At 69.0% G+C, this 101708-nt stretch carries 161 protein-coding genes; 31 read left to right on the top strand and 130 right to left on the bottom strand.

Features of this window, described 5'->3' with window-relative positions:
- The first annotated feature begins 83 nt into the window (after positions 1-83).
- The 4 genes from RBJ77_RS10765 (at position 84) to RBJ77_RS10750 (ending at position 5947) form a co-directional block, all read left to right on the top strand.
- Complete coding sequence (locus tag RBJ77_RS10765; RefSeq protein WP_372344781.1) at positions 84-1568, top strand: MFS transporter; 1485 nt, start codon at positions 84-86, stop codon at positions 1566-1568.
- A gap of 235 nt (positions 1569-1803) precedes the next feature.
- Positions 1804-3630 (top strand): long-chain fatty acid--CoA ligase, encoded by a 1827-nt coding sequence (locus RBJ77_RS10760; RefSeq protein WP_372344780.1) that lies wholly within the window; start codon positions 1804-1806, stop codon positions 3628-3630.
- A 111-nt stretch (positions 3631-3741) separates the two neighbouring features.
- Complete coding sequence (locus tag RBJ77_RS10755; RefSeq protein WP_372344779.1) at positions 3742-4761, top strand: ABC transporter substrate-binding protein; 1020 nt, start codon at positions 3742-3744, stop codon at positions 4759-4761.
- Positions 4762-5332: 571 nt separating this feature from the next.
- Positions 5333-5947, top strand: a complete 615-nt coding sequence (locus RBJ77_RS10750; protein WP_372344778.1) for a GntR family transcriptional regulator — start codon at positions 5333-5335, stop codon at positions 5945-5947.
- Positions 5948-6073: 126 nt separating this feature from the next.
- Here the strand turns inward: RBJ77_RS10750 and RBJ77_RS10745 are convergent, their stop codons facing one another.
- Positions 6074-6424, bottom strand: coding sequence for a DUF6415 family natural product biosynthesis protein (locus RBJ77_RS10745; RefSeq protein ID WP_372344777.1), 351 nt, complete (start codon positions 6422-6424; stop codon positions 6074-6076).
- 190 nt (positions 6425-6614) lie between these two features.
- On the opposite strand from RBJ77_RS10745, the gene RBJ77_RS10740 reads away from it, so the two are divergent.
- From RBJ77_RS10740 to RBJ77_RS10730, 3 genes are all read left to right on the top strand, one after another.
- Entirely contained in the window at positions 6615-6815 is a 201-nt protein-coding gene (locus RBJ77_RS10740; protein ID WP_372344776.1) for a winged helix-turn-helix domain-containing protein, read from the top strand.
- Positions 6816-6878: 63 nt separating this feature from the next.
- A complete protein-coding gene (locus RBJ77_RS10735) occupies positions 6879-7058 on the top strand; it encodes a hypothetical protein (protein ID WP_372344775.1) in 180 nt (59 codons plus the stop codon).
- 119 nt (positions 7059-7177) lie between these two features.
- On the top strand, positions 7178-7357 hold the full coding sequence (locus tag RBJ77_RS10730; RefSeq protein WP_372344774.1) for a hypothetical protein: 180 nt from the start codon (positions 7178-7180) through the stop codon (positions 7355-7357).
- A 215-nt stretch (positions 7358-7572) separates the two neighbouring features.
- Here RBJ77_RS10730 and RBJ77_RS10725 read toward each other — a convergent pair whose 3' ends face one another.
- Positions 7573-7761 (bottom strand): hypothetical protein, encoded by a 189-nt coding sequence (locus RBJ77_RS10725; RefSeq protein WP_372344773.1) that lies wholly within the window; start codon positions 7759-7761, stop codon positions 7573-7575.
- Positions 7762-7779: 18 nt separating this feature from the next.
- Between RBJ77_RS10725 and RBJ77_RS10720 the strand changes: the two genes are divergently transcribed.
- From RBJ77_RS10720 to RBJ77_RS10710, 3 genes are all read left to right on the top strand, one after another.
- Positions 7780-8271: a DUF6233 domain-containing protein gene (locus tag RBJ77_RS10720; protein WP_372344772.1), complete on the top strand. Its 492-nt coding sequence runs from the start codon at positions 7780-7782 to the stop codon at positions 8269-8271.
- Between the two features lie 65 nt (positions 8272-8336).
- Positions 8337-8555, top strand: coding sequence for a hypothetical protein (locus RBJ77_RS10715; RefSeq protein ID WP_372344771.1), 219 nt, complete (start codon positions 8337-8339; stop codon positions 8553-8555).
- Between the two features lie 34 nt (positions 8556-8589).
- A complete protein-coding gene (locus RBJ77_RS10710) occupies positions 8590-8775 on the top strand; it encodes a hypothetical protein (protein ID WP_372344770.1) in 186 nt (61 codons plus the stop codon).
- 390 nt (positions 8776-9165) lie between these two features.
- Here RBJ77_RS10710 and RBJ77_RS10705 read toward each other — a convergent pair whose 3' ends face one another.
- A complete protein-coding gene (locus RBJ77_RS10705) occupies positions 9166-10209 on the bottom strand; it encodes a tyrosine-type recombinase/integrase (RefSeq protein ID WP_372344931.1) in 1044 nt (347 codons plus the stop codon).
- On the bottom strand, positions 10206-10421 hold the full coding sequence (locus RBJ77_RS10700) for a hypothetical protein (protein ID WP_372344769.1): 216 nt from the start codon (positions 10419-10421) through the stop codon (positions 10206-10208). Before RBJ77_RS10700 ends, RBJ77_RS10705 begins: the two co-directional genes overlap by 4 nt.
- 452 nt (positions 10422-10873) lie before the next feature.
- Here RBJ77_RS10700 and RBJ77_RS10695 point away from each other — a divergent pair, with 452 nt between their 5' ends.
- Genes RBJ77_RS10695 through RBJ77_RS10685 form a run of 3 tightly spaced genes read left to right on the top strand, consistent with a single transcriptional unit; the run spans position 10874 to position 11856 of the window.
- On the top strand, positions 10874-11179 hold the full coding sequence (locus tag RBJ77_RS10695; RefSeq protein WP_372344768.1) for a hypothetical protein: 306 nt from the start codon (positions 10874-10876) through the stop codon (positions 11177-11179).
- A 1-nt stretch (position 11180) separates the two neighbouring features.
- Complete coding sequence (locus tag RBJ77_RS10690; protein WP_372344767.1) at positions 11181-11432, top strand: hypothetical protein; 252 nt, start codon at positions 11181-11183, stop codon at positions 11430-11432.
- A gap of 7 nt (positions 11433-11439) precedes the next feature.
- Positions 11440-11856 (top strand): hypothetical protein, encoded by a 417-nt coding sequence (locus RBJ77_RS10685; RefSeq protein ID WP_372344766.1) that lies wholly within the window; start codon positions 11440-11442, stop codon positions 11854-11856.
- Positions 11857-11984: 128 nt separating this feature from the next.
- Here the strand turns inward: RBJ77_RS10685 and RBJ77_RS10680 are convergent, their stop codons facing one another.
- The 16 genes from RBJ77_RS10680 to RBJ77_RS10605 form a co-directional block, all read right to left on the bottom strand.
- A complete protein-coding gene (locus RBJ77_RS10680) occupies positions 11985-12338 on the bottom strand; it encodes a hypothetical protein (RefSeq protein WP_372344765.1) in 354 nt (117 codons plus the stop codon).
- A 90-nt stretch (positions 12339-12428) separates the two neighbouring features.
- On the bottom strand, positions 12429-12614 hold the full coding sequence (locus RBJ77_RS10675; protein ID WP_372344764.1) for a hypothetical protein: 186 nt from the start codon (positions 12612-12614) through the stop codon (positions 12429-12431).
- Between the two features lie 8 nt (positions 12615-12622).
- A complete protein-coding gene (locus RBJ77_RS10670; protein ID WP_372344763.1) occupies positions 12623-13261 on the bottom strand; it encodes a collagen-like protein in 639 nt (212 codons plus the stop codon).
- Positions 13258-13554 (bottom strand): hypothetical protein, encoded by a 297-nt coding sequence (locus RBJ77_RS10665; RefSeq protein ID WP_372344762.1) that lies wholly within the window; start codon positions 13552-13554, stop codon positions 13258-13260. The genes RBJ77_RS10670 and RBJ77_RS10665 overlap by 4 nt, the downstream gene beginning before the upstream one ends.
- 14 nt (positions 13555-13568) lie before the next feature.
- Positions 13569-13922 (bottom strand): hypothetical protein, encoded by a 354-nt coding sequence (locus RBJ77_RS10660; protein WP_372344761.1) that lies wholly within the window; start codon positions 13920-13922, stop codon positions 13569-13571.
- Between the two features lie 6 nt (positions 13923-13928).
- The gene (locus tag RBJ77_RS10655; RefSeq protein ID WP_372344760.1) at positions 13929-14969 is read right to left on the bottom strand and encodes a hypothetical protein; all 1041 of its coding nucleotides are present in this window, start codon (positions 14967-14969) and stop codon (positions 13929-13931) included.
- A gap of 56 nt (positions 14970-15025) precedes the next feature.
- Complete coding sequence (locus tag RBJ77_RS10650) at positions 15026-15649, bottom strand: hypothetical protein (protein ID WP_372344759.1); 624 nt, start codon at positions 15647-15649, stop codon at positions 15026-15028.
- 8 nt (positions 15650-15657) lie between these two features.
- Positions 15658-16320, bottom strand: coding sequence for a hypothetical protein (locus tag RBJ77_RS10645; protein WP_372344758.1), 663 nt, complete (start codon positions 16318-16320; stop codon positions 15658-15660).
- Positions 16317-17408, bottom strand: a complete 1092-nt coding sequence (locus tag RBJ77_RS10640; protein ID WP_372344757.1) for a DUF5047 domain-containing protein — start codon at positions 17406-17408, stop codon at positions 16317-16319. Before RBJ77_RS10640 ends, RBJ77_RS10645 begins: the two co-directional genes overlap by 4 nt.
- A gap of 4 nt (positions 17409-17412) precedes the next feature.
- Positions 17413-19638: a hypothetical protein gene (locus RBJ77_RS10635; RefSeq protein ID WP_372344756.1), complete on the bottom strand. Its 2226-nt coding sequence runs from the start codon at positions 19636-19638 to the stop codon at positions 17413-17415.
- Between the two features lie 13 nt (positions 19639-19651).
- Entirely contained in the window at positions 19652-24478 is a 4827-nt protein-coding gene (locus RBJ77_RS10630) for a peptidoglycan DD-metalloendopeptidase family protein (RefSeq protein WP_372344755.1), read from the bottom strand.
- Positions 24479-24499: 21 nt separating this feature from the next.
- Entirely contained in the window at positions 24500-24784 is a 285-nt protein-coding gene (locus tag RBJ77_RS10625; protein WP_372344754.1) for a hypothetical protein, read from the bottom strand.
- Between the two features lie 116 nt (positions 24785-24900).
- Complete coding sequence (locus tag RBJ77_RS10620; protein ID WP_372344753.1) at positions 24901-25254, bottom strand: hypothetical protein; 354 nt, start codon at positions 25252-25254, stop codon at positions 24901-24903.
- Positions 25255-25345: 91 nt separating this feature from the next.
- Positions 25346-25933: a phage tail protein gene (locus RBJ77_RS10615; protein ID WP_372344752.1), complete on the bottom strand. Its 588-nt coding sequence runs from the start codon at positions 25931-25933 to the stop codon at positions 25346-25348.
- 72 nt (positions 25934-26005) lie between these two features.
- The gene (locus RBJ77_RS10610; protein WP_372344751.1) at positions 26006-26398 is read right to left on the bottom strand and encodes a hypothetical protein; all 393 of its coding nucleotides are present in this window, start codon (positions 26396-26398) and stop codon (positions 26006-26008) included.
- Positions 26398-26721, bottom strand: a complete 324-nt coding sequence (locus RBJ77_RS10605; RefSeq protein WP_372344750.1) for an HK97 gp10 family phage protein — start codon at positions 26719-26721, stop codon at positions 26398-26400. Before RBJ77_RS10605 ends, RBJ77_RS10610 begins: the two co-directional genes overlap by 1 nt.
- 54 nt (positions 26722-26775) lie before the next feature.
- On the opposite strand from RBJ77_RS10605, the gene RBJ77_RS10600 reads away from it, so the two are divergent.
- On the top strand, positions 26776-27090 hold the full coding sequence (locus RBJ77_RS10600; protein ID WP_372344749.1) for a DUF4429 domain-containing protein: 315 nt from the start codon (positions 26776-26778) through the stop codon (positions 27088-27090).
- Here the strand turns inward: RBJ77_RS10600 and RBJ77_RS10595 are convergent.
- From RBJ77_RS10595 to RBJ77_RS10425, 35 genes are all read right to left on the bottom strand, one after another.
- Positions 27087-27440: a hypothetical protein gene (locus RBJ77_RS10595; protein WP_372344748.1), complete on the bottom strand. Its 354-nt coding sequence runs from the start codon at positions 27438-27440 to the stop codon at positions 27087-27089. The genes RBJ77_RS10600 and RBJ77_RS10595 overlap by 4 nt on opposite strands.
- A complete protein-coding gene (locus tag RBJ77_RS10590; RefSeq protein WP_372344747.1) occupies positions 27433-28437 on the bottom strand; it encodes a glycosyltransferase family 4 protein in 1005 nt (334 codons plus the stop codon). Before RBJ77_RS10590 ends, RBJ77_RS10595 begins: the two co-directional genes overlap by 8 nt.
- Positions 28434-29066: a hypothetical protein gene (locus RBJ77_RS10585; protein ID WP_372344746.1), complete on the bottom strand. Its 633-nt coding sequence runs from the start codon at positions 29064-29066 to the stop codon at positions 28434-28436. Before RBJ77_RS10585 ends, RBJ77_RS10590 begins: the two co-directional genes overlap by 4 nt.
- Positions 29050-30063 carry a glycosyltransferase family 4 protein gene (locus RBJ77_RS10580; RefSeq protein WP_372344745.1) on the bottom strand — a complete coding sequence of 338 codons (1014 nt, stop codon included), beginning with the start codon at positions 30061-30063 and terminating at the stop codon, positions 29050-29052. The genes RBJ77_RS10585 and RBJ77_RS10580 overlap by 17 nt, the downstream gene beginning before the upstream one ends.
- A 58-nt stretch (positions 30064-30121) precedes the next feature.
- A complete protein-coding gene (locus tag RBJ77_RS10575; RefSeq protein ID WP_372344744.1) occupies positions 30122-31069 on the bottom strand; it encodes a phage major capsid protein in 948 nt (315 codons plus the stop codon).
- A gap of 71 nt (positions 31070-31140) precedes the next feature.
- A complete protein-coding gene (locus tag RBJ77_RS10570) occupies positions 31141-31782 on the bottom strand; it encodes a hypothetical protein (protein WP_372344743.1) in 642 nt (213 codons plus the stop codon).
- A 103-nt stretch (positions 31783-31885) separates the two neighbouring features.
- On the bottom strand, positions 31886-32623 hold the full coding sequence (locus RBJ77_RS10565) for a hypothetical protein (RefSeq protein WP_372344742.1): 738 nt from the start codon (positions 32621-32623) through the stop codon (positions 31886-31888).
- Positions 32624-32682: 59 nt separating this feature from the next.
- Positions 32683-34080 (bottom strand): phage portal protein, encoded by a 1398-nt coding sequence (locus RBJ77_RS10560; RefSeq protein WP_372344741.1) that lies wholly within the window; start codon positions 34078-34080, stop codon positions 32683-32685.
- A 21-nt stretch (positions 34081-34101) separates the two neighbouring features.
- Positions 34102-35694 carry a Terminase gene (locus tag RBJ77_RS10555; RefSeq protein WP_372344740.1) on the bottom strand — a complete coding sequence of 531 codons (1593 nt, stop codon included), beginning with the start codon at positions 35692-35694 and terminating at the stop codon, positions 34102-34104.
- A 65-nt stretch (positions 35695-35759) separates the two neighbouring features.
- Positions 35760-36218, bottom strand: coding sequence for a hypothetical protein (locus RBJ77_RS10550; RefSeq protein ID WP_372344739.1), 459 nt, complete (start codon positions 36216-36218; stop codon positions 35760-35762).
- Positions 36219-36231: 13 nt separating this feature from the next.
- Positions 36232-36834 carry a DNA primase gene (locus RBJ77_RS10545; protein WP_372344738.1) on the bottom strand — a complete coding sequence of 201 codons (603 nt, stop codon included), beginning with the start codon at positions 36832-36834 and terminating at the stop codon, positions 36232-36234.
- A 454-nt stretch (positions 36835-37288) separates the two neighbouring features.
- The gene (locus tag RBJ77_RS10540; RefSeq protein ID WP_372344737.1) at positions 37289-37600 is read right to left on the bottom strand and encodes an HNH endonuclease; all 312 of its coding nucleotides are present in this window, start codon (positions 37598-37600) and stop codon (positions 37289-37291) included.
- Between the two features lie 208 nt (positions 37601-37808).
- Entirely contained in the window at positions 37809-38150 is a 342-nt protein-coding gene (locus RBJ77_RS10535) for an HNH endonuclease (protein WP_372344930.1), read from the bottom strand.
- A gap of 634 nt (positions 38151-38784) precedes the next feature.
- Entirely contained in the window at positions 38785-38979 is a 195-nt protein-coding gene (locus tag RBJ77_RS10530) for a hypothetical protein (protein WP_372344736.1), read from the bottom strand.
- A 125-nt stretch (positions 38980-39104) separates the two neighbouring features.
- Entirely contained in the window at positions 39105-39335 is a 231-nt protein-coding gene (locus RBJ77_RS10525; protein ID WP_372344735.1) for a hypothetical protein, read from the bottom strand.
- A 45-nt stretch (positions 39336-39380) separates the two neighbouring features.
- A complete protein-coding gene (locus RBJ77_RS10520; protein WP_372344734.1) occupies positions 39381-40262 on the bottom strand; it encodes an NAD-dependent epimerase/dehydratase family protein in 882 nt (293 codons plus the stop codon).
- A 217-nt stretch (positions 40263-40479) separates the two neighbouring features.
- The gene (locus RBJ77_RS10515; RefSeq protein WP_372344733.1) at positions 40480-41079 is read right to left on the bottom strand and encodes a class I SAM-dependent methyltransferase; all 600 of its coding nucleotides are present in this window, start codon (positions 41077-41079) and stop codon (positions 40480-40482) included.
- The gene (locus RBJ77_RS10510) at positions 41076-41786 is read right to left on the bottom strand and encodes a hypothetical protein (protein ID WP_372344732.1); all 711 of its coding nucleotides are present in this window, start codon (positions 41784-41786) and stop codon (positions 41076-41078) included. The genes RBJ77_RS10515 and RBJ77_RS10510 overlap by 4 nt, the downstream gene beginning before the upstream one ends.
- A gap of 12 nt (positions 41787-41798) precedes the next feature.
- Positions 41799-43751, bottom strand: coding sequence for a hypothetical protein (locus RBJ77_RS10505; RefSeq protein WP_372344731.1), 1953 nt, complete (start codon positions 43749-43751; stop codon positions 41799-41801).
- Positions 43748-44866 carry a hypothetical protein gene (locus RBJ77_RS10500; protein WP_372344730.1) on the bottom strand — a complete coding sequence of 373 codons (1119 nt, stop codon included), beginning with the start codon at positions 44864-44866 and terminating at the stop codon, positions 43748-43750. The genes RBJ77_RS10505 and RBJ77_RS10500 overlap by 4 nt, the downstream gene beginning before the upstream one ends.
- 12 nt (positions 44867-44878) lie before the next feature.
- Positions 44879-45265: a hypothetical protein gene (locus tag RBJ77_RS10495; protein ID WP_372344729.1), complete on the bottom strand. Its 387-nt coding sequence runs from the start codon at positions 45263-45265 to the stop codon at positions 44879-44881.
- Between the two features lie 45 nt (positions 45266-45310).
- Positions 45311-45601, bottom strand: a complete 291-nt coding sequence (locus RBJ77_RS10490) for a hypothetical protein (protein ID WP_372344728.1) — start codon at positions 45599-45601, stop codon at positions 45311-45313.
- Positions 45595-46644, bottom strand: coding sequence for a hypothetical protein (locus tag RBJ77_RS10485; protein WP_372344727.1), 1050 nt, complete (start codon positions 46642-46644; stop codon positions 45595-45597). The genes RBJ77_RS10490 and RBJ77_RS10485 overlap by 7 nt, the downstream gene beginning before the upstream one ends.
- Positions 46645-46646: 2 nt before the next feature.
- Entirely contained in the window at positions 46647-47084 is a 438-nt protein-coding gene (locus RBJ77_RS10480) for a hypothetical protein (RefSeq protein WP_372344726.1), read from the bottom strand.
- Between the two features lie 317 nt (positions 47085-47401).
- Positions 47402-47641: a DNA-binding protein gene (locus tag RBJ77_RS10475; RefSeq protein WP_372344725.1), complete on the bottom strand. Its 240-nt coding sequence runs from the start codon at positions 47639-47641 to the stop codon at positions 47402-47404.
- 99 nt (positions 47642-47740) lie between these two features.
- A complete protein-coding gene (locus RBJ77_RS10470) occupies positions 47741-48019 on the bottom strand; it encodes a hypothetical protein (protein ID WP_372344724.1) in 279 nt (92 codons plus the stop codon).
- Positions 48016-48297: a hypothetical protein gene (locus tag RBJ77_RS10465; RefSeq protein WP_372344723.1), complete on the bottom strand. Its 282-nt coding sequence runs from the start codon at positions 48295-48297 to the stop codon at positions 48016-48018. Before RBJ77_RS10465 ends, RBJ77_RS10470 begins: the two co-directional genes overlap by 4 nt.
- Before the next feature lie 188 nt (positions 48298-48485).
- Positions 48486-49205 carry a hypothetical protein gene (locus RBJ77_RS10460; RefSeq protein ID WP_372344722.1) on the bottom strand — a complete coding sequence of 240 codons (720 nt, stop codon included), beginning with the start codon at positions 49203-49205 and terminating at the stop codon, positions 48486-48488.
- Positions 49206-49343: 138 nt separating this feature from the next.
- Positions 49344-49625 (bottom strand): hypothetical protein, encoded by a 282-nt coding sequence (locus RBJ77_RS10455; protein WP_372344721.1) that lies wholly within the window; start codon positions 49623-49625, stop codon positions 49344-49346.
- Positions 49625-49975, bottom strand: a complete 351-nt coding sequence (locus RBJ77_RS10450) for a hypothetical protein (protein ID WP_372344720.1) — start codon at positions 49973-49975, stop codon at positions 49625-49627. The genes RBJ77_RS10455 and RBJ77_RS10450 overlap by 1 nt, the downstream gene beginning before the upstream one ends.
- 122 nt (positions 49976-50097) lie before the next feature.
- On the bottom strand, positions 50098-50874 hold the full coding sequence (locus RBJ77_RS10445; protein ID WP_372344719.1) for a hypothetical protein: 777 nt from the start codon (positions 50872-50874) through the stop codon (positions 50098-50100).
- Positions 50871-51125: a hypothetical protein gene (locus RBJ77_RS10440; protein WP_372344718.1), complete on the bottom strand. Its 255-nt coding sequence runs from the start codon at positions 51123-51125 to the stop codon at positions 50871-50873. Before RBJ77_RS10440 ends, RBJ77_RS10445 begins: the two co-directional genes overlap by 4 nt.
- Entirely contained in the window at positions 51122-51400 is a 279-nt protein-coding gene (locus RBJ77_RS10435; protein WP_372344717.1) for a hypothetical protein, read from the bottom strand. Before RBJ77_RS10435 ends, RBJ77_RS10440 begins: the two co-directional genes overlap by 4 nt.
- Positions 51397-51654: a hypothetical protein gene (locus RBJ77_RS10430; protein WP_372344716.1), complete on the bottom strand. Its 258-nt coding sequence runs from the start codon at positions 51652-51654 to the stop codon at positions 51397-51399. Before RBJ77_RS10430 ends, RBJ77_RS10435 begins: the two co-directional genes overlap by 4 nt.
- Before the next feature lie 11 nt (positions 51655-51665).
- Entirely contained in the window at positions 51666-52001 is a 336-nt protein-coding gene (locus RBJ77_RS10425) for a hypothetical protein (RefSeq protein ID WP_372344715.1), read from the bottom strand.
- A gap of 156 nt (positions 52002-52157) precedes the next feature.
- On the opposite strand from RBJ77_RS10425, the gene RBJ77_RS10420 reads away from it, so the two are divergent.
- Positions 52158-52400, top strand: a complete 243-nt coding sequence (locus RBJ77_RS10420; protein ID WP_372344714.1) for a hypothetical protein — start codon at positions 52158-52160, stop codon at positions 52398-52400.
- A gap of 245 nt (positions 52401-52645) precedes the next feature.
- On the opposite strand, the gene RBJ77_RS10415 is transcribed toward RBJ77_RS10420, so the two are convergent.
- The 24 genes from RBJ77_RS10415 to RBJ77_RS10300 form a co-directional block, all read right to left on the bottom strand.
- Positions 52646-52930: a hypothetical protein gene (locus RBJ77_RS10415; RefSeq protein ID WP_372344713.1), complete on the bottom strand. Its 285-nt coding sequence runs from the start codon at positions 52928-52930 to the stop codon at positions 52646-52648.
- 77 nt (positions 52931-53007) lie between these two features.
- Entirely contained in the window at positions 53008-53265 is a 258-nt protein-coding gene (locus tag RBJ77_RS10410; protein WP_372344712.1) for a hypothetical protein, read from the bottom strand.
- Positions 53262-53453 (bottom strand): hypothetical protein, encoded by a 192-nt coding sequence (locus RBJ77_RS10405; protein ID WP_372344711.1) that lies wholly within the window; start codon positions 53451-53453, stop codon positions 53262-53264. The genes RBJ77_RS10410 and RBJ77_RS10405 overlap by 4 nt, the downstream gene beginning before the upstream one ends.
- Positions 53450-53776 (bottom strand): hypothetical protein, encoded by a 327-nt coding sequence (locus tag RBJ77_RS10400; RefSeq protein WP_372344710.1) that lies wholly within the window; start codon positions 53774-53776, stop codon positions 53450-53452. Before RBJ77_RS10400 ends, RBJ77_RS10405 begins: the two co-directional genes overlap by 4 nt.
- A 140-nt stretch (positions 53777-53916) precedes the next feature.
- On the bottom strand, positions 53917-54498 hold the full coding sequence (locus tag RBJ77_RS10395; protein WP_372344709.1) for a hypothetical protein: 582 nt from the start codon (positions 54496-54498) through the stop codon (positions 53917-53919).
- Positions 54499-54518: 20 nt separating this feature from the next.
- Positions 54519-54710, bottom strand: a complete 192-nt coding sequence (locus tag RBJ77_RS10390; protein ID WP_372344708.1) for a hypothetical protein — start codon at positions 54708-54710, stop codon at positions 54519-54521.
- Between the two features lie 11 nt (positions 54711-54721).
- Complete coding sequence (locus RBJ77_RS10385; protein WP_372344707.1) at positions 54722-55333, bottom strand: hypothetical protein; 612 nt, start codon at positions 55331-55333, stop codon at positions 54722-54724.
- 183 nt (positions 55334-55516) lie between these two features.
- Positions 55517-57550, bottom strand: coding sequence for a hypothetical protein (locus RBJ77_RS10380; RefSeq protein WP_372344706.1), 2034 nt, complete (start codon positions 57548-57550; stop codon positions 55517-55519).
- A gap of 9 nt (positions 57551-57559) precedes the next feature.
- Positions 57560-59008, bottom strand: a complete 1449-nt coding sequence (locus tag RBJ77_RS10375) for a hypothetical protein (RefSeq protein ID WP_372344705.1) — start codon at positions 59006-59008, stop codon at positions 57560-57562.
- A 125-nt stretch (positions 59009-59133) separates the two neighbouring features.
- Positions 59134-59511 (bottom strand): hypothetical protein, encoded by a 378-nt coding sequence (locus tag RBJ77_RS10370; RefSeq protein WP_372344704.1) that lies wholly within the window; start codon positions 59509-59511, stop codon positions 59134-59136.
- Positions 59511-59717 (bottom strand): DUF4236 domain-containing protein, encoded by a 207-nt coding sequence (locus RBJ77_RS10365; protein WP_372344703.1) that lies wholly within the window; start codon positions 59715-59717, stop codon positions 59511-59513. Before RBJ77_RS10365 ends, RBJ77_RS10370 begins: the two co-directional genes overlap by 1 nt.
- Positions 59717-59938, bottom strand: a complete 222-nt coding sequence (locus RBJ77_RS10360) for a hypothetical protein (protein WP_372344702.1) — start codon at positions 59936-59938, stop codon at positions 59717-59719. The genes RBJ77_RS10365 and RBJ77_RS10360 overlap by 1 nt, the downstream gene beginning before the upstream one ends.
- Positions 59939-59970: 32 nt before the next feature.
- The gene (locus tag RBJ77_RS10355) at positions 59971-60123 is read right to left on the bottom strand and encodes a pRL2-8 (RefSeq protein WP_372344701.1); all 153 of its coding nucleotides are present in this window, start codon (positions 60121-60123) and stop codon (positions 59971-59973) included.
- Positions 60124-60208: 85 nt separating this feature from the next.
- On the bottom strand, positions 60209-60394 hold the full coding sequence (locus RBJ77_RS10350; RefSeq protein WP_372344700.1) for a hypothetical protein: 186 nt from the start codon (positions 60392-60394) through the stop codon (positions 60209-60211).
- A gap of 47 nt (positions 60395-60441) precedes the next feature.
- Entirely contained in the window at positions 60442-60642 is a 201-nt protein-coding gene (locus RBJ77_RS10345; RefSeq protein ID WP_372344699.1) for a hypothetical protein, read from the bottom strand.
- A 100-nt stretch (positions 60643-60742) separates the two neighbouring features.
- A complete protein-coding gene (locus tag RBJ77_RS10340; RefSeq protein ID WP_372344698.1) occupies positions 60743-60922 on the bottom strand; it encodes a hypothetical protein in 180 nt (59 codons plus the stop codon).
- A 140-nt stretch (positions 60923-61062) separates the two neighbouring features.
- Positions 61063-61305, bottom strand: a complete 243-nt coding sequence (locus RBJ77_RS10335; RefSeq protein WP_372344697.1) for a hypothetical protein — start codon at positions 61303-61305, stop codon at positions 61063-61065.
- Between the two features lie 71 nt (positions 61306-61376).
- Complete coding sequence (locus RBJ77_RS10330) at positions 61377-61652, bottom strand: hypothetical protein (RefSeq protein ID WP_372344696.1); 276 nt, start codon at positions 61650-61652, stop codon at positions 61377-61379.
- Positions 61653-61912: 260 nt separating this feature from the next.
- Complete coding sequence (locus tag RBJ77_RS10325; RefSeq protein WP_372344695.1) at positions 61913-62083, bottom strand: hypothetical protein; 171 nt, start codon at positions 62081-62083, stop codon at positions 61913-61915.
- Positions 62084-62160: 77 nt separating this feature from the next.
- On the bottom strand, positions 62161-62382 hold the full coding sequence (locus RBJ77_RS10320) for a hypothetical protein (RefSeq protein WP_372344694.1): 222 nt from the start codon (positions 62380-62382) through the stop codon (positions 62161-62163).
- Entirely contained in the window at positions 62382-62732 is a 351-nt protein-coding gene (locus tag RBJ77_RS10315; protein WP_372344693.1) for a hypothetical protein, read from the bottom strand. Before RBJ77_RS10315 ends, RBJ77_RS10320 begins: the two co-directional genes overlap by 1 nt.
- On the bottom strand, positions 62732-63157 hold the full coding sequence (locus RBJ77_RS10310) for a hypothetical protein (RefSeq protein ID WP_372344692.1): 426 nt from the start codon (positions 63155-63157) through the stop codon (positions 62732-62734). The genes RBJ77_RS10315 and RBJ77_RS10310 overlap by 1 nt, the downstream gene beginning before the upstream one ends.
- Complete coding sequence (locus tag RBJ77_RS10305) at positions 63157-63402, bottom strand: helix-turn-helix domain-containing protein (protein WP_372344691.1); 246 nt, start codon at positions 63400-63402, stop codon at positions 63157-63159. Before RBJ77_RS10305 ends, RBJ77_RS10310 begins: the two co-directional genes overlap by 1 nt.
- A 167-nt stretch (positions 63403-63569) precedes the next feature.
- Positions 63570-64394: a GntR family transcriptional regulator gene (locus RBJ77_RS10300; RefSeq protein WP_372344690.1), complete on the bottom strand. Its 825-nt coding sequence runs from the start codon at positions 64392-64394 to the stop codon at positions 63570-63572.
- A 161-nt stretch (positions 64395-64555) separates the two neighbouring features.
- Here RBJ77_RS10300 and RBJ77_RS10295 point away from each other — a divergent pair, with 161 nt between their 5' ends.
- The 4 genes from RBJ77_RS10295 (at position 64556) to RBJ77_RS10280 (ending at position 67223) form a co-directional block, all read left to right on the top strand.
- Positions 64556-65512 carry a GntR family transcriptional regulator gene (locus RBJ77_RS10295; RefSeq protein ID WP_372344689.1) on the top strand — a complete coding sequence of 319 codons (957 nt, stop codon included), beginning with the start codon at positions 64556-64558 and terminating at the stop codon, positions 65510-65512.
- On the top strand, positions 65505-66050 hold the full coding sequence (locus RBJ77_RS10290) for a GntR family transcriptional regulator (RefSeq protein WP_372344688.1): 546 nt from the start codon (positions 65505-65507) through the stop codon (positions 66048-66050). Before RBJ77_RS10295 ends, RBJ77_RS10290 begins: the two co-directional genes overlap by 8 nt.
- Positions 66051-66357: 307 nt before the next feature.
- A complete protein-coding gene (locus RBJ77_RS10285; protein ID WP_372344687.1) occupies positions 66358-66660 on the top strand; it encodes a hypothetical protein in 303 nt (100 codons plus the stop codon).
- Positions 66661-66845: 185 nt separating this feature from the next.
- A complete protein-coding gene (locus RBJ77_RS10280) occupies positions 66846-67223 on the top strand; it encodes a hypothetical protein (RefSeq protein WP_372344686.1) in 378 nt (125 codons plus the stop codon).
- 373 nt (positions 67224-67596) lie between these two features.
- Here RBJ77_RS10280 and RBJ77_RS10275 read toward each other — a convergent pair whose 3' ends face one another.
- Positions 67597-67893 carry a sigma-70 family RNA polymerase sigma factor gene (locus RBJ77_RS10275; protein WP_372344685.1) on the bottom strand — a complete coding sequence of 99 codons (297 nt, stop codon included), beginning with the start codon at positions 67891-67893 and terminating at the stop codon, positions 67597-67599.
- A 149-nt stretch (positions 67894-68042) separates the two neighbouring features.
- On the opposite strand from RBJ77_RS10275, the gene RBJ77_RS10270 reads away from it, so the two are divergent.
- Positions 68043-68234 carry a hypothetical protein gene (locus tag RBJ77_RS10270; protein WP_372344684.1) on the top strand — a complete coding sequence of 64 codons (192 nt, stop codon included), beginning with the start codon at positions 68043-68045 and terminating at the stop codon, positions 68232-68234.
- A gap of 93 nt (positions 68235-68327) precedes the next feature.
- On the top strand, positions 68328-68648 hold the full coding sequence (locus tag RBJ77_RS10265) for a hypothetical protein (protein ID WP_372344683.1): 321 nt from the start codon (positions 68328-68330) through the stop codon (positions 68646-68648).
- 91 nt (positions 68649-68739) lie between these two features.
- Here RBJ77_RS10265 and RBJ77_RS10260 read toward each other — a convergent pair whose 3' ends face one another.
- The gene (locus tag RBJ77_RS10260; protein ID WP_372344682.1) at positions 68740-68988 is read right to left on the bottom strand and encodes a hypothetical protein; all 249 of its coding nucleotides are present in this window, start codon (positions 68986-68988) and stop codon (positions 68740-68742) included.
- A 191-nt stretch (positions 68989-69179) separates the two neighbouring features.
- Between RBJ77_RS10260 and RBJ77_RS10255 the strand changes: the two genes are divergently transcribed.
- The 3 genes from RBJ77_RS10255 to RBJ77_RS10245 are packed head-to-tail and all read left to right on the top strand — an operon-like array spanning position 69180 to position 70272.
- A complete protein-coding gene (locus RBJ77_RS10255; RefSeq protein WP_372344681.1) occupies positions 69180-69476 on the top strand; it encodes a hypothetical protein in 297 nt (98 codons plus the stop codon).
- Positions 69476-69763 carry a hypothetical protein gene (locus tag RBJ77_RS10250; protein ID WP_372344680.1) on the top strand — a complete coding sequence of 96 codons (288 nt, stop codon included), beginning with the start codon at positions 69476-69478 and terminating at the stop codon, positions 69761-69763. Before RBJ77_RS10255 ends, RBJ77_RS10250 begins: the two co-directional genes overlap by 1 nt.
- Before the next feature lie 14 nt (positions 69764-69777).
- Complete coding sequence (locus tag RBJ77_RS10245; protein ID WP_372344679.1) at positions 69778-70272, top strand: CopG family transcriptional regulator; 495 nt, start codon at positions 69778-69780, stop codon at positions 70270-70272.
- Positions 70273-70351: 79 nt separating this feature from the next.
- Here RBJ77_RS10245 and RBJ77_RS10240 read toward each other — a convergent pair whose 3' ends face one another.
- From RBJ77_RS10240 to RBJ77_RS10125, 24 genes are all read right to left on the bottom strand, one after another.
- Positions 70352-70783 carry a hypothetical protein gene (locus RBJ77_RS10240; RefSeq protein ID WP_372344678.1) on the bottom strand — a complete coding sequence of 144 codons (432 nt, stop codon included), beginning with the start codon at positions 70781-70783 and terminating at the stop codon, positions 70352-70354.
- The gene (locus RBJ77_RS10235) at positions 70780-71490 is read right to left on the bottom strand and encodes a DUF6085 family protein (RefSeq protein WP_372344677.1); all 711 of its coding nucleotides are present in this window, start codon (positions 71488-71490) and stop codon (positions 70780-70782) included. Before RBJ77_RS10235 ends, RBJ77_RS10240 begins: the two co-directional genes overlap by 4 nt.
- Before the next feature lie 53 nt (positions 71491-71543).
- Positions 71544-71777 (bottom strand): hypothetical protein, encoded by a 234-nt coding sequence (locus RBJ77_RS10230; RefSeq protein WP_372344676.1) that lies wholly within the window; start codon positions 71775-71777, stop codon positions 71544-71546.
- Complete coding sequence (locus tag RBJ77_RS10225) at positions 71774-72244, bottom strand: LuxR C-terminal-related transcriptional regulator (protein ID WP_372344675.1); 471 nt, start codon at positions 72242-72244, stop codon at positions 71774-71776. Before RBJ77_RS10225 ends, RBJ77_RS10230 begins: the two co-directional genes overlap by 4 nt.
- On the bottom strand, positions 72241-72693 hold the full coding sequence (locus tag RBJ77_RS10220; protein ID WP_372344674.1) for a hypothetical protein: 453 nt from the start codon (positions 72691-72693) through the stop codon (positions 72241-72243). Before RBJ77_RS10220 ends, RBJ77_RS10225 begins: the two co-directional genes overlap by 4 nt.
- Entirely contained in the window at positions 72690-72851 is a 162-nt protein-coding gene (locus tag RBJ77_RS10215; RefSeq protein ID WP_372344673.1) for a hypothetical protein, read from the bottom strand. Before RBJ77_RS10215 ends, RBJ77_RS10220 begins: the two co-directional genes overlap by 4 nt.
- Before the next feature lie 32 nt (positions 72852-72883).
- Positions 72884-73078, bottom strand: a complete 195-nt coding sequence (locus tag RBJ77_RS10210) for a hypothetical protein (protein ID WP_372344672.1) — start codon at positions 73076-73078, stop codon at positions 72884-72886.
- Complete coding sequence (locus RBJ77_RS10205; protein ID WP_372344671.1) at positions 73075-73509, bottom strand: hypothetical protein; 435 nt, start codon at positions 73507-73509, stop codon at positions 73075-73077. The genes RBJ77_RS10210 and RBJ77_RS10205 overlap by 4 nt, the downstream gene beginning before the upstream one ends.
- The gene (locus tag RBJ77_RS10200) at positions 73506-73880 is read right to left on the bottom strand and encodes a helix-turn-helix domain-containing protein (protein ID WP_372344670.1); all 375 of its coding nucleotides are present in this window, start codon (positions 73878-73880) and stop codon (positions 73506-73508) included. The genes RBJ77_RS10205 and RBJ77_RS10200 overlap by 4 nt, the downstream gene beginning before the upstream one ends.
- Positions 73881-73936: 56 nt before the next feature.
- Positions 73937-74398: a hypothetical protein gene (locus RBJ77_RS10195; RefSeq protein WP_372344669.1), complete on the bottom strand. Its 462-nt coding sequence runs from the start codon at positions 74396-74398 to the stop codon at positions 73937-73939.
- A gap of 13 nt (positions 74399-74411) precedes the next feature.
- Positions 74412-74681: a hypothetical protein gene (locus RBJ77_RS10190; RefSeq protein WP_372344668.1), complete on the bottom strand. Its 270-nt coding sequence runs from the start codon at positions 74679-74681 to the stop codon at positions 74412-74414.
- Positions 74681-75001: a MazG-like family protein gene (locus RBJ77_RS10185; RefSeq protein WP_372344667.1), complete on the bottom strand. Its 321-nt coding sequence runs from the start codon at positions 74999-75001 to the stop codon at positions 74681-74683. Before RBJ77_RS10185 ends, RBJ77_RS10190 begins: the two co-directional genes overlap by 1 nt.
- 69 nt (positions 75002-75070) lie before the next feature.
- Positions 75071-75478 (bottom strand): SLOG family protein, encoded by a 408-nt coding sequence (locus RBJ77_RS10180; RefSeq protein WP_372344666.1) that lies wholly within the window; start codon positions 75476-75478, stop codon positions 75071-75073.
- Entirely contained in the window at positions 75475-75750 is a 276-nt protein-coding gene (locus RBJ77_RS10175; protein ID WP_372344665.1) for a hypothetical protein, read from the bottom strand. The genes RBJ77_RS10180 and RBJ77_RS10175 overlap by 4 nt, the downstream gene beginning before the upstream one ends.
- Positions 75747-76598 (bottom strand): hypothetical protein, encoded by an 852-nt coding sequence (locus tag RBJ77_RS10170; protein WP_372344664.1) that lies wholly within the window; start codon positions 76596-76598, stop codon positions 75747-75749. Before RBJ77_RS10170 ends, RBJ77_RS10175 begins: the two co-directional genes overlap by 4 nt.
- Before the next feature lie 74 nt (positions 76599-76672).
- A complete protein-coding gene (locus RBJ77_RS10165) occupies positions 76673-76996 on the bottom strand; it encodes a hypothetical protein (protein ID WP_372344663.1) in 324 nt (107 codons plus the stop codon).
- Between the two features lie 28 nt (positions 76997-77024).
- Positions 77025-77387, bottom strand: coding sequence for a hypothetical protein (locus tag RBJ77_RS10160; protein WP_372344662.1), 363 nt, complete (start codon positions 77385-77387; stop codon positions 77025-77027).
- Positions 77384-77710: a hypothetical protein gene (locus RBJ77_RS10155; RefSeq protein WP_372344661.1), complete on the bottom strand. Its 327-nt coding sequence runs from the start codon at positions 77708-77710 to the stop codon at positions 77384-77386. Before RBJ77_RS10155 ends, RBJ77_RS10160 begins: the two co-directional genes overlap by 4 nt.
- A complete protein-coding gene (locus tag RBJ77_RS10150; protein WP_372344660.1) occupies positions 77707-78114 on the bottom strand; it encodes a hypothetical protein in 408 nt (135 codons plus the stop codon). The genes RBJ77_RS10155 and RBJ77_RS10150 overlap by 4 nt, the downstream gene beginning before the upstream one ends.
- 201 nt (positions 78115-78315) lie before the next feature.
- Positions 78316-78558, bottom strand: a complete 243-nt coding sequence (locus RBJ77_RS10145) for a helix-turn-helix domain-containing protein (RefSeq protein WP_372344659.1) — start codon at positions 78556-78558, stop codon at positions 78316-78318.
- Positions 78555-78956, bottom strand: a complete 402-nt coding sequence (locus RBJ77_RS10140) for a hypothetical protein (protein ID WP_372344658.1) — start codon at positions 78954-78956, stop codon at positions 78555-78557. Before RBJ77_RS10140 ends, RBJ77_RS10145 begins: the two co-directional genes overlap by 4 nt.
- Entirely contained in the window at positions 78953-79699 is a 747-nt protein-coding gene (locus RBJ77_RS10135; protein ID WP_372344657.1) for a hypothetical protein, read from the bottom strand. Before RBJ77_RS10135 ends, RBJ77_RS10140 begins: the two co-directional genes overlap by 4 nt.
- Positions 79686-80846, bottom strand: coding sequence for an HNH endonuclease (locus RBJ77_RS10130; RefSeq protein WP_372344656.1), 1161 nt, complete (start codon positions 80844-80846; stop codon positions 79686-79688). The genes RBJ77_RS10135 and RBJ77_RS10130 overlap by 14 nt, the downstream gene beginning before the upstream one ends.
- On the bottom strand, positions 80846-81658 hold the full coding sequence (locus RBJ77_RS10125) for an HNH endonuclease (RefSeq protein WP_372344655.1): 813 nt from the start codon (positions 81656-81658) through the stop codon (positions 80846-80848). The genes RBJ77_RS10130 and RBJ77_RS10125 overlap by 1 nt, the downstream gene beginning before the upstream one ends.
- Positions 81659-81766: 108 nt before the next feature.
- Between RBJ77_RS10125 and RBJ77_RS10120 the strand changes: the two genes are divergently transcribed.
- The gene (locus tag RBJ77_RS10120) at positions 81767-82096 is read left to right on the top strand and encodes a type II toxin-antitoxin system prevent-host-death family antitoxin (RefSeq protein WP_372344654.1); all 330 of its coding nucleotides are present in this window, start codon (positions 81767-81769) and stop codon (positions 82094-82096) included.
- A 71-nt stretch (positions 82097-82167) separates the two neighbouring features.
- On the opposite strand, the gene RBJ77_RS10115 is transcribed toward RBJ77_RS10120, so the two are convergent.
- The 25 genes from RBJ77_RS10115 to RBJ77_RS09995 all read right to left on the bottom strand — a co-directional run bounded on the left by RBJ77_RS10115 (position 82168) and on the right by RBJ77_RS09995 (position 94309).
- Positions 82168-82482, bottom strand: a complete 315-nt coding sequence (locus RBJ77_RS10115; protein WP_372344653.1) for a hypothetical protein — start codon at positions 82480-82482, stop codon at positions 82168-82170.
- Between the two features lie 73 nt (positions 82483-82555).
- Positions 82556-82834 (bottom strand): hypothetical protein, encoded by a 279-nt coding sequence (locus RBJ77_RS10110; protein WP_372344652.1) that lies wholly within the window; start codon positions 82832-82834, stop codon positions 82556-82558.
- The gene (locus RBJ77_RS10105; protein ID WP_372344651.1) at positions 82831-83022 is read right to left on the bottom strand and encodes a hypothetical protein; all 192 of its coding nucleotides are present in this window, start codon (positions 83020-83022) and stop codon (positions 82831-82833) included. The genes RBJ77_RS10110 and RBJ77_RS10105 overlap by 4 nt, the downstream gene beginning before the upstream one ends.
- Positions 83019-83441, bottom strand: coding sequence for a hypothetical protein (locus RBJ77_RS10100; RefSeq protein WP_372344650.1), 423 nt, complete (start codon positions 83439-83441; stop codon positions 83019-83021). The genes RBJ77_RS10105 and RBJ77_RS10100 overlap by 4 nt, the downstream gene beginning before the upstream one ends.
- On the bottom strand, positions 83438-84229 hold the full coding sequence (locus RBJ77_RS10095; protein WP_372344649.1) for a helix-turn-helix domain-containing protein: 792 nt from the start codon (positions 84227-84229) through the stop codon (positions 83438-83440). The genes RBJ77_RS10100 and RBJ77_RS10095 overlap by 4 nt, the downstream gene beginning before the upstream one ends.
- Positions 84226-84498: a hypothetical protein gene (locus RBJ77_RS10090; RefSeq protein ID WP_372344648.1), complete on the bottom strand. Its 273-nt coding sequence runs from the start codon at positions 84496-84498 to the stop codon at positions 84226-84228. Before RBJ77_RS10090 ends, RBJ77_RS10095 begins: the two co-directional genes overlap by 4 nt.
- 115 nt (positions 84499-84613) lie before the next feature.
- Positions 84614-85012 carry a hypothetical protein gene (locus RBJ77_RS10085; protein WP_372344647.1) on the bottom strand — a complete coding sequence of 133 codons (399 nt, stop codon included), beginning with the start codon at positions 85010-85012 and terminating at the stop codon, positions 84614-84616.
- Complete coding sequence (locus RBJ77_RS10080; protein ID WP_372344646.1) at positions 85009-85326, bottom strand: hypothetical protein; 318 nt, start codon at positions 85324-85326, stop codon at positions 85009-85011. Before RBJ77_RS10080 ends, RBJ77_RS10085 begins: the two co-directional genes overlap by 4 nt.
- On the bottom strand, positions 85323-86279 hold the full coding sequence (locus RBJ77_RS10075; protein WP_372344645.1) for an exonuclease domain-containing protein: 957 nt from the start codon (positions 86277-86279) through the stop codon (positions 85323-85325). The genes RBJ77_RS10080 and RBJ77_RS10075 overlap by 4 nt, the downstream gene beginning before the upstream one ends.
- Entirely contained in the window at positions 86276-86794 is a 519-nt protein-coding gene (locus RBJ77_RS10070) for a hypothetical protein (protein WP_372344644.1), read from the bottom strand. The genes RBJ77_RS10075 and RBJ77_RS10070 overlap by 4 nt, the downstream gene beginning before the upstream one ends.
- Before the next feature lie 71 nt (positions 86795-86865).
- Positions 86866-87969, bottom strand: coding sequence for a phage recombination protein Bet (gene bet, locus RBJ77_RS10065; RefSeq protein ID WP_372344643.1), 1104 nt, complete (start codon positions 87967-87969; stop codon positions 86866-86868).
- 154 nt (positions 87970-88123) lie between these two features.
- On the bottom strand, positions 88124-88390 hold the full coding sequence (locus RBJ77_RS10060) for a hypothetical protein (protein ID WP_372344642.1): 267 nt from the start codon (positions 88388-88390) through the stop codon (positions 88124-88126).
- Positions 88387-89079 carry a VWA domain-containing protein gene (locus tag RBJ77_RS10055; RefSeq protein WP_372344641.1) on the bottom strand — a complete coding sequence of 231 codons (693 nt, stop codon included), beginning with the start codon at positions 89077-89079 and terminating at the stop codon, positions 88387-88389. Before RBJ77_RS10055 ends, RBJ77_RS10060 begins: the two co-directional genes overlap by 4 nt.
- A gap of 74 nt (positions 89080-89153) precedes the next feature.
- Positions 89154-89681, bottom strand: coding sequence for a hypothetical protein (locus RBJ77_RS10050; protein WP_372344640.1), 528 nt, complete (start codon positions 89679-89681; stop codon positions 89154-89156).
- A gap of 111 nt (positions 89682-89792) precedes the next feature.
- Positions 89793-90308 carry a hypothetical protein gene (locus RBJ77_RS10045; protein WP_372344639.1) on the bottom strand — a complete coding sequence of 172 codons (516 nt, stop codon included), beginning with the start codon at positions 90306-90308 and terminating at the stop codon, positions 89793-89795.
- Complete coding sequence (locus tag RBJ77_RS10040; protein WP_372344638.1) at positions 90305-90541, bottom strand: hypothetical protein; 237 nt, start codon at positions 90539-90541, stop codon at positions 90305-90307. The genes RBJ77_RS10045 and RBJ77_RS10040 overlap by 4 nt, the downstream gene beginning before the upstream one ends.
- Positions 90538-90780, bottom strand: coding sequence for a hypothetical protein (locus RBJ77_RS10035; protein ID WP_372344637.1), 243 nt, complete (start codon positions 90778-90780; stop codon positions 90538-90540). The genes RBJ77_RS10040 and RBJ77_RS10035 overlap by 4 nt, the downstream gene beginning before the upstream one ends.
- Positions 90780-91370: a hypothetical protein gene (locus RBJ77_RS10030; protein WP_372344636.1), complete on the bottom strand. Its 591-nt coding sequence runs from the start codon at positions 91368-91370 to the stop codon at positions 90780-90782. The genes RBJ77_RS10035 and RBJ77_RS10030 overlap by 1 nt, the downstream gene beginning before the upstream one ends.
- Complete coding sequence (locus tag RBJ77_RS10025) at positions 91371-91619, bottom strand: hypothetical protein (protein ID WP_372344635.1); 249 nt, start codon at positions 91617-91619, stop codon at positions 91371-91373.
- On the bottom strand, positions 91616-92062 hold the full coding sequence (locus RBJ77_RS10020; RefSeq protein ID WP_372344634.1) for a hypothetical protein: 447 nt from the start codon (positions 92060-92062) through the stop codon (positions 91616-91618). The genes RBJ77_RS10025 and RBJ77_RS10020 overlap by 4 nt, the downstream gene beginning before the upstream one ends.
- Entirely contained in the window at positions 92059-92556 is a 498-nt protein-coding gene (locus RBJ77_RS10015; RefSeq protein ID WP_372344633.1) for a hypothetical protein, read from the bottom strand. The genes RBJ77_RS10020 and RBJ77_RS10015 overlap by 4 nt, the downstream gene beginning before the upstream one ends.
- Positions 92553-92855 carry a hypothetical protein gene (locus RBJ77_RS10010; RefSeq protein WP_372344632.1) on the bottom strand — a complete coding sequence of 101 codons (303 nt, stop codon included), beginning with the start codon at positions 92853-92855 and terminating at the stop codon, positions 92553-92555. Before RBJ77_RS10010 ends, RBJ77_RS10015 begins: the two co-directional genes overlap by 4 nt.
- The gene (locus tag RBJ77_RS10005) at positions 92852-93655 is read right to left on the bottom strand and encodes a phage antirepressor N-terminal domain-containing protein (RefSeq protein WP_372344631.1); all 804 of its coding nucleotides are present in this window, start codon (positions 93653-93655) and stop codon (positions 92852-92854) included. The genes RBJ77_RS10010 and RBJ77_RS10005 overlap by 4 nt, the downstream gene beginning before the upstream one ends.
- A gap of 122 nt (positions 93656-93777) precedes the next feature.
- A complete protein-coding gene (locus RBJ77_RS10000) occupies positions 93778-94059 on the bottom strand; it encodes a hypothetical protein (RefSeq protein ID WP_372344941.1) in 282 nt (93 codons plus the stop codon).
- Complete coding sequence (locus RBJ77_RS09995; protein ID WP_372344630.1) at positions 94010-94309, bottom strand: helix-turn-helix domain-containing protein; 300 nt, start codon at positions 94307-94309, stop codon at positions 94010-94012. Before RBJ77_RS09995 ends, RBJ77_RS10000 begins: the two co-directional genes overlap by 50 nt.
- Positions 94310-94486: 177 nt before the next feature.
- Here RBJ77_RS09995 and RBJ77_RS09990 point away from each other — a divergent pair, with 177 nt between their 5' ends.
- The 6 genes from RBJ77_RS09990 to RBJ77_RS09965 all read left to right on the top strand — a co-directional run bounded on the left by RBJ77_RS09990 (position 94487) and on the right by RBJ77_RS09965 (position 101534).
- Complete coding sequence (locus RBJ77_RS09990; RefSeq protein ID WP_372344629.1) at positions 94487-94882, top strand: hypothetical protein; 396 nt, start codon at positions 94487-94489, stop codon at positions 94880-94882.
- A 605-nt stretch (positions 94883-95487) separates the two neighbouring features.
- Positions 95488-96798 (top strand): tyrosine-type recombinase/integrase, encoded by a 1311-nt coding sequence (locus RBJ77_RS09985; RefSeq protein ID WP_372344628.1) that lies wholly within the window; start codon positions 95488-95490, stop codon positions 96796-96798.
- A gap of 98 nt (positions 96799-96896) precedes the next feature.
- A complete protein-coding gene (locus RBJ77_RS09980; RefSeq protein ID WP_372344627.1) occupies positions 96897-97145 on the top strand; it encodes a hypothetical protein in 249 nt (82 codons plus the stop codon).
- Positions 97146-97185: 40 nt separating this feature from the next.
- Positions 97186-99861, top strand: coding sequence for an ATP-binding cassette domain-containing protein (locus RBJ77_RS09975; protein ID WP_372344626.1), 2676 nt, complete (start codon positions 97186-97188; stop codon positions 99859-99861).
- Positions 99858-100595 carry an ABC transporter ATP-binding protein gene (locus RBJ77_RS09970; protein WP_372344625.1) on the top strand — a complete coding sequence of 246 codons (738 nt, stop codon included), beginning with the start codon at positions 99858-99860 and terminating at the stop codon, positions 100593-100595. Before RBJ77_RS09975 ends, RBJ77_RS09970 begins: the two co-directional genes overlap by 4 nt.
- Positions 100596-100742: 147 nt before the next feature.
- A complete protein-coding gene (locus RBJ77_RS09965; protein WP_372344929.1) occupies positions 100743-101534 on the top strand; it encodes an aldo/keto reductase in 792 nt (263 codons plus the stop codon).
- Positions 101535-101708: the final 174 nt, after the last annotated feature.

Genomic DNA, 101708 nt, shown 5'->3' with positions numbered 1-101708 from the left:
GCCGCTGATGACGCCGATCGGCCGGGTCCGGCTCATCGTACGGAACGACAGGCCGTACCCGACGAGAAAGGCCGGTTTTCACGATGCGTACATGGGGGACCTTGACCGCGGTCTGCCTGGGGACGTTCATACTGCTGCTGGACGTGACCATCGCGGTCGTCGCGCTGCCCGACATGGCGGGGGCGATGGACGCCTCGCTCAGCGATCTGCAGTGGGTGATGGACGGCTACGCGCTGGCGCTCGCCGCGCTGCTGCTCGGCACCGGGGCCGCCGCCGACATCCTGGGGCGGCGCCGGATACAGACGATCGGCGTGGTCGTGTTCGCGCTCGCCTCGGCGGTGTGCGGACTGGCGACCGGGCCCACGATGCTGGTCGCGGCGCGAGTGGTGCAGGGCGTGGGCGCGGCGGCGATGTTCGCGACGACGCTGCCGATCATCGGCGCCACGTACCAGGGACGGCAGCGGTCGGTGGCGCTCGGCGTGTTCGGCGCCGTGAGCGGCGGCGCCGCGGCGATCGGTCCGGTGCTCGGCGGGCTGCTGACCGAGGGGCCGGGCTGGCGGTGGATCTTCTGGGTCAATCTGCCGGTGAGCGTGGTGGCGGTGTGGCTGACGCTGCGGTACGTACCGGAGTCGCGCGGCCCGAAGGGGCGGCGGATCGACTGGGCGGGGACGGCGACGTTCGCCCTGTTCGCCGGGTTCGCCACGTACGGCGTCATTCGCGCGGGCGAGCAGAGGTGGGGCGAGCGGGGCGCCCTGGCCGCGCTCGGCGCCGCCGTGCTGGCGCTGGCCTGCTTCGTGGGCGTGGAGCGGCGGTCCGCGCATCCGATGCTGGATCTGGGACTGCTGCGGCGGCCCGCGTTCGTGGGCGTGATGGTGGGCGCGTTCGCGTTCAACGCCGCCGCGTTCGGCGTGCTGCCGTACACCTCGCTGTGGCTGCAGACGCTGCTCGGCATGAGCCCGGTCGAGGGCGGCCTGGTGTTCCTGTCCCTGTCCGGGGCGTCGATGGTGGTGGCGATCGCGGGCGGCAAGCTGCTGCACGGGGTGCCGGCCCGGATCACGGTGGGCGGCGGGCTCGTGCTCATCGGGGCCGGGCTGTGCTGCCAGGCGGTGCTCGACGCGGGGTCGACGTGGTCGGCGCTGGTGCCGGGCCTGTTGCTGACCGGTGTGGGGGTGGGGTTCGTCTCCCCCGGCATCGCGGGCGCCGCGCTCGCCACGGTGGAGCCGGAGCGGGCGGGCATGGCGGGCGGTTCGCTCAACACGTTCCGCCAGCTCGGGTACGCGCTGGGCATCGCCGTCTTCGGCACCGTGCTGATCTCGCGGATGCAGGACACGCTGCCGAGCGGGGCCGCGCACGCCCTCGCGGGCGGCGGGGCGGACGGGCTGCGCGGGCGGGTGCCGGAGCACACGCTGCACGCGGCCTTCGCCCAGGGGCTCAACTCGGCCTCGGTGCTCGCCGGTTGTGTGGCGCTCGTCGCAGGATTCCTGGTCCTCGCCCTGGTACGGTCCCCCAAGGCGGCCGTAGTGGAACCGACCACTCCGCCCAAAAAGGTGGTCGGGGCTCGGCAGTGACCTCTCCGTAGGGATTCGGTGGAGACGGAAGCCGAACGGTGAAGAGCGCCGGGAGATTACGGAACCGAAACTTACTGAACCGTCAGTATTCTGTCCCGCCGCTTCCCTTGTGGCCGCATTTAAACGGCTGACCTGTGCATATTCCGCGCGCCCCCGGTGAGTTGCACCCCCTCCCGCCGGGGCGCGCGGTCGGGTACCGTCACCGACGCTGTGCGGAGCGCCACAAGGAGCAACTTTGCGCGAGTTCACCAACCCCCCTCTCGCGTCGGCGCCGCCGGTGGGCGGCCTGGCCGACGCCGTGTTCGACCATGCCCTCGACGACCCGGCCCACATCGCCCTCGGCCGCAAGGACGAACAGGGCACGTGGCGGGACGTCACGTCCGAGGAGTTCCGTGACCAGGTCCTCGACCTGGCCAAGGGCCTGCTCGCCCAGGGCATCCGGTTCGGCGACCGGGTCGCCATCATGTCCCGCACCCGCTACGAGTGGACGCTGTTCGACTTCGCGCTGTGGACCGTGGGCGCCCAGGTCGTCCCGATCTATCCCACCTCGTCGGCCGAGCAGGTCTTCTGGATGCTCTACGACGCCCAGGTGACGGCCGCCGTCGTGGAGCACGAGGACCATGCGATGACCATCGCCACGGTCATCGGCCGGCTCCCCCACCTGCGCCGCCTGTGGCAGCTGGACGGCGGCGCGGTCGACGAGGTCACCGCGTCCGGCACCCACATCGACGACGAGACGGTGCACCGGCACCGGCGGGCCGTCACCCCCGACTCGATCGCGACGATCATCTACACGTCCGGCACGACGGGCCGCCCCAAGGGCTGTGTGATCTCGCACGCGAACTTCATGTTCGAGGCGGACACGATGGTGGCGCGCTGGGAGCCGGTCTTCGCCTCCAAGCGCGACAACGTCGCCTCCACCCTGCTCTTCCTGCCGCTGGCCCACGTCTTCGGGCGGATGGTGCAGGTGGCGGCGGTCCGCGGCGGCGTGAAGCTGGCCCACCAGCCGCAGCTGAACGCGGCGGCGCTGCTGCCCGACCTCCAGGCGTTCCGGCCGACGTTCATCCTCGCCGTGCCGTACATCTTCGAGAAGGTCTTCAACGCGGCCCGCCGCAAGGCCGAGAAGGACGGCAAGTCCGGCCCCTTCGACAAGGCCGTGGAGTGCGCCGTGAAGTACGCGGACGCACAGGAGGCCAAGGCGTTCGGCACCGGACCGGGCCCGTCCGCCGCGCTGCGCATGCAGCACTCGCTCTTCGACAAGCTCGTGTACTCCAAGGTGCGCGAGGCGATGGGCGGCAAGGTCCGGCAGGCGATGTCCGGCGGCTCGGGCATGGACCGGCGGCTCGGCCTGTTCTTCGCGGGCGCGGGCGTGGCGATCTACGAGGGCTACGGGCTGACCGAGTCGACGGCCGCGGCGGCCGCCAACCCGCCGGAGCAGACCCGCTACGGCACGGTCGGCAAGGCGATCCCCGGCACCACGATCCACATCGCGGACGACGGCGAGATCTGGCTCTACGGCGGGAACATCTTCCAGGGCTACCTCAACGACCCCAAGGCCACCGACGCCTCCCTGCACGACGGCTGGCTCGCCACCGGCGACCTGGGCTCGCTCGACGAGGACGGGTACCTGACGATCACCGGCCGCAAGAAGGAGATCCTGGTGACCTCCGGCGGCAAGAGCGTCTCGCCGCAGCAACTGGAGGAGCGGGTCCGCGACCATCCGCTCGTCGCGCAGTGCATCGTCGTCGGCAACGACCGCCCGTACATCGCGGCGCTCGTCACGCTCGACTCGGAGGCCGTCGAGCACTGGCTCGGGATGCGCGGCAAGCAGCTGATGACCCCGGCGGACCTGGTGCGCGACCCGGATCTGGAGATGGAGGTGCGGAGGGCCGTGGTCGCCGCGAACACCCTGGTCTCGCAGGCGGAGTCGATCCGGACGTTCCGGATCCTGGCCCATCAGTTCACCGAGGAGCACGGGCTGCTCACGCCGTCCCTGAAGCTGAAGCGGAAGGCCATCGAGACGGTGTACTCGGCGGAGGTGGACGCGCTGTACCGGGGCTGAGGCCTGCCCCCACCGGTTTCTGACGGTTCATCAATTACCGACGCGTCAGTTATTGACGGTTCATCAGGTCGGACACAGAATCACCCTCACTTCGACGGAGGGGGCCCGACCGTGTCGCGACCGATCCGCGCCATCACCGCCACCGTGGCGGCACTGCTGCTCGCCACCGCCTGCAACTCGACCGCGAACAGCAACTCACCCGAGTCCAAAGGGAGTTCGGCACGCGGCGTGACCGCCGACTCGATCAAGGTCGGCGGCATCGTCTCCATGACGACGGCGAGCGGCTACAGCAAGAAGGACACCGACCTGGGCGCGCGGGCCCGCTTCGACCGCGCCAACACCGAGGGCGGGATCAACGGCCGCACGATCGACTACCTGGGCGCGGAGGACGACGGCCAGGACCCCGCGAAGAACCTGGCAGCGGCCCGCAAACTCGTCCAGCAGGACAAGGTGTTCGCGATCGCGCCGATGAGTTCGGTGACGTTCTCCGGCGCCGACTTCCTGCAGAAGCAGAAGGTGCCGACGTTCGGCTGGGGCACCCTGCCGTCGTTCTGCGGGCCGACCTACATCTACGGCTTCGGCGGCTGCATGGTCCCGATGCCCGGCGGCACGATCTCGCAGACCTGGCCGGAGGGGCTCAAGAACGTCACCGGCGGCGCCGCGGGCAAGACCGTCGCGATCCTCGCCAACGACAACGACGCGGGCACCTTCGCCATCCGCACCTACCAGCAGTCGTTCGCCTCGGCGGGCTTCAAGGTGACCTACGCCAAGGCGTCCGTGCCCGCCACGTCGGTGCCCAGCGACTGGTCGGCGTACACGAAGGAGCTGCTGCGCAGCGACGGCGGCAAGGCCCCGGACGTCGTCGTCTCCGTCATGCAGACCCCGTACAACATCGGGCTGTTCACCGCCGTCAAGCGCACCGGCTTCCAGGGCGTGCTCACCGATCCGACGGACTACGACCCGGGGCTGCTCGCCAAGAGCGCGACGAAGCAGGCGCTCGACGGGATCCACGTGCTGCTGTCCTTCGCGCCGTTCGAGTCGTCGACGCCCGCGATGAAGCGGTTCAAGGCCGACATCAAGAAGGCGGCGGGCGGCAAGGACGTGCCGCTCAACATGCACATGATGTTGTAGGTACCTGTTTACCCAGATCCATCACCTGCGGCAGGTCTCCCTTACTGGGCTCTGACCTGCATTTTTGTGTTTGGCGGTTAGTTCTAGTCAGTCCTGGTTGGGCTCTGGTTGGGCACTTCGTTTCCCACTTGTTTCCCACCTGGGCACCCAGTCGGTTCCCGCCACTTCCCGTGAAGGCAGCACGCACATCTCCTCCACCGGGTAGACACACAGGACCGGACCGGACTCCTGTGCACCCTTGGAGGCAGTAGCAGGAGTCCGGCCCGGCTCTATGGTCAACGATCGGCATCGTCATCAGCCACGGGCAATAGGTCACCCGTTCGGGTGGATAGATGGCATGTGCCTTGGGTACGGGGCGCCGCCAGAGACTGCTCGAGGGGGTACAGCAGCACCGACGGCGCCCCACCAGCAGGACGGCACGTTGACCTGACCGCCTACTGGAACTCAACTCTTCAGTTGCTCCCGGCATACGCCGGTGCTGCCGTAGCAGCTGGATATATCCAGCCATCACGCAGCTTCATAGCTTGCGAACCCACGTCATGATCGTTCTTGATCAACGGGATGGGTTCGGATGCCAGTCGCGCGCTACCGGCGCATCGCCGACGACATCCGCGCCCGCATCGCCCACGGCGACTGGGCCATAGGGCAAGCCCTGCCGTCCCGCCGCGAACTCGCCGCCGCCTACGGCGTCAACGAGCAGACGATGCGGCTCGCCTACCAGCTCCTGCGAAGGCAGGGAGTTCTCGAGGGCGAGGAGCGAAAACAGGTCTCCGTCGCGCATCCTGCTGCCGTGCGGACCCTCACCGACGTGGACGCGAACTGGCCGTTCTCCAGCGAGACCACCGACACCCGCCCGCGCGCCGCCACGGAGGAGCTCGCCGAGCGCCTGGGCGTCCCGGCCCGCGCGCAGCTGCAGCACGAGACCGTCGAATGCCTGGACCCGGGCGGCCGGTCGGCGATGCTCGTCTCCACCTGGTGGCGCGGCCGGCGTCGAGCCCACTCCTCGTTTGCTGCCGAACTGGAGACCATCGAGCTCACCGAGGGCCAAGCGCACGCGCTGGGGCTGCTGGTCGACTCGCTGGCCTACCGTGTGGTGCGGACCCGGTTCGATGCGCATGGGGCTCCTACGGAGACGGCGGATCTGATCCTGCCGATGGACAGGTGGCGGATCCGGCTGGGGTGCTGAGCGCACCGAGCGGGGTCCAGGCTCGGTGCATCGCCCATGAAACTGCATATATGCATATGCCGGTAGGCGTTTCCCGCAGAATCGTTGACATTCCATTCGCACGGGGTGCGAATCGATCACTCCGGGTCAGGCTTTGGGTTTGACCTGCACAAATGTGTCGAGGATGCGAAGGCATCGCCCCAGCCTCGCCACATGAACCGCGGCCGAGCGCAGGCCGGCGCCCAGCCCCTCCTCCGTCGCATGCCGGGCCTCGGCGAGCGCACAGTCCCGCTGATACCAGTCGGTCGTGCCGCGGTTGAGGCGGTCGGCCTGAATGCGGACGATGTCGACGGCGGCCTGGATTTCGGCGCGCAGTCGCTCCTCCAGGCCGACGAGGGTGGCGTGTGGCGGCAGGATCCCGGTCGCGGCCTCGGCTTCCTCGATGAGGGCGGTGCGCGCGGCTTCGCTGGCCGGGGTGTGCTGCGTAGGGTGATGCATGTCGACGCTCCGCTCGTCGGCCTGCCCCCGGTCCGTGGCTGCGGACGCGGGGGTCTTGTTGGGTTCGCAACGATACTCCGGTGCGATAGGTGCGCTACGTCCGATAGGCGATCTCGTCTCGCCTGTCAGGCTGCGCGGACCTAGCGTTCGGATCATGAAGTGGGAGCCGGATGTGCCGAGGTGGCGGCAGGTGTACGACGTGATGGCGGAGCGGATCGCCGACGGCACCTACCCGCCCGGCGAGCGACTGCCGTCCGTTGTGGACGTGTGTGCTGAGTTCGGGATCTCCCAGATGACGGCGCGGCGGGTGTTGAAGGAACTACGCGCCGAGGGGCTCGCGGAGATGCAGCCGGGGATCGGAACGTTCGTCACGGAGTTGCCGCAGCCTTGATCGGACTATGCCGTTCCGGCTGCCCGCTGGGTTCTGACAGTGCCCGCGACTACGCTTGATCGCATGTCTCCCACTCCCCCAGCCTCGGGCCGCGCGCGCCCTGCTGCCGAGGTGAACGCGGAGATCCGCGCCCTGGTTGAGGCGTGCGGCGGCTGGCTGTACGGAGACTCCCGCACCCGGTACGAGCTACTGGTCGCGGAGTGGGCTGCGGCGGTGCGCGGGGAAATCGTCGAGGCCGCTTAAGATTCAACAACGTGGCAGATGAATACGACTCCTTGATCCCGCTTGAACAGGCCGCGCAGGATGCGCACGCGAAGCTCATCGAGCTGCAGGAACGATTCGCAGCGCAGGGCGAGGAAGGCGTGCGAGTCCCTCCCGGCGAGTGGACCGAGGAGCAGCACGGCGAGTACGACGCCCAGTGGCAGGCCTGGCGGGAGAAGGCGACGGAGTTCCACGCCGCGCTCGCCGGCGCCGATGACCGGCTCGCCGCCGAGATGGCCGTGAAGAAGGCCGTCCGCCACCCCGAGGCCGACGCGGCCTGACAGCACTGCGCCCCGCTCCCGTCGCTGTACGGGGGCGGGGCTATCGAGCGCAGCATGCTCTGACAGACCGCAGGGTAACCGGCGCCACTGACAAACGGCTGCTGCCGCCGAAGCGCCATTGATGCGGCGACAGCAGCCTCCCGCACTGGGATCGAGGGGGGCCGATCCCTTCCCACATCCATCGCTTCAGCGGGCCAGCGGGGCGGGGATGCGGTCTACGGCCACGAAGCGAGGACAGTTCCGTCGTCCGTGTCGACGAGCTCTCCGCTTGATGTCGGGCTGCCCTGTTCCCGGAGCCAGTTCTCCAGCTTGCGCTCCGCCGTACCGCGGTCGTTCCAGTGGCCGCGCATAGCGACGACGCCGTCGAGGGTGAGGGTGACGCGGTATCTGCCGGGCTCGTCCATGCGGTGAGGGTCCCATCGGTGCAGGTCGCCGGGTGTCGGTGGACACGCGACACCCTTATTATCGAACATGTGAGCGAGTCATCGAGTCTTGAGCAGCGCATCAGCCAGCACCACACCGTGCAGGCCTGGCTGCGCTACCAGCTCGGAGCCGCAGAACGCGCCGTCAAGGCCCTGAAACGAAGCGAACCGGCGAGGGCGGCGCAGCACCGCACGATGGTCGCCTACCTCCGCTACCAGCTCGACGTCGAGGAACGCACGATCAGCGAGCTGGACCAGCAGCGGGCCCGGCTGGCTGAGCCCGTCCGGTTCAAGATCGAACCGAAGAGCAGTGCCCGCCAGCCGCACCTGCACCGGGCCGACTGCTGGCTGATCGCTGACGGCCCCCTGATCATCGACGCGGACCAGGCCCGCATCGCACTCCGGGACGACTTCATCGGCCTACAGATCTGCGACGCGTGCGACCCCCTCGGAGTACTCAGAGACGACGGAGCAGAGCGACCTGCACCGTAGCCTCACGTCGCCATGCGATCACCGCGGCGCAGGCGCACCCTGGAGGTATCCCCCGGAGGTGCGCCATGGCCTTCCACGAACAACGCCCCTGGATCGAGCCCCAGCGAGGCAGCCGCATCCACGGTCACATCATCATCGGCGTAATCATCACGCTGGCCGTCGTCATCATCGGCGCGATCATCGACTCCCTCGTAGTCGTCGAAGTCGCGGCACTCGCCGTCTTCACCGTGTTCGTCCTCGCCGTCGGCAACTGGCTGGCCCGGCGACGCGACCGGCAGCCATAGCGCCACTGTCAGACCCGGCAGCGACAATCACCGCATGACGATCAAGATGACGAACCTTGGGCTCACCTGGACCGACGCCGACGGCAAGAACCACGCCTCCGCCGTCAGCTACGACAAGAAGAGCGCCGACGACCGCAAGCGCGACCTCGAAACCGCCGGCTGCACAGACATCGAGATCCACACCCTCACGTTCGGGCAGGTCCTCACGCCCAGAACCTGACGCACGACCGCCCGCCGCAACGGGGGATGCGGCGGGCGATCGGTTCACGCGGAGTCTGTGACCCTTGGCCTCACAGCGCGGGCGTCGCGTGCCGCCTTCGGTCGTCCCCGTCGCCGGCGACTTCCTACGCGGGCCCCAAGGGCCTTCCCCTGGCCAGGGTCGGCGTTCGCGTCATGCCGTAGGCCTGGTGTCCCGGGAGGCGGTCGCGGACCACCCACACCAGACGGAAGCCGCCTACACCGCCAACCGTGGACGGTTCAGCTGCTACACCCAGTCTGGCACGCGGGGCTGACAGTTGAGGAACGAAGCACCTAACGTGGCAATGCGGTCGTCGTGTTCGCAACCATTCGCTGCGAGTGGTGCCCCTCGGGGCGCACGGCGACCGCACCTTCATGTCGACGGCTGGTCGCCGTCGTCCCTCGTCAGCCGCTCTCCAAGCTTGGCGGCGAGGCTATAGGCGGGGTGGTTGTCGAGCAGGCCGCGTCGCCGGTTGTACCGCTGGGTGGTGCGCGGGTCGGAGTGGCTGACCGCGTCTTGCACATCCTGCAAGGGAACGCCGTTGGCGAGGTTGTCGGTGATGAACTGGTGCCGCAGCGTGTGGGGTTTGATCGTGACTGCTTGCGGAAGTCCGGCGCGGCGGGCGAGGACGCGTAGGTGCTTCCAGACCTCGGGCTGACTCCAGCGGCGGCCGGAGTCGGTGACGAACAGCGGTCCGTCCGTGCGGTCGCCGAGGTAGGCAAGGAGCGCGTCGAGGGCGAGCGGCGGCACGGGCGCGGGCCGCTTCTTGCCGCCCTTCTGGGTGAGCGGCAGTGTGCGGTGCCCGCGGTCGTAGCCGAGTTGGTCGGCGTTCAGCGACAGCAGCTCGTCGACGCGGGCGCCGGTGAGGTAGAGGAGCATGACGAGGGCGTAGGAGCGGGGCGCCCAGTCGCGGGCGGTCTCGATGAGACGGGTCGTCTCCTGCTCCGTCATGCCTTCGGTGGGCGAGTAGTCGGGGTCGACGTAGGGCCGGTTGACGGCGGCGAAGGGGTCGGCGTCGACGGCCTGGAGTCGGGCGGCGTAGGTGTAGAAGCTCCCGGCGGCGGCGAGGGCTTGGGCCTGGGTGGTCCCGGCGGGTGGCTTGCCGTTGCGGGTGGGGGTCTTGGCGAGGTGTTTGGCGTATGCGTCGGCGAGCGGCAGCTTCGCCTGGAGCGGGTGGATCTTGCTGCTCCGGGCGTACTGCTCCCACGACTTGAAGGTGCGGACGTAGGCCCGCCGTGTGTGGCGGGATTTCTGGCGGGCGACCCAGCCGCCCGCGATGGTGGGTAGCGGGTCGGCGTCGCCGTAGAACTCGGTGAGGTGGTCGGCGAGGGCGCGGGCTTCGTTGGGCCAGTCGTCGCGGGGGTCGTGCCGGTCGGTCGACAGCTCCGCCGACGGACGCGGGACGAGGGCGGTCACGTTGCCCAACCAGCTACCAGGAGTGGCAGTCCGATGACGACGGTGGCGATCCATGCGGCCTCGGTGTGACCGGTGGCGCTCAAGCCGAGCGTAAAGGTGAGGTACACGGCAATGGCGGCGGTGAAGCTGGCGGCGCGGGAGCGGCGTAGGGCATTCCAGGCGCGGACGTTCGCGCGGTGGTAGGCGCGTCCCGTGCGGGCGATTGCGTTCACGTGCTTGCTCCTCATCTCTAGTATTGGATAACTGTCATTATCAACCATCAAGTTGAGTGATCGCCAGCACTATCGAGAGCCCCTCTGCCACACTCCCGCCATGACGACTTGCACCACGCCAACCTGCCACCGCGAGTACGACGAGACGAACGCCGAGGAAGTGAAGCGTCACACCGAGCCGGTGCACTGCGCCGAGACATCGAAGCGCTGCAACCGCTGCAACGGGAGGCCCCGCTGCTACATGTGCGGTGACTCGTTCTGTAGGTGCCACGACCACTGAAGGCGGGACAACAAAAGGCCCCGCTCCGAGAGGAGTGGGGCCCGCGATATCGCATGCTATCGAGAGCGGTCCATGGTCAACTCGCAGCGCTCAACAAGACGTTATGCGCTACCACTTCATGATTCTTAGTCAACTACCTTGCCGGGCAACCTAGAACGGCTACCTTAGTCACATGACTAAGAACCTCCCCCGGCTCATCCCGACGGGCAAATGCTTCTGCGGCTGCGGCGCCGAAGTCGGTCTCGGCTCGTTCTTCGCGCGCGGCCACGACAAGGTCGCCGAGTCGGCGCTCATCGCCGTCGAGTACGGCGGCTCGGTCGCGCAGATGCTCCACGCGAAGGGCTTCGGCCCGAGTCACTCCGTCGTACACAAGGCGATCGAGGACGCCAGCTGGGAGAAGTGCGAACGGTGCAGCTACATCGGCGCACCCGCCAGCATGCGCAACCACGAGAAGAAGTCCCACGAGAAGGAGGACTGACGTGCCGATCGTCCATTCCGACCGCATCAGCGGCACCATCTACGCCATCGCCACGACCGCCGAGCGTGCAGGCAACATGGCCATCGACTACCTGCGCGACAAGAGCGAGGGCGCCGAGTACAACCACTACGGCGTCTTCGACGAGCGCGAGACGGCCGACAAGGAGCTCTACAACAAGTTCGGATCGTTCGACACCGACCGCGACCGCGTCTACGTCATCAGCCTCGACATCCGCATCGCCGACAAGAAGTGAGGACCGCATGATCAGCAAGACGGGCCGCTACTGGTCCACCGGAATCACGGTCGTATGGAGCGAGCGCGCCCATACGATCAACGGCGTACCCCACGGCGGCTGGGGAGCCTCGCTCGACTTCTGCGACGACGGCTTCGTTGACAGCAAGACCGAGAACGGAGAGATCTCCACCCAGGGCACGCTGCGCACCCGCTACTTCATCCAGGACGACAACGGCGCAAGCGGCCTGACGACAGCGATCAACAGCCTGATCGAAGACGCCGGCCGACTCGACATCGACTTCCAGTCCTGGGACACCGAGGCGCCGATGCTCTACTACAAGGGCGACGGCGAAGACCCGGCCTTCGAGCCGCCGTCCGGCTGGCGAGAGACGCTCCGAGTCGAGGCTGCGCGCATCGGGTGGCGCACCTACGAGACCGTCTGAACCAGCACGTGACGAAGCCCCGGCCAGGATCAGTGGCCGGGGCTTCGGTGTGCACTCTACGCCGGAGGCCCGTTGCCCGTCGGCTCCGGCCCTCCACTCACCGCATGCACGCCCCGTCGGACAGTCGCTCAAGAATTCTCGATCAGCTCGATGGTCTTCGTGATTGCTTCTTCAGGAGCCAGCCCGGTCTTGTTGGCGACCGTAGCCAGCAGCGCCGCCCCGAGGCGCGCGTTGGCGTGTGCCGCGTGGGCAAAGATGTCCGTCAGCTCGTTCCAGCCGTCGGCCATGCCCTGAAGGTCGCCAGAATCAGCCGCCGCTCGGAACCGCCTTTCAGCGGCGTCCAGCAGCTCCCGGTACGGGTCCGTTACCGCCTTCCCTGGGTCGCCGCCCCCGGCCGCAGCCAGAAGATAGACGTCCAACGCGGCCTTCCCTGCACGCCGGTTGAAGTCTTCTTGGCGCAGGCGCAGTGTCTCGCTAGTCATGACGCTGACCCTACGCGTCGGGTCTGACAGTCGGGAGTAAACGCAGGTGACGCCCCACTCCCCGCCGAGGCGGAAGGAGTGGGGCGTCTGTCACGCGACATCGTCGGGCTGGTAGCCCTCGGGGAGCCCGGGGTAGGCCGGTTCCTGGAACGGGTCGATGGCCGGCGGAGGCGGTTCGGGGACGGGTTGGGTATTGGCGAGGCCGAGTTGGACGAGGCTCGTCATGTCGGCGGCGCTGTCGTCGACGCGGTGGGTGATGGGGCGGGCGTCGGGCATCGCGGCTCCTACAGGTACTGGCGGCGGGTCGGGTCCAAGCCCGCGGCCTGTGGGGCTGGTTGGTCCGGGTCGCCGTTGTTGGCGGGCGGGTTGTCGCGACGGCATTCGAGCGCGTCTGGGTCGGTGGGCGAGGTCTGGAGGCTGTAGCCCGACGGGCAGGTCTGACCGTCGCGGCCGTCCTTCCCGTCGGCGCCGGCCGGGCCCGGCTCGCCCTGCGGGCCTGCGGGTCCGGGCTCTCCTTGGGCGCCCTGCGCTCCGGCCTCGCCAGGCGCTCCGCTCGGTCCGGGCTCGCCCACGCCGTTCGTGCCGTCGGAGCCATCAGCCCCGTTCGCGCCGGGCGACCCCGACGGGCCGGGGCTGCCAGGCTCTCCGGTGTCACCCTTCTCGCCCTGCGCTCCGCGGGTTCCCTGATTGCCTGACCTGCCTGCTTCGCCCGGCGGTCCGACCACAGGCTTGCCGCCCATCTCGCGTACCTGCTGGCTGAGGGCGGCGATCTTGCCGTCCTTGACCTTCGAGTCGTGAGCCATGCCCTGGATGGTCAGGATGATCCAGGCGAACGCGGCGCCAAGGATGAGGGCCGCGACGACGGCGAGGACGTCGCCTCGTCGCCAGCGTCGTTCGTCTGCGCGGATTTCGGCCCGTGTCACGACCCCGACCCCCGCATCAGCAAGATGATGACTGGCAGCAGGATGCCCACCAGCGGGACGATGACCGCTCCGGTCAGCCAGCGGCGGGTCGCTACGAGCTTCTCGGCGTCCTTCTCGCGGAGCGTCTCCAGGGTGGTGACGCGTGCGGCGAGGGCGTTGTGCCGGTAGTCGTAGATCTGCTGGTCGACCTTCTTCTCAAGGTTCTTGCCGAGGTCGTGGATGTCATCGCGGACGTCGGTGAGCCGGTCCTCGAAGCGTCGGACGACCTCGCCGAGGGTCGGCTCATCGGGCACGTGCTGCTCCTACGTCAGACGCTGGTCGGCTTCGCGGCCGTGCGCGGGTCGGCGGGGGTGACCTGGCCGCGGGTGATGAATACGAGCAGGGCGAGGACGAGCGCGTTCAGGGAGCCGACCGTCTCCGGGGCCACGTCGAAGTGGAAGGCGGCGAGCAGCGCGACGACGGCGGCGACGAGGCCGGTGAACGCGGACGGCACGACCGGGCGGGTCAGCGCTGCGGTGATCGCAGCGAAGACGGCGGAGATGACGGCGACGATCGCGCCGGCCTGCTCCGAGGTGAGGCCGATCCCGAACGTGACCAGCAGGGACAGGGCGCCGGAGACGACACCCAGGACGACAGCAGGCTCGCGGCCGAAGATTCTCATGGGGTCCTACTTCCAGTAGAGGCCGCGCACGCGCGACGTGGTGATGACGATGGACTTCTTGTCGGCGGGGTCGGCCGGGTAGTAGCAGAGCTCGAAGCGGAGCCGTTCGGAGGCGGCGATCGAGCCCGCGTTGGGGAAGTCCGGGAAGCTCTGGCCGTCGGTGGCGAGGCGCTCCACGATGGGCCCGGTCCAGCGGGTGCCGTCCGCCCGGTAGTGGTAGAAGCGGCCCTGGAGCGTGCTCCCGGTCGGGGCGGTCGTGGTGATGTAGGCGGTGGCGTCGTAGGCCTTCGCCCCGGTCATCAGGTCGACCTTCTCGACGGTGAGTGTCGTCCACTTGCCGGGGACGAGCGGCCGGTCGGTCTCGTCATACAGGCCGAGCGTGCTGGGCATGTCGTCGTCCTCCTGCGGGGGCGCCGGGGTGGTGGTGCCGCCCTTGGCGGCGGCGAGGATGGCGGCCATCGGGAGCGCGCCCGGGTCGCCGTGGTCGTTCTCGGGGACGTGCTGGTGCCCGCAGTGGCCCTTGAAGTTGTTCCAGCTGGCGTTGCCCATGCGGACCGAGCTGTTGCCGTAGCTGGACGGGTACGCCTTGAACGTGACGCCGCTGGTCAGCGGGACGCCATGGCTGGCGTTGGCCCACTTCGCGAAGGCCGCCAGGTCGCGGATCGCCCAGTCCGGCAGCTCCGGCGTGTAGAGGTGCGAGTAGCCGGCCTTCTTCCACTTGGCGTGGGTGGCCGGGTCGCAGGTGCCGACGATCTCGACCTGGCACGCATTGAGCGTGTTCGTCTCGACGCCGCCCGCCTTGTTGACGAGGGCGCGGGCGGAGACGTCGAAGTCGAAGTGCTGGAACCACTTGATTCGCTTGTTGGCGAAGTCGGGGGCGGCGGTGAAGTTGGGCGCCTCGGCTCCCCCGGAGTAGGTCGGGAGGCCAGTGCCCTCAGTGGAGTGCCACACGATGACGTTGGTCTCCATCGCGGAGCCGGGATAGCGGGTGCCGTACCAGGCGGTGGTGCTGGCTCCGGGGTATTTCTGCGGGCCGGTCTTGGCCATGCGGGTCCCCTATCTGGGCATGCGGAAGGGCCCCAAGGGGGCGCGGGCGGGGTGAGTTAGAGGCTGCAGAAGCAACCGTTAAAGCCGATCCAGGGCGGGGTGCTGCGGCCATCGCTGCCGTTGCCAGTGCCGTAGATCTTCAGGTAGCCGTCGGGTTGCACGTCGAGCTTGAGCGTGATGCGCGCCGACGACACGTCGGAGCAGGGCACGACGATGGTGCGCAGGGCAGTGGGCCGCGCCGAGGACGGCAGTGCGCTGGTGTTGAGCACCCCGCTGTTGGGGATCGTCGTCCCGGAGTAGGTGACGTTCACGGCACCACGGAACATGATCGTGTTCTCGCCGAAGAGATTCACGACCCGGTACTGCAAGCTGCCGTTGCTGTTGCCGTTCTGCGTGAAGCCTGACGCGAGGCCAACCGTCGTCCACGCCTGCGTGCCCGCAGCGATAGCGACCCACGCCGAACCGTCGTACAAGGTCAGCAGCTTGACATCCTGCAGCCACGCCACCATGCCGGCCGCCGGCGCCGTGAGGGTGGCGCCGCGAGCGGACGCGGACGCGAACCGCATGACGCCGCGCGGGATCACGCCGGAAGCGACGTCGTTGATGGCCTTGGGGATGTCGGGGGCGTCGGTGAGCGAGGCAAGGTTGATGCCCTGGCCGTAGATGTCTGTGGTCGGCACAGGGCCTCCTAGTCGAGGGAGTAGCGCAGCCCGTTGAGGGAGACCCAGGGCGGCCGGATGATCGGGTTGGCGTAGGTGTCGGACGTCGACGTGGTGGTGCCGACGATCCGCAGCTGCCCGTCGAGGCGGGCGTCGATCTTCAGGCAGAGCGCGGACGACGACGAGGCCGAGCACGGGCCGACGAGCGACCGAAGCGACGCTGGGCGGAGTTCAGCGGGCAGGACCACGGCGAGGCAGTCGCCGCCGTTCTGGATCGAGTTGGAGGCGTAGGTGATGCCGAGGCCGCCGCGCCACTCCATGAACCGGGTGCCACCCACAACGGTGCTCCGGTACTGGACGTTGCCGTTGCTGTTGCCGTCGTGCGTGAACCCCGTCGCGAGGACCGCGGTCGTCCAGGGCGTTGTGCTCACGGTGGCCAGTCGCCCTTCCGCTCGCCAGTTGCCGTTGGAGGACTGGGAGATGACGGCTACGTCGCCGACGGCAGGGTTGAAGTAGGTCTCCTGGCAGCGGCAAACGATGCCGTCCGCGGTGACGGTGCCAGCTCCGACGGCGGTGACGACGGCTGTGCGCCAGTCCGCGCCGCGCACCGACGGGGAGGTCTCCCCCGTCTTCTGTGCGTTCGCCTTGAGTGCTGCGGCGAGCTCGCGATTGGAGGCGTGGGCGGTCTTCACGAGTCCTCCTTTGCGGAGATCGTCGTGATGGGGAACTCGCCGCCTTCGTCGAGCGGGACGGTGAATGAAGCGACCTGGTGGAGTTCGCGGGTGCCGTCCGGGTGCGCGACCCGCAGGACGTCGCCAGGCTCGAGGGCCGGGTTCGGCAGGCTGCTGAAGTCTCCGCTCGCGTTCGGCGCTCGGGACTTGACCAGCTCCAACGCAGCCGCCTGGACACACGCGTCGTTCGTCGTGAGCGTGCTCGACGAGATGAACTTCGGGCGGCGGCCGAACGGCCCGCCCCAGTACGTGGGCGAGCCCGGGTCGCTGTCGACGACCAGGGCCGACACAGGCGGCGCGTTGTCGCTGGTGTTCTCGCCGCGAGCCAGCACCCCGTTGAATACGGCGTCGGCTGTCATTCCCCGGCTGCCGGAGACATAGACGCCGCCCTCGACCGCCTCGACCGCCCACACCGGTTCGGTGGTGAGCAGGTCCGGCAAGGTCGCAATGACGAAGGTTCCGTCGGCGTTGGGGTACACCTCGGCGCCGGCGGCAGCGGCGATCTCCTGCGCGCCGGCCCACGGATCCGCCTCGACGTCGAACGCTCTGCTGCCGATGGGGGCGTCGGCGATGGTGGAGACGACGCTGGCGTCGGGGATGCTCCGCTGAATGAGTGCGGTGACCGCGCCGACGACGGTGCCGCTCGCCGTGTACGCCTCGGTGAACTTGTCGTCGGCGACGATCGCCCCCAGATCCTTCCCTGCGAGCGTCACCGGGCCTTCGCTGGGATCGCCGTCGGCAGAGTCGAGGCGGAATACGCCCAGGGGCACCAGTTCGGTGCTGCCGTCGCCGTACTCGACGCCGCGGCTGATCCGGAGTCTGGCGCCGTACACGGCGAGCTTGTCCGTGGCGGTGCGCGGGATCAGCGTCGTGTCGGCGCAGGTGACGGTGCAGGTGCGGCGGATGGCCTGCGCCCGGTCCACCGGCACCGATCCGCCGGTGTGCTCCAGCTCGAGAACCCGGCCGTCGGTGAGGAACAGCTGGACCCGGGTGACGGGCCGGTGGGACTCGGCGAGACGCGGCAGGAATCGGTCGGAGACGGGATACACGGCGTCACCCCGTTCTGCGATCCAGGAGCAGCGCCTCGCTGGTGGCGTACACGGGCAGTAGATCCGCGTTGGTGTCGAACTCGGCGACGACGTCCTGCCAGGTGCGGCCCGCGGCCCCGTTGATGCCTGCGGTGACAGGCCGGTCGGACTCGATAAGTGGCAGCGTCCATGCCCGCCACACCTCCTGGGCGAGCTGTCCGACCCGGGCTTCGGTGATGGCGCCGACGTTGACGTACATGTCGTCAACGCCCATGCCGGGGACGGCCTGCCACAGCAGCACGTTTCCGGAGTCGAGGAGCAGGTGGAGGGCCTTGCGTTCCTCGTCGGTGCGCGTCCAGATCGCGAGGTCGCCCTCCAGGCCCTGACGGTTGCCGCTGAGGATGACCTTGTTGCGGCGGCCGCGGACGACGAATGCGGACTGGTCGATCGGGCGCTGCCAGTCGGGCGCCTTTTCGACCATGACCTGCATGTTCCGCTGCGGGTTGCCCGGATCCTTGAGCCAGGCAATGTTCGCGTCGGCCAGCGTGACGGTCGCGTAGTCCGAGGCGCGCGTCGCGACGACACCATTCGGCTGGATGAGCTCGACGAAATAGCGCACCGGCACATTGAGCGGCGCCTCATGATCCTCGATCACCATCAGGTCTGATGTGACCTGCTCGCGGTCGATGAGCCCCGACGGGCCGCGGACCAGGATCCGGGAGCCGTCGGGCATCTCCCGGTACACGGAGATCAGGTAGTCGAGGGAGAGTTCCCGCAGGGTGAGGACGATGTAGCCGCCGCCGTCGACGGCCTCCACCGTCGTGAGCGGCAGGACCGGGTACAGCATCACCGAGTCCACCTGCAGCACCGCGGCCGTCGACGAAGCGGTCACGATCAACTCGATGGCCGCCTGCGTGGCCGTCGCCGGGGCGGTCGCGTCTGCGGGCAGTCCGACCCAGCCGGCCGGGATGGTCCAAGTCTGGCCGCTGGCGCCGAGATCAGCATTCGCGGCGTTGTAGTAGCGGATCTGGACGCGCACCGTCGACCATGTACCTGCGGTGCTCTGTGCGGCGATCCAAGCCCGCCAGTTCTGTCCGCCCGCGCCCGTACCGAGCGGGAACTTCGCGGAGCGGAGTGTCGACGCGGTCGCCGAGGCGGAGGTCACGGTGAGCGTGTAATTGCCGTCGATGCCGGTCGCCCACGGTGCGCTCCGGGCCAGGGCGGCGACGCCGGACACGGTCGTCCACCCGGCGACACCCTGCTCGAAGCTGGCGTCGGCGTAGGGAACGACCGAGCCGGCCTGGAGAACGGGCGCCGCGGTGACGACGATGGTCTCCGCGCGCAGGACCTGTCCGGCGGAGGCGCCGTCGAGGCCGAGCGCAATGGAGCAGGAGGCGGCGTTTGCCGGGGCTTTCGCGGAGGCCCGCTGCCGGTACATGCCCGTACCGGGCGGGGCCAGCGTCGACCGGGTGTTCTGGATCTGGTTGCCGTTGACGTCGTAGAACCGCAGCTCGATCCATGCCGTGCTGCTGAGCGTGGGTGGGCTGAGGTAGGCGTAGGCCAGGTACTCGACGCCGGGGGTGACGGACGGCCCGTTGATGGCGAGGATCGCCGCGTTGCCTGCGGCGACCGCCGTCATCGCCAGGCAGTGTCCGCCGGCTGTGTAGTTGTCGACGGCCCACCCCAGCACCGGCACTTGCCGGGAGATGGTCGCGTTGACGAGGGGCGTCCACTGCGAGGCGTCAACCTCAGACGACTCCGTGTTGAACCCAAACAAGTTGCCTTGGGTCCTGATGGGCAGGCCGAGGTAGACGTTCTCCCAGTAGTGGGAGACGCCTGCCCCGGTCTCGGTCGACGACAGGAAGACCTGCGCCTGCACCGCGCCCACCGGCGCGACCCCGGCGACGGAGACGCGATGCCAGCCCGAGGCGGCGGCGAGCGTGGTCAGCGACCACGTGAAGCCCGCGTCCCCTCCCGAGGCGTTGATCCAGCGGATGCCAATGCGTTCGGGTACGACACCCGCGCTGTCGGCGAACACCTCATAGGTGGTGCCCGCCACGACCGGATACGAGGAGACGGTGCGGGCCTGCACCTCTCCCGCCGCGACGCTCTTGGTGACGAGGCAGCCGTCGCCGTTACGGCCTCCGACCCCCTTCGTCAGCGGCTGGCAGTTCAGGCGGGGCGTCCAGCCGCTGGTGTTGGGGTCGACCATCTCCGTCGTCGCGGAGAGGAGATTCCCGGGAATCGGCACGTGGGGCCTCCTCTCAGCTGGCGCGGAGGCTCTGAACGAGCTGCTGCTGGCTCTCCTGAACGACGGCGCTGGCCTCACCGCGGACACGGCCGAGGAACTCGCCGGAATCGAGGTAGAGGTTCCCCTCGAAGTGCTGCGGTCCGCTGCTCGCGCCGCTGGCGGCGAGCATGTTCCACTGGGCGCCCGTCAGTACCGGCTCGGGTCGGCCGGTGCCGTTGTAGACGGTGCTCAGGCCCGGAGGCAGGTAGCCGCCGGAGTCGTACCAGTGCGGTGACCGCGACTGCCACTTGGCCCATGCGCGGGACGGGCTGCCGTAGTCGGGGCGGCCCTTGATGTAGCCGAGCCCCCAGCGGATCTGTGTCGCCGCGTTCGTCCGCCAGTCCCGTCCGGCGGACGCCATCTTCGTCGCGGGAAGCGCCTGCGGGATGCCGTAAGCCCCTGAGCTGGGGTTCTTGGCGTTCCAGCGCCAGCCGGATTCGTGCTGCCACAGCTGCTTGAGCGGTCCGAACTGAGAGGGTCCCCAGCCGTAGCGGCCGAGGATGCTCTTCGCGTACCGCTGTGCTGAGCCGACGGCCTGGACGTTGGCTCCGCCGCCGCCTCCGGAGAGGTAGCGCATGGGGTCGACGGCCTTGCCGTTGAGCCGTGCCTCCAGGTGGAGGTGGGGTCCGGTGACGTTTCCGGTCGCCCCGACCTTGCCGATCTGCTGGCCCTGAGTGACGCGGGCGTGCAGCTTCGTCATGATGCGGCTCATGTGGGCGTACAGGGAGGACAGTCCGCCCCCATGCGAGATCATGACGTGCTTGCCGTAGGGGCCACCGCTGGCGACCTGCGAGACCGTTCCGTCAGCGACGGCCCGGACTGCCGTGCCAACCGCGGCCGGGAAGTCGAGTCCGGTGTGGTGCCCGGAGGACCACATCGAACCGGCCTTGCCGAACGGGGTGCCGTAGCCGACGTTGACCGGCTTGCTCCAGATGCCTCCGCCTGCGCCGGACGCACCCTTCGCGTCCGCCTTGTCGGCGTACCCGAAGAGCGTGTCGATCATCTTGTTCGGAATGCCCTTGATCATGCGGCCGAAGGAGTTGTCCAGGCCGGGGATCTTCTCCAGCAGCGGGTTGACGACGCTCCGCACGCCCGCGCGGGCAGAAGCGGCCAGCGAGTCCTTGAGCCAGTTCGCCCCCTCCTTGACCTTGTCCCAGGCTGCAGAACCCCAGCCGGCCGCCTTGTTGAGGCCCTTGCCGATCCAGCCGAAGATGCCGCCGTCGGCGAAGCCGGGCAGATCAAGTGCCTTCTGTACACCGCTCACGCCGCCGCCTCGCGCCGCGGCGTTCATCGTGTTGACGTAGCCGGGGCCGACTGCGCGGGTCCACTCGGGGCGCATGACGGCCTCGCCGCCGGACAGGGCGGCGAGGTGGACGTCACGGCCGGGGGTGTAGCCGGGGAGGACACCGCCGGTGTTCCAGCCGGAGATGTCCATCTTGTTGATCTTCTTCGCCCCGAAGGCGGTGGCGACCTTGTTCCAGACGGGGACGATGCCCTTGTTGTAGACGGTGTTGATGATGAAGCGGACGGGCTTCTTCGCAATGTCGGAGAGCTTGTCCCAGGCCTTCTTGATGAATCCGCGCGCAGTCTCGAAGGCGTCAGCGACCCGCTTGACGCCCGACTTCAGCTTGTCGAAGGCGGGCTTGATGCCCTCCCTCCATACGAAACCGATGACCGAGGAGATCTTGTCCCAGACGGGCTTGATGACCTTGTTGTAGAGCCACTTGAAGACGTCGCCGACGACACGGATCGCCGTCTTCACGTAGCCGAAGTAGCGCTGGACGATGTTCTTCCACCACCAGGCGATGATGTCGCCGATGCCCTTGAAGACCGGGCTGAGCACGTTGTGCCACAGCCACATCGCGACGCGGGCGACGGTCTTCCAGTAGGCGATGAGGAACCCGATGTAGGGCTTGACGATGTTCGTCCACAGCCACTTGAAGATGATGCCCATCCAGTCGAAGAACGGCTTGAGCACCGTGTTCCACAGCCAGAGGCTGGCCGTCTTGATCCCATTCCAGGCGGCCAGCACCATGTCGCGGAACCAGGGGAACTTGTTGAACGCCCAGATCCCGATCGCGATCAGCGCCGCGATAGCGATGATCACCAGCGTGATCGGGTTCGCTGTCATGGCGGCGTTCAGCGCCCACTGGACGACCGTCCACACGCGCATGGCGACGATCACCAGCCAGATGCCCTGGACCATCCACGGGGCGTGCTCGGCGATGATGCCGATCGCCTCCGCAACACCGCCGAGCAGCACCAGCAGGGGGCCAGACAAGGGCGACAGGGCCTGACCGATGGACAGGAACGCGCCCGCGATCTTGCCGAGTGCCTCGCCGAGCAGCGGGCCCTTCTCCGACGCGAAGGACAGGAACCGCTCGAACTCCGGCGAACCCTTCAGGCTCGTGCCCCAGTTCGCGAACCGGCCCGTGATGCCCTGCATCCGAGACGAGATCCCGTCCATGTGCGGCAGAAAGGCGTCGATGATGCCGCCCATGCCCTTGAACACGTTCCCGAAGGCGACACCCAGGCCGATGATCGCGGGCTTCACGCTGCCCTGCAGATCCTTCTTGAACGACTGGAACCACGGCGCCTTCAGGCCGCGCGAGAACCGGTCCTGCAGATTCGTGATCGCCGCTGCCGCATCCTTCACGAACGGCGTGAGCGCAGGCAGAGCTCTCCTGATGCCATCCAGAGCACGCGTAAAGATCGGCATAACCTGCGGCTGCAACGACCGCGACCACGCCGAGAACGCCGACCGCAGACTCACAAACGCGTTGAACGTCTCCCGCGCCGAAGGCGTCAGCTTCGCCAGCGCCTGCTGGTACTTCTGCTGCGCCGTCGCGGCCTGATTAACGCCCGATGCCGACGACATCGACGCCTGCTGCACCTGCCGCTGCGCCGACGCCACCGCGTCCGCAGCGTTCTGCTGCGCGACCGCCACGTTCGCCGTCGCCTCACCGACCCGCTGCTGAGCCTGAGCGACCTGCTTCGCCGTCTCCACCTGCGTGCGCGCCGCGTCCGCCTGCGCATCCTTGACTGCACGCGCCTGATCGGCAACGTTCCGCTGAGCCGACGCCACACGGTCCTGCGCCGACTTGACCGTCGCCGAACCCTCGACACCGGCCTTGTTCGCGGCAGCCGTCTCCGTCTTCAGCCGGCCCGTCTCGGTCGTCTGCTCCTTCAGGCGCTGAACAGCCTGGTCGTACTGCAGCAGCGCCTTCTGCTTGTCGAGGTCGCTCGAAGCCGCGTTCTTCAGGACTGCATCGCGCTGGAGCGTCGCCTCCTTGAGCGCGATCTCGGCGTCCCGCTGAGACAACTGGGAGTCTGCGAGCCGGTTGTTGAGGTCTTCCAGCTCATCGCCGGCCTGCTTACGGGCCGCCGTCAGATCATCCTGGGCACGCCGAGCATCCCGCTGGGCGTCCGCGAGCTGCCGCTCCGCGTCCTGCACCGCACGCGCCGCCTGCTGGTTCCGCTGCGCCGCCTGCACTACCGCATCCGCGGCGGCCTGCTTCGCCTGCCGAACCTGCGCCTGAGCCTGCGCGATCTGCCGGGCGCCGTTGCGTTCGGCGGTTGCCAAAGCCTGCTGCGCGCCCGCCATCTGCAGCGCCTTCGACGCCGCCTGCGAGTTCGCCGCGCCACCCGTGGTCGTGCTGCTCGTCGCCGCATCCTGCGCGGCCTTCTGTGCCTGCAGCGCCCCGCCGATGTCCTTCAACGCGGGCACCGCCACCGCGCCGACCGACGCAACACCCACACCCGCCGCGACACCCGCCGCCGCAATCGCGCCCAGGCCGGCCGCCACGACCGGCAACGCCGGAATGATCGCCGGTCCGAACGCAATCGCCGCCGTCACCAGCAGCTGCATGCCCGACACCGCAGACGACGTATCGACGTCGACGTTCGCCGTTTGGCCGTCCAGCGCGTTGACCTGCGCCTGGAAAGCCGCCAGCTGAGCGGACGCCGCGCCGGCGTCCACGCGTACCGCCACGTCGGCGTCCTGCGTCGACAGCCTGGCGAGCCGGGTCTGGATCTCCCGGATCCGAGCCATCGCCTCGCCCGCACTGATGTCGATCCCGATGCGCGCGTCGGTCAGATGTGTCAGCTGCTCCCGCAGCCGCGCGATCTGCACCTGCGCCGGGGACGTGTTGGCGTCGATGTTGACGTGCGGCAGCGACGCCTGCGCCTGCTGCACCGCGGCCCGCAACCGGGTACCCAGCTGGCCATCTGTCTCGACCCGGATCCGGGCCGGGTCGGCGGTGAGCTCGTCGACCTCCGCCTGCAATGCCTGCAGCTGCGCAATCGCCCGCGCAGTGTCGGCGCGGACCGCAATGTTGGGATGGGCGGCGCCGAGACGACGCAGCCGCTCCTCGATGTCCGCAGCCTCCGCGCGGGCAGCCTCGGCGGAGACGTCGATGCCGATCGTCTTGTTCGACAGCGTCTCCATGCGGGCCCGCAAGCGGGCGAGATCCGCGTCGACACCCGTGTCCGAGAGGCTCACGTTGAGCTTCGGCATGCTGCGGAAGGCTTCCTGCAACTTCGCCCGCAGCGAGCGGGCGAACGCGCCACCGGTGTCGGCTCCCTGCCGGGTCGCGGCCGGCTTCGCGGCCTTCGCGCCGTCGTTGATGCCGTCCCGAACCGCCGGGGCGATGTGCGCGGCGAGACGCTGGCCGATGATCCGGCCCATCTCGTCGCCGACCTGCGTCGCCGGAGGAACCAGAGCCGACTGCAGCCGTCCCAGAATCCCCGATGCGTTGGGGATGACGTCGACCTCGACGGAGCCGATGGAGATCGCAGGCACAGGGAGCCTCCTCCCTGTGCGCTACGCAGCGCCTCCGTTGAGCATCGACCAGAGGTGTTCGGCCTGCTGCGGGCTGATCTTCTGTTTCGTTTTCACCGCGCGGACGCCTGGCCGTCGGATCGGTTCGGGCGCCTTCGGACGCTTCGACTTGCTGTCCGTGTTCGCGCAGATCGTGATGTGCTGCAGGGATGCGATCCGGTCGTCGAGGCCCGCGACCAGTTGTTCAAGCTGCGACCAGCGGCCCTTCTCCGGTTCGCCCTTCGCTGCCTGCTCCGCGTACTCCTCATCCGTGAGGGAGTTGCGCATCGCTGTCATCGTCCGCGACTCCGGCGGCAGGCCCTCGATGAGGACCCGCAGACGCCGCCACGACAGGCGCCCGCGGTGCAGGTCGAGCAGGTCGACGCGCGGCAGAAGGTCGTCTTCTAGCTCCTCCGCGTACTGCTCCCAGACCGCGAACGCCCACTGGACTTTCCCAGGTCGTCCCCGGTGGCGCGCGCCGCGGCCTCAGCGAAGTGACCGATAGCGTCCTGGTCTGGGTCGAGATCCTCATAGATCCCGTAGTCGTCCTCGTGGAGGATCAGATCCATGAAGCCGTCGACGTCGCCCTGCCGCAGGGCCCGCATCGCGGAGGCCCTCCAGCGGTTGGCGGGCAGGGTACGGACGTCCTTGGTGACTCCGTCGTACCCGGCCAGCGGCACGGTGACGTAGTCGTCTCCGGCCTCGGCTTCCTGCTCCTGGGCGCGTGCGGCGTCGAGCTGATTCTTGGTCGTGGGCATGGCGCGGGACCTTCCGTTCGGGGCGCGGGACAGGGGGAAAGGTGGGTGGGCCGGGCCCGCGCCGGCTGGCTATACCAGCCCACCCACCAGCTCAGGAGCCCGAGTAGGCGGGCGTCGCCGGGATCTTGTCGACGTGGTAGACCGTGTTCCCGGCCTCGTCGGGGTACGTGGTGATCGTCCACTCGTAGCCGGACATCTCGTCCTGCTTGAACGTGACGTCGCTGCGGTCGTTGATCTCGCCTTGGGGGACGTAGAAGCCCTTGTAGGCGTCGCCGTCGATCACGAGGAACCAGAACGCCCTGCGGTCCGGAACGGGGCTGGCGGTCTCGGCGTACTTGGTGAGGCCGTCGACGTCCGACTCCAGATCGCCGGCGGTCAGCCGGTACTGGAGGGACTGCACGGCGACACGGGAGGTCTCCCACACCGTCAGCCCGAACGTGCGGACCGACTTCGTGATCTGGGTGCGGAACGGGGAGGTGAGGCCCCACGGCGTGAACTCCTGCGAGTCCTCGTCGAAGCCGTAGGTCAGGCCGTCGTCCGAGATGGCCCCGAGGGGCTCCCACGGGGCGAGGGGCTGCGACAGCGGCGAGTCGAGAGCGGTGGTGCCGACGGGCGCGACCCAGCCGCCGCCGTTGGCTCCGACGACAGCGAGGTCCGCAGCGCGGGTGATGTTGACCATGAATAGTCTCCAGACATGGAAGAGCCCGCGCTCGGGCGGGTTACGGGTCCGGCGCGGGCCCAAGTCCGGTCGTCAGGAGACCGGGTGGAGGAACACTTCGAACGTGGCGCCGAAGCGGCGCAGAGATTGGTTCTCGTAGGGGCGCCAAGCAGGCGCCGTGATCGTGCGTGCCGCAGTGAAGACCGCTACGTCCGTCACAGCCCCACGTAGTTCGCTTAGCAGCAGCGCACGCGCTGAGCTCAGTAGTTGTGAAGCTGCCTGCCTGGTGGCGGCGTAGGTGTCCACGTCGACAAAGGCTCGATCAAGCCGAAAGGAGTCGTCCGTGCCGCCGACGCGCTGGATCTGCACGACAGGCAGCACATCGCCCAGATTGGCGGGAAGATCCGTCAGGACTCGAACGCCCAACTTCCCGCGGAGCCAAGCAGCCAGTTCGGCTTCAACGTCCGCCTCTCCGACGACACCCATCAGTTCCGCCCGCCGATCTCTGTCGCGCGAAGCAGTACATGGTGAGCCGGGCCAGAGGGTCTGCCGTTCCCGTACTCGACCCAGCGGGCGTAGTAGCTGGTGTTGCGCACGTAAGCCACTGCACGATCGCGCCTGCGGCCACCGCGGGAGCTGCTGTCCGTTTCCCACGACGTCGCATAGTTGCCGCGATGCGGGTCGCCTGCGTCGCCCACTGGAGAGGTCGCTTGGGCGACGCCCTTGATGACCTCGGCGCGGCGCAGCATCTCCGCCTGCATCGCTGGTGAGCGCAGCATTTCGCCGACACCTTTGCGCTTCAGCTTCACCCGTGCTGCCATAGGCCCCTCCACTAACTCGCAGATCTGGGGGCGGACATGGACGTGAAGGGCGTACAAGGCACGGTTAGCTTCGACGGCGAATGGATCACCATCACGAAGACGCCCGTCGGGCCGAAGCCGGCGCCGGTACGGATCCGGGCGACCGACGTGACCGGCACCCGCTTCAAGCGGGCCACCCGACTGATGCACGGCTACGTGCAGTTCGTACTGCCCGGCTCCACGGCCGCAGGCGAGAAGAGCGGCATGATGCAAGGCGGCCGACCGCACGCCTCCGACCCGCACAGCCTGTCGATCCCGCACAAGTCCAACGACCTTGCGGAGAAGCTGATCGCCGCCGTCGAGCAGGCCCGCGGCTAGCCAGTCACCAGTTCAAGCGCTACCACTACGGGCCCTGTTGATCCGGTGAACGGCGAACGGAACGAGCCGGGCTGGCCATCGACCTCGTAGAGCTCGTCGCCGATTCGAATCTGGTCCGTGGCCCTGATGTCGGTGCCGAACGGGGCATACAGGGTGAGCCCAGTGATGACCGTGTCGCGGGCGTCCGTGATCTCGTTGGCGCCGGCGCCCGTGCCATCGCGTGGTGCGACCGCACACCCGGGCACCGGCACTTCTGTCGGCGCGCCGGGCACGTCGTTTCCGTAGACATCCTGGGTTGGCGGCCCGGGACGGAGGATCGTCACCGGCTCGCCGAAGGGAAGCTCACGCACGGGCCACCTCTTCGACGGCTGCGCACCAGGCTTCGAGGTCCGGGCGCGGGTCGAGTTCGGCGCTGCGGCTGCGGGCCCGCTTGGAGGCGAGCCTGTACTCGGCGGGTTCGTTCAGTAGCCGCTCGAGCATGCTCTGCCATGCGTCTGGGTCTGCGCGGTCGGCGAAGAGTCCAGCGTCGCCGAGAGATTCGCAGAGCCCGGGGGTTGGGTGGGCTAGCACCGGGATTCCCGACGCCATGGCCTCTACGCCGGCACGCCCCCATGATTCGTAGACGGACGGCATCAACAGGACGCGGGTCTGCCGGTAGACGCGAGCCGCCATCTCCTCGCCCGCCACGTGGTCCACGACCTCAACGTTGGGCAGATCCGGAATGACCTGCTCTCCGTAGGCGCCACGCACGGCAAGGAACTGCTGGTCGGGCATACGGCGGGCCAGCTCACCGAACAGGAGCGCTCCCTTGTCGACGCTGCAATTGATGAGCGTGATCGCGCCGCCAGGCTTTGTGGCGTATCGCTCCGCATGCACGGGAGGACGGACGATGATCTCCCTGACGGGCCGCACCGCCGACGGGTACTCAGCGAGGAACAGCTCGGCTTCTGCGCGCATCCACTGCGAGTTGTACACCCCGAGCGCGGTGCCGCCAGCGGCCATGTCGCGCAAGGTCGGACGGTGATCGTTGTGGCAGATCACCACCATGGGTCGCCCGAAACCCCGGGCGATCGACGCCGTGGTCGGGACGCATTCCAGGTGGGACATGAGGATGTCGGCGCGCCGGGCCACTGCGGCAAAGTCCAGGCGGGCCGCCTGCGGAATGACTTGGACGCCCTGGTAGGTGTAGGGCTCGCGAAGCCCGCCGTACTGCGAAAGCCATACCTGGACGTCGTGACCACGCTCAACCAGGGCCTGCAGCATGACGGTGAGCATGTGCTCGGCGCCTGCATTGTGCTCCGGCGGCATGGCGTGAACTCGAGCGACGATCCGCAGCTTCTTTCTCATCGCCACCTCACCGTCGTCATGCCTGCCTTGCGCCGGTAGCCCGCGAGTTCCAGCATCCTGCGGTCATCGTCCGTCATGGTGACGGCCGTGCCGATGCCGGAGCCGTCGGTGCGGTAGCTGTAGGGCCCGATCGTCTCGCCGGTGACGCCGCCGGCCATGGTCGGGGAGGTCAGGGTGCGAAGCACCATGCGGGCGACGATCGCCACCACATCCCCGGGTACCTGTGGGGTTCCGTGGCTGTAGGTGACCCGATAGGTGCCCGGGTAGGCCTCGTTGTCCTCGTCGTACCAGCGTTCCGGCAGGTTGATGGCGGGGCTGTCGGTCGAGGTGCGGACGATATCGATGCCGTCCCACTGCCACCCCGCCACAGGCAGGTCGGGGGCCCCTCCTGCCCCCACAGCGATGACGCTCGTGACATTGATGACTGGCGTCTGCGGGAGCCGAATCTCTCCGTGCTGTGCGCGCAAAACCACGACATCGTCGTTGGTGCTGGTGAAGGTGCGCCCCGTAAAGCCGACCACCAAGGCGGATGCATCGTCCAGAAGGGCGATGGCTCGGGCTTCTTCGGGGCCGGTCAGGGGGCGCCCCAGCCGGTCGGCGAGGTCAACGGTGTTAGCGAGTGATCCCACGCTTGGCCACTCCTTCCATCGCCGTGGCCCAGCTGTCCAGTTCGGCGGCCGGGTCGAGGGCAGCCGCTCTGGCCGCTGATGCTGTCGCGGCATGCCGGTACGTTGCTGGCACGCTGAGCCGCTTGATGGCCTCTTCCCAGGCGTCGAGGTCGTCCCGGTCGCAGAAGGTGCCAGCGGCACCGAGGGACTCCATCAGGCCGGGCGTGGGGTGCGCGATGACCGGAATGCCGGAGCACATGGCCTCTACGGCCACCCGGCCGTAGGACTCATAAGAGGACGGCGCGAGAAGGAACTTGGTTCGGGCGTACACGTCCTTGGCCATACGGTCGCCGGAGGTGTGCGGAACGATCTCCACGTTGGGCAGGTCGTCGCGGATGATCTGCTGCCCGTAGCCGCCGACCACGCCGAGGAACTTGCGCCGCGGCATGCGCTCCGCCAGGGCGTAGAAGACGTGCGCGCCCTTCTCGGCCGTCAGGTTGATCAGCGTGATCCGGTCGCCTGGTGTGGCCGCGTAGTCCGTCACCGCCACCGGCGGATGGACGGTGATCCCCCACGGCATCTGCCGGTCGCCGCGGCGGATGCGCCACCACGCCTCGGCATCCGCCTTCATCCACGCCGTGTTGTACACGACGAGCGACGGAGAGCCCTTGGCCAGCCACGCCTTCGACTTCTCGAAGGTGTTGTGGAGCAGGTGCACCACCGGAATGCGGTTCAGGTCCCCCAAGACGGAGGCTCTGGCCGTGTTCTCCAGGTGGGTCACGATCACGTTCGCCCGGCCGTCGCCGCGCATCCACCTCGACGGGTCGGCCTTCCCGCGATGCGGGTGCACCTGGACACCGTCGATCTCGTAGACGTCGTCGACCGCGGCTCGCTGGGAGAGCAGGACGTCCACGTCGTGGCCGCGGGCTGCGAGGTCTCTCAGCAGGCTGTGGGCCGCCCACTCGGCGCCGGCGTTGTGGGCCGGCGGGTAGGCGTGCAACATCGCCAGGACGCGCACCAGGACTCCGATCTGCCGACAGCCCGGCGGTCTTCCCAGATCGCCGGGCTGTGGGCGGTCAGGACGCGGCGGTGGTCGACTGGACGACAGCGAACGGCGAGCGGGTGGCCGCGTTCGTGTTCAGTCGAGTCGCCGGGTTGGCCGTGGCGAAGGCCACGCGCATGACGACGCGCATGGCTACGGAGTCCTGCTGCATCAGGTTGAGGACGACCTTGCCCTCGTCGTCGGAGATGACGCCCTCGGTGAACAGCTTGAAGCTGATGTCCTGGCGGACGCCGACGATCGCCTTCGACCAGTCGCCCATGAGCAGCTCGGCCTCGGACATGTCCCAGGCGCCGTTGGTCAGTTCGGACATGCCGTAGCCGTACAGGGTGCCGCCGGGCTGGCCCTGCATGTTGGGCTGGTAGATCGGCAGGCCCTGCTCGCTGCGCATGCCGTTCAGCTTCCAGGTCAGGCCCGGCCGGCTGATGAAGCCGTTGACGGCGAAGCCGTCCTCGGCGACCTTGCCGGCTGCCTGGGAGACGTCGACGCCGAAGTCGACGCCGGTGCCGGAGATGACCGCGTTGCCTGCGGCGACCGCGGACTGGTAGACGGCTGCGGGCCAGGTGGACGGCTTGTCCAGGCCGAAGAGGCCCGCCCCGTCCAGCTTGGCGCCGATCGCCTCGACGAGCCGGGGGCGGACCTGCTCCCAGATCGGCATCTGCGCGTCGTCGAGGTACGCCTCGGGAATCGGCACGATCGCCGCGATCTCCTCGGCGACGAGGTCGACGTTCTTCCAGTCCTGGGCGGTGGTCTGCTTCAGGCCGGTGTCGCCACCGACGAAGTAGGCCAGCGGCAGGACGTCGAGCACCGGCTGCCGCTGCGTCTTGGACGACATCGGCACGTTGCGGGCGCGCTGCAGCAGCGAGGATGCCGCGGGCAGCTCCTGGATGATGTCGGCGGAGACCGGGGTCGGGACGAGCGGATCGTTGCTGGCGTCCCGGCTGATGATGGAGTTGAAAGGCACGGGGGCTCCTCTCGGAAAGGCAGCGACCCCGGCCCCGTGCGGGAGTTTCCGGTGCTGCAGTGAAGGTCAGTTCAGGTGTTGCGGCCAGCCAGTCGACGAATCCACTGGTCCGGAGTGGCCTCGGCGGAGCCGGAGGCGGTCGCGGCGCCGGGCGTCAGGGACTCCACGGGCCGCTGCTGGGCGGGGGCGGCGGTCGGCGCGGTCGCCTTCAGCCGCTCGGCGAGCACTTCGGCCCGCGCGTTGATCTCTTCGTCGCCGCCCGAGCCGAGAAGGTCGATCAGGTCCGGCGGGATGTTGTGGGTGGCCGCAGCCATCAGGCGCGCGTTCGTCGACCGCAGGTCAGCAAGCTGCTGCTCGACGGCCTGCGCGCGGTCGTTGGCGCGCTGCAGCTCCGTCTTCTGCGTGTCCTCGAACTCCTGGTACTTCTGCGCGGCGCTGCGCAGCTGCTCGATCTCGTCCTTCGACTTGAAGCCGAGGGCCGACAGGTGCTTGTTCTCGTGCTGCCTCGACAGCGCCTTCCACTTCAGCGCCTCGGACTCCCAGTCCGTCGCCTCGGGCTGGCCGGCCACCTCGGTCCCCTGTCGGGTTGGCGTGGCCTGCTGCTGAGGTGCAGGATTCTGGGTCTGGGCGGGGATCTGCCCTGCGGCAACCGCTTCGGCAGGGGTGGGGACAGCCGGCGTGCCGCTGGCGATCTCCGAGGCGTTCTCGGTCATTGTTGGGCTCCCATGTCGGGTGAGCACGCCATGTCGGCGTGCGCGAGGACGGGCATACGAAGGGCACCTGACCATGTCGGCAGGCGCCCGTGATCGACAGCGCTCAGGTGCGCTGCGTCGAGGAGTCGGAACGGTCGGGCGCCTGATAGGCAGCACGCCCTTCGGACTCCCACCAGCGGCGGAACGCGTTCACGGCATGTTTGCCGCCGCGGCCTCGCGTCTCCCGCAGCCAGTCGTCGTAGAGCTTCTCGGCGACGCCGATGAAGGGCTCGTTCAGGGTGAACGCCGGCCAGGCTTGGCAGGCGCAGTGATCGTGGTAGGTGTTGCCGCCCTGCCGCGGGTCCCCCGCGGTCTGGGCGGACTTGTACACGGGCCCTCGGGAGGCGAGCATCGCGCACCAGGCACATGGATCGCCGTCGGTGACGCGGGACCAGCCGGTGGCCTTCTCGTCCGCCGAGATCGACCGCTGCATGGCCTGGCGCCCGCCTTCCAGCGCCAGATATTGCGTCGTGCCCACCATGCGAACGGCCGCCGCATCCATGGCCTGCTGGGGTGTCTTCCCGGCGGCGATGGCCTTCTTGAACTCCACCGGACCGGTGACATCCAGGGAGCGCTCAAGCCGCTCGATGAGGAGCGGCAGGGGGTCCTTCGGGCGGAAGCCGTCGTCCCCGACACCCGCCTCGCTCCGCACGTCGGCGTAGGCACTGCGCGCCAACGCCGCTGACTGCTCCCTTGCCTGCTCGACCAGGGGGACCAAAGCGGAACGGACCGCGGGCCAAGAGGCGTCGACCTTCGCCGGGTTCATCAGCTCACGCCACACCTGCAGCACCGTGCGGGCCAAGCGTGCCGCCATCAAGGCCTGAGTGCGGCGGTAGCGCGGCGGCGTCCACAACCTAGCCATCAAAGCGCAAGATCCGGGAGCGGCGCCGTGGCCGGCACGGGATCGAGCTGGCTCATCTGCTTCTCGATGATGCCGTTGAGACGGCCCATCGAGTCCCCCTGCTCCGCCGTCTGCTTCCAGCGTTCGACGTCGGTCTGGGTGACGCCGGGGATCTTCTCCCACAGTTCCTGAGGCGGTACCCCCAGCATGGTGACGAGCTTGCCGAGCGCATCCACGGTCTGTGCCAGCGAGCGCGCAGACGTGTCGCGCCATACAACCTGGGCGGCCATGTCGTCCCAGGCCCCTCGGTCGCCGGCTGCCAATCCGGCCAGGCGGAGTGTCTGCTCGTGGCCTTCACCGCACAGGGACTCGCGTTCGTCCGTCTTCCGGTCCAGGCCGTCACGTGCTGCCGCCAGGGCTTCGGCGCTCAAGTTCACCATCTGCCCCAGCAGGTGGTAGGGCGGTACCTGCGACAGGGTGGCGATGTGCCGGATCGTCGACTCCCGCGAGTCGAGGTAGCCCTTGAGGTCGCTCTGCCCGAACTCGCCGAACTTCGTATCCGGGTCCTCGGCGACGAACAGCCCGTCCACGCGGGACTTGAACGGCTCGATCGGGTTCCCGTCGCCATCCAGCGGCGGCGCCATGCCGGTCACCCAGCGCTGCCGGAACGCCGCGTACTGCTGGGCCATCAGCAGGTTGAACGTGGTCATGTTGAGCTGGTCCTGCGAATCCAGCAGCGGCTCGACCTCGCCAACGACACCGTCACCATCAAGGCCCTCGGTGTTGATGTAACGGACGACCGGGCACACCCCAAGGTCGTGCCGCATCAACCACTGCTCGCCATCCGGGACAAGTTGCGAGCCGTCGACGTTGCCGGCCAGCGTGTAGCGGGCCTGGTCGTCGTAGATGCGCACGACGCGCCGCTTACCCTTCGCCGTGTTCTCCAGCCGATCCTCGACCGCAAGGATCGGCCACTCGTCGTTCACCGGATCCGCATACAGGGCAGTCATGCGGCGCGGCGAGAACGGCGTGATGACAGGCATGGGCTTGCCGGGCATCACCACGGCATAGGCGGCGCCGTAGGTGAGCACCGAGCGGTGGATGCCGTGCTGTCGGGCGTCCATGCGGTTGGCTTGCCAGATCGACCATGGCGCTGCGTTTGTATCCGAGCCGGCCGGACGGTACCCGTCGACGTACATGTTCTGTGCGACCACGGTGACGACGAGCGGCAGGATGTTCACCCGGGCCCGCTCGATAAGCCACCGGTACTCTGCCCGCGCCCCAGACGGTACGTACACCGAGTCGTGCCGGCCGCACATGTACCGCTGGATGCGGTCCAGGCGGGCCTGCTCGCCTTCGCGGATCTTCAGCAACCGGCGCGCCGTTGAAGCCGCCTCGTCTCTATCCAGCACTGCCACGTGCCGCCCACCTCCCCGCTCCTACGCGAACCCGTGTACGCGGCCCGTTCGTTGACGCTTCTTCTTCCGCTTCGCCCAGTCCGGCGACGCCAACAGGGCACGCCGGGCCATGTCCGCCAGCTGCATCGCGGCGAAGCCGTCCACCTTCTTCGGCGATTCCCGCGACTCCCTGCCGAACGAGACACCCCACTTGTTTGGCCGGCGGCGGGCGTTGGCCACATGCCGGTTCAGGATCGGATGGTCGGTGTGAGGCAGCTTGCCGTCGACGATCGCCTGTACCAGCGCCTCGGTTGCCAGCGTCAGATCCTGCTGACGGCCACGCATGTCCCAGCCGACCGAGCTCTTCGGTGACGCCCGCACCACGAGCTCGTCCCGGTAGGTCTCGGACCAGTCGTCGATGTACGACTCCCACAGCTTGACGTCCGCGAAGAACCCGCGGACCTGCCACTGCCCGAAGGCGTGCGCCACCAGGTCGGTGACCTGCTTGCGGTCGACCTCCCAGTCCTTCGCCTGTGGGCCGTCCGGGCGTTCCCAGATCCCCAGCGGCTGGACGAGCCGGTCAGTGACGCGCATCGCGATGAGGGCCGTGGCGTCGTCCGTCTTGCCGCCGTCGAAGCCGAGGACGATGTCGTCGCCCGGCTCCAGGCGCATCTCGGAGACGTTCTTCGACCAGGCTGCCGGATCCAGGAGTGCATCTTCGGCGGCCACAGGCTGGTTGAGCCAGTAGCGTCGCGAGTCCGACGGCGAGGACTGCGGGTCCCAGATCTCGGCGATGATGCCATCCAGATCCATCCACGCCGCGGCAGGCCCGTAGGCCTCCTTCAGCCCGGCCAGGAGCGCGTCCCGGTCGGCCAGGTCGGTGCCGTCCTTCGCCTGTCGGTGATCGAAGAGCAGGCCGGCAGCGTCCGCATCCCGGACCCGCCCCTCCTTGATGGCCTTGTAATAGGTGTGCGTGGCCTCAGCCACAGAGTCCTGCCCCGGCTCGTACATCGTCGACGTCTCAAGGCACCACGGCTCGGCTTCCTTGCGCTTACGCAGGTTGCGCCGGACCGTGCCATGCATGCGCCGCAGCTCCGGCAGCACGTACAGGTGCGTCTCGTCGAAGACCGCGTAGGTCTCCTTGCCGCCGTCCTTCGCGGCCGACGACGCGGTCGACGGGGTGATCTCGCCGCGCTGGTGGTGCAGGATGATCCGGCTTGACGACTGCGCCGACTTCCCGATGTCAATGCCGGGGAATTCATCGCCGTGATGCTCGACCAGGTACTCCAGCATCGTCGAGACGTTGTCGTAGGTGTTGCCCGACTGCCCCTCCTCCGTTGCCAGGCAACGGATGAACGGCGACTTCACAGGGCGTCCTACGGGGTCACCGTTGGCGTCCCAGCCATCGAACCGAACCGGGAACAGCGCCTCCGCGCACACCAGCATCCCGGCGATCTCGGACTTCGCCCGCCCTTTCGCCCGCGACAGGAAAGCCCGCCGGTACATACGGCGGCCCGTCCCCGGATCAAGCCGGTACGCCTTGACGATGAACGCGTAAAACTCATCGTCCAGTTCGATCGGCTCGCCGACAACGTCGCCGGGCCCGTGGCACAAGTACTCCTCGATGTGCTCCACGATCTGATGGCCGAGAGAGGGGAACTCGCCTTCGTAGCTGGCGCCACGCCACGGCATGACACCCCCTACGCACTGTCCTCGCTGACGATCCGCAGGTTCTTCCGCCGATCCGACGTCGACCGCGGCGTCTCCGCCGGAGCCGGCTTGTCCACCGGAGTCTCGATCTTCAGCTTCAGCCGCATCCGGTCCTCCGGGGTCGCCCCGTACTTGGCCGCGCGCAACCGCACTTCAGAGGCGAACTCCCAGCGGCCCTTCGTCCACATGACGTGGTGCAGGAGCGCCGTGTCGAGCAGGAAGTCCCAGTCCGTGTCGATGAAGACTTGCGCCTGCGCGGAACGCCGCCAGGTCTCCCACCACTGCACGGTGCGCGGATGCCACGACTCCTGATCGGGCAGCACGCCTTCCGGCAGCTGCGGGCCACGAACTTCGTCGTCGCTCTCCACCCGATTCAGTTCGGCATCCCGGGACTTCGAGTCCCGGGCGCGGGAACGCGTCGCCTTCGGCGCCATGCCTCTACCCGCCATCAGGGGCACCCCCTCACAGCAGTTCGGCGATCACCTGCGACAGGTCGGCCAGCCTCGACGGCGCACCCTCGAACGGCACACGGGTCACGGTCACATAGCGGCTGCGGTCGTAGATCTCGATGGCGGTTTCGCCTCGCCTGATGCGACGCCCGCGCCCCAGGGTGCCAAAGCCCCAGACGTGAAGGCCCGTCCCCGAAGGGGAGATCTCAATGTAGGTCGAGGGCAGGCCGTCGATGATTCTCCGGGCCCACGGCCGCAACTCGCCGTCGAGCAAGGCGTGGTCGAGATCGATGCACACGAGACGGTCAGATTCGCTCAGTACGAAACCGAGGCCGACGCCAGCCCTGGCGCGGCAGGCCGCGCTGTAACTGGCCCAGGTCTCGGGGTCGACGGACGATGCCGGCCCGGTCTTGGGGCCGACGACGGACAGCGGCATCTTGCGGTCCGTGTGGCGCACCCACTGTCGCCTGCGCGTCATCGCCGAGGGCACAGGATCGGCCTGCTGGCGCGCTGCTCGGTGGGCGGCGGTGCGGCAGCGGCCGGAGCAGAAGCGTGCGTTGTGGGCGTGCCGGGCGCCGAGCTGGCCCCGGCATTGCTCGCAGCGCTTCGTCTTCATGCCCTCAAGGATACTCCGCTGTGTAACGGCAATCTGCGTCCTGAGCTGGCCTGATGCAAGGTCGTGACGTTCCCCGGTCCGCCGGCCAATCGAATCTGGCGGAAGCGGCGGCCAGCATTCATGCAGGTCAGAGCTTGATCATCAGATCCCCAGAGTCGCGCGCGTCGCGGAGTGCTAACGTGCCCGACCCCTGTGATCGAGATGATCTTGGAGGGGTCCCCCAGGGTGATCTTGCATGGAAGGATCTTGATCCCCCGGATCGATCATCACCCCTGCTGATCTTGATAGCCCGGATGGAGATCATCCACCAGCACCCACGGCCGGCGACGCAGGCCAGGCCGCGATCGCGCCTGCCCCGGTGCCGGCGCACCCCCTCACGGGGATCACCGTTGAGCGACATCGGCCTTGCCCTTAAGTCGAGGCAGCACCACCTCGAGCACCCAGGCGCAGCACCCTAGGGCAGCAGCCCGGGGTGGGCCTCGGCCGGCCGGGCCCGGGGCGGGCGGGCGTGCGCCACGGCCGACGCCTCACGCCCGGTCTTCTTGTCGTGGTGCCACTGGCACAACGCCCACAGGTTCTCATCGCTGTGATCGTCGAACCCTTGTGCCGCATTGTTCTTGTGGTCTACCTGGTTCGCCGGCTCGCCACAGATCCCGCCCGTGAGGACGGGCCATTGGCAGACCCATCGGTCCCGCTTGAGGATGCGGGTACGGATGCGCGCCCAGCCCTTGGGAAGCGGTGCGGTGCGGCGCCCTTGGCTGGGCATCAGTGCCGACCCTTGCCTGAATGCGCCGCTTCCTCGCCTGGCGCGTGACCCGGTCGTGCACCCGTCGCCCGCTGGTGCAGGTTGGAGCACAAGCCCTTCACGACGCCAGGACCCACGTGCTTGCTGAGCTCGGCTACGCATCGGTCGAAGTCGCCAGCCACTCCCCAGTTGATCTTGGCGGCGCCTGCTCCCTCCGACCAGTAACGCATCAAGCGCTCAGTAGAAGCTGCATCTTTGGGGGTTGCTTCGCGTCCGGCGACCATGCGGCTTCATCTCGCTTCCATTCGGCGACAAGCTTGGATCCCTTGGATAGGTTGCAGCCTTGGCAGGCCGGCAGGACGTTGCCGATGGCGTGCCTGCCTCCGCGGGAGAGAGGGATGACGTGGTCCATATGGATCCCGCCTTCGTTGCCTCCGCAGTAGGCACAGCGGTTCCGGTAGCGACGGACGAGCTTGCGCCATTCACGCGGGACGATCCCGACACTGTCCGGGTTGCGCCTCTCCCAGGTTCGGCGTGCAGCCTTGTACTGGGCCGCGATGGCGCGGCGCATCTCGGGGTTGGCGCGCGCCCACGCTACGGCCGCGGCGACGCGCTGAGCTCGATAGCGGAAGTAGGTGGCGCGTCGGCTACACAGCCGCGAGCAGAACAGCGAGTTGGTCTGAGCCGGCTTGAACGAAGTACCGCATCGCTGGCATGAGCGTGGGCTGAGATCTGCGTACTGGATTGCCCGTCGCGCCCGGTGCCGGTTGCCGCATCCGGGAGTGCAGTACTTCTGATCAGTTCGCCAGGCCTTGAAGTTGGTCTCGCATCCGGGACAGGTTCGCTCTGGCTCGGCGTCCTTCTGCCGTGCGGCGTAGAGCCGGTTGTAGCGGAGCCCGTTGCAGGAGCGCGAGCAGCAGAGGGAGTCGCGCCGCTTCGGCTGGTATCGGGTGCCGCAGATTTCGCAGTCCCGTTCGGGGATCGCCCCGAGAGGGGTCCGCGTTGGGCAGGTCTTGCAGCGGCGTGCGTTGCCGTGCAGCTGGGAGATGTCGACTCCGCAGCGGTCGCAGGCGCGTGTAGCCTCGGTCATGTCGGTCTGCTCTCATCAGATCGGCCGTTGCCCCGGGAGTGTTGGTAGCACTCGCCGGGGTTCTATTGTCTCAACTCCCGCCGACAGTGGCAGGGTTGTCGGGCCGCGACTACCCTTAGTCGGCAGTCTCCGGGCCTTCGTCGACGCGTTGGATGCTGGCGCCTTGGCCGCTCGGGATGGCCAGGGCAATGCCGTCGCTGTCGGCGAGGACTGCCCAGCTGCCACGGATTTCGAGGGTGACGTCGTCGCCTTCGATCAGGATGTCGTCGCGCTTCTGACCTTGCGTGTGAACGACGAGATAGCGCGGCATCGCCTGCTCCTGTGGGGTGGGCTACTTGCGGCGGATCCGGCTGAGTACGGCGTGGGCTCCTGTGGCGAGGATCGCGCCGTAGAGGAGTACGCCGGCTGCAGCGAGGAGGCTGGGCCAGGTCTCGCTCACGGCGTCTCCCCTTCCTGCCGGATGCTGACGCTGCGAACGAACATGGTGATCGTGACGGTCACGGCTTCGTCGTCGCTGATGTCGTGCACGCGGATCTTCGAGTCGGACGGGATGGGGATCTCGACGCCGTTGATGCGGACGGCGCTGGGAACGAGTGCCGGCGACTCGCCTTGGTGGCGGTCGAGGATCTCGATGTCGGCGCCGCGTCGTTCGCCGGGCGCCTGCATGAACTTGTCGCTGCCGGGTTCAGGCATGGGCGCGGGCCTTCCGGGTCAGGAGCGAAGCGCCCGCTGGATGCCCTCTTCGAGGGACACGCGGGGGCTGTAGAAGTCGAGCATCCGCTTGGGGTCGCAGACGCGGTGGTGGACGCCTTGGGGTGCGGTCGGCAGGTGCTTGAGCTCGGGCCGGTAGCCGCTCATCGTGGTGACGAGGCCGGCGAGTTCGTCGAATGATGTGGTCCTGCCCCAGCCGAGGTTGACGGGGCCGGTGACGTCCTGGTCGACGGCGGCGAGGGTGGCACCGACGAGGTCGTCGACGTGGATCCAGTCGCGGGTCGAGCTGCCGTCGCCCCAGATCTCGAACGGGTCCTCGCGCCTCTTGGCGCGGCCGATGAACGCGGGGAACGGGTAGCAGTCCGCCTGGTCTTCGCCGTAGCCGGAGAACGGCCTGAGGACGTGCATGCGAGTGCCGTGCGCTTCGACGACGGGAACCAGCTGCTCGCCGGTCAGCTTCGCGAGGCCATACGTCGCGTCAGGCCTGCCGGGGTTGTCGAGGTCGATGTCCGTCTCGACGAGCCGGTGGATCTCCCCCGGCTGCTGCAACGCGACCGGGTAGGCCGCCGACGAGCTGTAGTACACGGCGCGCGGCACCTTCGCGCGGATCAGCCACCGGAAGTACCAGGAATCGAGCGCAAGGTTGGTGGCGACGCCGAGAGGGCTGCCGTCGATGCTCGCCCTGCCGCCGACGACCGCCGCACAGTGGATCGCGAGATCGAAGCGGGTGTTGTCAGTACGGAAGAAGTCGAGGGCGTCGCCGTTGTAGACGATCGGCATCGGATTGAGATCGATCGCCAGCACGTCGTCGCCACGGTCGCGCAGGGCCTGGTGCAGGTGGCGGCCGACGAACCCGGAGGCGCCAGTGAGGAGGACGCGCACGCTCACCTCCTGGGGTGGTCGGCCCTGCCTCGACAGGTTGCGTTATGACTTCCGAGCAGGCGGCACGTAATCCGACGTGGCGCGCAATACGCGAAGTCGCGCGGCTCCGTGAGCGCGTACCGCAGCCAGTAGGTGACCGTGTTGCGGCACTCGCTCCGTGCCCGGTACTCCCAGTGGCGGCGGTGCGGAGCCTGCCGTGCTGCGAGCGCCCCGCTCATCAGCCGCCCGCCTTCACGGCCCGGTAGACGCCCCACGGCATATCCGACTCGACGGCCTCGAGCCCGAGCGTGGCGCACGCATCGGCCTGCTGCTGGGCGGACCAGGTGGTGACGCCGATCCAACTGTCGGCCTCGGCCGGCGTCTCGGAGACGGGCCAGTCGAGGACGAGGATCCCGCCGAGCTTCGTCGCGGCGCGGAGCTTGCCGATGATGTGCAGGCAGTCCGTGTAGCTGTGGTGGATCAGGACGGCGAGGGCGTACACGGCGTCCATGCGGCGGCGGCCGAGGTGTCCGGCGATTCCGTCGGCGTCGGCTTTCACGGTCGTCACGTCAGGGGCGCGGTCGGTGAGCCGGTCGAGCATCCGCTGCGACGAGTCGACGGCGGTTACGTCGTATCCGAGCGCGGACATCGGGATGGCGACCCGTCCGTCACCGCAGCCGAAGTCCATGACCTTCGCCCCATCAGGGGTCACGCTCGCGAGCATGTCGGCCTGCGCGCGGCCGGAGTCCCAGTACGCCTCTTCGGAGACGCGGCGCAGCGGGTGGATCGCATCCGGGTCGGCCTGATCCCAGGAAGCGATGACAGATTCGGCGGTCACGCTGCCTCCTCGACGAGCTTCCGCAGCTTGACCAGGTCCGCTTCGAGCCCGCCGTTGTCGCGGTAGTCGTAGTAGGCGGCCGAATCCGATGCGACCCGCTCCGAGCTGTTGCACTCTTCGTAGCCCGCGTCCACGTCGGCCTTGCCGTTGGCCGGGTGCAGGTGCTCGATGACCATGTCGTCGAGGTAGGTGATCCGCTGCATGCCGCGGCCCCAGTCGACCCAGACCAGGTCGACGCACAAGTGCACGAGCGTCGGGGGTGCCATGTAGTCGAGCGTGGCGACGATGTCGGAGGTCATGGCGACGGCGGTGGCCATCTTCTCGCCCTGGAGCAGGTCGTTACCGTAGACGATTCCGGGCCCGCCGGACAGGCACTCGCGGATCCGCGCATCCCACGCCATCGCGGCGGGGCGGGGCCGGTGGTCGTCGCCCATGAACGCCAGGAACCGGTACTGCTTGGCCGCCTTGACGGCTTGCTGGTTGAGCGTGCCGACGAGGCGCCGCCGCTTGCCGAACGTGAACCGCACCCGGCCATCACCCTTGTATGTCGCGGCGTGCTTCTTGTACGCGGCGAGCTCGGGGTCGTCGGTGTCGACGGCGAACAGCAGGTCCGCGGTGGCGCCGGTGTCGTCCCACGCCTGCACGATCTCGGGTACGGCCTGGGGCCGGCCGCGGGTGGGAATGATGACGAGCAGGTCGTCGGCCATGGCGCGGGTCTCCTAGTTCAGGGCGACGAAGCGGGTGTATCCGTACTGGGTTCCGCCGCTGAGGGTGAGGTTGGCGGAGAGCGACGTGAGGCCGGTACCGATGGTGAGCGACCGGGACGTCGCGGTGGTGAGTCCTGCGTTCGTGGTGCCGGTGAGGCCGATACCGTCGGCCGCGAACTGGAGTCCCCCTCCTGTCCCGTTGGACAGCAGCGCTACGTAGTAGGTGCCGACGGCGAGGGTGACGGGCGCGGTGAGCGCCATGGTCTTGACGCCGGAGCTGCCCCACGCGGTGGTCTGGTCTGCGGTGACAGCGAGGCGCGTGCCGGAGGAGTCGTAGATGCCGGCGAAGTTCTGTCCGGTGGTGAGGGTGACGCCTGCGGCGCCGAGCGCGGCGATGATGTTCGTGACAACGGTCGCCCGGTTGACGATCTTCACTTTGGTCAGGGAGATCTGCCCGTGTGTCGTGACCGCCGAGCTGTAGACGGTGCACCGGGTTGGATCCATCGACCAGGTCAGGTAGCCATGGTCGTCTGCCCGGAACTCCGGGTTGTTGACCGTGGTCAGTGGGTACTGCAGCAGTCCGGCCGGCATGACGTTGCCGGAGTTGAAGGTCGTGATGTCGCGAAGGACGGTGCTGGTGCGCTTGGAGTAGGTGACGGTTCCGGTGGAGTTGTTCTCGATGCGGATCCGCTCGAAGACATTGGGGGCGTTGCTGGTGTCGTTGTTGTCTTCGATGACCTTGCAGGTGCCCGCCGAGTTGATGTTGATCTTCTTGGCGGAGAAGTAATTGTTGTACGAGCCGTCGGCGACGACGAACGTCTTGTTGGCGGCGTCGCCGCTCTTGCCCGTCACGTAGTTGCAGTCGAAGACGCACGAGTCGCCGTTGGCGACGTTCACGATGGTGCGGAACTGCTCGGCGTTCAATCCCCAGAACCGCTGCGAGGAGACCGGGTAGAGCGCGTTGTCGGCGTCGATGAGGATGCCGGTGCAGCCCGCTCCGTTGGCGCCGATCTCCACCATGTTGAAGTTGTTCTGGTTCATGTTGTTCGAGTAGTCGTGGATGTGGATGGCGGTGTGGTTGTCGCCCACGATCTCGATGAACATGCGGGTGAACGTGCAGTCTCCGGCGTTCTGCACGGTGCCCTGGTTCGAGAGCCGCATGCCGTTGGCCATGCCCTCGATCTCGATGTTGTCGAACGCTGACCGCCACGGCATCGACAAGTCCATGCCCCAGCCGGACGTGGATCCGGTTCCGAGGTAGCCGTTGAGCCGCAGGTTCCGGAACGAGCTGTGCCAGAAGCTGACCTCGTTGCCGGACAGGACGGCTGTGCTGGTGATGCACGATCCGGTGCCCGCCGCCACGATCCCCAGGTCGGAGATGTTGGCGACGCACCAGTTGGTCAGGTTGATCCCGGCGATGTTGGGCGCGAGCTTCAGCGTGGTCGCCTGCTGGCCCACGCCGCGCAGCGTGATGCTGTCCGCGTCGTCCTCGTCGGTGTTGCCGGAGATCGTGAGCGTCGCGGCCTGGTTGAACTGGCCGACGGACAGCTGGACGATGCCGCCGCCGTCAGCTTTGGCCGCGTTGATCGCGGCCTGGATCTGCACGTCGTCGGCGGTGCCGTCGCACAGGTAGTCGGCGCGAAGCTTCTCGGCGAGCGGCGCGTTACTGGCGACGACGTAGCGGGCGCCGGCGAGCCCGTGGCTGATGAGGCTGTCGGCGTAGGCGCGGTCGCCGTGCGGGTCGGTGGCCAGCGTGTGGGCGACGACGGCCTCGGCTGCGACGGTCCCGGCTGCTGTTTCGGCGATGTCCTGGACGTCGGCGGTCTCGGCGAGGCCGGTGATGGCGCCGGTCTTGCCGTTGACGGAGGAGACGAGCGCGGCGGTGACGTCGATGATGCGGGACTGCTGGCCGCCGGTGACGTTGATGTTGTCGAGGCCGCTCTCGCCGGTGACGTGGATCTTCACCGGGTCACCTCCGGGCTGACGATGGCACGGCCCTGGAGGATGCGGACGACGGTGGCACCCAGGACCATTTCCAGGTCCCAGCGGCCGTCGCGGTTCAGGGTCTGCGTCGTCGAGGCGGGGATGGCGAGCCGGATGGCGGCCCCGTCGACGGTGAGGAACGGCGTCAGGTCCAGCAGGAGTTGGGCGCTGTTGCTGGTGGAGGTGCGGATCTGTGCGCGCGCAGACCAGCCCGCCCACGTGAAGTCCGGGTCGTCGACGACGGTGTACGCCTGCAGGAACGTTGAGCCTTGCTCGATGACGAGATCCCAGTCCCCCGCGGCCATGGACGCCACCTCCGGGATCTCGTTGCTGGCGGACGAGACGCTGGCGTTGGATTGTGCGCTGCCTGCGGCCGTGCCGTGGTAGATGCCGGAGCCGGTTGCTGTGGCGGTGGCTTGTGCGCTGCCTGTCGCTGTGCCGACGGCGGTGCGGACACCGGTGGCGGTGGCAGCCGACTGGGCGCTGCCGGTGGCGGTGCCGGTGAACACGGCGCCGTTCGACAGGGTGTTGAAGAAGTCGTATTCGGCGTAGTCGCTGGTCCCGGCGTCGCGGTGCGCGGACAGATCAAGGGCGCACTGGTCGACGGACGCGGTGACCCAGCCGGGGGTGGCGAGCGTCCTGCGGTTGGTCCACGTCGTGGCGTCGGGGCTGGTGTCCCAGTAGACGTTGGTGCCGTCCTCGCGCAGCCGCAGGAACTTGTGCGTGGTCGCCGAGTACGTGATGGTGACCGCCGCGGCGTCGAAGTAGCCCGTCTCGCTGGACATTTTCAGCTGCCCCGTCACCGCGTTGATCACAAACCCGACGCGGATACCACTGGTCGCAATGTCGGGCGCATTGACGAAGACGCTGGCGTAGGCCTCAGTCGCGGTGGACACGGCGGGGACCGTGAGGACGGCGACATAGAACGTGGCGCCGGCCATGGTCCAGCTGTAGGCGGTCTGATAGCCGGCGTACCCGGTGGTGCAGGGGACGCGCGCCCGGCCGCCGACCTCGCTGACGCCGCCGTAGGCATTGCCCCAGTTCGGGCCGATCACTCCGTCGTTGAAGTTGTCGACGAGCGTGGAGAGGCTGGGCATGGCACCTCCCCGCTACGAGATGGAGATGCTCAGCCCGCCCGCAGCGATCTTGTATTCGTCGTTGGCGGCGAGCGTCTTCGGCGCATCCAGCGGCCCGTACCAGAGGCGGACCGGGGCTCCGGCGTTGTCCCAGATCTCCCAGCCGACGATCGTGCACGCGGGCATCCCGGACCAGAGCAGGTCGGCACTGTTGGTGGTCGCCCCGGCGACTGCCGCTGCGACGGTGAGGTTTTTCCGACTGTAGGAGCCGCCGGCCACCTCGGTGCCCGCTGTGGCATCGTCGCCTGCCGCCGTCAGGAGCGCGACCTTCAGCGAGGTGGTTGGACGGGTCGGTGTGCCGACACCGTTGATCCAGTCGAGGATCAGGTTCTCCGCCGTGTTGGTCAGGTTGTCGGCCACGCGGCCTCCTTCTGTGTGGCGCCGCGTGGCGCAGGGCAGGGTGGGTCAGCTGATCTTGAGCGATCCTGAGAGGCGGACGATGTTCTCGGCGCCGGGCGGATCGAAGGTGATCCACACCCGGTAGTCGCCGCGGGTGAAGGCGAGCACGCCGCCATCGGGGCCGATGAGGAGCCGGGCTGCCCCGTCAGCCCATTCGGCGGTCTTCCACTCCGTGCCAGTCGGGTTGTCGCCGTGAGCGACGACGGCGATCTTCACGGGCCATGCGGTGACGTCGACGCCCGCGGGGGCGGTGACGGGGACGTGCAGGAACTCGGTCGAGCTGGCGGGGATCACCACGGGGCGCCCACCTTCCAGTCGCCTGCCTGCGGTGCGCCTGCCGTGTACGGCGCGCGCTGCGGGGCGCCAACGGTGACGTCGATGTCGAAATCCATCTCGGGACTGCCTGTACTGACGGGCCGCGAGATGCTGACCTCCAGGGCTGGGGTGAGAGCGGCACGCTTGCCGCCCGCCAAGGGCAGGGCCGCCTCGATACCGAAGGCCGCGTTGATGGTCCGGATGACGGCGGCGGCGAAGGGCTCGGCGGCGTCGGCTTCCACCACGACGGACAGCGGCGCCGTCTTGGTGCTGCCGATGGTCTGCGCGGCGAGGCTCTCCAGAGCGACGCCGAGAGCAGTCGTCTTGCCGCCTGCCAGGGGCTGCGCCGTCTCCGGCGTGGCCGCGACGGCAAGGGCTACGGCCTTCGCGCCCGGCAGGCTCTGTGCGGTCTCGCTCGCTACCGCAGCACCAGAGTTGGCCGCTTTGGCGCCGACCAGCGGCTGGGCGAACTCGGTGGCCGCGGCAGCGGTGAGAGCTGCGCCGGCGACGACGTCCGCGCCGATGAAGGCGTCGTAGCGGATCGTGCTCACGGAGTCCGAGCGGAGGCCTACGTAGGTGCCTGCCGTGACGCTGGTGTCGGTGACGGAGACCCGCTGAACTCCGTTGACGAACCCTTTGATGGTCGAGCCGACGGCTTGTACGCGGGCGGTGTCTCCCGCTGCGAGGTCGGCAGTGTAGGTGCCGATGACATTGAAGCTGCCGCCGGTGACGGCGAACAGGTCCCATGAGCTGCCGTTGCTGCGCCACAGGTAGCCGGAGGAGAGGCTGGCAGTGCCGCGGCACCAGACGCCCTGGCTGGCTCCTGCCGACGGCACGGAGACGGTGACTTGCGCGTAGTTGTCGCTGGTGTCGACGGTGGCTGCGGCCCGCACGATGATCGTGCCGGTGTTGGAGCCTGGGGAGAGCTGCCCGTTGACGATCGACCAGTCGCCGGAGACTTCGACCCAGCCGGCGCCGAGGTCGGTGGAGTCGGCGCGCGCGAAGTCGTCGCTGAAGTTCGCCACGGCTACGTGGCCGAGCTGGCTCGGGCGAAGTCCGTGATGGTGAGCGTGAAGGTGGTGCCGTCGGGGGTCATCGTGACGTCGTGCTTGGTCAGCGGGATGATCGCCGAGTCTGCGCTGGATGTGTCGGGCTTGTAGCAGATGACGACGGCGCCGATCGCGGCCCCGGACGTTGCCGTCCAGGTGACGTCGTCGCAGTCGATGTTGACGCGGTCGTTGGTGTTGTCGACGGTGACCGTCACGTTCGCGAGGGTCTTGCGGCCGAGCGCGGTCTGCTCGGTGGCCCCGGCTTTGACCGCGGCGAGGGTGGCGTAGTCCCGCATCGTCGCGTCGGTCGGCAGGCTGGCTGCCGCGAAGGGGACGAGGATCAGTGAGTCTGCGGCAGCCGGGAGGTCCCCGTACTGCGCAAGCCGCCCAAGGGCAGCGTTGAAGACGATGTTCATCGCCTGGGGTCCTCTCGGGAGGCTGGGCGCCGAGCGGCGCGGAATGCGAGTCCACCGCCTGGACGCTGCGCGCACCCGACGAAGGTCCCGCTAGAGGACCCCCGCCGAGGAAATCTCCTCGATCCCGTCGCCAGACGGTGGACGTGTTGGGGTGTCCCGCCGCCCGACGGGGGGCGTGGGCGGCGGGACGTCGGGCGGCATGAGCAGACCGCCCGGGGTGCCCGCATCTGCTCCCCCACGGAGCAGGTGCAGGCGGGGTGGGCCGAGCGCGTGGCGCTACCAGGCCCTCCTGCGCGACCACCCCGGTGCGCAGGGGTCTAAGCGGCGTGAGCGTGAGTGGCTCGCGCCTTGATCTTCGGGGGTGGGGTGGGCGTGATGACCTTCTTGGTTTCCCGATCCCGTTCGGCGGGGTCGATCTCCATCAGGTCGTAGCGGGCGTTTCGCCCCTTGCCGTAGACGGTGATGCGGCCTTCGGACGCCCATCGCCAGATGGTTCCGACCGGACGCCCCGTCCAGTAGGCGACATCTGCCGCCGTAGCGAGTGCAAGGGAGGGCATGGTCACCTCCCGGGAACGACGAAGGCCACCCGGTGTGGGGTGGCCTCAGCGCGAAGTACTGCTATCTGAGCAGATAGTCGCTTCGGTCGGACGAGTTTGTCAACCCCTGTTGCTGGTGCGGCACTCGGATACGTCCGTGGTCTCCCCGTCGATGAGCGGCCGGATCATGTGGAGGTACTCCCAGATCCACACGCCGAGGTGCTCGGCTGCCGCGTGGTAGCCCTCGCGTCGGAGCCACCGGTTGGATCTCCAACTCCCGGCGTGGTGTCGGGCGATCCAGTAGTTGCAGCGGAGCGAGATCTCTGACGGCTTGCTGGTCCAGTGCTCCGTGACGTCGTCGACGGGCGGCGGCTTGTGACCCCACAGCGGGGCGGTCACGTCTCGGGCTCCTTGTAGGTGGCGAAGGCGTGCCGTATCTCCGCGTCGATGATCCCGCAGGACGGGCAGCCAGGGGTGAGTTCGTCGTGCCCGTGCTCCCCCCGCTCGTAGATGCCATCAAGGACGGCTTCGATGGGATGGGGTATGCGCCAGCCGCGTCCTGCGCGCGTGCACTGCGAGCAGATGACGATTCCGGCGCCGATTGGCCTGGTGGGGTCGGGGATGCTGTCTCCGGACTCGTGCCCGCCGAAGGGGCGATCACAGAGGGTGCAGGGCAACCAGAAGTAGCCGTGACGGGTGGCGTATCGACGGTGGAAGGCTCGCCAGGTGTAAGGGATGAGGCGGGCCCATCCAGCGGAGCCTTGCCCATCGCTCGTAGCGAGCGGGGCGGGAATCCGGAGGTAGCGGTACCAGAGGCGTTGCCGCCACCCGGGCGGACACAGCCACAGTCGGACAACGCGCCCGCTCACGCCGCCGCCTCCAACTCCCGAGCCCGGCGCTCATCCTCCACAGCCTCCTGCGCGGCCCGGAGTGTCCGCCACTCCCCCAGCGTCTCCCACGCGGCCCCGCACGTCTTGCACCTGATGCGGTGGCTGTTGGTGGACGCGGTGAGCTGGCTGCCGCAGTAGCCGTCACCGACGGGTGCGGGGCAGAGCCCGGTGGGGACGCGGCCGGGCCGCTTCTCCCCGGAGGCGAGGGCGGTCATCTCGCCGTGCAGCTTGCGGAGTTCGGCGATGTCCTGGCCGACGGGCTCGTATCGGTCGCACGCCCACGGCAAGTTGTTGATCAGGAAGTCGACGTGCTTCGGAACGGCCTGCTGCGGACTGCCGCGCCATGGTGCGACGGTCCAGCCGAGCGTCTGCCGCCACGCGTCCTCGATCGCCGACAGCCGGGCCGCGACGCCGCCGGGGCCGACGAGCGCGAGGACTTCGAGGCGGGGCGGGATCGGCGGCGTCTTCGTCCCGCCCATGCCGCCGCCCTGCGTGGAGGCGCCGCGCATGAGGGCCGCCGTCGTATCCAGCTGCCGGAACAGGCCCGGGAGTTCAGCGAGCCGCTTGCTCGTCGCGTCCTGGCAGGGACGGCAAGACCACCGTCCCGTCTCGTTGACCCAAAGCTGTCGTCCGCAGCCGGGTGTCACGCAGGTCGGCCACGCGTATTCGTCGAGCTGGGTGGGGTGGTCGTGCACGGTCGGCTCCTCGGGTGGTACGGGAAGCAGGGCTCACACTGAGCCAATTGTGCATGAGGGGTTGACATCGATGAGCAGATGGCGCAGGAACGACATGTGCCCCAGCCCTGTCGGCGGGGCTGGGGCACGACGGGGCGGTCACTTCTCCTCGCTGCTGGTCGCCCACCGTTGCCACGCACCGAGCGCGACAACTGCGGCCTTCTCTCGGTTGGCTTCGGGTCGTGCGGCCCATGTGCCGCCGGCGAGCTTCCACCGCCAGCCGTGGCGGGTGAGCCCGCGGTAGGCGGGTTCGATGACGGCGAGCAGTTGGCTGTTGGAGACGACGTGCCACCGGCGGGTGTCGCGGTGATCGGGGGCCTTCTCTAGTACGGCGGCGTCGATGACGGCCTGGACCTGGGCGGCCGACAGGGGGCGGGGCATCAGTCCTCGTCTCGGCGGATGCCCCACGCGGCTGCGCGGTCGGCCTCCAGTCGCGCCGGGTCCTGGTTGGCCATGTGCGCGATGAACGCCTCGGGTGTGGTCGTCGTGTGGGTGAATTGCACGTCGGCGAGGGCAGCGTTCTTTTCGAGGTCCGTGGCGGTGGCGTGGAAGGTCTCGTCCTGGATGCCGCTTGCTGTTCGGTCGACCCATTCCGGTGCGACCGCACTCAGCCACATCGTCCAGTCGCCGCCGTAGTTTCCGATGTGCCACGGGTAGACCTGGAGGTCCCCCTCGAAGAAGACCTTGCCGTGTCGCGTTATCCGGACGCGGATCGTCTGGGGCTCGATCATGATTCAGTCCTCGTTCCAGTAGCGCCGGTCGGCGGCTGCGGCTTCGGCGGGGGTTTCCTCCCACCAGTCCGCCCGGCCGGGCTCAACCAGCGGCGGCTCGGCAGGCGGTGGGGGTGGGGCGGTCACGTGCGGGCCTTGCGCTTGTAGGCGGCGAGGTGGCAGTGGATGCCCCACCAGGTCACGTGCTGCGGGGCAACAGACACTTGATCCCACTCGGCGTCCAGAAGTTCGTAGAACTCGTCGTCCGCCGTGCAGCCACCCCAGGACTCGCCCGCATAGATGAGCAGGTCGCCCTCGTAGAGGGACAGGGCGTGCCGGGCGTGCTCGCCGCCGTAGGGCGGCCACACCATGAGCAGGGCCCGGTCCTGGTGGTGCTTGACGGCGGTCGCGTCGTCGCGCAGCACGGTCGTGTACGGACCGGCCTTGCAGTAGGTGTTGTCTTCGGCGGCCGGGTGCGGATCGTAGGCTGCTACGTCGATGCCTGCCTGCTCCAACTGCCAGGCCCAGTAACCAGATCCGGCGCCAATCTCAACAACGGACCGACCAGCGAGCTGCTCGGCCATCCACGTCGCGTCGCCGGGCGAGATGATCGACCAGGCGTAGCGGGTGGCGAGCCCCTGGCGCCCGGCGCCTACAGCGTCGAGCTTGGCGGCCTCGTCCTTATCAAACGCCAGGTAGGTGTACGTGGGTTCGAGTCTGCCGTCATGCCAGTCAGGCTCGGCGGGCATCCACCGGACGACTTCCCACAGCGGGTTTGCGACTCCGTCAGGGGTGGTCTGGTCCTGCTCGCTGCCTGCGATCGGCCGGTACGGCGGCCGGTGAGAGGAGTAACGCCGGGCTCCGGCGCCCTCCTGCTCCCACGCGGCCCGAAGCTGGCTGATGACCGATTCGGGATTCATTGCGACCCCCTCTTCATCGTGACGAGCGAGACCTTCGCGGCGACCACCGACAGGTCACCCTCGCGGTAGCCGGGGTGGAACACGCTGATCGTGTACTCGCTGCCACCGGGCTCCTCGGACAGGAGCCGAATCTCCCGCATGGCGCCCTTCATCTGCTGCAACGCCTCCTCGGGAGACGAGGCTTCGACGCGGACGGCAAGCGGCTTTCCGGCGTGACCCTCGACGGCAACCTGCACGCTCCAGATGCTCATCGCGGTCCCCTCTCGTAGCGTTCGGGCATGGTGTCGAGTCCTCGGACGAGTCGCGGGTTGCGGGCGGCGAGCCGCTTGTTGGCGGCTGCGATGCTCTGGGCGATCAGCCAGCGGGCCTCGACGTACTGCGGGCCGGAGAGCTCGCCGCTGGCGTAACGGCGGCAGGCGTCACCGACGGTGGTCACGTCGGCCCGCTGCTGCGTGGGCCACTGCCGGGCGGAGAACGAGGCGACGGCGTCTGGGATCGGGATGTTCGTGCGCGGGAAGGTGATCACGACGGGTCCTCGGGCTGCGGCGGAGCGGGCCGGACGGTCACGGCGGCGCCGCCGAACTCCAGAGCTGCGAACCCCTGCTCATCGCACATGGCCTGCGCCCCGGCGATGAGCCCCCGAATACCGAGCTGGTCGGCTTCCGTCACCGACGCCTTCTCGGCGCGAAGGATGCCGTAGATGGCGTCCTCAATGCCCTCGACACCACAGATGCGGCGGTCGGGGTCCTGCCCCTTGCGGACGACGGCAATGCGGTACATGGCAATGCTCCTTACGCGGCGAGTGCGAGTCGGGCGGCGGCCTGCTTGTACAGGTCGCGGCGCGGGCGGTACGCGAGGACGATCACAGCCACCTGCCGGGCCGTATAGCGGGTGCAGCTACGGACCCGCCCCTTGCGGTAGGCGACACCGACCGTGCCGTTGACGGCGAGCTTCACGGCCGCCTTGCGGAGGCTGGCCGCGACGGTACGGGCTTCGCGAATGCCGAGGCCGGCTGCGAGCGCGTGCGTCGCGAGGGTGGCGGGGCCACGGCGGATACGGGCGGCGGCACGGGTCTGGATGCGGCGCCCCTTTACGGCCTGGCGACGGATGCGGTTCGAGCGGATCATGCGGGCCCCCTTGGGTCAAACTGCCAACTTTCTTGGCACTTCGATAGTGGCACGGGACTCCACCCGAGTGCAACATAGTTGGCAGAACTAGGTGCCCACACAGTTGGCAGCAGGACTGCCTAGTCGGTTGGCACCCATCCGTGAGACCATCAGCGCATGACTCCCCGCCCGGACCCGCGCGAAGAAGCCGCCTGGCTTCGAAAGCTGGAGCGCGCCACAGCCACGCACGAGAAGGCCCGCACCGCGCTCGACGAGCTCGTCGCCGACGCCCGGGCGGCCGGCGTGCCGCTGATGGTCATCGCCAAGCACACGTCGTACAGCCGCGAGTGGGCCAGGAAGATCGCAGACCGGATCGACGCCGAACGTGCCGCCAAGCGGGCAGCCAAGCCCGACGCCTAATCCGCCCGTTCCCGCCCCGCTCCCCCACCCGACGGGTCACACTCAGCCCATGGCGTTACGGTTCGGGGTTCAGGCGGACACGGAGCAGGAGTGCGCTGAAGGGCTGCAGATGCTGCTCGCATTGGGACTGCGGCCGGCGCTCCTGCCCCGGCTCCTCAGCGACGGACGCTGGATGGCGCGCGCCGTACAGACCAAGGCCCCGACTGCCGAGGATGGCGGCCGGGGCCCTGTCGTCGGCGGGTAGTTCAGGCGGGGTGGGTGACCTCGTCCGGGTCCGGGTGGGCCTTCTCCCACGCGGCGGAGCAGCTGTCGCACATCCCCTGCGCCGGGCCGACGCCGATGTACAGATGCCCGCCGCAGAAGTAGCCGCCGCACCCATACTCGTCGCCACCCGGCTCGGCGCCGCACAGGTAGGCGAGACCGCGGTCGATCTGCTCCTCGCAGCCGTCCTGCTCGCACGTCGCCTCGACGGCGTAACCGGCCGCGATCTCTTCGCCGTTGCGGGTGATCGTGTAGCTCGCGTATCCCATCGGTTGTTCCCTTCTCGGTAGTCTCTACTGAAGCACCCCAGGCACTTCGATTGCCTGGGGTGCACTGTTGTTGCAGGTCACGCCTGGTGCACGGCGACGGGCATGTCGATGCCGTGCTCGTCCAGGGCTGTACGCAGGACGGCCATGCAGCCGCTCTCCGGCTTGGCGAAGTGCTCGGCGGCGCCGGCCCGGTGGAACGTCAGGTGCAGCGTCCCGTCGGCGACGGTCGGCGTGGCCACTCCGAGCAGCATGCGGACGAACCGGCGCTTCTCCAGGACCGCGGTGAGGATCTGCGGCCACCAGACGGGGACGGCCGGTGCGATCAGCGTCGTCATCGGACGGCCTCCCGCCGACTGGTGCGGACGGCTTCGGCGACGGCGACGCCGCCGCAGACGAGAGCACCGGCCGCTGCTGCTACGACGCCGGCAGGGGCGCCTGTCGCGTGGGCGGCGCCGACGATCGCGCCGAGCCCGGCCGTCGTGCCCGCAGCGAGCGCGGCGATCCGCTTCGGTGCGGGGATCACGCCGCGACTCCGGTGAGGTCGAGCTTCTCGCCGAGCGAGTTCATCGGGTGCAGCAGGTCGCCGTCGAATGCGATGGTCGCGATGTAGCCGGGCTCGGTCAGGTTGAACAGATAGGTCGCGAACCGGATGTTGATCTGGTCGCAGGCTGCGAGGCTGAAGCTGTCGGTGCGCTGCAGCTCCATCATGGCGTGGTCCGCCATATCGTGGACGGGGCTGGTCCGGTCGCCCGCCCATTCGGCCTTGCGGGCTTCCACGCCGAGCGCTATCGCACGCTCCCTCAGCTCGTCGAGGGCCGGGGCGGTGGTCGTGGTCGTGTTAGTCATGGTTTTCCCTTCAGGTGAGTTCGATGCTGGTGGCGGTCCAGGGGCGCTTGTTGCCTTTGCGGGCGCCGTTCTGCCGGACCCAGTCGGCGACGGCGGCGCGGGCTGCCGCTTCGGAAGGGGCGCGCACCGTGCCGACGGATTCACCGTCGTGGTGCCGGCCGTCGCTGACGGCGGCCTTGAAGTTCCAGGTCTTCCGCATTGGTCTCCGTTCGGATGTCGTTCCGCGTGGTGAGGCTGAAGTGCCTGCTCTTGTGGGTGCTGTGGTCTTGCCGGCTGTCCTGGATGACGGGCCCGCTGTTGTGGTTGTGGATCACGGGCGGGCTGGCCTTCTTCGCTTTGGAGATGGCGGCGCCACCAGCGGTGAGGAGCATGGCCGCGCCGGCGAATGGGGCGATGATGATCCACGCGAAGCGCTCCAGGCCCGGAACGCTGACCAAGGCCAGGCCCCTCATCGCGAGCCAGACGGCGCACCCAAGCCCGGTGGCTCCGGCGCCGACCCCGATCGACGCGACCGCGATCCCCGCAGCCCACGGCGGCACGATCCGACTGTCGGGCTGCGGGACGGGCGGGGTGCTGCCGATCAGCACCTGCGGGGTCGTCTCCTGCTGGCGGGCCTGGGCGATGGAGTGCTCAACGGCCGCCTGGAGCACGGCGTCGGAGAGTTCAGGGTGCCGCTGCCCAGCGGGGTGGTTGGGCAGCTGGCCGGGCAGCGGCTCGTGCATGGTGCAGGGTCCTCTCGGTCTCACGCCGCGGCGGCGGTGTACTGGGCGGTCACGTCGGCGACGGCCTCGTCGCGGGTGGGGCGCTGCACGCTCGTGAACACGGCGTCGCCGTCCGTGTTCTCGAGCGTGGCCCGCCAGCCGCCGAGCTCCACGACCGGGAAACGGCCGGCGGACTGCGACGTGACGAGGGTGAGGTTGCTGACGTCCTTCATGGGGATCTCCTTCATGGGGTTTCACCGGTGCCGTTGCACGCGGAGCACTTGACGCGTGTCGCGTCGTGGATCTTTGAGTCGATGGGGAAGGAGCCTTCGCCGTCACACGCCCCGCAGGGGATGACCGGCTCGGGCTGGTAGTCGGGGTCGGAGTCGTAGCCGCCTGCCTGCGCGGTCCACGCGGCCTTCAGGGCGCCGGACTTGACGGCGCCGGCCGCGGTCCGGGCGGCGTTCTTCACGGGCTTCGTCGCCGCGCGCAGTGCGGCACGCTTCTGCCTGCGCAGCGTCGGCTTCAGCAGGCGCGTCCAGTGGACCTTGACGAGGTCGCGGATGTCGGCGGCGGTGACCTCGGGCTGCAGCGTGCCCTCCAGCAGGGCGCCGCCGACGGTCACGGTGAAGGTGTTGGCCTTCCGGCGGTGGGTGGCCGATCCGGCGATCATCGCCATCGTCGCGCCCGTGATCAGGGCGTCCGTCCAGTGGTGCCCGTAGTAGCAGTTCGCGTTCGCGGGCGACTGCGCGAACCGCGGGACCGCGTCGAGTGTGAACCAGCGCGACTCGCACGCCGGGCACGTATACGGCAGCCCGTTGATCGTCATCTGCTGGACCGTTACCGTGCCGGTCATACCGGGATCTCCTTCTCATTTCAACCGCTTCGGGAACCGCTGCGTACCGCTGCACTGCAGGTCAGGGCCGTGATGGGTACCGCTATGAACCGCTGCCGCAAAGCGGATGAGAGATTCGGATCGCGGCCCCTAGCGGTACGTCTCACGGTTCTGACCTGCGACGCAGCGGTTCAAAGCGGTTGGTCAAGCCGCCTCATCGGCAGGCTCGCCAGTGATCTGCTTGATCGTCAGCAGGCGATAGCCACGCACTCCGCCGGCGCCCTGAACCGTCGACAGGTCGACCGCGATGTCGAGCAAGTCAACCGCCTGCTTCAGCTCCGACATCAAGCGTCGGGTCGCAAGCAAGTGCACCTTCGACTCGTCGTCGCTGAACTTGTCCCCGGCCCAGGCGGTGGGGTCATGCTTCGCCAGGTACTCGAGGATCTGCGCGCTGGTGAGGAAGGCGGGGTCATCGGCCGCCGCGAAGGCGCCACGCACCATCATCACGATCTTCGGCAAGTCCGCGCGGATGCGGTCCGCCTCGGTCGCACCGAACATCTCCAGGCCCGCTAGGCGCAGGGACTCCTCGTCAACCTTCGGCCGGCCAGCCGCCGCGCGCTCCTTGCCGCGGCGCCTGCCGTCCTTGCCGTCGAGGAACACGAATTTGTACTTCAGCGGCTCGCGCGATCCGCAGCCGCGGATATAGGCCTGGGAGGCGTCGCGCAGGTCGTCGCCCTCCGCGTTGCCTTCCGCCGGGTCGAGACGGTCCGGGCGCCAGCCCTGGTCGCCCGCTCCCCCGCCGAAGACCTGAACGACGTCCTGGCGGCGGCACGGGCCGACGATCCGCAGGGCGATGGTGTCAGCGATCGCGGCGCCAATGGCGTCCTTCGTGGCCTCCTGCGCTGCGAGGACCAGCTGCACGCGGGACTTGCGGCCCGTCTGCAGGATCTTCACGGCCAACTCCTTGGCCCGGTCGGACAGCTGCGGGTACTCGTCGATGAACAGGACGATCGCGGGCTGCTCGGGGCTGGGCTCCCAGTTCTCCTTCATGCCGTGCTTGGCGAACAGCCTGGGCCGGGCCTTGCCGATCTTCAGGGCCTGTTCGAGGATCTTCTCGATCTGCCCCATGTTGTCGTCGCCGACTGCGCGGACGCCCATCGCCTCGGCGAGCGGGGCGAGCCCGTTGCCGCCCGGGTCAAGGTCGCCGACGACCACGTCCGAGCAGGCCGTGAGCGTGTCGGCGAGGGTGCGCAGGATGACGGACTTCCCGCCGCCCGACCCAGCGATCACGATGACGTGGATACCGAGCAGTGACGGCTCGAACTTCTGCCCGTCCATCCGGTAGGCCACCAACTGCTTGTCCCTCAACCGGCGGCCGTTGGCCTTCCGGTCGGGGGCAGCCGGGATCTTGTCGAACGGGTCAGACTCGACGAGGCGGAGGATGACCTGCCCGCGGGACTTGCGGACCGGCTGACAGTGCAGCCCGTTCTCCGGCAGATCCAACGGCGTCTCCAGGTCCGGGGCCTTGGTGACGATGTCGGCCGGCTTGCCCTTCGCGAGTTTGGCCGTGACCTCCCAGCCCCACGAGTGGCGCCGGTTGGCCTCCACCGACGCGACCGAGATGCCCTCTGACGCGAGGGCGCGGCGCACGCACTCGGCGGCCTCGGTCCGGTTGCGGGCGTCCGCGATCGGGAACGGGTCGCCGTCCTCCGGGTAGATGTCGACCCGGCCCGGGTCCGCGCCCTGCGGCCGGCCCTTCCAGGCGCCGTAGGTGACCGCGGCCATCGCGTACAGGGCGGCCATCCACACGCCGAGCTCGGCCATCCCGTACAGGCCAGCCCCGGTGACTGGAGCCGCGACGAGCCCACGCTTGATCCAATACTTGCGCTTGTGGGCGGAGTAGTCCTCGACGTACTTGCGACGGATCGCATCGGCCCGCACCTGATCGCGGGTCGTCCTCGCCGCAGCACATTCCATCTCCGCGGTGCGGATCACGTGGGGGTGCGTGCTGTGGAACTTGCCCTTCTCGATCCGGGCGATGTGCCACCAGCCGCGGGCCGACCAGCCGATCCACACGACGGACCAGTGGTGCCTCACCGCGTGGGTGGTGCGCTTCGCAAGCGCCGCCCTGGAGTGGATCCAGTCGGGCAGGTGGCGCTGCTGCGGAACAGGCCGCTTATCGACGACCGTCCGCGCCTCGGTGGAGGCAGCCGGCCGGCCTGTGGTCGGGGTAGCCATGGCGGGGTCCTAGTCCTTCTTCCGGGAGACGTTGTATTCGGCGAGCACGGTGGCGAGGAGCTGCCGGGCGGTTCCCGGCCGGCAGCCGACGGCGCGGGCGACGGCACGGTTGGAGGGGTGCGTCCGGAGGTCGCAGCCGCGGGCGGCTTCGCTCTCGACGAGCTTGCGGACGGCCGCAAGACGGTCGTCGGCGACGGCCTTTCGGACGCGGCCGGATTTCGCGTCCTTCCCTTGCGGGAAGCGGGTTGCAGCGGTTCCGGCACCACGCGTCCGGACACCCTTCGCCGAGCTCATGGGAAGCACTGGCACGCGGTGCTCAACCCATCCGCCCTGCCCTCCGGGAACCAGCAGGCCGACCGGGAGGAAGGGGGCCTGTACGGGGGTACGCGCATCGCGGGACGCGTCGCTCTGCCGGTCGCTCGGTGCGTCCGGCTTCGGAGCGGGAACCACCGCTGCGGGCGCATCCTTGCGTCCCCAGAAGTTCCGCTGGCCGTTCCACGACTGGGCTTCCCGACGACGGTGCGCGGCCCGGCGGGACGCACGGATCTCACGGATCGACGGCTCGCCCGGAGCCGCCCCGTTCGCCCGCTCCCACACCCGGTTCCATGCCGTCGGCAGCGACGCTCCCGTGTTGTCGGCGACTCGTCGGGCGCGGCGCATCAGGATCGGGTGGCGACGGGCGAGGCGCTTCCAGCGGGCGATCTCGTCGGCGGTCTTGCCGGAGATCGCGGCCCGCCGGGACCGCATCACGATCCACCACAAGATCATGCCGAGCATGGATGCCACCGCGTACAAGATCGCCTGGTAGAGGGCCTTGTCCGGGTCGACTTCCCGCTGCTCGTTGTAGTGGCCGAGCGCGTTGATCGTGGCCGCGCCCATCGCCGTGATCCACGTCGCCCGCATCAGCCACGCGTAGGGGCGGCGCTTGTCGATCGCCTGCCCGGTCAAGCCGGCCAGGGTGAGGGTCATGCCCTCGGTGAGAACGGGGACGCCGGCCGACGCCCAGCCCATGCCCGCTGCGGACGCCGCCCCGGCCTGGCCGGAGGCTCCGACGGCGAGGGACACGAGGACAACAGGTAGGCCCCAGGCGGGCATGTGGTGCGTGAGGCGGGCCTGCATCCGCTGCCAATTCGCGCGCCGCTCCTTGCGACGGCGGGCCCGCAGCTTCTCCTTCTCGGCGCGCGCCTTCTCCTTGCGGTCCTGCTTGGCCTGCTTCGCTTCGGTCTTCAGTTGCTTCTTGTGCGCGGCATCCCTGCGTCGCTCTTCCCGTTCCTGCGCCGCGTCGGCACGGTTCTCGGCGCGGTCCGCCTGGGCGTCGGCCCGGTTCTCCTCGCGCCGGGACGGCTTGGCCGCTTCGGGTGCGCTCTGTTCCTCGACGGGCTTGGGCCGCCCCTCCCCGAGTTCGGGCGAGGCAACGGCCGTGCCGTTGACCTTCTTCTCGACGGATGTGGCGGTCATGGTCGCTCGGTGTCCTTTCGGGGTGCGGTGATCTAGATCAGAGGCAGGCGACGAGGATGACGATCGCTAGGCCGATGAGCCCCGGGATCGCGAAGCTGAGGACTTCCCACGTGCTTTCGCGCATGTCACGCCTCCGGCTTCGGCATCGCCCGGCATCGCTCGGCGTGGTCGTTGGCTTCGTCGCGGGCGTCGTTCTGCTGGGTCTCGTCGAAGTGGCCGTCGCCCAGCCCGTAGCGACCTCGGCCGCCGTTGGAATCGCATCCGAGGCAGCGCCAGTTGAAGCCATTCGAGACCCGGGTCTCGTCGTTCGGCAGCAGGTAGCTGGACGCACCCATCCGGGTCCGCACGCGCCGCTCCTGCCGGTGGAGCTCGACGGTGGCACCGCCCTGGGTGAGGAAGCGCATCAGGACGTTCGGCTCGGTCTTGGTCGGGTCGGTGACGGTCTCGGGCATGGCGGCCTCCTTGCGGCGGATCTTGAACGCGGGCAGGGTGAGCAGGGACATCAGCGGCCTCCTCGGCTGCGTCGGGTGGTGGTCTTCCGCCAGCCGAAGGGGCCAGGGAGATCCATTGAGGTGGTGCGGCGACCGGTCGACGAGACGGTGTGGCGCGGCCCCTTGCCCTCGCCGAACGTCACCGACCACGACCGCCGGTTGATGTTGAGCCGAACCCCCGGGAAGACCCGGAACGACTTGCGGAACGTGAGCGGCATCAGGCGGCCCTCCCCGGGTGAGTCGGCCGGGGCCGGTTGCGGTAGCCGGCGACGGCCAGCAGGCCGAGCACCAGACCGAACACGGCTGGCTGGGCCAGCAGTTGGAACGCGCCCGTGAAGGCGAGGCCGATCGTGGCGCCGATCGCCGTCGCCACCACCGGGGCAGCACCGACGATCAACAGGAAGGCCGCCAACAGCAGCCACAGGATGAGGCGCCTCATGGCGGCCTCCTCTCAGGTAGATCGGGTGGGGGTTACTGCTGGATCATGTTTCGCGGGCAGCCATTCGCCAGGTGATCGAGGCAGGGGCCGCACTCGTCCTCGCCGAGCCCGAGGAAGCTGGTGTGCTTCTTCGAATGGGCCCAGCACTGCTTGCACTCGCCCTTCGGCACGACCTGTTCGGGCATGACGCCCTCCTTCCGGGCCGGGACGGTCCCGGCCCTACCGCTCCCCCACGGACCGGACGGCCGTGGAGGACGGTGGGGCATCGGGTCAGCTGGGGCCGCGCCGCCACTTGGGCAGGGCCTGCTCGGAGTCGATGACCTTCTGGTTCGCGGCGAGGAACTCGTCGGTCTCCTCGCGGGTCTCGGCCGACACCGCCGCCAGCTCATGGCGCGCTTCACGGTGCGCGGTCCGCGCCTCCGGCGTTCCGAATACGCGGTCGAATCGCTTGCCCATCAGGGCTCCTCTCGTGGTGGGTTGGGTGGCGGGACGTGGGGTCGAACTCAGGTGGCGAGACGCTTGGCGACGCGGGCCGCCTGCTCCGGCGTCATCTCGCGGGCGACCGCCTTCGCCGCCTCCGTGCCGCCGTGCTTCGCCGCGTCGATCAGCCGCATCTCCATCAGCCGGTCGGCCGCACGATCCATGTGCGGGGCCAGGGCGGCGTCGAGCTGGTCGCAGTAGTCCTTGATCGGGTCCTTCGCCATCGGACAGTCCTTCCGGTAGTGGACGGTTACGGTGCGCGCCCCGGGCCCGCTTTGAACGGGCGCCCTCGTGGCATCGATGCCGGGGCTGGGGGTTCCCCTGTCAGTCCTCGTCGCCGTGGTAGTAGGAGCCGTAGGAAGCGCGGACGTACTCCTTGGCCTCGGCGGCGTAGCCCTTCGCGGCCGTGCTGTCGCCCATCGCCTCGGCGGTCTCTTCGAGCCGCTTCAGGTCGACGTACTCGGAGGCGGCCAGCTGGTAGTTGTCGTAGTGGCGTCGTCCCATGTCGGGTCTCCTGTCGGGAATGTGGTGCGCGGATGGTGGATGGATGGTGCGCGCCCCTGTCTGGCCGGGCGGTGGATCAGCGGTTCACGACGGCCTTGTCCATGTCCCGGCGCCGGACGAGACGATCTCCACAGCAGCCATCAGGCAGCCGCCTGGTAGTCGTGACCATCGGCGGTCTCGTGCAGCGCCGCGCAGTCGGTCCGCCACCCCAGGTGGATCGGGCACGAAAGACGCTCCGTGATCGGCACGTTCCACGTCGCTTCGCTGTGCAGTGCGCGGGTCAGGTCGTCGCCGAACATGCCGCTCTCGTCGCACAGCGCCGTCGCGGCACGCAGCCTGCGAGCCTCCGGAGCACGGGACTTATCGGCGTCGAACAGGTGCACAGACATAACGGGGTCCTCTCGGGGACGCAGGAATATGGGGTGGTGCTGGACGGGTGGCGCGGGCGCGCCGACTACCACCAGGAGCTCTTCTTCTTCGGCTTGGGCTGCAACTCCGTCTTCACGGCGTCCGCCTGCGTCCGCAGATCACGGCCCTTGGCGCGCTGGCTCTCAGCCCTCGCGCCGGCCTGGTCCGCGCGGGCCGTGTCCGTGTAGTCCCGGCCGGGGCGGCCGTACACGTCCGCATCCATCTGGTGAAGCTCGGCGTCGCCCTCGGCCTGGTGCGCCCGACGGCTCAGCTCCACGTACCGCGGGTCCGACAGGTAGTCGTACTTCGCCGACTCGGCCATCTCCCGGCGCGTCGCACGACTCGGCTTCGCCAGCCGCGCCGTCTTCACACGGCCGGACGACGGGTGCTTCGGAGACAAAAAGCCCATAGCGGTGCCCTCTCAAGACGTGATCGAAGAAAATTGGGGGTGGTGCTGGGCGGGTGGGAGGACGCCGGCGCCGGGGGGATTTGCGCCGACGGCCACCGACCCGACCAGAGCCGGGGGGTTGGAACCGCGGTCTGCGAGGCTCGGGGGATGTGGCACCCGCAGACCGCGGGGATCTAGGGAGCGCGGACCAGCCGCAGTACAGGACGCTGCTGTGCGGACGGGGCGGACGGCACCGGGGTGATCGGAGTCAGCTCAACCAGCTGGATCAGCGACCGGGCCACGTCCTCCGGGACGTCCACCCGCCACTCCAACTCCTCGCCCTCCGTGTAGATCCGAAGCCTCAACAGGACCGGACCCGCACTCCGGGCCTTCAACGCCCGGCACAGACGCTGCCCCAAACGGACCGAACGATCCGACGGGCTCAAGACGCCACCTCCGGAACCACAAGGAAGCGGTCACCGTGCCGGTCCATGCGAACCGTCGCCGGCGTACCCGCCGCCGTCAGCCGCGCCGCCTCCTCCTCCGCCGGCCACGAACCCCGCGGATGACCCGCCGAGAAGATGGCGTAGATCGGACGGACATAGGACGCCTTGTCGAACGCGGCCCGATCCGCGGCAGAACGGGACTCGATCACGGTCGCCATCACGCGTCACCGCCCTCAAGCTCCGCGGACGTCGTCGAGTTCTGCCGCAGCCACGCCACCGCGGCCGGCGTCAGATCCGGATAGTCGGCTACCAGAGGCGCCTCGTCGATGTCCCGCATGATGAACGCCAGCGGAATCGGCCGCGTAAACGCCGGGTCGACACGCTCCAACTGCTCACCAGTCCGCAGAACCCGCAGATCCAACCGGCGAAACGCCTCGTCCTCCACCCGGCACACCATCGTGTGCCCCTCGTCGCCGCGCAGCCACGCCTCCGGATCCCGGTACAGGACGAAAGCGCCGATAACCGCACCCGCTGCGGAAGTACCCAGATCGATGCGGATCTCCGTCATCACACGTCACCGCCGATCAGGTGCAGCAGACCGGCGCCGGCGAGGTGGGACCGGCAGGCATCCGCCAGCCGCACCGCCTCCCCGTGGGTGCGGATCGCCTCCGCAGTCGCCAGATCGACCGCCGTCACCGTCGTACCGTTCACGACCGTCGACTCACCGAAACGCAGAGCAGAGACGGCCTGCTCGATGGCGCGCTGCCTGGCGAAAACATCCACGACACCCGGGCACTCGCCGGCGTGCACCTTCGCCGCGTCCCGGCAGAACGGCAGCGAACCGAACGGCACCTCACTGCGGTGACCCGCCGTGCAAGACCAGCGGTAGGGGGACGGGCCGGCGACGGCCAGGACCTCGACCGAGGCGCCCGACGCGGTGGCGAAGGTCATGGCGGGGGTCAGGGGGACGGGGGTCGGAGTTGCTGTGGCCATCACGCGGCCTCCTCGGTGGGGGTGATGCGGGAGTTGGCGAGGTACTCATCGACGGTCGACTCGGCCACTCGCACGCCGCGGGGGCGGATCTTGCCGGTCCCGTTGCGGAGGGCCGCCAGCCGGCCGGAGGCGATGAGGTTGTAGACGGTGGATCGCGAGACGCGGAGCCGCGTCGCGACCTCGGCCGCATTCAGGAAGTTCGGGGAGGGGGCCACGGTGACCGCGGCCGGGGCATCGTGACTCAAGGTTGCTCCCGGGTCTTAGGCGTACAGGCTGGAACTCTTGGAACTTCCACGTGGAAGTTCGCCGTGCTCCAAGAGTGCGCCTACTTCCACGTGGAAGTCAACGTCCAACTCGAACCCAGGCATGAAAAAAGCCCCACCCGGCGGGGTGGGGCAGGTAAATGCGCAGATCAGGAGGGGATGACGTACTCCAGAACGTAGTTGGAGCTGTCCAAAACCATCTCATTGACCTCAACGATGCGACCGGACTCCTCGGCGGCGTACCGTCGAATCTCGATCACAGGCGTCCCTCGCTCGATCTTCAGGAGCTCCTTCTCGCTCTTGCTCGGCATGCGCGACCGGACCTCCTCCCTGAAGAGCGTCGGCCCGTGACCGATCTCCTCCAGCCGCTTATAGATGCCGCCCGGGCCGGTGTCCGTCTCGGCGATCGGCGTGCCGTCGGCCAAGTCGGCGGGGATGTACGACATCGCGCACATCACAGGCTTTTCCCCAAGGTCGTATCGGCGGATCCGGATGACAACTCCGTCGCCTCGCTCAAGACCGAGGAGGGCCGCGACCCTGCTGTCGGCGACGGAACGGCGAACCTGCGGGTCCGCAACGCGCGGCTCACCGTCAATGACGTCTGCCGTCCACATCGACTTGCCGGAACCCCAGACCTCCTTCGAGAGGCGCTTGTTCGCCGGCCGGACGATGCGCTGGAACTTTCGCACTCGCGTCGGCGCGCCCTGCCGGGACTCAGTCAGTCCTTCATCGCGGAGGATCTGAAGGGCTTTCCAGGCGGTGTCACGGCTGACCTTGTAGGTAGCGATGAGCTCCTTCTCGCCGGGGACCTTGTCGCCGGGCGCGAGTTCACCACTCTCGATACGCGATCGCAGCTGGTCCGCGATGGCCTCGTACCCCAAGCTGCCGTCGCCCTTCTTGCTCGCCAAGACGCCTCCAAAAAGCTCTCGCGTGCGTCGGGCATAGCCGGTTCGACCGAGCCGCTTGACTTCCACGTGGAAGTCGAGGACCGTCTATTCCAGTAGTTCCACGTGTACGCACAGCCACTGACGTTAGAGGCGCAGGTCAGCGGGCTAGTTCTGCCTGCGCGCTCTGTACCAACTGTACGCACAACATCCACGTGGAACGCCAGTGCCCAACAGGACGAAGGGGTTCCATGCCTGAATCCGACGAGCGCACCGCGCTCTACCGCCTTTACGACGAGGACGACCGACTCCTCTATGTCGGCATCAGCAGCGAGCCGAAGAAGCGAATGAAGGCCCACGCCGCCGACAAACCCTGGTGGCCCGAGGTCGCGACGCGCGACTTCGAATGGTTCGACACCAGGGCCGAGGCCGCCGACGCCGAAGTCGAAACCATTCGCCGCGAGCAGCCGGCGTACAACCACACCCACAACACGGCTGCCGTTCTCGCGCTGTTGCCCGCGGTTGATGAGGAACCGCTTCGGCCTCGACCTGTTGCGGTGGCCGCCGACAATCGCAGCGTCGCCGAGCGCATGGCTGCCGACATTCGCCCCGTCATCATGGCCGGGGACATGCCGGTCGGCTCACGCTTCCCCTCTACGCAGGACCTGATCACTCAGTTCCGAACCTCGAACGTCACCGTGCAGCGCGGCCTCCGCATCCTGAAGGACGAAGGCTTCGCCGTTGGCCGCTCCGGATCGGCCGTTTACGTGACCTCGCCCGCACCGCAGCACCTCGACGACCCGAGCCAGCATGTCGAGACGGAAGTCGCCAGCGAAGAGGTGACTCCCCCACGTCGTGTCGCGCAGGCTCTGGCCATCGAGGACGGCGATCTCGTTCAGCGGGTGGACACGCTCGTGCAGTCAGACGGCCGGCCGATACGAATGGTCTCGACGTACCAGCGCCTACACGGCGCAGGCGGCGTTCCCGCTGAGACCTTGGATCAGATATCAGTCCGGCCGCCGACCACTGCCGAGCTGCTGGCCTTGCAGCTCTCGCAGGAGGTCCCTGTCATGCAAGTCTTCCGGCAGGTTCTCGATGGTGACGGGCATGCGCTTGAGGTGCAGAGTTTCGTCGAGCCCGGAAACCTCTGCCTCCGGCAGTACCGGACACCTTTCCCCCAAGACGTAGGGGAGGAGCCACGTGACTAGCGCTCCCGAACGTACCGCCCTCTACCGCCTCTACGACGGCACCGACCAGTTGCTCTACGTCGGGATCACCCTCGACCCCGAAGCACGCTGGGAGCGGCACGCGTACTGGATGTGGTGGTGGCCGCGGGTCGCCCGCAAGGACATCCGATGGCTCGACACATCCTGGCGTGACGCGCTGGACCTGGAACGGGACACGATCAGGGCCGAGCGACCCGCCCACAACGGCACCCACAATCACGAGATGGCGCCGTTCGACCCGCTGACGTGGCCCGACATTGACGCCCCGACGCGCCAGAAGTCCGCCGCTCTCGCCGAGTTGATCCGCTCGGAGATCACCTCAGGCAGGTGGCAGCCGGGAGATCGGATCCCGAACACGTCCGACCTTGCCGCGGCATCAGCGGTTTCGAAGGGCACCGTGGAGCGCGCCTTCCGTGAGCTGGTCGCCGACGGTTCACTCCTGCGCCTCCACGGCCTTGGCACCTTCATCAGGACCAGCCTCACAAAGGTTGCACCCAACCGGGTGCTCGCCCCGAGATGAACCGACCGTCGCCTTCCAGCCGTCCTGCACGAGTGAGCCTGCATGAGTCTCGGTGAGGCGTTCCGAGGCCCTCCGAGGTTCTCCGAGATCTCCGGGTTCCGGATCTCGATGGCCGGTTCTGCCAGCCCGCTACGTTGAAAGAGTGGTCCACGCCACTCAACAAGCTGTTCCAACTCCCGTACCGCTGGGGCCAATCTGACCCCTGGAACGCGAACGGCCGGACGGTTCGCACCCGTCCGGCCTGTTCGACCAGCGAGTTCCCGCTCGCTGATCAGCGACTCAACCCATCCCTGAATTGAGGTCTGCCATGAGCTTAGCAACCCGTGCCGTCGACTGCGCCGGTCGGCAGCGCCCTACGTCGTCGATGCTCCTCGACACTCCGCTCCCTCAGCTGCTCGCCGATCTGGACGTGGAGTTGGTGGAGACGCGGATCTCGGAGCCGACGCTCACCGGCTACCTGGCTATCCGTCGTGACGGTCACCGGGTCCTGGCGATGCCGCTGGGCCGGCCGTCGTGGGAGCGGGATATCGCGGCCCGCGTGATCCTCGCGGAGGCGTTCGACCTGCCGCGGCCGGCGCTGCCGGCAGCCCTCGAAGTCTCCCGTTCCTGATCTCCAATTGGCACCGGGATCAGCCGACTTGAGTCCCGTGAGCAACTAGAATTGGCAACAAAAAGCAGAGGCCGGACGGTCACCACCGTCCGGCCATTCTGCGTATCGAGCGGGTCATCACCCCGCCGCGTTCGCACCCACCTACGAAGTAAGGCACTGAGCATGACCATACCGATGAAGCCTCCTTGTCGCCAGCGATCGGCCGGCTGGTGAGGACGCACCGTTCGCGGCCGAAGTCGGGCGGCTGGACTCCCGTCAGCAACGAGCACGTCGCTCGGAACTACGCGCTGAGCCTGAAGGCGAAGGGGCTCCTCTTGACGCTGCTCTCCTACCCGGACGACTCCGACATGACGACCGAGCGGCTAGTCGGCCTGCACGAGAAGGCGGGCGGCAAGGGCGAGGGCGAGTACGCCGTGCGCGCCGCACTGAAGGAGCTTCGAGAGGCAGGCCTGGTCGCCCACGTGAGGGCCAAGGGCGAGGACGGCAAGTGGCGGACGACGACTGCGGTAAGTGACACTCCGCAAGGGCTATCGCTGCTGCTCAGGCCGCCTGCTCCGGGGTGAGGTTTTCAGGAGTCCCGCTCGGCAGGAGTCCTGCTGGATGGGACTCTTGAAAGTGAGGGGTCTTCTTAGAAGAGGGTTACCTAGAAGAGGACTGGCTTAAAAAACTGCTCCCTCGAAGAGGGCAAGCCTCCTGGCTTGCTCGCCGTGTTTCGCGCGCGAGGCGGCAGGCAGGCGAGCGGGCGGGATCGACGGCGAGCTGAACTTCAACTGAGCGTCACGACGCGGCTGACGCGGTTCCTGCGGTAGCCGCCAGCTCGCGCCTCAGGCTGCCACCCTGTGCACGCGCCACGGCCCTGCCTCGACGCGAGGTGGGGGCCGTGGCGCGTGGCCGGCGGGAGTGCCGCGTTAGGGGTGCCGATATAGCGCGGTCCGGTCAGCCATTCTCTTCGCCTTCCTCTGCTGCGCGCTTTTTGGTTCGTGGGGTCCGGCTGTGGCCGCGGGCGATGCCGCTGACGCGTTCGGGTTTGACGCCGAGGTGGGGCGCCATGTCGGTGTAGCTGATTCCGTCGCGTTCGTGGAGGGTGCGGATGACGTGCTGTCTCTGTTCCCGTAGCCAGCGCTGTAGTTCGGGGACGGCGTTGAGCGCCTCGGTGAGGGCTTGGGCGCGTTCGATGCTTTCGGGGCCGGTGAGTGCGGTGAGCTGCTGGAACGGTTTGGGTGGAGTGTCCATTACCCGAAGTTAGTGGGTACCCGCTAAAGAATCAAGGGCCGCCCGCTTGACGCGTTTGATGGGTACCCACTAATTTCGAAGTAGAGCAAGACAGCAGGAACCCCTTGAAAACACCACACGGAACGACACCTCAACAGGGAGTTCACGACATGGCGAAGTTCAGCTGGACGGGCCACATCTCCGATCACCGCGACCAGAACGACAAGGAGGACCGGGAGGCACTCCTGAAGCACGGCCTGGACACGTCGATCAAGCACGAGGTCGACGGGACGATCAAGTACACGATCAGCGGCGACGAGGACACCGTCTCGAAGTGGGGCCGAATCATCGGCGGCAGCTGAGCGCACCGTGGGGGGCCGGGCTTCCCCGGCCCCCCACGCAAGGCACGGCCCCTGGGAACCCGATCAGCCGAACCGACGACGAGAGGACCCGTCATGGACACCACCTACGTCACCTTCGGCTATGGCGTGTACGTCGGCTCGGACGCCGAGGAGACGGATCGGATCGACGAAGTCCTGGAGGCGATCAAGGATCAGTGCCCCGACGTGCGCTACGCGGTCGGCGGCTCCAACCAGGGCGAGACGGTTTTCCTGGTTGCGTACAGCGAGGAGGTCGAGTCCGGCGGGTACCAGAGCGCGGCGGGGATCTCCCCGGATCGGCAGGCCGGCTGGGATGTTCAGCTCGCGCACGCGATCCGCGTCCTCGGCTACACCTGCGAGCGGCCCGCCTGGCTGTGCATCACCGAGCTGTCCTGACCGCCGGTCCACCCCGAGCCCCCGACCACTCTGGTTCGGGGGCTTCGTCATGCCCGCCTGCCGTCGAGGCCGAGGGACTGCCGGACGTCGGCTAGCCGGCCCGCCCGTCGTCTTCGTTGTCGGCGGGTGCCGCGACTTCCCCGCTGCCGCCGCAGACGTCGCAGGTGACGGTGGTCTCGTTGCCGTCCTGGTCCCGCACGGTGATGGTCCCGCCGTTGCAGCTGGCGTTGGTGCACGGGGGCATGCGGGCCTCCAGGAGCCGCCGGGTGAGGTTGATCAGCCGCCCGTACCGCCAGTCCTGCTCGAGGGCGGGAATGTGCTCTCTGTCGACCCAGCCCATGCACGTCTCCTTCGCCTCGGCCAGCGTGCTCCTGTCTGCCGGGTTGGCGCAACGCGCTTGCAGGGATGGCGTGTTGGGGCATGGTGCGTGCCAGCCGGATAGGTTTTCAGTATTGACATCCCCCTGCCTGTGACGCAGGCTGTGAGCCTCAACCTTTTCAGTATTGAGAACTCGCCGATGGGGGAACGACCATGAATGACCGCCTCACCGCCCGCCACGAGCAGGACCTCCGCGACCTCGACCCGGTCAAGCACCCCGACATCGCCGCCCTGCTCTCCAAGATCGACGGGCAGCGCAACGTCATTCGCGGAAAGGACGCCAAGATCGAGCGGCAGCAGACGCGGCTGCGCACCGGCCACGAGCAGCTGGCCGAGCACAAGAAGACGATCGAGAGGCAGGACCGGGTGATCGCCGAGCAGGCCGACGAGATCCAGGCGCTGCGCGACCAGCTCGCCCACCTGCAGAACGCCCCGGAAGGCAGCCACTGATGGACCGCGATGACAGCAGGCCCCTCACCGGGGATGAGCCCACCGAGTCGATGACCGTCGCCGACGTGATGAACCACTACAACGAGCGCGCGATCGGCGTGATCCACGGGGAGCGCTACACGTTCGTCTCCGGCTATGGCGTAGCCGACCCGACGCCGCTGCCAGGTGGCGGTAGCGGAGAGCGCCTGGTCTACCTGACGGACTGCTACGGCGACGAAATCCCCGGCACGCTCACCCCCCGCACGAAGAAGCACCTGATCCGCCTCCGCATCGTCACCAACGACTAACCACGGGGAACCCCATGAACCGCATCAAGCTCTACGAAGGAACCGGCCACTACAAGCAGCGCGTGGGCTGGTTCGACCTGGACGCCGCCACCCTGATCCTCGTCGAGGACCAGAAGTGGGACGGCAACAACTGGCTCGGCACCGTGTCCGGCCTGCAGACCTCCCGCGCGGAGCTGTACCGCACCAAGGGCGGTCGCTGGGTCTCGCACGAGGACGCCACCCGCGAGTACGACGGAGACGACAGCTGGGCGTCCCTCACCGGTGAGGAGGCCCGCGAGTGGATGATCCAGTGCGGTGACAGCGACGCGGAGAAGGCCCTGGCGCAGTGGTTCCCCGACACTCCGGACGAGTCCGAGCCGGACCCCAGGGGTGGGCGGCCGGCCATCGGACCCGCCATCAACGTCGCCTACCCCGAGGAGCTGCTGGAGAGGGTCGACGCTGCGGCGAAGGCGGACAAGGTCTCGCGGGCCGAGTGGCTGCGCCGAGCGGCCGAGAAGGCGCTGCCCTAGCCGGACCGTCCGAGCAACACCGCGCCCTCGCGCCCTGGTTGGGTGCGAGGGCGTCGCCTTGCGCGGGCCGTGGCGGCATTCACCGCCGCCTGGCGGGCCCGTAGGGCGTCTGCCATGCCGGGCGCCCGTCACGGCGTGGGAGGGGCGGACGCGGGCGCTGGGGCGGCTGCACGGGGTCGCCGTTGGTGTCGACCCACTCGCCACCGCGGAGGGCGTCACGGAGGAGCTCGAGGGAGCGGGCCGCCACTTCGACGCTCTGCCGGTATGCGCCGGCCAGGGCGTTGGTGAACGCCTCGACGTCGGGGACGATCTCGACGGTGGCAACGTCCCCGTGGATCTCGATGCCGCTGATCCCCTCAAGGCGCCCCCATCCCTCGCCGCCAGCCTCTGTCCCAACGGGCGCTATCCACACCTCGGGTTCGGCTGCGGGCCGGCTGCGCATGGCGTCGTCGCTGACGGTGTCGTCCTCGAGGGCCTGGTCGATCTGGTCGAGGATGTCGTCGGAGTTCACGGCTGCTCCTGCGGGTTGTTCACCGCGTCGCTGCTGGTCGGCGGATTGTCCAGGGTTGTTCGGGGGACTGTCCGTCGGGGTGCGGTGCCGTCGGCGAGTCGCTTCCGGATCCCTTCCAGTGCTGCGGCTGACGGCGGCGTGTTGATCGCCCGGTCGTAGGCGTTGGCCCCGGCGCGCTCTTCGATGGCGTCGTGCGCGGCCGTCGGGTCGGGGCAGTCTGCGCGACGGCAGGTGACGTAGCCGCCGTCGGCGAGCATGAGGCTCTCGCCTCCGCAGGCTGGGCACTGGCCATCGACGTCGGGCAGGTCGGCGGCGGCTTCGAGTTCGGCTTTCACGGCGAGGAGGACGGCAACCGCAACGGTCTGCCGGGTGGAGAGGCGCAGCCATTCGCCGTGGGCTTGGAGGGCGGGGCCAACTGCGTTGACGGCACGGGCTTTCAGGTTGGGTGGGATGTGGGCGAGGTGCTCGACGAAGTCGCCGATGGCTCGGGCGATCACGGCTTCATCGGCGCCGCCGGTCGCTTGGGTCGCTGTCTCGTCGCGGCCGGGCTGGTCGTCGCGCATGGCGCCCCAGTCGACGTCGAGGTGGGCGTGCCCGTGCTCGAGCCGGCGGACGACCGCGGGGGCGGCGACTTGGTCCTCGGACTCGAAGGCGATCACCTGCTGGCCCGGCTGCACGGTGACGCCGTCGGGCAGGTGGACGGGCACGAGGCCGTCGGGGGTGCGGGAGTTGAGGTCGATCTCTAGGCGGACGGGCTCGGTCACTGGAACCCCCCGACTGCCTGGACGGCTTCGTGGAGCACGTTGCTGATCTCCTCCAGTCCGGCGTGCATGACGTCGAGGTCGGGGTCGGCGAACTGCGTCTGGCCGTGTTCCATGCGGGCGGCCAGGTCGGGGTTGCCGTTGATCCACATGTCGCGGGCGGTGATGAAGAGACGCGCACGCGCGTTGAAGATCAGGTCGGCGGGGTGGCAGGCGATCACGGTGTGGGTCATGCGGCGTCCTTCCGGGCGTTGGCGGGTGGGATGAGTCCGCGGCGTCGGGCGACGTCGACGGCTGCGGCCCGGCGGTGCTGCTTAGGTAGTTCAGTGACGCCGAGGCGCCGGTAGCCCTCGGAGAGCCGGGCGGAGACTTGCTGGGTGGTGGTGTCGAGCCGGCGGGCGACAGTCGCGATGCTGGCGCCGTCGGCGGCGGCGGCGAGGACTTCGGCCTGCCGGGCCGTGAGGGGCTGTCTGGCGGGCCCTGGGCGCCGTCTAGGGCGGCCCTCGAGGATTCCCGCCCGAACGCCGAGGAGGATGGCGTGAGGGGTGCTCAAGGCGCCAAGACGGAACCGGGCGCGGGTCAGGGCGTCGTTGACGGCCTGGCGGCTGGTGAACAGCTGCTCGCCGATCTCCTCGTGCGTGAACCCGTTCGCGATGAGGGTGAGGACTTCAAGCTCGCGGGCGGTCAGCTGGACGGTCACCGCTCTCCTCCCCCGATGACGGCTGCTGCGACGGCGAGCCATGCTTTGTGCCAGGACTGGTCCATGAGGTAGCCGGCGTTGGGGTCGCGCTGGAGCCAGCCGGCGTGTCCGGTGGCGGCGGCGAGGCGGACGATGCCGCGGGGTTCGTCGTCGCACCAGTGGCCGCCTTGCCGGTCGGCGATGTAGTGGGTGGCCGCGGAAATGGCGAGTCCGGCGGCGGCCCGCTTCCAGCTGATGCGCAGATCCAGGAGCCGGTTGGCGGCGGCGAGGGTGATCGCCTGGGTGGCGGTGTAGGTGGCGACGTGGGTGGCGCAGGCGCGGATGCCTTCGGCGCCGGACTTGCCCTTGGTGACGGCTTGGGCGTCGATCTGTACGACGTGGTCCCCAAAGTCGTGGCTGATCATCAGGGCTGCCCAGGCGGCTGCGGTACGGGCGGCGGGACTGGTCACGGCTTCTCCTCGTTGATCGTCGCTGGCCCGAGCCATTCGCCGGCGAATTCGACGGTCTCCTTCTGGTCCCACTGCTCTTCGCTGATCGCTCGCCGGTGCTGGCCGATGGGGGGCTCGTCGGAGAGCAGGTCGATGATCCGGTCGACGGCGCGCTCCACGGCATCTCCGCAGGGTTCGGGTGCGGGGGTGGTCATGCGGGCCTCCGGGTGGTCTTGCTGCCGGTTTTGATCGTCCCGTTGGGGTGGAGGTGGCCGTCGGCGTCGGCGAGCATGCGGACAGCGCGGGCGATGACGTCGCGGCGGGATTCGCCCCGGTAGCAGCGGGTGAGGATCTGGTCGGTCGCCTCATCCGGGGTGATCGACTTCGGGCGGTGGACGGTCGTCACGGCTGGCCTCCGTTGAGTCGGGCGCGCACCCATTCGGCGTCGGATTCGGCAACGTGCGCTCCGGCACTGCGGGCGACGATGATCTGCATCGGCTGGCCGTCGCCGTCGCGGGTGAGGCCAACGAACGCGGCCCAGGGCTGGCCGTGTTCGGGCGGCATGTGCCCGTCGGGGCAGTACGGGCAGCCGGGGCTGCCGAGGTACAGGGCGGGGTCGGTGGGCTCGGGGTCGTCCCACACGATCCGGGTTGCGCCGCCGTGGCCGTGGACGTGCTCGGCGTGGGCGATGTCGTCCCAGTGGACGGTGGACGGTCGTTCGCCGAGCCAGCGCACGGAGGCGGTGCCATCGGTCCAGAGAACGCCTTCGGCGACCCGGCCTGTGCCGGACACGCCGGTCACGTCGTGATCACGCTGGAGGTGGAAGCGGCGGCTCATGAGTGGTCTCCCTTGTCATAGTCGCCGGGGATGGCTTCGAGGAGGGTGTCGATCTCGGTTCGGGCGGCGAGGAGTCTGCGGCGGAGCGTGACGTTGACCGACGGCATCGGCGGTGCCACCTGCGGCGGGTCGTCGCTGAGGAGCAGGCCGACCGGGTCGACGCCGAGGGCTTGTGCGATGCCGAGAAGGGTGTGGAACGGGGCGCGCTGGACGGCGTTCTCGATATTGGCGATCGACGACCGGGACAGTCCGACCGCTTGGCCGAGGTCGGCTTGGGTGTAGCCGCGGGCCTTGCGAGCGGCGATCATCCGCTGGCCGACTTTCAGATACAGGCCGTTGATGGTCGCGTTCGCGGCGGCGAGATCGGGCACGGTGCATGCTCCTGTCGGTTGGGGTGGGGCGGCGGCCGAAACCACCGCCCCGGGGGCTAGTTGGCGGCGGTCTCGTCGCGGACTGCGGCGATCACGGAGGCGCGCAGCTCGGCGGGCATGTCGGGGTGGAACGCGAAGTGGATGCGGACCAGGGCCTTGCCGTCCTCGGCGATGTCGACGCGCTCGCCGCTGGGCTTCAGGTCGTCGGCGCCGAGGTCGACGGCCCAGCGGGACGTGTCGGCCGCGCCCTGGATCAGGTCGTGGATCTTGCGTTGCGCCTCGCCGAACGCCTCGCAGTCGTCGGTCTCCGGGCAGAGGAGACCGTCCCAGGTGACGCCGTCGGCGTCGTTCGGCTGGCCGTTGACATCCGTCGGGGTGTGCTGCGGGGCGAGGCTCACGACCTCGGCGTCGGCCATCATCTCGCCGACGCCCATGAAGTCGGGGTCCTCGGCCAACACGGCGTGCTGGCGGCCGGCTTCGGCACGAAGGTCATCGTCGGTGTACGGGAGATCGGTCATGGTTTCCTCCTGGTCAGTGCTGGGTGATGTGGAGTCGGCGTCGTCCGCCGCCGGGCTGCTGGTCGGGGACGACGTGGTAGCCGGCGGCCTGCAACTCGGCCTGGTACTGGTCGAGTCCGGCGACCTCGCCGGGCCCGTCGTGGAAGACGTGGACCATGCGCCTGCCGTCCTGGGCAACGCGGTAGCCGGGGTACCAGCCGGTGCGCGGGTCGTAGTCGGAGGGTTCGAATCCGCCGTAGGCGAGGACGGCGTCGATGTCGCGGGCGCGGATGACGCGGGGCATCAGCTGGCTGCCATCGAGCGTGTCTCGATCTTCGCCAGCTTCTCGGCGACCAGTTCGGCCGGCTGGTCGGAGAGCGAGGCGAGGGCGACGGCGGCGGTGACCATGACATCGATCAGCTCGTCGCACACGTCGCCGACCGTGTGCGTGATCCCCTTGCGCGGGTTCTGGCCCTGCACGCCGATCCACGCCTGCGCGACCTCACCCGCCTCCTCGGACAGTTTGAGCAGGCGCAGGCTGATCTCCTGCTGGCTGCGGCCGTTCTCCTGGTCGAGCCAGGCGACGAGACGCTGGATGGTCTCCCACTGGGCGGTGTTGAGCATGGGGTTCCTCCTGGTTGATCTACTTGGTGGGTCGGCCGTCCCGAATTCCGCTCGGGACGGCCGGTGTTGCTAGCTGGTGAATCGGCGGACGGTGATCCCGGCGGCTTCGGCGCGGGCCGCGCAATGGCTGGCGCCCCGGGAGCCGTTGCGGATGAACGCGAGGCAGATGTCGGCGCCGAGGTCGACCATGTGCTGGTTGCGGATCGGGCCAGCCTTGCGGCCATGGACGTGCCACGCGGCCGGATGCGCTTCTTCAGTCACCCGCTCGAAGTCGTCCGTGCAGGCGGGCGTGAAGGTTGTGAGCGCCCACGCCTTGGCCATGATGTCGGCGCCGGTCGGGCAGTTACCGTGGACGACGACGAGCGGCTGACCGTGCGGGCGGACAGCGAGAACCTCGTCGAGGGCGCGGCGAACCACGCCGATCTCCTGCCAGTCGCGGCTTCCGGTGACGAGCACCCGGTACGGGCGGGCGGTCATCGACCCTCCCCCGCCCAGTCGCCGCAGTCGCTCCGCGGCGGATCAATGGCGTGTCCGGCCGTACAGCCAGCGGGCCAGCCGGGATCCTCCGGGTACGGGCCCTCCTCGGCCGGCTCGAAGCGCACGCAGGTCTTGCAGGCGCGGACGGCTGGGTTCCGCCAGCAGCGGGCGATGTGCGCGACCATGCGGGCCTTCTTCGCCCGGGTGATCCGGCAGAACGGGCACTGATGCCGGGTCACCACGACCGGGATCGGCAGGGGGACGGCGGTCATCGCCCCTCCCCCGCAGGGATGAGCAGGTCCCGGCCGCATCGGTGGCAGTGTCCGCCGTCGGGGAGGTCGTCGGCGGTGACGGGGATCGGATCGCCGCCGGCCTGGCCGCGGTCGGCGGGGCAGTACAGGCGGTTGAGGCTGCGCTCGAGGTAGCCGGCCACCCGGACGGCGGGCGCCGGCGCCTCGTCGGCCGCGTGGCACGGGCAGATGCAGGGCGCCGCGCAGAACTTGCACTGTGCGGGCGTCTTCGCCCCGGCCTGCCCGGTGCCGCCTGCGCAATAGCCGTGTTCGCCGTGGAGGCAGCTGGTCGACAGGTAGATGTGGCCCGCCTGCTGCGCGTCGTCGGCCATGCGGCGGAGGTCGTCCTCGGCGATCTGGTCGGCCATGCGGCGAAGTGTCTCGATCGCCTCGGTCCAGGCGGCGGGGGCCGACACGAGGGAGTCCAGCGGTCCGAGCGCTGCGAGCCCGTTCGCGGCCTCGCGCAACACGGCGGGCCGGTCGGCGGGCGCGGGGAGGGCGGTCACGGCGTCGCGCAGTTCGTCGATGTCTGCGCCGACGAGCCGCCCCCACGGCTCACTGTCCACGTCTTCGAGGACGTCCCCGAAGCCCTTGGCGTGGGCCTCCAGCCGCTTCGCGATCTTCAGGACCCGTTCGCGGAGGTCGGTGGCGGCGGGCGCAGGCGGCTGGACGGCGTCGAGGGCTTCCGTCAGCTCCTTGAGCGCGGGGGCCACGAACCGCGTCCACGGCGTCAGGTTCGGGGCGTCCGGGTACGGGGTCGACAGGTGCGGCTCGACAGCAATGAGCGCCGAGTTGATGCGGCGGCGGGCCTGCCTGATGCGGTCGGTCATGGGGTTCTCCTGTGGGTCATGGGACGATCGGCGGTGCAGCGCCCGGCTATGACCCGGGCGCTGCGTGCGTTCGGTCACGGGGCGGGGCGGGCGGGCGCGGAGCCGTGCGCGATGAGGGCGAGACCGAACCGCTCGACGTTCCCCCCGAGGCTGATCTCGTTGGCGACGGTCATGACGCCGCGCGTCCAGTCGGCCATCGGCGCAACAGCCGCAGCGGCGCCGCTCGCGTCCTCGGCGGAGGTGAACAAGCCGAGCGCACGGCCCTCGTGATGGGCGAGGACCCATCGGTAGTCGAGGGACGAATCGGCGGGGAGTTCGTAAACGCGGAGTCCGGGAACGGGCTCGGCGGCGTCGACCGTGACGGGGCCGTCGGAGGTGGCGAGTTCAACGGTGGTCATGTGCTGCTCCTTCGGGTCGGGTTGGGGATCACGAGGCGGGGCGGGTGCGGTGGTAGGCGTCGACCGCGGTGTGGCCCAGAACCTGCAGATGCGGGGCCTTCGCCTTGGCCACGGCCAGCGCGTCGTCGTAGTCGGCGAAGCGGTGGGCGGTCGCCATGCCGGGCGCCCACTCGCCGGCCGCGGTGTAGTACTCGTGGCCGTCGGTGACGATCCATCCGCCCGGCCGCAGCTCCACGTACAGGGCGAACGAGCGGTGATTGATGTCGTCCATCGGCAGGACCGACACGGTGTAGCGGGTGATCGAGACGAGCACCTCGGGCTCGCCGGGCTGGACGTGGCCGAGCGCTTCACGGACCTGGCCCATCGTCACCGCGGGCTTCTGGTCGGTCATCGCTGCACCGCCCTGGCGTGCTGCTCGCACTCCCAGTTGGCACCGATGCGCTCGCGGTAGTACGCCATGGTGATCAGCTCGACGGTGATGCCTTCGCGGGCCACACGCTCCCGCTCCCGCTTCGTGCGATGCCAGTGCCGCGACGCCTGGTCGGCCGTCGCGATCACCTCGTCGCCATGGACGGCGACCAAGGCGGAGACGATGCAGCCGCAGGGGCGGCGCTCGAACCAGCCGCAGTCATCAAGCGGGACGAGCTGGCCGTCGACTGTGACGGTGAGTCCAGAAGTCATCGGGTTTCCTCTCGGGTCGGGTTGGGTGGTCACTCGTAGATCCCGGCGTTGCTGTAGGCACTGCGCCGGGCCTGGATCTCGTCGCGGGTGAGCTTCCGGACACGGGCGCGGCTGCGGTCGTCGGCCTCGAACGCGGTGATGGTCCAGACGCCGGGGCCGAGTGGTCCGGCCTGCTTATCGATCTCGATGTCGTCGCCGACGCTCATCTCCTGCAGCATCAGGTCGCCGCCTTCGAGTTCGATCTCGCTGGCGTTGAGGACGAACTCGCCGTTGAGGACGGCTGTCCAGCGCTCGAACTGGCTGACCTCGATGTCGGCCGATCCGTCGTAGTACGAGGCCGGGCCGCCGTAGGTCTCGTGCATCGGGCTGAAGGTGGCGAGGACTTCGCGGAGGGTTTCGGTGAGCTGCTGGATGCGGGGGTCGGTGGTGTCGGTCATGTCGGTTCCTTTCGGGTTGGGTTGGGCTCGAAGTTCAGGAGCGGCCCTAGGAAGGCCTGAGGGAGTCGGGGACTAGAAAAGGTGCACGGGCGGGTAGTTCGGCCGTCTACGGACGCACTGTGCGGCGGGAAGGCCCCACCGGAGCCCGCGCCCGCACCCCGCCCACCCACCGGTCCCCACAGCGGGACACGGCGCGCGACATCAGGCGGCGGCCTTCCGGTCCTCGGCGAGCCAGCGCCAGACGGTGCGCGGGTCGACACCGACGATCCGGGCGATCTCAGTGCCGGGCACGTCCTGCCGGCGCAGCTGGCGGGTGACCATGCGCTGCTCGAGCTTCGTCAGCCCGGTAGCGGGTTGGCGTTCGGCGACGACGAGTTCGACCTCGAAGTCGTCGGCGGTGGTGTTGTGCCAGTGGCGGGGACGCCACGGCTCGCTGGTGCTCATGCGGCGGTTGCCTCGGCTTCCTGGTAGCGGCGGGCGTGGACGGTGCCGGGCGGGAGCGGCATGCCGTCGTTGTGGCAGCGGGTGCCGGGCTCGACCTGGCAGTGCGGGCAACTGGCAGTCGTCTGCGCCCACTTGGCGACGCGTTCCTGGTGCGGGTGCGGGAGCTGCTTGGCGCGGGTGCGGAGGTGGCATTTCTGGTCGATGCCGGCGCCGCAGTGCGGGCACGGGAACGCGTACAGGTCGCTGCGCTGGCGGCTGGTCGGCCAGTGGGCGGCGGACGGCAGTTTGGCGCGGCCGTCGGCTATCTGCTGCCGCAGGAGGCTCTTGAAGTCGCCTGCCTGGCGCAGCTGGCGGGTGGCGGCGATGTCGTCCTGGCTGGGGCTCCAGTCGGTGGTCACGAGGCCTCCTCGATGATCTCGGCGTCGGGGATGTCGTCGTCGGTGTCGGCGAGGTGCTGGGCGGCGCGGGCTCGGATCGCCTGCTCCTGCGCGGCGAGGTCGGCGGCGGTGAGCTCGTCGCGGCCTTCGGCGGCGCGGCGGCGGGCGGAGTGCGGCGTGGCCCGCGGCTTGCCCAGCGGCTGCTTCTCGCTGCCGCCCGGCGTCTTACACGGCTTGCCTATCGCCGCACTGCATGCGGGGCATTCGACGCCGAGCGGGCCGGAGCGCTTCACCGTCTCGACGGCCTCGGCCTGGGCGGTGCCCTCGTCGTCGACGGTGCGGTTGCCCTGCCAGCCGCGGGCCTCGAGCTCGGCCATGAACTCGCGGGACGGGCCGCCCTCGAGTGCCGGCTGCCCGGTCGGTGCAGCGGCGCGGCCGGAGGCGATGGCCTGCACCTGGCCCTTGTAGCGGGCCAGAAACTCGCGGGGCGTCTCGTCGGGCAGCGGCTCGTACTGGAAGTTCTCCAGCCGGGCCGACCGGATCTTGGAGCGCAGTGACCGGACGTGGTGCGGCAGGATCCACAGCTTGGCGTCCGGATCCTTGGGCGGGGTCGTGTAGTAGGCGGCGACAGCGGCCTTGGCGTCGGCATCGAGGGGGACGTCGTGGAGGGCGGCGGACCAGGCGACGGCTGCCGCCTGGCTCGGCTTGCGGTTGTCGAAGGCGGCGCAGTGGCCCAGCAGTTGGGCCGCTTCACGCGGATTCATGGGAGTCCTCAGGTCCGAAGGAGTCGGCAACAGCGCCCCAGCCGGCGACGGTCACGTCGGTGCCGCTGAGGGTCTGGCCGGTTGGGAGTTGCAGGACGTTCGAGTTCGCGGCGTTGCGGCGGATCTTGGAGAAGGCGAACTGCAGCGAGTTGGCACTGACGGGCGAGCTGTTCTCACCGAGCAGTTCGATGGCTCGCCACAACTCGTCGGGGTCGGTCTGGTTACGGAGCGCGTCGGCGATCGTGGTGCGCACCTGGCGGCGCCGGTAGCTGTTGCCGTGGGCGAAGCGCTCGAGGAAGGCGTCCGTCATCCGGTCGGGTAGGGGCCTCTCGCCCGTCTGCGGGACGGCGGGGCTGCCGGACGACTGCCGGGGGGTAGGGGGGGTTCCCTTCCCTTCCCTGTTCCCTTCCCTTCCCTTCCCTTCCGTCAGTGAATGGTTCATGGAAGAAAAGTCACTATCGGTATCCGTTGGAGCGTCGAAGTGCGACGGAACGTGAGATTCCTTCACTGCGTCATTCAGTGAACGGTTCAGTGACTCATTCAGTGAATCCTCAATGCCTGCGAGTCCGGCGGGCGGAATGAAGCCTTCCTCGTCGGTGGATTCGCTCCGGCTCCGGCCGCACACCCGGTGCACGGCGCGGACGTTGGAGGGGTGATCGGTGCCTCCCGCGGCCACCGGGCGGACGTGATCGATCCACAGGTTGTGGTCGTCGTTGGCGACCAGTCGGCGCGGGATCTCGCCGCCGCACAGCTGGCACAGCCAGCCGTCGCGGCGGGCGTACATCTCCCGCACCTGCCAGGCCCCGGTCGACGGCGGCGCCAGCTTGCTCTTCTGGGGCCGGTTGATCCGCTGGTGCTTGCGGAAGTTGACGACCACTGCCATCTGCTGCCGGGCCACCCCGCCGACATAGGGGAAGACCAGGCCCGTGTCGGTGAGGCATCGCATGAGCTGGTCGACTTCCTTGGGGCCAAGGTCGTCGTCGTACATGAACGCTTGCGCCTTGATGTACGCCGGCGTCCAGCGCAGGATCCCCTCGTCGTCGGCCATGTTGAAGGTGGCGATGAACAGCAGTCGCGCATCACGGGGGATGGTGCCGAGGAGCTCGTCTTCCCACAGTTCGGGCTTCACGGTGCGGATGCGCGGCATCAGACCTCACCGACCCGCTCGTCTGCGTCTTCGCAGGCGACGTGGTAGGCGAAGTAGTCGACGTCGGTGCTGCCAGCGAAAGCAGCCGACCTTGCGCCCCGCAGCAGCTCGTCCCGGCTGTATCCGCTCCGGGCGCCCAGGATCAGGCGCCCGCGGAACTCGCCCACCTGCTCGTCGGTTGGGCCGTCAGCGCGCCGCTCGCGCCAGACCTCGAGCCAGCGTTCGTACACGTCGGCCATGCGGCTGTACTGCTCGCCGGACACGGGTACGTACTGAAGATCCATGACGCCAAGTCCCCACGAGAGGCGCGGCGTGAGCTGCGATCCCGCGTAGGCCGCAGCGCAGACGACCTCACCTACGGAGCGGCCGTTCTCGAACAGCGCCTCCATCTCCGCGAGGAACTCGATGTACTGGTCGTGACTGGGGCTACCGCCCTTGCTGACGATCGACCATGCATGTCCCCAGGCGGCGTCGGCTGCGTGGCATTCGATCTCTTCCCGGCCCCAGTGCCAGGGGTATCCCCCTCGCCACAGGTGCTCGGTGAGCTCGACCTGGCGTCGCTCGACGGCCTGCCGAAACGCATCCTGATCCACGTCGGCGACGGGCATGGCGTTGGGCAGGCTGCTGGTCTTCCCGGAGTTGCACTCGGCGCATGAGGTGACGAGGTTGTCGGGCTTGTCGGTGCCGCCGAGCGACTGCGGGATGACGTGGTCGACGTTGAGCTTCGCGTCGGGGGCGGTGGCTCCGCAGTACCTGCAGGCGTGGTTGTCGCGCCGGAGGATCTCGTATCGGAGTCGCTTGGAGACGGCCATCGGGGCTTCTTTCGGTGAGCATGGGCATGCGGAAGCGGCGGCGTCTGGCGGTGCTGGCTCGCACCTGCCACAATACTTTAAAGATTGGCGACTTTGGAAGGATTGGTAATGACTTACACTCTGGCCATGGCTGCTGAGCAGGGCATTCGGATCGCAGAGGATGGAGTCGCGGAGGTCTCGATGACCGGCGCCCGCGCGAACCTGACCCAACTGCTGCGCGAAGTCCGCTACGGCAAGCGCACGGCGGCCTTCACCGAGCGCGGCGCACGCAGCGCCTACGTCGTGCCGCCCGAGGACTACGCGGAGATCGCCGTCATGCGCGAGCTCCGCGAACGCCTCGCACGACTGGAGGCCAAGGAGGGTGCGCCGGCCACGACCGACGCCCGCGTCATCCGCGAGGCGCTCGAGGGCGCCGAACGGCGCACCTCCGATACGTAGCTGCTGCATCTCTCCTCCTCCCTAGCCCCGCCGTGTGCGGGGCTTTTGTCGTGTGCGGGCTGGTCAGGCGGTCAGCTGATGGCGGGGATGACGATCCAGCCGGGTTCGGCGACGGGGGTAACGCCGAGCGCCGTGGCTGCGGCGGCCAGCTGCTCGTTCCAGCTGGCGTACTGCTCGGCGGTGGCGTCCTGCGGGTGGACGGTGCCGTAGCCGCCGAGGTTGACCTCGGTGTGCTGGGTGACGAGGTAGCTCTTCTCGTGGTCGTAGGCGCCGGCGTTGAGGAAGCCGACGTCGGTTCCGGCGGGGATGCCGTCTTCGAGGCGCCCACTGTCGGTGTCGGGGATCTGGATGCCGTAGGCGAAGTGGGCGGAGTGGAAGAAGCCCATGTCAGCGGTCCTTTCGATGGCGATTCGGGAGGGTGGGTCGTGGGGTTGGTCGGGTCCCGGCGCGGCGGCCGGCTCAGGCGGCGAGGTAGGCGCGCCCGGCGGCGGTGATGCGGACCGGGTCGGTGTGCCCGTTGCCGATGTCGATGAGGTCGCGTGCAGTGAGCGGGTGGAAGGTGCGGTCGTTGACCGCGTAGGTGCTGCCTTCCATCTGCCAGCGGCCGGCGCGGGCGTGGTTGAACAGGACGCCATGGCCGGTGTCGTTGTCGGCGATGGCCTGCAGGAGTTTGCGGACGGAGGGCTTGAGGTCGGCGGGCATGACGGTCCTTCCAGAAGTGGTGGGGTGGGTGTTCATCGCTTGCCGGCGTCCCAGCAGTCGGGGCAGATGTCGCGGCCGTCGCGGGTGCGGTGCCAGCCCTGGGGTTGCAGGATTCGGCGGGCGGCGGTCGCGGACTGGGGGAAGCCGGGGCCGCAGTCTTCGGTCATGCACGGGCCGGCGTCGGTGTCCTGCACGTCGCAGACGAGGGAGACGTAGTGGCTCACATCGCGCCTCCGAAGATCGCGCGGTACTGGTCCCGCATGGCCTGGTCTTCGACGTGGTCGGGGTGGACGCATCGGGGCTGGTCGCAGCCGGCCTGGACTTGGCCGACGGGGTCGCGTCCGTGGCCGATGCGGAAGGCGATGCGGTAGGCGGTGAGAAATCCACCGGCCGTGTGGACGACGGGCACGCCGACACTGTTGAACGTGCCGGTCCAGGCGAGGTGGCCTCCGTCTAGGGGCCGGGTGCGCTGCTGGTAGAGGTCTTCCGGCGGGCGGGCGGTCCGTTTGCCGATCACGTTGGGGATGCCGATCTGGCGGCGGACTTCGGCGACGCGTGCGCGCCGGATGTGGAGTTGGCGGGCGATGTCCTTGTTGCTGCCGCCGGCTCGGATGAGGGCGGCGGCCTCGTCGGCGATCGTCATGCGGCCACCTCCACGCGGTGGACCCGCCCGCGGGCGCGGGTGACGGTGCGGACGTGGCAGCCGATCCGTTGGGCGATCTGCGCGTTGGTGAGGCCTTCGCGGACGAGTCGGGCGACGCGGAGTTCGTCGATCTGGGCGGGCCTGCCGCGCTTGTCGGCGTGCTCGTCGATGTCGGGCTTGCAGCTCGGGTCGTCGATGTCGTCCCAGGCAAGGGGTCCGTGCCAGCCGTTCTTCTGTGCGTAGTTGCGGGCGCGCACGCTGCTTCCGGGTGTGCGGCTGAGCTGCCGGTAGGTGCGGTTGATTGACGCTGCGGTGGTGTGGCGGACGCTGGTGTTTGCGCCTTGCGCGATGCGGGCGATGGAGAGCGCGTCGAATCCGCCGTGGCGGGCGATGTCGACGAAGGGCCAGCCGAATGCGACGAGCGCCTGTACGCGGCGCTGTGAGCCGAGGATGGGTACGTAGCGGGGTGCGCGGGGCGGGTTCGTGATCTCGATCGCGAGGATGGCGCGCGCTGTGGAGGCGAGGATGCGTTCCCTGTGGGCGAGCATTTCGCCGACGGTGCGGTCGCCGATGTGTGCTGCGGTGGCGATCTGTGAGTGGGTCCAGCCGTGGGCGAGGAGGCGTTCGGTGTGGGCGATGGTCTGGGTGGCGTCGGTTGTCCGCCGCTGGCCGCGGGCGATGTCGAGCCGCAGTCGGCTCATGTAGCGGTAGTTGGCCAGCTCACACTCGCTCTGATGGCATCCGCGCTGGTAGCAGGCTCGGCTGGGGGTGTGGTCGGTGGTGGTCACGGCTGCTCCTCTCGGATGGCGGCGGCCAACCGGGCGTATCCGGCGGCGGCTTCGGGGTCGTGGGGCGGCTGGTCGTTCTGGATTTCGGCGATGAGCTGGTTGGCGCGGGCGAAGGATTCGCGGGCCCGTCCGATGGCCTGGCTGCCGAGGCTGATCGCGATCCAGGCGATGGCTGCGATGACGACGAGGGGGGCGAGGATCCACAGCCAGACGAGGGTTTCGCCGAGTGCCGTCCACACGGTGAGCAGGTTGAGGAGGTCGTCTTTCACGTTCGCCTCCCGCGGGTGTGGTCGCGGTAGCAGCCGATGGCGGCGGTGACGGCTCCGGCGGTGGCGCCGGCCGCGATGAGGGCGGCGTACAGGCGGGCGATGCGGGCGGTGGTCATCACGCCGCCGCCTTCCGTGCCGCGCGCGCCTCGGCCCGCTCGTCGCGTCGCCGCTGTGCGACGGCTTCACGCTGGTCGGCGGGGACGCCGATCCAGATGTGGACGAGGGACTGGTTGGCGCGGGCGCTGCCGCCGTAGCCGTGGTGGCGGATGATCCCGGCGTTCAGCAGCTGCGCCGGCAGGCTCCCCCACTGCGTCTTGGCGACCGGCGGGTCGGGGAGCTTCTTTGTGCGGGCGACCGAGTCGACGGTGAACGGGAGTCCGGTGTCGGCGGCCTCGACGAACGCGTCCCACACCTCGGTGACCCAGGCCTCGTAGTCGTCGACTATCCGGCGGGACTTCGCGGGGGCGGACGCGGCGAGCTCGGTGCCGTCGAAGGCGGGCTGAATGTGGGTCATGACTCACGCTCCGTCAGCTGGATGGTGCGGCCGTAGCGGTTGGGGTCGGCGGCCCAGTGCTTGCCGGGGATGGCGGGCACGTCGCCGAGGTCGGGGCCGAGGGTCACGGCGCCGAGGACGACGGCTTCGTGGACGGTGGCCCGTTCGAAGGTCTGGATGAGCTCGTAGGGGCCGTCGGCGCCGCTCCGCAGGGACGGCACGATCAGAGCGGCGTGCCGCTTGGTGCGCTTGATGTAGCAGGGGCGGCCGAACGTGGACCGGTAGCGGAGCTGGTTGATCAAGTTCTGGATCGCGGGTCGGTAGGTGGCGGTCATGACGCGGGCTCCTCGACGATCTCGGCGTGCTGGGCGGGCGAGCCGGCTTCGAGCTCGTCGTCCGTCATCAGGTAGATGGGCAGCCGGCCAGTGCTCAGGACCGTTCGGATGTCCCGGGCTGTCTGCCGGATCTGCCGGCCGCGCTCCTCGCCGACCTCGGTGCGGGCCTTCGCTGCGATGGCCTCGTACCGCTCGGCGAGGGTGACCAAGTCGGTGCGCAGTTTGCGCTCGGCCGTGAACGGCACGAGGGGCCAATCGCCGTCGATGACCACGTCCGGGTCGGTCTTGCGCTTGTAGACCTGGAACTCGGCGGCCTGCTGTGCGGCCCACCAGATCTGCCAGGCGTGAAGCTGCTCGGGGTGGACGTGGAGCTGTTCGTACTTCTCGCCGATGGCGACGGCTACCTGGATGCCGGCGAAGGCGTCGGCGTCCGCGGTGTGTGCGGCGTCGAGGGCGAGCCCGTAGTGGGCGGCGAGGGCCTCGAGCTTGCGGGAGCCCCGCCGGTACTTGTCGGCCTGCTTGTCGAGGATGTATGGGTCGACGACGGGGCCGGGCGTCACATCGGTGCCGAGTCGCTGCTGCAGCGTGGGCAGTTGGTGGCGGCGTAGTTCGCGGTCGAGGACGGTGAAGTCGTAGCGGGCGTTCATCGCGACGACGGGGATGCTGGTCGACAGGGAGGCGGCGAGGGCGTCGGCGATCTCGTTGGCGACGTCGGCGACGGGTCGGCCGTTGGCGCGGGCCTGCTCGGTGGTGATGCCGTGGACGGCGGTCGCCTCGGCGGGGATGTAGACGCCGGGGTTGGCGAGCCAAAGGCGGGCCCGGTCGGGCAGGGTGTCGACGGTGTCGCCCGGCTCGTAGTCGACGATCGCCGCGGTGACGATGCGGGCCGTCTCGACGTTGACGCCGGTGGTCTCCAAGTCGAAGCCGGTCAGGGGCTCGGTGTGCCAGCTCATGCCGCGTCACCTGCCTCGATCTGCAGAAGGTCGAGGTGGGCGAGCTGGCCGTTGCGCCAGGCTTCGGCGATGGCTTCCTTGGCTCCGGCGCTGGGCCGCACGGAGTGGGTGAGGGAGCGGGTGGGCTTGACCTCGACGCCGGGGACGTCGTGGAGTTCGCCGGTGTCGGTGTCGATGATGCGGGCGACACCGGCCGCGGTCATCTGGGCGAGGATGTTGGTGCGGTAGGCGGGCCGGACTTCGGTGACGAGGCGGGTGGTGATCTCGTCGCGGGCGATGGTGCGGACCCATTCGAGGAAGGCGTCCTCGTCGACGACGACCGCGGCGGGCTTGGCGTCGGAGCGGCTGATGGTGGCGACCTTGGTGCCGTCGGGCAGGGTGGCGGTGACCTTGGAGATGCCGTTGTCGACGAGTTGCTCCTGCATGGCCTTCTTCACCTCCTTGAGGCGGTCGTTGATGGAGTCGGCGACGGTTTTGAGGGCGGCCTCTTCGAGGGCGAGCTGTGCGATGTCCATGGGTGCTCCGTGTGGTTTGCTGGCGGGGTGGGCCGGCCCGATTGCCGCGGGCCGGCCCGTGACATGTCCGGCTAGGCGGCGGGCCGGATCTGCGCGGCGAGTTCGCGGATGGCCGCAGGGCTGGCCTGCTCGATCGGCATGCCGAGGGCCATGCGGGCGCCGTTGTCGAAGTCCTCGAGCTGGGCCGCGTCTGCGGCGGCTCGCAGTTCGATGACTGCGGCTTCGTGGTCGTCCTGCTGCGATTCGACGACCTCGGCTTCGACGACTCCCTCGTCGTCCTGCTGCGCGTCGGGGGCGGGCGTTGCGAGTTCGAGGCCGCGGGCGATCAGGAACTTGCCGAGTTCCAGCAGTTCACGGTTCCCGGTCTTGATCGTCTCGCCGAGGAGGCCTGCTGCGTTCGCCTGCCGGTAGATGTCCTTGATGGCTGCCGGGTCGGTCGCCTGCTCTGCCTTCTCGGCGAAGTCCTGGGCGGGCTGCGATCGGCCCTTGACGGCGCTGTTGCGCGGCGTGGCCGTCGCCCACGGGTCTTCGTCGCCAGGTTGTGCGACTCGCATGGTCTGCTGCTCGTCGGTCGCGTTGTCGGCCTGGGCCATCTCCTCGGCGGTGTAGACGCCGGCCAGGTCGTGCGGGAATGCCTTCCGCAGGGCCAGCGCCTCGGCGCACTTGGCGATCTGGTTGGCACCCATGGTCTTCCACATGCGGGTGGGGTTGCCGTTCCAGTCGGTCTGGACGTACTCGCGGTACAGGGCCACTGCGGAGAACCGCTGCCCGTTGCGCAGGACGGTGACCTTGGCGGCGGCGGGGGCCTCGTCGGGCAGCCACACGTCGCGCCATGTGCCGGCCGCGTCGCACCACTGGGTGTCTTCGTAGCCGAATGCGTCGCCCGTCTCTGCGATGACGCGGTGTGCGACAACGCGGTAGCCGTCGATGCCGGTCTGTGGCGTGAAGACCTTCCGTCCGGCTCGCTTGTCCTTCCTGCCGATCAGGTAGATCTGGCGGGAGAACGGGTCGAGGCGGGTGCGCTGGCAGAGGTGGAGGAAGCCGGCCAGTTCCGCCTTGGTGACGTCGTCGTCGATGCCGGACTGCTGGAGGACCATGGCCTGTTCCGGCGTCCAGTCGGTCTGGTCCGGACGGATGGCAAGCGCTCCCCCGGTCCGGGCGATTTCGGTGCTCACAAGTGGCTCCTGTGGTGGTTGAGCTTGGTTTTCGGGTGTGCGAAGGGAGGCCCGCCGGGGCTCCGGGGGGGGTGGGAACCCCGGCGGGCCTAGGTGCCACGCGCCCTACAGGGGGGAGGAAGGGCCGTGGCGGTCTGGGTTGTGGATCAGGTGGTCAGCAGGTGGGGTCTTGGGCGACGACGGCGATGGCGGCGTACTTGGCGTCGCCGTGGTAGGCGATGTAGATCCGGTTGCCGTGATCGCATTTCGTGGCGGCGTTGGAGAAGCCGTCGGGCATGCGGACCAGGTCTGCCGGGGCGCCGTTGTCGTGACCGGAGCGCTTCGCGTCCTTGAAGGGCTCGCTGTACTTGTTGTCGCAGCCGACGAGCGTCAGGGCGGAGATGGCGAGGACCGCGGCCAGCGCGGCTGTGCGGCGCTTCACCGCACGATCCCGGCAGCGCGCGCGGCGGCGATCCAGCCGGCGTACTCGCGGGTGATGCCGTCGTACAGCTGCTCGTCGGACACGGCCTGCGGGTTCGCGGCGTGGAAGAAGCTCGCGTTGTCGACGGCGCGGCCGTCGAGTTCGTCGAGCTTCTCCAGGAAGGCGACCCGGCCGCCGAAGCCGACGAACGACCAGAAGAACGGGCCCTTCGAGTAGGCGCGCAGGGCCTGCTCGACGGAACGCCGGTTGTCGGGGGCTCCGTCGGTCTGGAAGATGACCAGGGCGGGCTCGCTGGCACCGGACTGCTGGTGGTGGGAGACGACCGTGTCCATGGCGGCCGTGTAGTTCGTGGTGCCCCACGGCACGCCCACGTGGGTGCGGGTGATGACGCCCTGGTAGTCGGTCAGCTGCACGTTGAACGCCGGGGAGGCCTGGCTGCCGAAGTAGATGACGGGGACGGTGCCGTCGTCGTCGAGGTTCGCGGACAGGCCCAACGCCTGTTCGGCGAGGCGCTGCACGTCACCGTTGCGGTAGAAGCCGTGCATGCTGCCGGAGTGGTCGAGGACCAGGTAGACGGCGGCCTTCTGGCCGGACAGGCCGGCCTTCTGCAGCGAGACGGCGGCCTTCTTCGTCAGGTCGACCATGCTGGTCGACATGGGCGCGGGGGCGGTCTTGTTGAAGATTCCCATCGGGTGATCTCTCCTGGAATGCTGGTGGTTGGGTGCCCCGCCGATTCGCCCGGCGGGGCGCTTTACTGGGTCGGCTACTCGGCGTCGGCGAGTTCGACGATGCGGCTGTGGGCGTCGATGAAGTCGTCCTGATCGAGACCCATCCACGGGACGTTCTGCGCCATCGCGTTGAGGATCTGCAGCGAGTCCATGCCGTCGGACTCGCGGGCGGCCTCGGCGATGTCGGCGTCGGTGTAGGTGCCGTTGCGGGAGACGTCGCCGCGCATGTGGCCGTGGGAGTGGGCGGCGCCGCAACCGTTCTTGCCGAGGGTGGCGAGCAGCTGGTCCTCGTCGATCTCCTCGCGGAGGAAGTCGACGTCGCGCGTCCAGTCGTGCAGCGGGGCGAGCGCTTCGGCGCCCTTGACGGCCTGCTCTCGGGTCATGGATTCGGCGACGATGTAGCCGGAGTGGTGGCCGATGTTCCAGCGGGCCGGGTTGTTGAGGTCGAGGTCGCCGGGGAGGCGGAACACGACCAGGCCGGGCGCGACCGGGACGGCGCCCTCGACCTTGTAGGCGGCGCCCTTCTGGCCTCGCATCGTGAACGGGACAGTGGTGACGGTCATGGTGGTCCTTCCGTGGGATGCTTCTGGTGGACCCCCGCCCGCTGGACCCGGGTGGGGCTTCTTCTTGGGCCGTCGCTACGCCGGCCGGTGGCATCCGGCGTGGCGACGGAGTCAGGCGGCGGGCGGGATCTTCGGCAGCTGCTGCGTTTCGTCGTCGGCGGCAGTGGCGAGCCCCCACGTGGTGGTGCGCGGCAGGCCCGGGTCGGCGGACGCGCCGCTGTGGGACACCTGCACGACGGGTCCGAGCCGTCCGGCTGCGGCGGCTTCGCGGAGCGTGGTGACGTCGATCGGCGCGGTCGCCTGGTCCTCGATCGCCGTCGTGTCCCGCTCCATCGGCGGCACGGTGACCGCGTCCCGGTTAGCGAGCTCGGCGCGCAGTCGCTCGACCTCCGCGTTCGCGGCGTCCAGGTCGTGAAGGACGCCGGCGTAGTCGACGGCCGCGGCGTCGAGGCTGTCCTTCAGCTCGTTCCGCTCACGACGCAGCTCGTCGTTGTCGGTGGCGAACCCCATCAACTGGCAGTCACGGACGTCGGCTTCCCGCTCCAACCGGCCGATCTTCTGGATCAGCTGCCACGGGGTGAGGCCCTTGTGCCGTCCGCGGGTGCGGAGGTCCTGGACGATGCTCACAGTCCCTCCCCGATGTGCGTGGCGCCGGGAACGCTCATGACGGCGCTGGCCGTCGCGGCGACCTGGGCCGCGGTCGCGATCGACTCCTGCTGGGGCGCTCCGAGGCGCTGCCTGAGGGCGGGCACGGTGCAGGAGCAGATGCTCCACGACTGGTAGACGATCGATCCGTCGGGAAGCTGCTCGGCGAGCGACAGGGTGGTCGTGCCGTGCGCGTCGTGCGGGTTCACGCTCATGCGACGGCCTCGCTCTCGCACTTGGGGTGCGTCTCGGGCTCGGCATGCCAGCGGGTGGCCTGCGCGTCGAGCTCGCGCACGATCTCCAGCTCGGTCTTGGGCAGGCCCTGGTCGTTCTTGTTGAACGGGTTGAGGGTCTGGAAGAAGGTGCGCTGGCGGCGGACCTTCTTGCCGCAGATCGTGCACGGCACAGACTTCGCGGCCTGGTGCGGAACCTTCCGGAACGTGTACGTGGGCATTACTGGTCCCCCTTCTGGTGGCCGTGCTGGCCTCCGGTGCGCTTGCTGTAGGCGGCGAGGTCCTCGACGTATCCGGCGTCCGCGGTCTCCCGGAACGCCCGGGAGGCCTGGCCCCAGACGGTGAGCTGGTTGAGGTCGGCGTGCCACGTCTGCGGCTTCTCCCAGTCGGCCTTCGGGAAGGCGCGCTGGATCAGCGCGGTCAGCTGGCGTGAGCCGCCCACGGGGAGCTTCAGGTGCTGCTTGGCGGTGGCGGATCGGGCGGTGACGACGTACACGCGCTCGGCCGTGCCGCTGGCGTCGGTCCACACCGGTGTCAACAGGACGGAGTCGGCGCCGGGGGCGATCTGCCGGATCTTCCACGGGAGCTGCCGCAGGTGCCGCCGGCGGCGGGCTGCGGACGCCTTACGCGGGTGAACCGGGTGGAACTCGCGGTCCGCGGTGCGGTGGGAGCGCAGCGTCTCGAAGTACTCGCCGCGCACGCCCTTCGACCAGGAGGCCAGGTCCGGCCCGTACACGCGGGCGTACTGGGCGTCGAGGACGATGAGCGTCTGCTCGACCTCGTCGACGTGCGGGCTGATCGCGGTCGCCATCTACGCCACCTCCTTCAACTGCGTCTGGCGGGTCTTGTCGTCGCGGACGCGGCTGAGAGCTTCGATCAGGTCGTCGATGCCCTCGACCGGCGTGGTGGTGAGAGAGATTGAGAGCTTGTCGCCGCCCTGCTCGTCGCCGAGGACGAGCTGCTGCTGGCGGCTGCCGTCGAACGGGCTGCGGCTGAAGTCGGCGCGGACCGGGCCGTCGTCGAGGTCGTAGACCAGGCCGCCGATGATGCGAGCAGTCATGACGCGCCTCCGGTGCGGATGTCGATGTGGGTGAGGCAGATCCAGGCGCCGTGGCCTTCGACCCAGACCACGGCCGAGCCGCAGCGGACGACGGCCTTGGAGCGGGTCTTCGTGATGAGGCGCGGCGTAGTCGGGATGTCCTCGGGGCGGGCGCCCGGGTAGGCGATGACCGGCGTGCCCACCGGGAAGATCCGGTTGAACTCGGCGGCGATGCGGTGCTCCTCGTTCAGCCGCTCCACCTCGGCGATGTGGTGGTCCCAGGCCGGGTCGGCGTCGACCTTCACGGCGTCGGGGTGGGTGACGAGCCACTCGTCGAGGCGGAACGCCAGCGCGTCGGACGGCGAGTTGGTGCGGGATGCGGCAGCGGCGAGCGTCAGCACCCGCACGTTGGCCTCGACCACGGCGGCGGGCACATCCCACGTGGTGCGGGTCGGGGCGGTCACGTCGTGGCCCCCTCGTACTCGGCGGGCCAGGCGACGGGCAGCCCCAGTTCCTGGGCGAGCTGGCGACGCGACTCGGCGTGGCCCTGCCAGCGCCAGTAGTCGGCGTCGTTGTGGCAGCCGTTGATCGCGGTGATGTACTCGGCGCGCTTCGCGACGAACTCGGCGACCTTCGCCAACTCGGCGGCCAGCCGGTCGACTTCCGCGTCGGGCTCGGGCGCCTCCTCGCCGGCCAGGATCCGGACGGCGAGATCCCGGCGGTTCGCCGAGTACGTGTCCAGCGGCTGCACCTGCCGGACCTGGACCAGGGCGGCGGAGACGGACCGCTTCAGGCGGTCGACCTCAGCGAGGAGGGCGGGTGCGACGTCAGCAGCACGGTGCGCTGAGCAGCAGGCGAAGCCGATCTCCGGGTGCTGACCGTAGGCCGCGACGTCGGCCTGGATCTCGGCGAGCTGCTCGTCGGTGAGGGGCTGCGGGGTGCGGGTCTCGGCGGTCATCGCTGCTCACCGGCCTTCGGCGTCCAGTACGGAGCCTCAGGGCCTCGGTCGGCGAGTAGCCAGTCGATGGCGCGAACGGTCTTCGCGACGAGCACCGGGTTCTCCGTCTCGGCGAACGTGGGCAGCTCGGCGCGGTGAATCTCGTCGGCGACCTCGTCACGCATCTGTGCTCGGACCTCAGCCTCGAACGCGTCGACGACGTGCTTCGCGATGGCGTTCGTGGCGGCACCGCCGTGCAGCAGCATCATCGTCAGGTCGTCCCGGCGAGTGGGCTGCGGAGTGCGGGGCTCAGCGGTCATGACGCCTCCCCGAACTGCTGCTGGGCGGGGTAGCGGTCGGCGTAGAACTCGTCCCAGACCTTGTCGAACATCGGCCGGTCAGCCTCCGTGTACGACTTCACCTGCCGCTCGCGGCCATCGACCAGGCCGATCGAGTCCTTCGGCTTCTCCCCGTACTGCATCTGGAAGGCCAGCGACACGCGGCGCCCGAACGACGAGCGGACGGAACGGCGCTCGCCGTCGGTGAGACCGCGGTCCTTCAGGTACGTCTCGACCAGCAGCGCACGGTCCGCGGCGGGGATCTCGGCGATCTCGCCGGCCGCCTCCGCGTAGTGGTGCAGCTGCCGTGACCGCTTCCACTTCGGGTCGACCGTGTCGTCCATCGCGGCGATCAGCTGGACGAGGCCGAGCGCGCGGCGGATGCGGCGCTCCTCGATCTGCTGCTCCAGTGCGTCCAACTGCTCGTCGGTGGCGCGCTCGTTGATGGCGCCGCCCTTGGTCCAGTACGCCTCGATCGCGTCCGCGGTCTCGTTCTGGAAGGCGACCAGGGTCTTGCGCTGGAGGAAGGCCACGCGGTTCTCGTTGACCGTGGCCAGCAGCATCAGGAAGGTGCGGACCGGGATGACCGCCATGTTGTAGGTCTTGCCGTCGGATCCAGTTGTGGGGCTCTGCCCCACAACTGCCCACGACCGCTTCCGAAGCTTCGCGAGCTGGGTGGAGTAGTCGAGACCGAGGTCTTCGACGGCAGGCTTCAGCACAATGTGCGGCAGACCGTCGATCAAGGTCGTGTGGATGGAGCCGGCGGACAGGTCGAGTTTCACGACCTCACGCGCCTCAGGCGATGATGGAGACACGGGGTCCCCTTTCTTCTCTGTGGTGAAGGTGGATCTCGGAGGCCCTGCTGCCGGTGTCTGGAAGCCCGGTAGTGGGGCCGTTTGCCGCTCTAGGCGGCGGGCTGCAGGTCTGCGACGGCACGGAGGCGGCGGACCTTGTCCTGGTCCTTGGCGTTCTTGCGGCCGAACTCGTGGACGCGCTGGCGGTCGCGCTTGCTGGTGACGGTTGCGCGGCCGGGCTTGGCCGTGATGCCGAGGGCCTTCAGCCGGCGGCGGACGGTGTCGACGCTGCACTTGAGGACGTAGGCGGTTTCCTGGACGCTCATGTACTCCTGGTCCAGGTCATCCGGCGGCTTGGGGCGGCCGTATCGGAGGTACTTCTCGCTGGGCACGGGGGTGCTCCTTCGGGGGGTCGGTCTCGGGTGGGGCCAAGAGCTCTTCTTCGTGCGCCCCCAGGGCTTGTCGCAGCCGCTGGTATCGGGCCGGTCTCATGCGGTTGCGGGTGCCGTTCTCGATGTGGCTGAGGTAGCGACGACTGATGCCTGCGCGCTCGGCCAGTTCTGCGAGTTCGAGGCCCGCCGCCATACGCAGTTCACGGACCTTTCGGCCGTTCACCGTGTAGGTGGTTGGGGGTTGTTGCATGAGTAGAAGTTAGCTCTAGTTAGCCCTCATGTCTAGCTCTAGTTAGGCACTACTAGTGGGTAGTTTTAGCTTCAGCTAGCTCTACACCGTCCGGCGCAGGTCACGGAGGTGCTAAAGATTCGGCCTTAGATAGCCCTGGTCCTGGCTGGCCCTGGCTGGCCCTGCCAAGATGGGGCTATGTCGACACGAGATCTCGAACGGCTCGCCAAGGCCGTTAAGGCGGCGCGGCTCGCCCAGTACTCCTCGCGCGTGGCCGCCGCCCAAGCCGCGGGGATCTCCAAGGACACGTGGAAGCGCGTCGAGGAGGGCGAGGAAGTCCGCGACGGCTCGTACTCGAAGATCGAGGCCGCGCTCCACTGGCCCGCAGGCTCGTGCGAGACCATCGCGGCCGGCGGCCCCGAACCCGCCGGCGACGTCAAGGTCACCGTGCTCGACCCCGACGAGGTCGACGAGAGCGTCCGCGACGTCGTCCAGCTGGCGGCGATCGCCACCACACCCAACCTGACGGGCGAAGAGATCAAGGCACTGAGCGACCGGATCGCGAAGGATCTCCGGCGGCTGGGCAAGATTTAAAGGCCAAGTTCACCCGAAAGGCGTACAACCATTTGCCCTGACCGCTTCGTTACCGTATATCTGCGCACCTTCTGAGGCGCAGGTGGCCCCAAGTGGCCCTGGACATGGCAGAGTCGACAGCAGCAATTCCCTTGGAGGCTCCTTCCGACACCTAGGGGGAGTCATGTTCAGAGACGCGCTCATAGTCGACTACGGGCCGACCTTCCTGGGTCATACGTTCAAGGTCGACGACGGCATCGTCTGCGTGGTACCGGCGCGGGCCGGCCGTGATCCTGCGGTCGCCGCGTCAATGCGGAAGACCGTCAGAGCAGTTGGCGGAGATTGCAGAGGATGCAAGCTCTGCCCGCTGGGTCAGACGGGCTGAGGCAAGATGGGTTCGCGGAAGCCTTGGCGGTAGGGGTACCTGCCAGGCTGCCGCGCCGGCCAGCGCACCAAGGGGGCACCACATGGCGAGACGTTCTGTCGACGTCTACACGGAGTGGCGCGGGGGCACCTGCCGTGTGAAGTGGTGGACCGGCGAGTACCACGCAGGCGGGCGGAAGAAGTTCGCCTCCCAGGGCGGGTTCCTCGACGAGGACACGGCCTACAACCACGGCCAGGACCAGATGCACGAGCTGCGGCACGGCGAGAAGATCGCCGGGGCGGACGGCTCCATGCTCATGACTGACTGGGTCGACAGTTGGCTGGGCTCGCTCGACCTGGCGCACCTGTCGCTGCGGAACTACCGGTGGGCGATCAACTCCCACATCCGGGACTTCTTCGGGAAGAAGGCCGTCAAGGACGTCACCCTCATCGATGTCCGGGCCTTCCGCCGATACCTGGCCAAGGCGCTCCGCGAGGACAACTCCCGGCGCAACGTGATGATGGTGCTCGGCATGGTGATGGACGACGCCGTCGAGGCCGGACTGCGGAAGACGTCGCCGGTGGAGCGGAAGCGGCGCCGCGGCCGGTACAAGAAGAAGCCGCGGGAGCGGAAGAAGGATCTGCCGCTCGAGGTCGTCGACCGTCTCGCCCGCAACGCGGAGATCGTGTTCGGCTACTCCGGCTATGTCTTCATGTGGACGATGCTGTTCACCGGGATGCGGCCGGGTGAACTGTTCGGCCTGACCCGCGAGTTCTGCTATCCGACGTGGCCCGGGAGTGACCTCAGGCTCAACGAGGACGAGGCCGACCGCTACGACGAGGACATGGAACGGTACGGCGCCGCCGGCGGTCTGCTCCCCGCGATCCGTGTCGAGCGTCAGGTCCAGTACGAAGAGGGCGAGCTGCGGTTCTTCCCGCCGAAGTACGAGAGCTACCGCACGCTCGTTATCCCCCCATTCTTGGCTGACATGTTGGACAAGCTCCTGGCCAGCCACGACAGCGAGTGGGTGTTCCCGGGGATCGAGGGCGGCTGTCTGGCGCGCCTGGCGTTCGACCGGGAGTACTGGCGGCCCATCGCGGACGGCCGGCCCGAGCGGAGCGGTGCGCGGGTGCAGAAGGCGCGTCCGGAGATTCCCGAGGTGCCGGCGATGAAGGGCAAGCGCCTGTACCTGGTGCGGCACGGCGCCAAGGCGATGCTCGACGAGCTCGGTCAGCCGCGGTACGTGGTGGAGACGCGCATGGGTCACGAGCTGCAGGGCGTCGAGGGCACGTACAGCAGCCTGACGGTGGCGCTGGAGCGGGCGTTGGTGGTGGCTCTGCAGAAGCACTGGGAAACGTACCGGGGAACTCTGCAGGGCGAGGATGCGCTCGAGGTGGTGCCGCGGCCGTTGACGAGGTCGGTGGCGGATCTGGTTCGGGATGCGGTGCGGCGGGGCATCACCAGTCGCGCGGAGGTGCTGGCTGATGTGCGGGGCGTGCGCTCGGATGCGACGGCTGGGGCTGTGCGGCAGGCTTTGGGTAGGCTGATGTCGAAGCGGGCGGATGCGGCCTGAGGGGCGATTTGGTTTCCCAGTCGTTTCCCATTTAGGGGTCGCGCGGGGGTGAACTCGCAGGTCAGGGCATCTGCTGTTCTGGTTCCCCGAACATGCACATGATGACCGGCTACATGAGCGCCGACCTCTTCCTGTCCATCGCCGAGAAGGCGGGCAAGGACCTCACCGTGGCGTCGTTCCAGAAGGCGGCGGACGGCTTCTCGGACGCCGGGACGATGGTCGGCGACCGGCAACTGCCGCGCGGGCAGAAGGAGTCGTTCGGCTGCGGGGCACTCGTCCAGCTCAAGGACGGGGCGTACCGGGTGTCGTCGCCGTTCACGTGCTACGAGCCGATCCCCTTCAAGTGACCCGAGTCACCCAAGTAGAGCCGCCTGAAGGGGAGTTCCGATGGCCGACCTGCTTGCCTTCGTCCTGAGCGGGCTCGTGTCGGGCGCGCTGTACGCGCTGCTCGCCACCGGGCTCGTGCTGTCCTACTCGGCGTCCGGCCTGTTCAACTTCGCGCACGGCGCCACCGCCTACCTCTGCGCGCTCGCCTTCTACGAGCTCCACTCGGGGTTCGGCTGGCCCGCCGTGCCGACGGCGCTGCTCCTGGTCCTGGTGGTGGCTCCGCTGCTGGGCTGGGGACTCGACCGGCTGATGTTCCGGAAGCTGGCCGGGGTCGGCGAGACCGCGCAGATCGTGGCGACGATCGGGCTCCTGGTCGCGCTGCCCGCGCTCGGGCTGTGGACCGTGGAGCTGCTCGACGCCGCGGGCGCGCCGGTGAAGCCCGCGGAGAACCAGTTCGGACTGCCGGGGGTCGGGCCGAGCCCGGCGGAGAACTGGCAGCTGCTGGACGGCGTCGGCATCGACTCCGACCAGCTGATCACCTGGGTGGCGACGGCCGTGGTCGCGCTCGGACTCTGGATCCTGCTGCGCCACACGGCGCTGGGGCTCAGGCTGCGGGCGGCCGTCGACAACCGCTCGCTCGTGGAGCTGCGCGGGATGAGCGCGGACCGGCTCTCGTCGGTGGCGTGGATGCTGTCGTCGGGCCTCGCCGGTCTGGCGGGGGTGCTCGCCACTCCCCTGCTCGGCCTGTCGTCCCACGACTTCACCCTGTTCCTGTTCGTGTCGGCGACGGCCGCCGTGCTCGGCCGGTTCCTGTCGGTCCCGCTCGCCTTCGCCGGCGGGCTCGGGCTCGGCGTGCTGCAGAACCTCGTCGCGGGGTACGCCTCGTTCGCCGAGCGGATCACCGGGTTCCGTACGGCGGTGCCGTTCCTGATCCTGTTCGCCGGACTGCTGCTGCTCACCCGCCGGCAGCGCACGGCGGGCACGGCCGCGGCGGACGCGCCGCCGGTGGACTACCTGGCGGGCCGCTCGCGGGCGCGGCGCTGGGGTCCGTGGGCGGTGGCCGGGGTCCTTCTCGCGGTCTCCTTCTACACGGTCACCACGCCGTTCTGGAGCGGGATCCTCGCCCAGGGTCTGGCGATCTCACTGGTGTTCATGTCGTTCACCGTCGTGACCGGGCTCGGCGCGATGGTGTCGCTCGCGCAGGCCACGTTCGTGACGGGCGCCGCCCTCGTGGCGGGGCTGCTGATGAGCCACGGCTGGCCGTTCCTCGGGGCGGCGCTCGCCGGGACGTGCGCGGCGGCGGCGCTCGGCGCCCTGGTGGCGCTGCCCGCGCTGCGGCTCGGCGGCCGGTCGCTGGCGCTCGCGACGCTCGCGCTCGCCTTCCTCGCCGATCAAGTCCTGTTCCAGATGGGCTGGTTGAGGAACGGCGACACCGGCTGGGAGATCCCCCGCGCGGTCTTCGGGCCGGTCGACCTCGGCGACGACCGGGCGATGGGCGTGGCCATGGTCGTGCTGTGCGCGGCGGGCGTGGCGGCGCTCGGCGCGCTGCGCGGGTCGCGGGCCGGGCGGGCGATGCTCGCGGTCCGCTCGGCCCCGGCCGCCGCGATGGCGTCGGGCATCTCCGTGGTCCGCACGAAGCTGCTGCTGTTCACGGTGTCGGCCGGGCTCGCCGGGTTCGGCGGCGTGATGTACGCGTCGTACAACACCCGCATCACGGCGACCGACTTCACGGCCATGACGGGGCTGGTCTGGCTCGCCGTGGTGGTCGCCGCGGGGGTGCGGCGGCCCCAGTTCGCGGTGGTCGCGGGGCTCACCTTCGCGGTCGTGCCGCATCTCGTGAGTGACTACGTGACGGAGTCGGTGCAGCTCCCGGTGATCCTGTTCGGTCTCGCGGGCCTCGCGCTCGCCAACGACCCGGACGGCTACTGCGCCGCGTTCTCGGTCCGCCGGCACCGGCGCAGGGCGTCCGTCGCGGCGCCCCCGCCCGAGCCGACCGGCACGGCGCCGGAGCCGGCCGCGGCGCTCCAACTCCTCGGCGTGCACGCCGGATACGACGGGGCGCCGGTCCTTCAGGGCGTCGACCTGACGGTCCGCCCCGGTGAGATCGTCGCGCTGCTCGGCCCGAACGGCGCGGGGAAGTCGACCGCCTGCAAGGTCGCCGCGGGACTCATGGCGCCGCTGAGCGGCCGGGTGTACGCCGCCGGGGACGACGCCACCCGGCAGGGCGCGGTGGGCCGGTCCCGGGCCGGGGTGGTGCTCGCCCCCGAGGGGCGCGGCATCTTCCCCTCGCTCACGGTCGACGAGAACCTCGCCCTCCAGCTCCCGGACAGGGACGACCGGTCGGCGGTCTACGAGCGGTTCGCCGGCCTCGCCGCCCGCCGTGACGTCACCGCGGGCTCGCTGTCCGGCGGCGAGCAGCAGCTGCTCGCGCTCGCGCCGCTGCTGCACCGGCCGCCGCGCGTCCTGATCGCCGACGAGCCGTCGCTCGGGCTGGCGCCCCTTGTCGTGGCGGAGGTCTACCGGCTGCTCGCCGAACTCCGGGACGCGGGCGCGGGGTTGCTGCTCGTCGAGGAGAAGGCGTCGGAGATCCTCGGCGTCGCGGACACCGTCGCCTATCTCGCGCAGGGGCGGGTGACCTGGTGCGGGCCGCGCGAGCAGGTGGAGGCGGAGCGGCTCACGGACGCGTACCTGGGGATCGCGGCGACCGGCGAGGTCGAGGAGGCGGGCCGTTCATGAGTTACGTGCTGGAGGCCGAGGGCGTCGGCGTGCGGTTCGGCGGCGTACGGGCCCTGGACGGGGTCGGGCTGCGGCTCGTGGCCGGTGAGGTGTGCGGGCTCATCGGCCCGAACGGCGCGGGCAAGACGACCCTCTTCGACGTCGTCTCCGGCATCCGGCGGCCCGACGCGGGCCGGGTGCTGCTCGACGGCGCGGACATCACCCGGCGCTCGCCGGTGTGGCGGGCGCGGCACGGGATGCGCCGCACGTTCCAGCGCCAGCAGCTGTTCGGGCAGCTCACCGTCGCCGACAACCTCCTGGTCGCGCAGGAGTGGCGGCGCGGCGGCCAGGACCCCGGGCGCCGTGGCGAACTCCTCGCGGCCTGCGGCCTCGACGCCCTCGCCGGCTCCTCCGCGGGGACGCTGCCGGTCGGCCGGGCCCGCATGGTGGAACTGGCGCGGGCCGCCGCCGACCGGCCCCGGGTCCTGCTCCTGGACGAACCCGCGTCCGGCATGACGGCCGAGGAGCGGCACCGGCTGGCGGCGGTGGTGCGCCGGCTCGCCGAGGAGGACGGCTGCGCGGTGCTGCTCGTCGAGCACAACGTGGCCTTCGTGATGGAGGTGTGCTCCCGGGTCGTGGTCCTCGATCTGGGCAGCGTGCTCGCCGAAGGGACACCGGGTGGGATACGGGCCGACGAACGGGTACGCGAGGCGTATCTGGGGACGCAGACCCCGGCACAGGGTTCACATACGTGACTGAGATGCTGGTGTCCCCGCCGTTCACCGGCGACAGGAATGCACGTACGCCCGTGATCGTTGACCATGGGAGTACCACCCGACGACTTAAAGGACCGACACCTCGTGAGCAAGGTTCCCCCGATCATCCTGAACAACGGCGTCGAGATGCCCCAGCTCGGGTTCGGCGTGTGGCAGGTGCCGGACGACGAGGCTCAGAAGGCGGTCGCGACGGCCCTGGAGGCCGGGTACCGCAGCATCGACACCGCCGCGATCTACGGCAACGAAGAGGGCACGGGCAAGGCGATCGCCGCGTCCGGCGTGGCCCGCGAGGAGCTCTTCGTCACGACGAAGCTGTGGAACGCCGACCAGGGTCACGACGCCACCCTGCGCGCCTTCGACACCTCGCTCGCCAAGCTCGGCCTCGACTACGTGGACCTGTACCTGATCCACTGGCCGCTGCCGTCGAAGGACACGTACGTGGACACGTACAAGGCCTTCGAGAAGCTGTACGCGGACGGCCGCGCCAAGGCCATCGGCGTCTCGAACTTCCTGCCGGAGCACCTGGACCGGCTGACGGACGAGACGTCGGTCATCCCGGCCGTGAACCAGATCGAGCTGCACCCGCACCTCCAGCAGCGCGCCTCCCGCGAGCGGCACGCGGAGCTGGGCATCGCGACCGAGGCCTGGTCGCCGCTCGGCCAGGGCAAGGGCCTCCTGGAGGTCCCGGCGATCGTCGCGATCGCGCAGAAGCACGGCCGCACCCCCGCGCAGGTCGTGCTCCGCTGGCACGTCCAGCTGGGCAACGTGGTGATCCCCAAGTCCGTGACGCCGTCGCGGATCAAGGAGAACATCGACGTGTTCAGCTTCGAGCTGGACACCGAGGACCTCGGCGCGATCAGCGCGCTCAACGAGGACCGTCGCCTCGGCCCGGACCCGGCCGCGTTCGACGTCGCCTGAGCCTTCCGGCCCGCCCGCTCCACCGAGGCCGCCGTCGCGGACACCCCCGTGTCCCGCGACGGCGGCCTCGTCCGTGCCGGACCGCCTTCAGCCCTTCAGGGTGCGCGCGATCGCGTCGGCGGCGGCCGTCGCCTGGGCGTGGCCGGCGCGGGCCGCGGCGGGGCGGCGGTGGTT

The sequence above is a fragment of the Streptomyces sp. KL116D genome, from assembly GCF_030766975.1.
GTDB classification, from domain to species: Bacteria; Actinomycetota; Actinomycetes; order Streptomycetales; family Streptomycetaceae; genus Streptomyces; species Streptomyces longispororuber_A.
Note: the sequence above shows the minus strand (reverse complement) of the source record. Positions and strands in the feature narration are given on the sequence as shown.

Coding starts and splice junctions, on each gene's coding strand:
- RBJ77_RS10765 (WP_372344781.1), top strand. CDS start 84: ATGCGTACATGGGGGACCTTGACCGCGGTCTGCCTGGGGACGTTCATA.
- RBJ77_RS10750 (WP_372344778.1), top strand. CDS start 5,333: ATGCCAGTCGCGCGCTACCGGCGCATCGCCGACGACATCCGCGCCCGC.
- RBJ77_RS10745 (WP_372344777.1), bottom strand. CDS start 6,424: ATGCATCACCCTACGCAGCACACCCCGGCCAGCGAAGCCGCGCGCACC.
- RBJ77_RS10735 (WP_372344775.1), top strand. CDS start 6,879: ATGTCTCCCACTCCCCCAGCCTCGGGCCGCGCGCGCCCTGCTGCCGAG.
- RBJ77_RS10725 (WP_372344773.1), bottom strand. CDS start 7,761: ATGGACGAGCCCGGCAGATACCGCGTCACCCTCACCCTCGACGGCGTC.
- RBJ77_RS10715 (WP_372344771.1), top strand. CDS start 8,337: ATGGCCTTCCACGAACAACGCCCCTGGATCGAGCCCCAGCGAGGCAGC.
- RBJ77_RS10710 (WP_372344770.1), top strand. CDS start 8,590: ATGACGATCAAGATGACGAACCTTGGGCTCACCTGGACCGACGCCGAC.
- RBJ77_RS10695 (WP_372344768.1), top strand. CDS start 10,874: ATGACTAAGAACCTCCCCCGGCTCATCCCGACGGGCAAATGCTTCTGC.
- RBJ77_RS10685 (WP_372344766.1), top strand. CDS start 11,440: ATGATCAGCAAGACGGGCCGCTACTGGTCCACCGGAATCACGGTCGTA.
- RBJ77_RS10680 (WP_372344765.1), bottom strand. CDS start 12,338: ATGACTAGCGAGACACTGCGCCTGCGCCAAGAAGACTTCAACCGGCGT.
- RBJ77_RS10675 (WP_372344764.1), bottom strand. CDS start 12,614: ATGCCCGACGCCCGCCCCATCACCCACCGCGTCGACGACAGCGCCGCC.
- RBJ77_RS10660 (WP_372344761.1), bottom strand. CDS start 13,922: ATGAGAATCTTCGGCCGCGAGCCTGCTGTCGTCCTGGGTGTCGTCTCC.
- RBJ77_RS10655 (WP_372344760.1), bottom strand. CDS start 14,969: ATGGCCAAGACCGGCCCGCAGAAATACCCCGGAGCCAGCACCACCGCC.
- RBJ77_RS10625 (WP_372344754.1), bottom strand. CDS start 24,784: ATGCGCAACTCCCTCACGGATGAGGAGTACGCGGAGCAGGCAGCGAAG.
- RBJ77_RS10620 (WP_372344753.1), bottom strand. CDS start 25,254: ATGCCCACGACCAAGAATCAGCTCGACGCCGCACGCGCCCAGGAGCAG.
- RBJ77_RS10615 (WP_372344752.1), bottom strand. CDS start 25,933: ATGGTCAACATCACCCGCGCTGCGGACCTCGCTGTCGTCGGAGCCAAC.
- RBJ77_RS10610 (WP_372344751.1), bottom strand. CDS start 26,398: ATGGGTGTCGTCGGAGAGGCGGACGTTGAAGCCGAACTGGCTGCTTGG.
- RBJ77_RS10590 (WP_372344747.1), bottom strand. CDS start 28,437: ATGAGAAAGAAGCTGCGGATCGTCGCTCGAGTTCACGCCATGCCGCCG.
- RBJ77_RS10570 (WP_372344743.1), bottom strand. CDS start 31,782: ATGACCGAGAACGCCTCGGAGATCGCCAGCGGCACGCCGGCTGTCCCC.
- RBJ77_RS10550 (WP_372344739.1), bottom strand. CDS start 36,218: ATGGCGGGTAGAGGCATGGCGCCGAAGGCGACGCGTTCCCGCGCCCGG.
- RBJ77_RS10545 (WP_372344738.1), bottom strand. CDS start 36,834: ATGAAGACGAAGCGCTGCGAGCAATGCCGGGGCCAGCTCGGCGCCCGG.
- RBJ77_RS10540 (WP_372344737.1), bottom strand. CDS start 37,600: ATGCCCAGCCAAGGGCGCCGCACCGCACCGCTTCCCAAGGGCTGGGCG.
- RBJ77_RS10535 (WP_372344930.1), bottom strand. CDS start 38,150: ATGCGCCGCGCCATCGCGGCCCAGTACAAGGCTGCACGCCGAACCTGG.
- RBJ77_RS10530 (WP_372344736.1), bottom strand. CDS start 38,979: ATGCCGCGCTATCTCGTCGTTCACACGCAAGGTCAGAAGCGCGACGAC.
- RBJ77_RS10525 (WP_372344735.1), bottom strand. CDS start 39,335: ATGCAGGCGCCCGGCGAACGACGCGGCGCCGACATCGAGATCCTCGAC.
- RBJ77_RS10510 (WP_372344732.1), bottom strand. CDS start 41,786: ATGGCCGACGACCTGCTCGTCATCATTCCCACCCGCGGCCGGCCCCAG.
- RBJ77_RS10500 (WP_372344730.1), bottom strand. CDS start 44,866: ATGCCCAGCCTCTCCACGCTCGTCGACAACTTCAACGACGGAGTGATC.
- RBJ77_RS10480 (WP_372344726.1), bottom strand. CDS start 47,084: ATGAACATCGTCTTCAACGCTGCCCTTGGGCGGCTTGCGCAGTACGGG.
- RBJ77_RS10475 (WP_372344725.1), bottom strand. CDS start 47,641: ATGCCCTCCCTTGCACTCGCTACGGCGGCAGATGTCGCCTACTGGACG.
- RBJ77_RS10455 (WP_372344721.1), bottom strand. CDS start 49,625: ATGCCCCGCCCCCTGTCGGCCGCCCAGGTCCAGGCCGTCATCGACGCC.
- RBJ77_RS10450 (WP_372344720.1), bottom strand. CDS start 49,975: ATGATCGAGCCCCAGACGATCCGCGTCCGGATAACGCGACACGGCAAG.
- RBJ77_RS10445 (WP_372344719.1), bottom strand. CDS start 50,874: ATGAATCCCGAATCGGTCATCAGCCAGCTTCGGGCCGCGTGGGAGCAG.
- RBJ77_RS10440 (WP_372344718.1), bottom strand. CDS start 51,125: ATGAGCATCTGGAGCGTGCAGGTTGCCGTCGAGGGTCACGCCGGAAAG.
- RBJ77_RS10430 (WP_372344716.1), bottom strand. CDS start 51,654: ATGTACCGCATTGCCGTCGTCCGCAAGGGGCAGGACCCCGACCGCCGC.
- RBJ77_RS10425 (WP_372344715.1), bottom strand. CDS start 52,001: ATGATCCGCTCGAACCGCATCCGTCGCCAGGCCGTAAAGGGGCGCCGC.
- RBJ77_RS10420 (WP_372344714.1), top strand. CDS start 52,158: ATGACTCCCCGCCCGGACCCGCGCGAAGAAGCCGCCTGGCTTCGAAAG.
- RBJ77_RS10415 (WP_372344713.1), bottom strand. CDS start 52,930: ATGGGATACGCGAGCTACACGATCACCCGCAACGGCGAAGAGATCGCG.
- RBJ77_RS10410 (WP_372344712.1), bottom strand. CDS start 53,265: ATGACGACGCTGATCGCACCGGCCGTCCCCGTCTGGTGGCCGCAGATC.
- RBJ77_RS10400 (WP_372344710.1), bottom strand. CDS start 53,776: ATGACTAACACGACCACGACCACCGCCCCGGCCCTCGACGAGCTGAGG.
- RBJ77_RS10395 (WP_372344709.1), bottom strand. CDS start 54,498: ATGCACGAGCCGCTGCCCGGCCAGCTGCCCAACCACCCCGCTGGGCAG.
- RBJ77_RS10390 (WP_372344708.1), bottom strand. CDS start 54,710: ATGAAGGACGTCAGCAACCTCACCCTCGTCACGTCGCAGTCCGCCGGC.
- RBJ77_RS10385 (WP_372344707.1), bottom strand. CDS start 55,333: ATGACCGGCACGGTAACGGTCCAGCAGATGACGATCAACGGGCTGCCG.
- RBJ77_RS10380 (WP_372344706.1), bottom strand. CDS start 57,550: ATGGCTACCCCGACCACAGGCCGGCCGGCTGCCTCCACCGAGGCGCGG.
- RBJ77_RS10375 (WP_372344705.1), bottom strand. CDS start 59,008: ATGACCGCCACATCCGTCGAGAAGAAGGTCAACGGCACGGCCGTTGCC.
- RBJ77_RS10370 (WP_372344704.1), bottom strand. CDS start 59,511: ATGTCCCTGCTCACCCTGCCCGCGTTCAAGATCCGCCGCAAGGAGGCC.
- RBJ77_RS10365 (WP_372344703.1), bottom strand. CDS start 59,717: ATGCCGCTCACGTTCCGCAAGTCGTTCCGGGTCTTCCCGGGGGTTCGG.
- RBJ77_RS10360 (WP_372344702.1), bottom strand. CDS start 59,938: ATGAGGCGCCTCATCCTGTGGCTGCTGTTGGCGGCCTTCCTGTTGATC.
- RBJ77_RS10355 (WP_372344701.1), bottom strand. CDS start 60,123: ATGCCCGAACAGGTCGTGCCGAAGGGCGAGTGCAAGCAGTGCTGGGCC.
- RBJ77_RS10350 (WP_372344700.1), bottom strand. CDS start 60,394: ATGGGCAAGCGATTCGACCGCGTATTCGGAACGCCGGAGGCGCGGACC.
- RBJ77_RS10345 (WP_372344699.1), bottom strand. CDS start 60,642: ATGGCGAAGGACCCGATCAAGGACTACTGCGACCAGCTCGACGCCGCC.
- RBJ77_RS10340 (WP_372344698.1), bottom strand. CDS start 60,922: ATGGGACGACGCCACTACGACAACTACCAGCTGGCCGCCTCCGAGTAC.
- RBJ77_RS10330 (WP_372344696.1), bottom strand. CDS start 61,652: ATGGCCGAGTCGGCGAAGTACGACTACCTGTCGGACCCGCGGTACGTG.
- RBJ77_RS10320 (WP_372344694.1), bottom strand. CDS start 62,382: ATGGCGACCGTGATCGAGTCCCGTTCTGCCGCGGATCGGGCCGCGTTC.
- RBJ77_RS10315 (WP_372344693.1), bottom strand. CDS start 62,732: ATGACGGAGATCCGCATCGATCTGGGTACTTCCGCAGCGGGTGCGGTT.
- RBJ77_RS10310 (WP_372344692.1), bottom strand. CDS start 63,157: ATGGCCACAGCAACTCCGACCCCCGTCCCCCTGACCCCCGCCATGACC.
- RBJ77_RS10295 (WP_372344689.1), top strand. CDS start 64,556: ATGCCTGAATCCGACGAGCGCACCGCGCTCTACCGCCTTTACGACGAG.
- RBJ77_RS10285 (WP_372344687.1), top strand. CDS start 66,358: ATGAGCTTAGCAACCCGTGCCGTCGACTGCGCCGGTCGGCAGCGCCCT.
- RBJ77_RS10275 (WP_372344685.1), bottom strand. CDS start 67,893: ATGGACACTCCACCCAAACCGTTCCAGCAGCTCACCGCACTCACCGGC.
- RBJ77_RS10270 (WP_372344684.1), top strand. CDS start 68,043: ATGGCGAAGTTCAGCTGGACGGGCCACATCTCCGATCACCGCGACCAG.
- RBJ77_RS10265 (WP_372344683.1), top strand. CDS start 68,328: ATGGACACCACCTACGTCACCTTCGGCTATGGCGTGTACGTCGGCTCG.
- RBJ77_RS10260 (WP_372344682.1), bottom strand. CDS start 68,988: ATGGGCTGGGTCGACAGAGAGCACATTCCCGCCCTCGAGCAGGACTGG.
- RBJ77_RS10255 (WP_372344681.1), top strand. CDS start 69,180: ATGAATGACCGCCTCACCGCCCGCCACGAGCAGGACCTCCGCGACCTC.
- RBJ77_RS10250 (WP_372344680.1), top strand. CDS start 69,476: ATGGACCGCGATGACAGCAGGCCCCTCACCGGGGATGAGCCCACCGAG.
- RBJ77_RS10245 (WP_372344679.1), top strand. CDS start 69,778: ATGAACCGCATCAAGCTCTACGAAGGAACCGGCCACTACAAGCAGCGC.
- RBJ77_RS10230 (WP_372344676.1), bottom strand. CDS start 71,777: ATGACCCACACCGTGATCGCCTGCCACCCCGCCGACCTGATCTTCAAC.
- RBJ77_RS10205 (WP_372344671.1), bottom strand. CDS start 73,509: ATGAGCCGCCGCTTCCACCTCCAGCGTGATCACGACGTGACCGGCGTG.
- RBJ77_RS10195 (WP_372344669.1), bottom strand. CDS start 74,398: ATGACCGATCTCCCGTACACCGACGATGACCTTCGTGCCGAAGCCGGC.
- RBJ77_RS10190 (WP_372344668.1), bottom strand. CDS start 74,681: ATGCCCCGCGTCATCCGCGCCCGCGACATCGACGCCGTCCTCGCCTAC.
- RBJ77_RS10185 (WP_372344667.1), bottom strand. CDS start 75,001: ATGCTCAACACCGCCCAGTGGGAGACCATCCAGCGTCTCGTCGCCTGG.
- RBJ77_RS10180 (WP_372344666.1), bottom strand. CDS start 75,478: ATGACCGCCCGCCCGTACCGGGTGCTCGTCACCGGAAGCCGCGACTGG.
- RBJ77_RS10175 (WP_372344665.1), bottom strand. CDS start 75,750: ATGACCGCCGTCCCCCTGCCGATCCCGGTCGTGGTGACCCGGCATCAG.
- RBJ77_RS10170 (WP_372344664.1), bottom strand. CDS start 76,598: ATGACCGACCGCATCAGGCAGGCCCGCCGCCGCATCAACTCGGCGCTC.
- RBJ77_RS10165 (WP_372344663.1), bottom strand. CDS start 76,996: ATGACCACCGTTGAACTCGCCACCTCCGACGGCCCCGTCACGGTCGAC.
- RBJ77_RS10160 (WP_372344662.1), bottom strand. CDS start 77,387: ATGACCGACCAGAAGCCCGCGGTGACGATGGGCCAGGTCCGTGAAGCG.
- RBJ77_RS10150 (WP_372344660.1), bottom strand. CDS start 78,114: ATGACCGACACCACCGACCCCCGCATCCAGCAGCTCACCGAAACCCTC.
- RBJ77_RS10145 (WP_372344659.1), bottom strand. CDS start 78,558: ATGAGCACCAGCGAGCCGTGGCGTCCCCGCCACTGGCACAACACCACC.
- RBJ77_RS10135 (WP_372344657.1), bottom strand. CDS start 79,699: ATGAATCCGCGTGAAGCGGCCCAACTGCTGGGCCACTGCGCCGCCTTC.
- RBJ77_RS10130 (WP_372344656.1), bottom strand. CDS start 80,846: ATGCCGCGCATCCGCACCGTGAAGCCCGAACTGTGGGAAGACGAGCTC.
- RBJ77_RS10125 (WP_372344655.1), bottom strand. CDS start 81,658: ATGGCCGTCTCCAAGCGACTCCGATACGAGATCCTCCGGCGCGACAAC.
- RBJ77_RS10120 (WP_372344654.1), top strand. CDS start 81,767: ATGACTTACACTCTGGCCATGGCTGCTGAGCAGGGCATTCGGATCGCA.
- RBJ77_RS10115 (WP_372344653.1), bottom strand. CDS start 82,482: ATGGGCTTCTTCCACTCCGCCCACTTCGCCTACGGCATCCAGATCCCC.
- RBJ77_RS10110 (WP_372344652.1), bottom strand. CDS start 82,834: ATGAACACCCACCCCACCACTTCTGGAAGGACCGTCATGCCCGCCGAC.
- RBJ77_RS10100 (WP_372344650.1), bottom strand. CDS start 83,441: ATGACGATCGCCGACGAGGCCGCCGCCCTCATCCGAGCCGGCGGCAGC.
- RBJ77_RS10085 (WP_372344647.1), bottom strand. CDS start 85,012: ATGACCCACATTCAGCCCGCCTTCGACGGCACCGAGCTCGCCGCGTCC.
- RBJ77_RS10080 (WP_372344646.1), bottom strand. CDS start 85,326: ATGACCGCCACCTACCGACCCGCGATCCAGAACTTGATCAACCAGCTC.
- RBJ77_RS10075 (WP_372344645.1), bottom strand. CDS start 86,279: ATGAGCTGGCACACCGAGCCCCTGACCGGCTTCGACTTGGAGACCACC.
- RBJ77_RS10070 (WP_372344644.1), bottom strand. CDS start 86,794: ATGGACATCGCACAGCTCGCCCTCGAAGAGGCCGCCCTCAAAACCGTC.
- RBJ77_RS10055 (WP_372344641.1), bottom strand. CDS start 89,079: ATGGGAATCTTCAACAAGACCGCCCCCGCGCCCATGTCGACCAGCATG.
- RBJ77_RS10050 (WP_372344640.1), bottom strand. CDS start 89,681: ATGACCGTCACCACTGTCCCGTTCACGATGCGAGGCCAGAAGGGCGCC.
- RBJ77_RS10040 (WP_372344638.1), bottom strand. CDS start 90,541: ATGAGCGTGAACCCGCACGACGCGCACGGCACGACCACCCTGTCGCTC.
- RBJ77_RS10035 (WP_372344637.1), bottom strand. CDS start 90,780: ATGCCCACGTACACGTTCCGGAAGGTTCCGCACCAGGCCGCGAAGTCT.
- RBJ77_RS10030 (WP_372344636.1), bottom strand. CDS start 91,370: ATGGCGACCGCGATCAGCCCGCACGTCGACGAGGTCGAGCAGACGCTC.
- RBJ77_RS10025 (WP_372344635.1), bottom strand. CDS start 91,619: ATGACTGCTCGCATCATCGGCGGCCTGGTCTACGACCTCGACGACGGC.
- RBJ77_RS10015 (WP_372344633.1), bottom strand. CDS start 92,556: ATGACCGCCGAGACCCGCACCCCGCAGCCCCTCACCGACGAGCAGCTC.
- RBJ77_RS10010 (WP_372344632.1), bottom strand. CDS start 92,855: ATGACCGCTGAGCCCCGCACTCCGCAGCCCACTCGCCGGGACGACCTG.
- RBJ77_RS09995 (WP_372344630.1), bottom strand. CDS start 94,309: ATGCAACAACCCCCAACCACCTACACGGTGAACGGCCGAAAGGTCCGT.
- RBJ77_RS09990 (WP_372344629.1), top strand. CDS start 94,487: ATGTCGACACGAGATCTCGAACGGCTCGCCAAGGCCGTTAAGGCGGCG.
- RBJ77_RS09985 (WP_372344628.1), top strand. CDS start 95,488: ATGCACGAGCTGCGGCACGGCGAGAAGATCGCCGGGGCGGACGGCTCC.
- RBJ77_RS09980 (WP_372344627.1), top strand. CDS start 96,897: ATGATGACCGGCTACATGAGCGCCGACCTCTTCCTGTCCATCGCCGAG.
- RBJ77_RS09975 (WP_372344626.1), top strand. CDS start 97,186: ATGGCCGACCTGCTTGCCTTCGTCCTGAGCGGGCTCGTGTCGGGCGCG.
- RBJ77_RS09970 (WP_372344625.1), top strand. CDS start 99,858: ATGAGTTACGTGCTGGAGGCCGAGGGCGTCGGCGTGCGGTTCGGCGGC.
- RBJ77_RS09965 (WP_372344929.1), top strand. CDS start 100,743: ATGCCCCAGCTCGGGTTCGGCGTGTGGCAGGTGCCGGACGACGAGGCT.